The organism is Brevundimonas sp. FV2ps16 (assembly GCF_058681075.1).
Genome location: NZ_CM178728.1, coordinates 679,658 through 792,654 on the forward strand (window position 1 = coordinate 679,658; position 112,997 = coordinate 792,654).

Consider the following 112,997-nt stretch of genomic DNA (forward strand, 5'->3'; position numbering starts at 1 on the left):
CCGAGGCGCGCTGGATCGGGGGTTCGGACGCCGACCTTGAGGACTTCATGGGCAAATACCGCCCGCAGATGGCCCGCGACATCGACCAGGCCCCGGTCTTCCTGGCCAAGTCGAGCTGGGAGACCGGCTACGTCGGCGAACGCTTCCCCAAGGTGGCCTTCACCAAGACCAAGGAGCGAGGTTAACCCCGCGCCATCGCGTCCTCGATGATCTTGGTCGACTTGTCCGGCCCCAGGCCATAGGCGACGGCGGTGCGGAACTTGCCGTCCGGGCCCATCAGATAGACGGTCAGCGAGTGGTTCATCGTATAGCCCTCGCCCTCGCCGACCTTCTCATAATAGGCGCGGTAGGCCTTGGCGGCCTGGGCGACCTGGTCCGGCGTGCCCGTCAGGCCGATGGTCCCCTGGGGAAAGCCGTCGGATGACAGATAGTCCTTCAGCTGCTGGGGCGTGTCGCGTTCGGGGTCGATGCTGACGAAGACGATCTGGAGATCGTCCGCCTTGTCGCCCAGCCGTTGCTGCACGGCGGCCATTTCGGCCAGGGTGGTGGGGCAGAACTCGGGGCAATAGGTGAAGCCGAAGAAGACCAGGCTCCATTTGCCGTTCAGCATCGTCTGATCGACGGTCGCCCCGTCCTGGTTCACCAGCTGGAAGTCGCCGCCCACCAGGGGCTGGCCGGTGGAGCCGATCTCGCCCGTCGCCGGAGCGCGGTTGGACACCACCACCACGGTGACGATGGCCAGGGCGGCGGCGATGGCGATACAGGCGCCTGCAAACAGCAGGATGGAACGACGCGGCATGACGACCTCTGACGAAAACCTCGGACCCGGTTTATAGAAGGCCGGTGACATCGACAGAAGACCGCATCGCGCCGCATGCGCCCTCCTTCTCGTCCGAGGGGGGTCTCTCAGACGCAGGTTGGCGTGAGACGCCGCGCCGAGGGCGCGGCTTTTCGCTGCGGACCCTGATCGTGCTGCGCTGGCTGACCATCCTGGGGCAGAGCGCGGCGATCCTGACAGCGTCGCAAGGCCTGCACTTCCCCCTGCCGCTCTGGCCCTGCCTGATCGTCATCGCCGTCAGTGCGGCGGTCAATGTCGGGGCCATGGCCCGGGTGCGGCGGCTGGAGGCCAGTCTGCCCGACGGGCGGACCACAGCGGTCCACCTGGGATTCGACATCTTCCAGCTTGGGCTCCTGCTGGGCCTGACCGGCGGGTTGGAGAATCCCTTCTGCCTCCTCCTGGTGGCGCCGGTGACCATCGCGGCGGCCGCCCTGCCCGCGCGGCAGGCCGTGGCGCTCGGGCTTCTGGCCCTGATCGCCGTAGGGGTGCTGTTCTTCTGGTCCGAGCCCCTGCCCTGGCGTCCGGGCGAGAATTTTCACCTGCCCCTGCTGTATCGATTGGGCATGGTCATGGCCCTGGTGACGGGCGTGGTCTTCACCGCCGGCTACGCCTGGCGGGTGGCGGCCGACGCCGAGAAGCTGGAGCTGGCCCTGGCCACCACCCAGGACGTGCTGCAACGCGAGCAGCGTCTGGCGGCCCTGGGCGGGCTGGCGGCGGCGGCGGCGCACGAACTGGGCACGCCGCTGGCCACCATCCAGGTCGTGGCCAAGGAGCTTCAGCGCGCCTCGGCCCCCGACAGCGAGGCGGCCGAGGACGCCGCCCTGATCCTGCAACAGGCCGAACGGTGCCGGGGCATACTGACCCAGTTGTCGCAACAGCCCGAGGGCGACGACGCCCTGTACGCCGATGTGGCCCTGAAGGCCCTGCTGGAAGAGGTGGTGGAGCCGCACCGGGGCTTTGATCTGGTTTTCGAGGTTCTGGTCAAGACGCCGCCAGGCCAGCCCGCGCCGCGCGTGCGTCGCCTGCCCGAGGTGGTCCACGGCCTGTCGACCCTGGTCGAGAACGCCGCCGACTTCGCCGCCTCCACCGTGCGGGTCCAGGCCCTGGTCGACGCCGGTTGGATCGAGATCGCCATTCTGGACGACGGCCCCGGCTTTCCCAGCGACATCCTGCCCCGGCTGGGCGAGCCCTATGTGACCAGCCGCCCCCAGGGCAAGGCGCGCCTGGCCCTGGCGGCCCAGATCGCCGCCGCCACCTCGCGCTCCCGCGACGCCCGTGCGGAGACGGCCATAGCCCCCAGCCAAGGCGGCATGGGCCTGGGCTTCTTCATCGCCCGGACCCTGCTGGAGCGGACCGGCGGCGTCGTCAGCGTCGGCCAGGGCCTGCCCCGCCCCGAAGCCTCGCCCGAGGGCCGCAGCCCCCTGCGCGGCGCCCGCGTGGCCGTGCGGTGGGCGCGCCCGGCGCTGGAGGTGGCCGCGTGAAAGGGTCCAGTTCGCCCCGACATGCGTATTGGGTCGAAGCGTCGCAGGATCGAACCTTGGTCTTGACCCGGACACAACCGGTCCCGACTTGAAGCGGTAGGAGAACAGAATGTCCGAACTCGAGACCCGTATCGCCGCCCTGCCCGACAAGTCGCTGCTGCTGCTCGACGACGACCAGGCCCTGCGCACCCGGATGGGACGGGCGCTGGAATCACGCGGCTTCGAAGTCACCACCGCCGGGTCCGTCGCCGAGGCCACCCAGCTGCTGCGCGACAAGGCCCCGGCCTTCGCCGTCCTGGACATGCGGCTGGAGGACGGAAACGGTCTGAAGGTCGTCGAGGCGGTGCGCGAACGGCGCGAGGACGCCCGCATCGTCATGCTGACCGGATACGGCGCCATCGCCACCGCCGTGGCGGCGGTCAAGGCCGGGGCGGTCGACTATCTGTCCAAGCCCGCCGACGCCGACGACGTGGTCAAGGCCCTGCTGGCCACGGCTGACGAGGCGCCCGAGCCGCCCGACAATCCGATGAGCGCCGACCGGGTGCGCTGGGAACATATCCAGCGCGTCTACGAGCTGTGCGACCACAATGTCTCGGAGACCGCGCGTCGCCTGGGCATGCACCGCCGCACCCTGCAGCGCATCCTGGCCAAGCGCGCCCCGCGCTGAAGCCGTCTAGCCGGTCTTGCTGAGCAGCCGGCCCAGACGGGCCAGCTGCGGCTTGACCATCGGCATCGTCAGCATGGTGGAGCCCACGGCCATCAGCAGCAGGGCGGTGAAAGTCTCGTTGGTGATGATCTGCTTGTCCAACAGGATGTTGGCGAAGATGATCATGATTAGGGCCTTGGTCTGAAGCAGCCACCCGATGATCGAGGCCTCGCCCTTCTCCCACTTCAGGATACGGCCGGCCATATGCACCCCGGCCAGCTTGCCCGCCACCGAGGCTACCAGCAGCACTCCCGCCGCCGCGAACACCGCCACGCCGCCGACGTCCCACTGGGTCCGCAGCCCGGTCGACAGGAAGAAGACCGGCATGACCGCCAGCAGGATGTGGTTGCGGAACAGGTCCATCCTGGCCTGGTCGAACCAGCGGTGATCCAGCACCGCCCCGGCCAGAAACGCCCCCACCATGAAGTGCAGACCCGACCAGTCGCCGGCGAAACCGCAGGCGGCCAGCCAGATCAGGGCGACGTACCAGCGGTCCGACTCGGGCAGACGCTTCATCAGCCATCGCACCGCCCAGGCCGCCACGGCGAAGCCGACCAGAAACCCGACCTGACGCCCGACCCGTTCCCAGTCCAGCAGGATCAGGGCCAGCACCCCCCAGATCGCCACATCGTCCAGGCTGGCGTAGCGCAGGATACGCTGGCCGATCGGCTGACGCAGGATCTCGAGCTTTTCCATGAACAGGATCAGGATGGGCAGGGCGGTGACGGCGCAGGCCATGCCGATCCCCAGCACCACCTGCCAGGTGCGCCCCTCCGGGCCGGTCCACCCTGGAAACTGCAGCATGCCGAGCGCCGCCAGTGAGCCAAGGGCCAGGGGCGCGATCAGGGCCAGGCCCGAGGTGACCGCCGTCTCGCCGCGCTTCGCCCACGCCTGATGCAGATCCAACTCGAGACCGGCGATGAAGACGAAGATCATCACCGCCCACCAGGCGACGCCGTTCAGCGCCGTGATCACCTGAGGATTGAACACTGTCGCATAATAGGCCGGGAACACCGCCCCCAGCACGCCCGGCCCCAGAAGGATGCCGCCGATGATCTGCACCACCACCAGGGGCGCATAATGATCGGTCTTCAGCCCGCGCCAGACCAGATAGGGCAGGCTGAAGATGATCAGCATGGCGATCAGATACAGCTCGGTCGTGTTCATCACATGCGGCATCACACCCCTCCCAAGGCGACGCTTCGCCCCCTGCGCCGCCCCGCCTTGGCCGGCGGATGTCACGCACACGAGACGCCCTGGCGGGCGAAACTTGGAGCGGGCGATGGGAATCGAACCCACGACATTCAGCTTGGGAAGCTGACGTTCTACCTCTGAACTACGCCCGCGCGAGGTCTTCCTTAGACGCAGGTCTGGCGCGGCTCAAGGCGGCGGGGCAAGGTCTTCTCAGGGGGAGGATCCGAAATGCGCAGAGGAAACGACGGAGGCGGCCTGGGCGGCCTCGGCTTCGGCTGTCTTGCGGCCGCGATTCTGGCGGCGGCGATCGCGGCGGCGCTGTGGGTGATCTTCGCCTGGGGCGTCAATCAGGCTTGAGCGCCGCCGCCTTTCAAAACTATTCGACGCTTTCGACGGCGACGCCGCGCGACTTCAGGATCGACTGGACGCTGTCGTCGCCGGTCAGGTGGGCGGCGCCCACGGCGATGAAGGCAGTGCCGGAACCCTGGAGCTGGGTCTGGATCTGGTCAGCCCAGTCAGTGTTCCGATCGACCAGCAGCACCTTGTACAGTTCCGGGGCGTCGGTCTTCATCTCCTCGACGACGATCTTGTCCAGGGCTTTAACGTCGCCCTTGGCCCAGGCCTCGACCATGGAATCGAGCCGGACCACCGCCTGATCATAGTCCTTCAACGTCTCGCGCAGGAGCTCCAGCTGGACGTCGTCAGGCAAGGTGGCCAGCATGCCGATCTGTTCCTCGATCGTTTCCAGACCATGCACGGGCTTGCCCGCCGCGATGGCGCGCGCCTTCAGGGCCTGCTCGACGCCGGACTGGGGATCATAGCCGGCCTTCAGCAGGGGGGCGACCGACAGGGTCAGACCGACCAGCCAGGGCTTCATCGGCTCCATCTGTGCGGCGGTGAGACCGATGGTCTGGGCGGCGACGTCCAGTTGGGCCACTTCCTCGGCCGTCAGACGGCTGGACAGCGGGGTCTGGGGCGACATGCCGTATTGCTGCACCAGGGGAATGACGGCCGCCTGGTCGTCGGGATTGCTGATTTCGAACCAGATGTCCGAAGCGCTTTCGAAGGCGGCCTGGACGCGTGGGCTGTTCCAGCCGGTGGTCGGGCGCAGCACATGGACCGTGCCGAACAGATACAGGGTCGAGTCCGCATCCTTGACCACCCACAGGGCCGGTCCCTGGCCCTGAATGGCGGGCGCCGCGGCGGCGGCTGGAGCCGGGGCGGCCTGGGTCTGGGGCTGGGCCAGGGCCTGGGCCGGAGCGCCGGCGATGGCGAAGACCAGGGCCAGGCCGGCGGCGACGCCGACGACGCCCTGGGTGAGGGTGGAAACGGAAGACTTGAGGCGTTTGGAAAGGGTCATGATTGTTTCCTCGGTTGAAAAGATGTGGAAATGTTGGGGTTTAGGCGAGCCCACGACGGGCGGACACGACGGCGGAGACGAACAGGTAGAGGGTCATCAGGACGGCGTAGACGTCCCAGGTGGTGAGCGGCGGCAGCAGGCTGAGCCGCTCGGCTGCCGCCCACAGGAACAGCAGCCCCTGTCCCAGGAAGAAGGTCGCGGTGGCGGCCTCCAGGGTGGTGCGGCGTAGCAGTTCATCGACGCCGCGCCACATCCTGATGTTCAGCACCGTATGAAGGGCGAACAGCAGAATGATCAGGCCCATCGCCAGGCCGCCGGCCAGTCCCGCCAGAGCGAAGGCCAGGGGCAGCAGCAGGATGAAGCCGGAGAAGCCAAGGACCGCGGCCTGGAAGCGGGCCTGGCCGACCTCCTCGGGCGAGGCGGGCTCTTCCAGATGATACATCCGGGCCAGACGACGCGGGTCCAGACTGATGACCATGACCGCACCGGCGCCGATCATCAGGGCGATGCCGGTCAAGGCCGCCAGGGCGTCTGACCATCGCAGGTTCAGGCCTTCGAGAGCGTCCGGCCCGATCAGCTGGGGCAGGACCGTTCGGCCGAAGACATAGCCGGCGGCGCCCATGACCGCGCCGAAGCCGAAAGCGACCAGCAGACGACGCGGCGGGCGCGAATTTTTCCGGGATGAAACAGTCATCCGTTGTTCTCCTCTTCCGAGAAAATGGATTCGATCGGTTGTTCGAAGATACGGGCGATCTTGAAGGCCAGCGGCAGGGATGGGTCGTAGCGGCCGGTCTCCAGCGCATTGACGGTCTGACGCGACACGCCCAGCAGTTCGGCGAGATGGGCCTGGGACCAGTCGCGTTCGGCCCGCAACACCTTGAGGCGGTTGTTCATGGTTCAGCCCTCAACGGCGTTGCAGCCACCAGACAGCCCAGGCGACGCCATAACCTGTCAGCATGACGACGATCAGTCCGCCGGCGCCGAGGGCGGCGTAGGCCACAGGATCGGTCCGACCGTAAAACCAGGCCGGCAAGCTCCAGGTCGCCGTCTGCGGCAGTACGGCGATCAGCCAAAGCGGGAGGGCAAGGACCAGCGCGCCGGACCCGCCCCAGAACCAGGCGGCCTTGTGCGCCTCGCGCGCCGCCTCGTCGATCGAACGCATCCAGTAGACGCTGGTCCACAGCGACACGACGGCCAGGGCCACGCCGCCAACACCCAGGCCGATCACGCCATAGTCGGCGATGCGGGCGGCCAACTCGGGCTTTTCAGCAGAGAAATGCTCAATGACGGCCCCGGTTACCCCCGCCGTGAGACCGGCCACGAAACCAGCCCCCAACATCCAGAGCAACAAACGCACAACCTTGGGCGACATGACAGGCCTCCTTGTCCTTATGACAAGGTCACTTTACGTCATAGCGCATAGATGTCAAGCGACCTTTCCACTTCGACAAGGAGGCTTGCTATTCGCCCGGCGCAGTGGGGTTCGACGCCAACAATTCCGGGCGGTTAAGGGCGCGCGGGCTGACCTCCACCGGCGTCAGCTCAGGCAAGGCCTTGCCCTCGTGGTCCACCTGCAGATCCTCGAACCGGCGGGCGGACACCATGACCTGGCTCTCCAGCGAGCCGACGAACTGGTTGTACTTGCCGACCGCCTGATCCAGCGCCCGCCCCACCGCCGAGGCATGGCCGCCCATGACCGACAGCCGCTTGTAGAGTTCGCGTCCCAGGGCCGCGACCTTGTCGGCGTTGGCCGCCTGTTCCTCGGCCCGCCAGCCGTAGGCGACGGCCTTGCACAGGGCGAACAGGGTGGAGGGGGTGGCGATGACGACCCGCGATTCCATCGCGTCGGATAACAGGTCCGGCGCATGGTCCAGGGCGGTGGCCAGGAAACTGTCGCCCGGCACGAACAGGACGACGAAATCGGGGCTGGGCTTGAACTGGTCCTGATAGGCCTTGGACGACAGCTGGCGCACATGGGTCTTCAGGCTGGCGGCGATGCGCAGGCCGACCGAACGGGCGCGCGCCTCCTCGTCGCCCTCCTCGTCGTCAAAGGCCAGGGGCACCTTGGCGTCGATCACGAACAGGCCGCCGCCCGGCAAGCGCACCAGAAAGTCGGGCCGGTTCTGACGCCCCTCGTCGTCGGCGCTGGAGGTCTGTTCGGTGAAGTCGAACCGGCCGGCCATGCCCGCGGCCTCCAGCACATTGCGGCAGGTCTGTTCGCCCCAGCGGCCGCGCCGGCCGGTGTTGCCGCGCAGGGCCTCGGTCAGTTTGCGCGCCTCGTCCCGCGTCGCCGAGGACGCGACCATCAGGGCCGCCAGTTGCTCGCGCAGCCCCCCGGTCTCCTCAGCCCGGGTCTTCTCCAGCGCCGCCACATGCTCCTGAAACTTCGTCAGGGTGTCGGCCACCGGCTTCAGCTGGGCCGCCATCCGCTCGCGCGCCAACTGGTCCTGGGCGCGGAAGGTCTCGGTCGCGCGACTGACCATCTGATCCGCCACCACCTGGGCCGACTGGGCCGCCTGGGCCTTCAGCAGCTCGCCCATCGTGACCCGGCTCTCCTCAACCAGATCGATCCGCGCCAGGGCCGCCGACAGCGCCCCCTGCGCCCTCTGCCACCCCATGAAGGCCCAAAGGAACCCGCCGCCCAGGGCGGCGGCGAGGACGGCGAGGATCAGCGCGAGCATGTTCATGCTCCGTTCCTAGCGGGAGTCGCCCTCCCGGAAAAGCCGATCCGCGACCGGCCTTCCGGTAAGGGCTTTAACGGTCCGCCCCCGAGGCCGCGTTGCGGGATGCGATCAGGGCCGAAACGTCGATGCCGGAGCCGACGACGCAGGTTTCCGCATCCAGCGGGCAGACGCCCAGGGTGCGTTCGACCTCGCGCAGGCGGACCACCTCGGGGTTGGACCGGATCGATTCCGCCAGCAGCCGGTTCGCCTCGGCCTGACCGCGCGCCTGGGCGATGCGGGCCTCGGCGTTGGCGCGTTCCAGATTGACCCGTTCCAGGGCCGCACGCGTGTTCTGCTCGGCCGTGGTGCGCGACTGGATGGCGGTGACGACGCTCTCGGGGTAGCGGATCGACCCGACCCACTCCATCCGGATGATGTCCAAGCCTTGCGGCGCCCACTCGCGTTGCAGGGCCTGCATCGCCTTTTGAAGCACGATCTGGCGCCCCGGACCGATCAGCTGGCCAGGGCAGTCCTCGGCGTCCTGGGTGCCGACGGGGACGATGGGGGCGCCGGGGACCGCCACGGGCGCGACGACCGGGACGCTCGACTGCTGGGCGTTACAGGCCACGGGCAGTTTTTCGGTCTCGCGGGCGATGGCGGCGCGCACCGAGGTGCGCAGCGGGCCGTCGATGAAGGCGTCGAACTCCTGGCGCCAGGTGGCGTAGAGGTCGGCCGCCCGATCCTCGCGCACCTTGAAGGTCAGGGCCACGTCGGCGGTCATGGGCAGACCCAGAACGTCGGAGAACATGATCTCCTCGTTCTCGCGCCCGTCGGCGTTCGGCTCGCGCGTGTAGGAATAGGTGCGTTGCAGGGTCTGATAGGTGCGGATCTTCTCGCCGATCCCCTCCCAGTGGAAGCCCGGACCCAATTCGTCACGTTGCACGCCGGGGTTCGGCCCGAACTTGGTGGTCTTGATCCCCATATAGCCGCTCTCGACCGTGACGCTGCACGACGAGACGCTGATCGAGGCGACCACGATCAGCCCCAGTATGCCGCCGATCATCACCAGGGTGCGGCCCACCGAGCCGCCGCCACGAAACGACGGCGGCTTGATCCCGCCCATTCCGGTTCCAAAAGTCATTGGTCTCCCCCCGAGACTCCCAGGGCGCGAGACGCCCAGGCGAACAGTCGCCACGCCGCCCCGCACAGGGCCAGAATACCGGCGATCCCTACCACCGAGGCGGTGATCAGACTGCCGGCGAAATGCGCTTCCAAAATCAGGGGCACGGCGAACCGGACCAGGAAGATGAACCCGATCACCAGGGCGGCGATTCCCGCCGCAGCGCCCAGCGCCACCTTCACCTCGCGCCCCATTTCGCCTCCCACGAACAGCTGAAGACCACCACAGCGCGTTTCGGGACCGGGATCAATCCCGGCGGATCGTCACGCCGGCCGGCGCGCCCGCATGGCCTGGACGATGGTGCCGTCGTCCAGCCAGTCCAGTTCGCCGCCCACCGGCACGCCGCGCGCCAGGGAGGTGACCTGAACCTCGGGGCCGGAGATGCGCTCGGCGACATAATGGGCGGTGGTCTGGCCATCGACGGTGGCGGGCAGGGCCAGGACGACCTCGCGCACGGCCCCGCCCCCCTCGTTCTGGTGTCTGACCCGCCCGACCAGTTCGGCGATGCGCAGATGTTCGGGGCCGACCCCGTCCAGGGCCGACAGCAGGCCGCCCAGCACGTGATATTTGCCGCGGAAGGCGCCGGACCGCTCCATGGCCCACAGGGCGCCGGCCTCCTCGACCACGCAGATCAGGCCGTTGTCGCGCGATCCGTCCGAACAGATGGCGCAGGGGTCGCGCGTGTCGGGCGCGCCGCAGACCGAGCAGGACACCACCTTCTCCGCCGTCTCGGCCAGGGACGCGGCCAGCGGCACAAGCAACTGCTCGCGCCGCTTTAGCAGGGCCAGGGCCGCGCGCCGGGCCGAGCGCGGACCCAGGCCCGGAAGCTTGGCGAGAAGGGAGATCAGCCGTTCGATCTCCGGCCCGGCGGAAGCGGCCATCAGAACAGTTTCGGCATTCCGGGAATATTCATCCCGGCCATGGGGCCTGCGGCTTCGCGCATCAGGGCGTTATTGACCTCGTCCAGCTTGCGCTTGGCGTCGGCATGAGCCGCCACGATCAGATCGGCCAGGATTTCGCCCTCGCCGGGCGACAACAGGCTGTCGTCGATCTTGATCGCGGTGATCTCGCCCGCGCCCTTCAGCGCCACGGTCACCAGCCCGCCGCCCGAGGAGCCCTCGGCGGAAGTTTCGGCCATCTTCGCCTGGGCGTCCTGCAGCTTTTGCTGCATCGCCTGGGCCTGCTGCATTAATTGGGTCAGGTCTTTCATGCCCCCTAGATAAGACGAAGCCGGGCGGTGCGACAGGGGTGTTTCGCCACATCCCGTTTCTCACCACGCCCGGACCAGCGCGCGATCGGAAACGATGGATTGCGATATCTGCACTTGCAACAGTTGCTGAAGTGACTAAATCTGTACCTGCACTTGTTGCCTATCGTAATCAGGACGCCTCCCATGGCCTATGATGCTGTCACCCAACGCGACGCCCCGCTGTCGGACGCCGCTCTGTCGCAACTCTTCACCGAGGCGCGCACCCGCAACGCCTGGAGCGACCGCCCGGTCGCGCCGGAACTGCTGCGCAAACTGTACGACCTCACCAAGTTCGGCCCCACGGCGGTCAACAACAGCCCCGCCCGGTTCGTCTTCGTCACCTCGCCCGAGGCCAAGGCGCGCCTGATCCCGCTGATGAGCGAAGGCAACCGCGCCAAGACCCAGCAGGCGCCGGTGAACCTGATCATCGGCCAGGACATCGACTTCCACGAGCATCTGGACGCCCTGTTCCCGCATGCGCCGGGGGCCAAGGCCTGGTTCGCCGACGAGGCCGGACGCCGCGAGAGCGCCTTCCGCAACGCCTCGCTTCAAGGCGGATATCTGACCATCGCCGCCCGCGCCCTGGGCCTGGACGTGGGCCCCATGTCCGGTTTTGACGCCGCCGCCGTAAAGGCCGAGTTCTTCCCCGACAGCAATGTCGAACCGAACTACATCCTCAACCTGGGTTACGGCACGGACGAAAACCTGTTCCCGCGCTCGCCGCGCCTGGCGTTCGACCAGGCCGCGACCATTCTCTGAGGTCGTACGCCCCACCAAGGAAAAAGGGGCGGCCTTCGCAGGCCGCCCCTTTTTGATTTCCAGAATTCCTGCACCTCAAACTCGTCATCCTCGCCCTCGTGGCGAGTATCCATACTCCCGGTGACCGACGTCAGAGACCGAGAGTATGGATCCTAGGGACAAGCCCTAGGATGACGACAAGGGAATGCGATCAGCTGTTCGGCGGCGCCGCACTGGTCGCAGCGGGCGGGGCCGCTGGAGTCTGCTGGATCGTAGGGGCTTCTCCGACCACCGGGGTTTCACCGGTCGCCTCGGTCGCAGGCGCGCCCTCGGCAAGCGGCGCTTCTCCTTCGGCCGGAGCCGCTGCGCCGGGCTGGCGGGCCGGATCGGGCGCAGGGATGGCGAAGCCGCCCGAGCCCTGGTTCCGCAGCCAGGCGATCAGATTGATCCGGGTCTGGGTGTCGCGAATACCGGCGAAGGACATCTTGGTGCCGGGCACATAGCGGGCGGGGGCGGTGATGAATTTGTCCAGCTCGTCATAGCCCCAGGTCGGCGCCTCGGCCTTGTGCTTGGTCATGGCGTCCGAATAGGCGAAGCCCGCGCTGTGCAGGACCGGTCCGCCCACCACCCCGAACAAGTTCGGACCGATGCCGTTGGCCCCGCCCTGCGCCGCGTTATGGCAGGCCTGGCAGCGCGCGAAGGCGGCCTCGCCGGCGGCCAGATCGGCGGCGGGCAGGACCGTGCCCCAGTCGGGCGGCAACTCAGCCTCTTCAGCGCCGGCGGCCTCGTCCGGCGCGTCGACGAAATAGCCCATCTTTTCCGGCGGCTCGGAATGATAGATCAGGCCCGACGCCTGTTGCACGACCAGGATGACGAACGCCGTCCCCAGGGCCGCACCGAAAATCTTGTTCCATTTCAGATCGCCGCTCATGCGCGTCGTCTCATCCCGTCCCAGAGGTTTCCCAACTTCGCCGTCTTACGCAGCGAAGCCTTCCTTGCCTGTTCACGTCTGGCACGGTAGCGCGGGGTTCGCAACCGGCGCAAACGTTCCAAGAGCGGCGGCTGATCCAGGCAGGCTTCGACTAGACTCATGAATCCGTTGATATTGATACCCGCTCGCATGGCGGCGACCCGTCTGCCGAACAAGCCGCTGGCCGATATCGGCGGCAAGCCCATGATCGTGCGGGCCTATCAGCAGGCCGAAGCCTCGGGCCTGCCGGTCGCCGTCGCCGCCGGCGATCCCGAGATCGTCGCCGCCATAGAGGCCATCGGCGGCCGGGCCATTCTGACCGATCCCGACCTGCCGTCGGGCTCGGACCGGATCCGCGCCGCCGTGGACGCCATCGACCCGCAAGGCGATTTCGACGCCGTGATCAACGTCCAGGGCGACATGCCCTTCGCCGATCCGGGCCTGGCCACGGCCTGCGCCGCCATTCTGCACGGCGAACCGACCTGCGACATCGCCACCCTGGTCGCCGCCGAGGCCGATCTGTCGGACCGCGCCAATCCCGACGTGGTCAAGGCGGTCCTGGCCTTGGGGGAGGACGAACGCCAGGCCCGCGCCCTCTATTTCACCCGTTCGACCCTGTACGGCGATGCGCCCATCTGGCGGCACATCGGCGTCTATGGCTATCGCCGCGCGGCCCTGAACCGCTTCTGCGCCGCGCGCCAGTCGCCGCTGGAGAAGCGCGAGAAGCTGGAACAGCTGCGGGCGCTGGAGATGGGGATGCAGATCTGGGCCGCCGTCATCGACCAAGCCCCCCTGTCCGTCGACAATCCCGCCGACCTGGAGGCGGCGCGGGCGCTGGCGTAACGAATCTCCCTCCCCTTCATGGGGAGGGACGGCGAAGCGTAAGCGCAGCCCGGGTGGGGTGGTTCGGACTCGCTCGCGCCCTTTCGGGCCCCACCCCGATCGCTGCGCGATCGTCCCTCCCCATACAGGGGAGGGAGATTAGGCTTCCTCCGCCCACGCCTTGATCAGGCTGTGGGCGATGGCGAAAGACGGCGGAGCCTGGATGGTCGGGTGGTCGCCCGCCAACACCGCCCTCGCCTCAGCCCGCGTCAGCCAGGCCACCGATTCCAGCTCGGTCTGATCGGGCCGGGCCTGGTCATCCGACACCTCGGCGATCAGGCCGATCATCAGTTGCGACGGGAAGGGCCAGGGCTGGCTGGAGTGATAGACGGCGTCGACCACGGTCAGCCCCGCCTCTTCCTTGACCTCGCGGGCGCAGGCCTCCTCGATCGACTCGCCGGGCTCCAGGAAGCCGGCCAGGGCCGACATCCGCCCCGCTGGCCAGGCCGCCTGACGACCCAGCAGGCAAAGGGGCTCGGCCCCGCCCTTGTAGACCGGCAGCATGATGGTGACCGGATCGACGCGCGGGAAATGTTCGGTCCCGCAGGCCGGGCAACGCCGTTTCCACCCGCCCGAGGTCGTCTCGCTCAGCGTGCCGCAGTTGGCGCAGAAGCCGTGTTTGCGTCGCCAGTCGAACAGGCTCTTGGCCCCGCCCGCCATGGCCGCATCCTGGGCCGGCAGAATGGCCGCGGCGCCGCGCATCTCATGAAAGACGCCAAGGCCGCCCAGCGGCCCGTCGGTCGGGTCGATGGAGCCCTCGAACTCGATGGCGAAGACCGGGGCGTCCTTCCACAAACCCAGAAAGACGTCGCGGTCCGGCACGATGTCGCGCGCATGTTTCAGCGACAGCCAGGCCAGGCGCGGCCCGTCGGCCGTTTCCTCGACCAGGGGCCGTCCCTCCCACAGCACCAGGGCCTGGGCCTCGGGGTTCGCCTCCTGCGCAGCCAGCCATTCGGGATCGTTGCGCAGGTCGCCGGCGCGGTCGAGCGGATTGCCGGCGAAGATATTCTGATGAGCCATGCGGCCTTGTAACCCTTGATTCCGTCCGCTGCACCCGTCATATCCCCTCTCGGAGATCGCGCGGGCGAAGGTTTCGCCAATCTGGTCAGGGCCGGAAGGCAGCAGCCACAACGAATTCCCCTTCGGGTCGCGCGGTCTCTACCTCATCACATTTTTATGGCGCTACACTCGCGACGCGGTCGCTCGCGGCTTGAGCGCGGCTTTTTGCGCTATCGCTCGCCGCGCGACGGCTCGCGGCTTGAGCGCGTTTGCGCGTATCGCTTGCTGTCTGGGGCGTCTGACGCCGCACCATCTGAGCAGTGTTCCTCGACGAGACGCTTGGTTTATAAGACGCCGACATTTGACCGAGGGGCGGCATGAGAATTTGGGGTTTGATTGCGGCAGGACTGATGCTGTGTATTGGCGGCGTCAAGCAGGCGGGCGCGTCCGATCTGAGCCCTGCTTGCCAGACAGCTGGACAAGCGATTCATGAGGCTGGCTTCGTCTCAATCGGCGGCATCGAGCAATGGGTGGTCGTCGATGGCGCGGACTGCCGCAACCCGGTCGTGGTGATCGTGCACGGCGGACCGGGCAATCCCAACACGCCCTTCGCCCGCAATATCTTCGCCGACTGGGAAAACGACTTCACCATCGTTCAATGGGACCAGCGGGGCTCGGGCAAGACCTATGGCGCCAACCGGCCCGAAGAGGACGAACCCCTGACCCTGCAAGCGCTCACGGCGGACGGGGTCGAGGTGACGCGTTATGCGATTCAGCGCTTCGGCAAGCGCAAGGTCATCCTGATGGGCGGATCCTGGGGCTCGGCCCTGGCGACCCATATGGCGATGGCGGCGCCGGACCTGTTCCACGCCTATGTGGGAACCGGCCAGTTGGTGAACTATCAGGACGATCTGAAGGTCGGCTATGCGCGCACCCTTGCCCTGGCGGCGGCCGCCAGCGACAGCGAGGCCATGGCCAGGCTAGAGGCCTTGGGCGCGCCGCCGTGGACTAATCCGCGTGCATTCGGAGTTCTGCGGCGAATATCGCGCAAATACGAAGCCCTGGTCAGCGAACCGCCGCCGGCTGGCTGGTTCACCTTTGGCCCGGGGTACGACACGCCCGCCTACGAGGCCGACTATACGGCGGGTGAGGACTACTCCTTCTTCGCCTTCGTCGGTCCCGCCAATAATGGCATGGGCCCAGGGATCGACCTGCGCGCGCTAGGAATGGATTTCGCCATGCCTGTCTACATGCTGCAGGGTGAGGAGGATTTGGTCACGCCGACACAGGTCTCCCGCGCCTATTTCGATGAACTTTCCGCCCCGCAGAAGACTTTTGTATCGTTGGCTCGAACGGGACACGACCCGAATCGCATAATGATCGATGCGCAATACGAGGCCTTGATAAGGGCGCGCACAGACGCCGTAACGACGGACATGCGCTGAGTAAAACGGCTTCGCCACGGCGGCTGCTGGCTGTAAGACTTCGCCCATGACGGACAACGACCCGAATCTCGACGGCCCGCCCTGGGAAGAGGACGACGTCGTCGCGCGCGACGAGAACACCGACGACATGTTCGGCGCACCTACGCCGGCGCCTGAGCCGGTTGCGGCGCCTGTCGCCGCCAAGCCTGCCCCTGCCCCCGCCCCTGCCGAAGTCGAAGCCCATGTCGATGACGGGTCCGCCTATCAGGTGCTGGCGCGCAAATACCGGCCGCGCACCTTCGAGGATCTGATCGGCCAGGAGGCGATGGTCCGTACACTGACCAACGCCTTCTCGACCGGCCGGATCGCCCACGCCTTCATGCTGACCGGGGTTCGCGGGGTCGGCAAGACGACCACCGCCCGCCTGCTGGCCCGCGCCCTGAACAACGAGACGGAGACCATAGACCGCCCGTCCCTGACCCTGACCGCTCACGGCCGGCACGACGCAGCCATCATGGCCGGCCAGCATATGGACGTGATGGAGATGGACGCCGCCTCCCACACCGGCGTCAACGACATCCGCGACATCCTGGAGAGCGTCCGCTACGCCCCCGTCGAGGCCCGCTACAAGGTCTATGTGCTGGACGAGGTCCACATGCTGTCGACGCAGGCGTTCAACGCCCTGCTGAAGACGCTGGAAGAGCCGCCGCCCCACGCCAAATTCATCTTCGCCACCACCGAGATCCGCAAGGTGCCGGTGACGATCCTGAGCCGCTGCCAGAGATTCGACCTGCGCCGGGTCGAGCCCGAGATCCTGATCGATCACCTGGGCCGGATCGCCGAACGCGAGGGGATGAAGATCGAGCAGGACGCCCTGGCCTTGATTTCTCGCGCCGCCGAAGGCTCGGTGCGCGACGGCCTGTCCCTGCTGGATCAGGCCCTGGTCCAGGCCGAGCGCGGTCAGATGGTCAAGACCGAGACCGTCCGCGACATGCTGGGCCTGGCGGACCGCAGCCAGACCATCGCCCTGTTCGAGAGCGTCATGGCCGGCCGCACGCCGGAGGCGCTGGAGAATTTCCGCACCCTGTACGGCTTCGGCGCCGATCCGGTGCAGGTGACCAACGACCTGCTGGAACACTGCCACGCCGCCTCGGTCGCCAAGATGCTGGGCCCCAATGCGACCCGCCTGCCCAATGACCAGGCGCAGAAACTGGCCGCCCTGGGCGCCGCCATCCCCGCCGCCACCCTGTCGCGCACCTGGCAGATGCTGCTGAAGGCCCTGGACGAGGTGAGACGCGCCCCCAATCCGGCCGACGCCGTGGAAATGGCCATCGTCCGCCTGGCCTACGCCGCCGACCTGCCGGGACCGGAGGAGGCGTTGAAGCGGCTTCAGTCGGGCGAACCCTTTGGCGGCGGTTCGGCCCCGCGCGGCGGAGGCTCTGGTGGAGGCGGCGGCGCCTCGGCTCAGTTGGCCGCCCGCCCCGTCATGGCCCCCGCCCTGCCCGATCCGCAGAGCTTCGAACAGGTGGTCGCCCTGATCGGCGAGAAACGCGAAGTCGGCTTGCAGATGGACGTCGAACGGTTCGTCAAACCCGTCTCGTTCAAGCCCGGCGCCATCGTCTATGAAAGCGTTGAAGGCGCGCCGGTTGAACTGGCCCGGCGCCTGGCCGGCCGACTGCGGGAATGGACCGGCCGCACCTGGCTGATCGCCGCCAACGGCCAGGGGGGCGGCGAGACCCTGATCGAACGCCAGAAGAAGGAGCGCGCCGCCGAGCGCGAGAAGGTTGAGGCCGACCCCTTCATCAAGGCGGTGCTGCTGGCCTTCCCCGGCGCCAAGCTGGGCGAGATCAAGACCATCGCCCCCACCGTGATCACGCCGGAAATCCCGGAGCCGTCCGAGGACGACGACGAGGACTGAAAAGGCGGTTGTGCGGGAAGGCGGCGGGCGAACGGCCCGCAAACCGATCAGTAGGCGTTGACGCGCTTCAGGATCATCGGAACCGTGCGCCAGATGATCAGCAAGTCGTCGCGGAAGGTCCAGCCGGCGGCGTATTCCACATCCGCCTCGACTCTACGCGCCATACAGCTGAGCTGATGGATCTCGCCGCGCAGGCCCAGGATCTGGGCCAGGCCGGTCAGGCCAGGCCGCACGGCGAAGCGGTCCGCATAGCGCGGCAGCAGGGCGCCGTAATGATTGTCGTGCGCCAGGGCGTGGGGGCGGGGTCCGACCAGGGACATATCGCCCATGACGACGTTCAGCAGTTGCGGCAGTTCGTCCAGGCTGGTGGCGCGGATGAAGGCGCCGACGCGGGTGACGCGCTTGTCGTTCTTGCACGCGTGGGCGATCTTGTCCCCGTCCTCGGTCACCGTCATGCTGCGGAATTTGAGGATGGTGAAGACCTTGCCGTCGCGCCCCGTGCGGCGCTGGCGGAACAGCACAGGCCCACGGCTTTCCAGCACCACGGCCAAGGCGATCATCAGCAGGGCCGGCAGCAGAACCAAGACCGCCGCGCCGGCCAGGACGACATCCATGGCGCGTTTGCACGCGGCTGAACCGGGTCCGCGCTTGAATGCCGGCGACCACATCTTCTCTTGGGGTTGAGATGATGCGGAAATCGTCGGCGTCGCGGTCAGCGACGGATTGGACAAGCTGTCATACATCTCCGCCTCCTCCTTAGCCCCGCAAACTTCCCTTGGGACAGTTAAGCGATGAGTAATGTTGCATTGCAAGATAAAATGCCGTGACACCGCCCCAAGACACCATTCTGTTACCTCTTGGCAACGCGGGAAGGCGTCCTAGACGTTGTCCTTTATGTCACCCCTCGAGCGAGACCACAGCGCCGGCTTGGGAACTCGGCCGGCCGTGTCCTGGCTCCCGTGTCTTGAGCCAGCTGCGAATCCGCGACTGAATCCGATCATCGATCACGAAGTGGAAGGCGAAGGCGAAGGCGACCGCCGCCAGTACGCCGCCGCCCCACAAGCCCCACTGAACCGGCTCTGACAGGGCGAACCGGGCCACCGCGACATTGGAGATGCCGAACCAGGCGATGCGAAACACCTCGTTCGAAATGAACATCGAAAAGGAGACCATGGCTGCGGTCTCGACCCATTTCGACGGACGGCGCACGGGCACGGCCCCAGCAGCCAAAATGATGATCGAGATCATGGCCAGAGAGATCAGGGCGTTCTTGTCGAAGGCCTGGGCGACCGCCAGACCGCAGAAGGCGGCGACGCCGGCCCAGCCGGCGAAGCGGGGGGCGATCCAGACCTTCTGGGCGAACCAGGCTAGGCTCATGCCCAGGAAGAACAGCGGCAAGGCGCGAACAAAGCCATAGCCCATGGGCATCTGATAGACCGGATGGCCCAGCAGGCTCCAGCACAGCTGATTGGCGACCAGATCGGCTCCAATCCCCAAGCTAAGAGCGCCCCAGGCCCCCAACTGCGTCAGCCCGCGCAGGATCCAGGGGAAGCACAAATAGCAGCCGATCAAGGCCGAGATGGACCAGGTGGGCGCGTTCCAGCCCAAACCGCCATGCACCCCGTAGGCCTGGAGCAGAAGCAGTTGCGCCGGCAGCTGATCCCAACGGAACCACTCCGGATTACGCGGGAGGGCCCCGACGGCCGCCCCCAGCAGAACCAGGACCACCAACGACACACCCAGGATCAGATGGGCCGGAACCACCCGCAGGAACCGTTTCAGGAAGAAGTCGCCCGCCGACATCCGCCCCTGCCCCACCGCCGCGCCATAGACCCGCATCAGCACATAGCCGGAATCGATCAGGAAGAAGTTGGTCAGCAAGAACCCGCCCCGTTGGAACACGGGATGTACGGCTTCAGCCAGCGGAACCGGCCCGGCCGCTTGATAATGGTGCAGGATGATCAGGAAGGCCACGATGAAACGCAGGGCGTCCAACCAGCCGCCACGCGCGATCGGAGTTGTTTCGTTTCGGGTCGAAATCAGGGTCCAGGGCACGGAAAACGCCTCCTAAGACCCCGACCTCGCAAGAGCCGGGCCGGAAGAAGCTCAGCCGCGCACGAGGCGCAGAAATTCCTCGCGTGTGCGTGGATCGTCGCGGACCACGCCGATCAGATGACTGGTCGTCAGACTGGCGCCGGGGGCGTTGACCCCACGCAGGGTCATGCAGCTGTGCTCAGCCTCGATCACCACGCCGACGCCCTGGGGTTTCAACACGGTCTGGATGGCCTCGGCGATCTCGGCCGTCATCTTCTCCTGGATCTGCAGGCGTCGGGCGAAGCCGCGCACCACCCGCGCCAGCTTGGAGATGCCGACGACGCGGTCGGTCGGCAGATAGGCTACATGCGCCCGCCCCACGACCGGCAACATATGATGCTCGCAGAAGCTGACGAAGCGGATGTCCTTCAGCACCACCAGTTGGTCGTAGCCGCCCGTCTCCTCAAAAGTCTTTTCGAGATAGGAAAGGGGATCGGTCTCATAGCCGGAAAACAGCTCGCGATAACTGCGCGCCACCCGCGCCGGCGTCTCCAGCAAGCCCTCGCGGTCAGGATTATCGCCAGCCCATTCGATCAGGGTGCGGACAGCGGCCTCTGCGTCGGCCTGGGTCAGTCGGGCGGCGGGGGCGGTAGGGGGAGCGTCGGTCATTGCGGGCCTAATAGCGATGCGAGGCGGAGAAGGGAAAGCCTTCCGCCCCTCATTTACGCCGCCGCGAGCGATTCAGACGCGGGTCCCCAAGCCGCAATCCCGCACTTTCAACGCCCAAGACAGGAGCCGGCCGTTCAGGCCGCGCGCGCGTCCTCGCGCGAGACGGACTCCAGGGCGGCGACCTCGGTCGTCGACAGAAGGCGCACGAGGTCAATCAGCACCACGAAGCCGTCGTCACGACGTACCACGCCCGAGATATAGTCCGAGCGCCATTTGACGCCGATGTCGGGCGAGGGCTCGATCTGGTCGGCGCTGAAGACTGTGACCTCGAACACCCGGTCAGCGACCAGGCCCAGGCTCAGCATCCGGCCCTCCAGGGGAATATCCAGCACCAGGATGCGGGTGTTCAGCGTCGGCTCGACCGGCGCCATGCCCAGGCGGATCCGCAGATCCGCCGTCGGCACGCCCCGGCCCCGCACATCCGTCAGGCCTAGCAGATAGTCAGGACCGTTAGGGATGCGTGAGGGGACCTGATAGGTGAGGATCTCCCGCACCAGGCCGACCGGGGCGGCGAAGACCTCGTCGCCCAGGCCGAACGCGACATACTGGCCCTCGGTGGCCCCGGACATCAGGCGCTCTCCCGGAAGTCCATGTCCTCGACGTCCGCGCCGCCGACAGCCATGTCCAGGGCGAAACCCTTGGCGCGCGCCTGCTGGGCGTGAACATTGGGTTTGACGGCGGACGGCGACACAGGCCTCGCCGCTTTGAACGCCGCCGGGCGCGCCTGGGCCCGAACCCGAGCCCGAACCGGGGCCCGGGCAGGCGTTCCCGCCGCCTCGGTGCGGAAGAAGGCGATCGAGGTCTGCAACTCCTCGGCCTGAGCCGCCAGTTCCTCGGAGGTGGCCGACATTTCCTCGGCCGCGCCGGCGTTCTGCTGAATCACCTTGTCCAGTTGCTGGATGGCCTCGTTGATCTGGCTGGCGCCGACGTCCTGTTCGCGGCAGGCGGCGCTGATCTCGGACACCAGTTCGGCGGTCTTGCGGATGTCCGGCACCAGGCGTTGCAGCATTTCGCCGGCTTCCTGAGCCGCCTTGACCGTGTCGCCCGAGACCGCGCCGATTTCGGCGGCGGCCGTCTGGCTGCGTTCGGCCAGTTTGCGCACTTCCGAGGCGACTACGGCGAAACCCTTGCCGTGCTCCCCGGCGCGCGCGGCCTCGACCGCCGCGTTCAGGGCCAGCAGATCGGTCTGGCGGGCGATTTCCTGCACGATGCCGATCTTGGCGACAATGGTGCGCATGGCCTCAACGGCGCGATGCACGGCCTCGCCGCTGATCTCCGCATCCTTGGAGGACTGGCGCGAGATCTTCTCGGTCTGGGCGGCGTTGTCAGCGTTCTGTTTGATGTTGGCGGCCATTTCTTCCATCGAAGCCGAGGCCTGTTCGGCGGCGGCGGCCTGTTCGGTCGCGCCCTGGCTCATCTGTTCCGACGAAGACGACAGTTCCTGGCTGCCCGAGGAGACGTTGTCCGCAGCCGCCAACGCGTCGCCGACCACGCCGCGGAGGCGTTCGATCATACTGTTGAGATCGCCCAGCATGTCGCCGATCTCGTCCTTGCTGGTGATGGCCACCGTGCGGGTCAGGTCGCCCTCGGCGACGGAGCGGACGGCTTCAGACGCGCGTTGCAGACCTTTACGGACGATCAGGGTGAGACCGACGCAGCCGACGACCGCGCCGATCAGGGCGACGACGGCAGCGACGATCAGGCCGACGCGCGCCTCCTCGAACACCGCCCTGGCGCCTTCTTCGGCCTTCGCCATCATCGCCTTGTCGGTGACGACGATGCTGTGCGACGTCTCCTCGATCTTCGACAGGCTGGCGCGCGCCTCAGTCATCATCACCGCCCTGGCGCCGGCGTTGTCGCCCTCCAGCGCCAGTCGGTGGATTTCTTCGCTGATCGGCTTGTACTCCGACCAGGCGTTCCCCAGCGCGACCCACTCAGCCTTAGTGTCGCCCGATGCGGAAGCCTGGCCTTGCGCCAACAGTTCCTCCAGCACGGCTCGCCCTTGACCGACTTCGTCGGAAAACTCACGCACGGCCTCAGGATCCGTAGTCAGCAGCATGCCGCGCTCGCGTCTCACATAGCTGCTGAATTCGGTCTGCACGCTCTGAGCCCTGCTCAACTGTGCGGCCGGCCCCGCGACCACGTCATGGATCGCGGCGTGCAGCGACGACAGGTGACTGAGGGATACCCCGACCAACACGGCGATCGCCACGATCAGCAAACCAAAGGTCACGATCAACTTGGCCTTGATGGTGAAACGCATGGCCTATCTCCCCGAGCAAATAATCAATGATGAACGACGCAGACGACCGGCCGAGCGACCAGCGGGCATGGATAGAAAATGGTCTGGAGTTTCGACTGAGGACGTGTTGCGGCGACGGCCCGAACCGCAAGCCTCGTCGTTCGATGCGCACATCATCTTCTGAGCCCCATCCGCAGGACGCATGGCCCCACAACCAATGCTCATCATTACCGGGGACGGTTAAACCGGCCTCAAGCGTCAGATAAGGAAGTGTACCTAACGAAATATCGTTAAGTTGCAGTACGCTTAATGAAAATTCGCCATGCAGTTAGGGTTCCGAGCGACACACTCCTGAGTGGCGCACTGAAAGAGCTCGGACGTTCGATCCACATTTTGCACCGCCAGCCGTGGAGGCGGCTGTTCAGTTGAGCTGTCTGCGCCGTGCAAAGGCCGCCTTCGAGCAATACGGCGCCGACCCAGGTTTGAGGCAGATGGCGCACCGTCTGACATGCTACTGGGCGAGCGGCATGACCAACTCGAATACGGCGCCTTCGGTCGTCGGCAGCAGGTCGAGCGTGGCGTCGTTGGCCGTCAGCAGAGAGCGAGCAATGGACAGGCCGAGGCCGGCGCCGCCCTCCCCCCGTCGCGTGGTGAAGAAGGGTTCGAAGACGCGACCGGCGTCGGCCGGCGCGACGCCTGGACCATTGTCCGCCAGGGTCACGACAAGTCGGTCGGGCAAGGCCGCAGCGCTGATGTTGACGGCTGTCGCCCCCGCCTGTCGGCTGTTTTCCAGCAACGTCGAGACCACCATTTCTATGGTCGATGCCGGAACGGCGACCCTCGGGGTTTCGTCCTCGAGCGTCGTCGAGATCGCCAGGCGGCTTGATCTCGCATCAACCGCCTTGGCGATCGGTGGGCGCACATCGACCGAAAGCCCGGCTTGAGGACGCGCCATATCGGCGCGCGCCAGGTCGAGCAGGCGCGTCACAAGAGCCGAGAGGCGGCGGGCGTCGGCGGCGATGTTGTCGAGGAACCGCCGACGTTGGCCGGGGTCCATCTCGTGGTCCTGGAGCAGTTCGACGGCGCCCTGAATCCCGGACAGGGGCGTTTTGAACTCATGGCTCACGGCGGCGGCGAAATCACGCAGATAGCGGGACCGGCGATCAACGGCCTGGGCCATCCGCCCAAAGTCTTCGTAGAGGGTCTGGATTTCGACGGCGGCGGTGGCCGGCGCAGGGGGAAGCACCCCGCCGCCGTTGGCGACATCGCGTGTCGCCCGGCTGAGCGCCTCGATCGGACGGGCGATGCCGCGCGAAACCAGAACCGCCAGAAGGGCGATCACCCCCAGGGTGCCGACGACGCCCAGCCCGATCTTGATCCGGTCCTGGTACAGCCCCTTGAACAGGGCTCGGGGCGAGCGGGACGCCACGACGACCCCCTCGACCTGGCCGTTCACCACCACCGGCCGAGCATGGTGGATGCGGACGCCCGCTGCGCGACTGAGCCATTCTAGGGAATAGCGCGGACGATAGGCGTCGTTGCGGCGCAGAACCGTTCGCGGCTCGCCCGCAAGCGCCGACTGCACTTCGGCCAGATCGGCAAGACCGCCGCCCTGGCCGTAGCCGTGAACGATCGTCCCGTTGCGATCCAGCAAGAGGATCGAGGCCAGGGTGGTGCGGCTGGTTGGCTCGATGACGGGACCAAGCCGGGCGGCGACTTCGACCGCACCTGCGTCAGGCACGGCAGCGGGGCGCGGCGAGGGACGAGCGGGCAAGACCGGCGTGGAGCCTAGGTCGATCGTCGCGGGTTCTGGCCTATAGTAGCCGGGATCGTCGCGTCGGAAGGGATCGAGCGGAACCACGACGGCGCCGGGCCAATCCGAAGCGGCGACGGCCGACAGGACGACAGCCTGGGCGACCAGTTCCGCCTCCGTCTGACGCACAAGCGTGTTCTCATAGACCCGCAGGAAGATGGCGCTGAGCCCAGGCAGGATGCCGGCGAAGATCAGCACAGACAGCAGGATCGTCCGGAGCCTAAGCGCCGGCCAATGCTTGCGGACGAAGGCGCGCAGGCGTGCGATCACGCGCCCGGTGCGCCGAGACAGGGGCCAAGCTGATAGCCTAGGCCCGGTCTTGTCTCGATCACGTCAGCCCCGCCCACCGTGGCGAACTTGGCCCGCAGGTTGCGGACATGGCTGTCGATCGTACGGTCGGTCATGGCGAAGCCAGGGCCGTGGACGCGGTCGATGATGGCGTCCCGCGTGAAGACCCGGCGCGGCGCATCCGCCAGGGTACGGACGATACTGAACTCCGTCACGGTCAGCGGCACCTCGACATTGCACCACGTCGCCCGCCATCCGTCCGCGTCCAAGCCAAGGCCGCCGAAGACGAACTGTCCCGGCGTCGGCGGGGGCGGGTTCCGCGCGATACGGCGCAGAATGGCGGCGACCCGCGCCACCACCTCGCGCGGACTGAAGGGCTTGGTCACATAGTCGTCCGCCCCCAGTTCCATGCCCAGGATACGATCGATCTCGTCGTCGCGTGACGACAGGAACAGGACCGGCAGATCGCCTTGGGCCCGAATTCTGCGGCAGGTCTCGATCCCGTCCATGCGGGGCATGTTGATGTCCAGCACGACGAGGTTCGGCCTGCACAGGGCGATTTCTGCCAGTGCAGCCTCGCCGTCGGCGGCCTCCCGCGTCGCCAGACCCGCCTTTTGAAGCGCGAAGGTCAGCAGGTCGCGAATATGAGGGTCGTCGTCGACCACCAGGACGGTGCTTTGCATGATGGCCATGTTCAGCCTTCCGTCCGCGAGGTCAACGGGACAGACGGCGGGGAGGCGACTGGCGCTGGGACCACGGCCGGCGTCGTTCGGAGGAGCCGTCCGTTCCAGTGACGCGCGCCCGGCGCAGGCGCCGAGAGGACGCCGTTTCGTTGCAAAGCGTTGACACGATCCAGACGACGTTGGTCGCGCCAGGTCCAGCCGCGCCATTCGCTTTGTCGGCGACGAACGTTCAGCAGGATGTCCTGGCGGACGGCGGCGACCCGGTCGCGCAGAACGGCGTCGTCAAGGGTCGTTTCCAGCTCGGCCAGCGAGACAAGGGCGGGCGCGCCCAGCGTATGGAGATAGCCGAGGTCCAGCGCGACCCCGCGACCTCCGACCTCCCTGGCATGCCGCACATTCCAGTCGGCCACGACGGCGCCGAGATCGACGACGCTGACGACCGCCAGCACGATCAGCGCGGCCGTAGTGTTGGCGTTGATCAGCCAGTGCGCCGACTTGTCGGCCAACATCCGCCAGCAGATCAGCATAAGGCCGACCGCGACCAGCGCCATCCAGATCATCGCGGCGATGCGGAAACGGGTCAGGGCGTAAACCTCGATATAGTCGGCGGTGCGCAGCAGGCTAGACGCGACCAGCACCATGTTCTGGGCGATCCAGACCACTACCAGGCGCCGGACCAGCGGCTTGCTCGCGGTGTCGGAACCCGGCTGGAGCGCCACCAGCACGAACAGGCCGGCGAGCAGGGCGGTGACGATCAGGGGATAGGCGCCGCGATGGGCGTACTCAGCCAAGCCCATGTCGCCGGGAAGAGGCGCGCCGCTCCACAGGAAGGCGAGGTCGAGGCCGTTCTGAAGCGCGAAGACCGCATTGAAGACGATCAGGGACAGGGTGATCGTGCGGGTCAGGAAGGCTGAAGGCTTTCCGGTCTTCCGTTCAGGCAGGGCGAGCAAGGGCTTACGCCAGCGCGGCCGCAGGAGGCCCAGAACACCGATGAAGACCGCGCTCCAGAACAGGGTGCGAAGGGTGTTCTGGGGCGATAGGGATGGCAGGGACAGGTTGGCGAGCGCGTTCAAAATGAGCGGATTCGCCGCCGAGAATAGGGCGAGGAAGACCGCGCCGCCGACCACGGGCATGACAAGAAGGCCGAGCAGGGTCAGGGCGGACATTCCACCGCGACCGCGCCTCAGCTGTGAAACCTTGAACAAGTCGATCACGGGGCCAAACAGCGCGAAAAACCAGTGAAGCGCCAGTCTTTGGCTCCAGCCCCAGGCTGTTTCGTTCGGCCCTACCCGGCTCGACAACGCCCCAAGGCTCATCGAGACGACGAACAGAGCCCAGGCCAACAGCCCAGGCCGGTCCGCCAGGACAAGGGCGAAGGCGGCGCCGGCCAGGACGAAGCCCAAGCCTCGACGATTTGGCAGCAGGTCCTTCCGGCCGAAGAGCGCGCCCGCCAGGACCGCGAAGGCGAACAGGCCAAGGCTTGATCCGGGAGCATGGGCGAAGAACGTCAGGTCGGCGAGGCCGGCAAGGACGGCGCCGACGGCGATCCTGAGCCAGAAGGATGATCGAGGCAGAGCGAGTATGTGAAGCATCGGGGCCTCCCTTTCGGGAAGGACTTCTCTGCTATGGCGGTCGAGATCGATTGCGCCGCCGATGGATTATCAGCGCAGGGGTCGTGCAGGTTCAATGCAGACCAAAGCGCGACCCAGCGCTGGCTTGAGCGTTGTGGTTGCTGCGCACCGGATGCGGCGGCCGCATCGAGCCTCCTTGTGAGCCTCAGACCGAACCACAGGGACCCAGCGGCTGTACTCACAGCATGTTTCCTCAGGTGATTGATTTGTATAAGAAAGTTTCGCGCCCGGAGCGATGCTACTGCCCGCCCCCAGCTTCGTAGGCGAAGCGGAGGCGTTGAATTTGCTGGATTAGGCTGCAAACCGCCCCATTTGCGGGTCGTTGATTTTTCGAAGCTTTTTACCGCCTCTGCAAACCGGAAATCGGCCATCTCGAGTGATTCGGAGGCCGGCGCATGAGCCGTTTCCTCGACGCCCGACGCTTCCATGCCGAAAAGCTGTGCTGGCAGCACCAGGTGCTGGCCGATCCCGAACTGAACGCCTTCGCCAAGACGCTCGGCGCCTTCCTCATGCACTATCTCGACGACGTCCAGGGCGGCGGATGGACCTCCCAGCCCTTCCTGGCCGAACGGCTCAAGGTCGATGTGCGCACCATCCGCCGCGCCTTCGTCGATCTGGAGAAGCACGGCCACCTCGCCCTGGAGACCTCGCGTGGTCGCGGCCGGGCCAACATCTATCGTCCGCTGCTGAAGACCGGGCCCGGCCCAACCCCTCCGGCCTCTCCGCCCGAGCCGTCGCGACCGTCCGGCCTAGACCCGGCCAATACTGTCAATGAGCGGACGCCCCCGTCCTCAAACGCCGAAGACGGGACATCAGTGTCCGAAACGGAGACGAAAAGGCGGACAGCGGAGACGGAAAAGGCGGACAGCCGCGCCGCCCCAACCCTTATAGAACCCTATTCCCCCCCTCCCCCCAAACCGGCGGATCGGGAACGGGCCGGCTCGGTTGAGCCGCCGGCCCGCCCCCGCTCTCGTCGAACCAGCGGTTCGGTCGGCCAGAAACCGTCCCCCCGCCCCATCGCCCTGCCCGCCTTCCCGGAGGCCGCCGTCCGGGCCGCCGTGGTGAACTGGATCGGCGACGCCGCAGCCCGCAGCTACCTCGACCCCAGCGGCTGGCGCCCCTCAGACCGCACCGTGGTCTGCCGCCTGCGGTTCGCCGCCGACATGCTCCGCCAACGCGTCGGCCCCCAGCTCGCCAAGCTCGGCGTCTCCATCTGTCACCTGGCCCAGACCGACGAGGGTGTTCTCCATGCGGCGTGAACCCCCGGCGACGCGCCGCTGGTCAGCAGCGCTCGAAGATCGCGGCGATGCCCTGACCGCCGCCGATGCACAGGGTCACGAGGGCGTAGCGACCACCGATACGCTGCAGTTCGTACACGGCCTTAACGCTGTTGATCGCGCCGGTGGCGCCGACGGGGTGGCCAATCGAGATGCCGCTGCCGTTCGGATTGACCTTGTCAGAGTCCAGACCCAGTTCGCGCGAGACTGCGCAGGCCTGGGCGGCGAAGGCTTCATTGGATTCGATCAGATCCATGTCGGCGATCCTCAGGCCGGCGCGCGTCAGGGCCTGCCTCACGGCAGCGATCGGCCCCAGACCCATAACGGCCGGATCGACGCCCGCATGGCCCCAGGACACGATCCTCGCCATCGGCTTAAGCGCCAGACGCTTCACCGTCGCTTCGCCGGCCAGCACCAGGGCGGCCGCGCCGTCGTTGATCCCCGACGCATTGCCCGCCGTGACCGACCCCCCGGTCTTGAACACGGGCTTCAGTCGCTCGAAATCGGCGCGGGAGGCATCATGACGGATATGCTCGTCGCGGTCGAAAGTGATAGGTTTGCCCTTCTGCTTCACCTGGATCGGCAGGATCTGATCGACGAAACGCCCTTCCCTATCTGCGGCCGAGGCGCGGCGGTGGCTTTCATGGGCGATGTCGTCCTGGACCGCGCGATCGATGCCGTAACGTTCGGCCACGTTCTCGGCGGTCATGCCCATGTGATAGCGGTTAAACGGATCTGTCAGGGCGCCCGTGAGACCGTCCACCAGGGCAGCGTCGCCCATCTTGGCGCCGAAACGGGCGGCCGGGACCAGGTAGGGCGCGCGGCTCATCGACTCGGCTCCGCCCGCCAGGGCCGTGTCCGCTTCGCCCAACCTCAGCACCTGTGCGGCGGACACCACCGCCTGCAGGCCCGAACCGCACAGTCGATTGACCCCCAATGCGGGCGTCTCGACCGCACAGCCGGACTCCAGCGCCGCCCACCGCGCCAGATAGGCGTCTCGCGGTTCCGTCTGGATCACCTGCCCAAAGACCGCATGGCCGATCGCCGCCGCCTCCAGGCCAGACCGGCGAATCGCCTCCCCTGACACTTGCGCGGCCAGTTCGGTCGGGGGCGTATCCTTCAGCGCGCCGCCGAATGACCCGACGGCCGTCCGCACGCCGGCAAGAACGAAAACTTCGCCCATGGAGATCTTCCTCAAGCCTGAAGCCGCCCTTTCAATCAGGGCGCGATGATTGTCCGGGCGCGTTTGCGCCTGTCCGCTGGCAGCGGGTTTTCAGTTCGCGACCACGCCAGGCGCCGCGGGGGCGACGCCGGACTGGACGCGGGCGGGATGACTGACCTCGTGGCTGTACTGAGCCGCGCCCGATTGAGGAACGACTTCGCCCGCACGGTCGCGGATCAGCGTCCACTGCGCCTCGATACGGTCGGCGGCGTCGGGGACGTCCCCCACCCAGACGCCCTGGGTCATGGTGATGTGGGCCTGTTCGAAGGCGCCTGCGCCGGCCAGGAGGATGGCGCGGGTCGGGGCGTTCTCGCTGGCCAGGGCCACCACGCCGGGGCTGACCAGATCGGTCGACAGGCCGCGCAGGTCGTCTTCCGAATACAGGCCCTCGGTCATCCGGGTGGCGGCGCTGGGCGCTAGGCAGTTGACGTGAATGCCCGACTTCTGACCTTCCAGCGCCAGGGTCTGCATCAAACCGACCAGCGCCATCTTGGCCGCCCCGTAGTTCGACTGGCCGAAGTTGCCGTAGAGGCCGGATGAGGAGGTGGTGAAGATCACCCGGCCGTAACCCCTCTCGCGCATGTGCGGCCACGCCGCCTTGGTCAGGTTGACCGAGCCCATCAGGTGCACGTCCAGCACCAGGACGAAGTCGTCGAGATCCATCTTGGCGAAGGTCCGGTCGCGCAGGATGCCAGCGTTGTTGACCAGAATATCCACGCTGCCCCAGCGCTCGACCACCGCTTCCACCATGGCGAATACGCCGGGGCGGTCGGTGACGCTGCAGCACCACGGCATAACCTCGCCGCCTTCGGACCGGATTTCGACGGCGACCGCTTCGCACGCCTCTGACGACAGATCGTTGACCACGACCTTCGCACCATGACGCGCCAACGCCATCGCATGGCTACGGCCCAGGCCCCCGCCCGCACCGGTGACGATCGCGGTCCGTCCGCTGAGATCAATAGCCATGATGGTCTCCCTATCTTCGCCGTGTTGGCCGGCGTTTCAGCGCCTGCACTCTCACCATCCTGGCCAAAAGGTCAATATTCACTCGTCGACTAGTGAACATTGACGTGGTGCGAAATCGGTGAGACGGTGCTCCCACGGCGCCGACAGAGCGCCTGAGGAAACACCGAGGAGGAAATCATGGGGCGCAAGCTCTGGCTGACCACATCCGCCGCCGTCCTGTTGTGGGCCGGAGCCGCCCAGGCTCAGGACGCCACGACGCAACAGACGGACGACCAGCAAAAAGCGACTGAGGTAGGGGAAGTCGTCGTCACGGCCGAGCGCCGCACGACGAACCTTCAGGAAACTGCGGTGGCCGCCACCGTGCTGTCCGGCGACAGCCTCGATGACCGCGGAGTCTTCTCCCTCGAGCAGTTGCAGTTCGTGGCGCCGTCCACGACGGTGCAGAATTTCGGCCAGGGGAACTATTTCAACGTCCGAGGCATCGGAAAATCCGAGCCCACCACCGCCATCGGCGTGGGCGTGACCACCTATCGGGACGGGGTGCCCGTCTTCCCCGGATATTTCCAGACGGAGCCGTATTACGACATCGGCAGCGTCGAACTGCTGCGGGGGCCCCAAGGCACCTTCGCGGGCACGAACGCTACGGGTGGCGCGGTCTTCATCACGTCTCGCAACCCCGATTTCACGGGGCTGAACGGCTATGTGATGGGCCAGGCGGGCAACTACGACAACCTCAAGGTCCAGGGGGCGATAAACCTTCCCCTCACCGACACCCTCGCCGCCCGTTTCGCGATGAACACGGAGAAGCGCAGCAGCTTCCACGACATCACCGGCCCCTACCGCGGTCATCCAGGCGACGTGGACATGAACAGCGCGCGCGCCAGCTTCCTGTGGACGCCTACGCCGGCGCTGCGAGTGCTACTGAAGGGCGACTACAACAAGCTGGATTTCGGCGGCTATCCGGCCGACCCCGTCCTTTCCACCAACGATCCGTTCGAGATCACGGCGAACGGCCCGCACTCCGGCGTCGACGAGACGGCGCGTGTATCGCTGAACGTCAGCTATGTGTTCGACAATGGGATAACCCTGCGTTCGATTACCGGTTACCAGGACGGGATCAGCGAGTTCTCGACCGACCTCGACGGCACCAGCGCGCTCAACAACACCTTCTATGACCGCGTCGAGGAAGAGGTCTGGTCGCAGGAGATCAATCTCGTCTCGCCCGACAACCAACGCCTGACGTGGCTGCTGGGCGCGTTCTGGCAGCAGGACAAGGTCACCTTCCCCGTCACAACCTTCCCGCAAGGCGCCTATCATGTCGGCTTCCCCGAAGGCGTGCTCGACTATTACATCTTCGGCGAGACCCCCAAGGAGACCAAGGCTGTCTTCGGTCAAGTCAGCTATGACGTCTCCGACCGGCTGCAGATCCAGTTGGGCGCCCGCTGGTCCGAGAGCACCTCGCGCAACGAAAACGTGTATACGACCTATCCTGCGCTTGGCCTGCAGTTGCTCCAGAACGACGAGGTCACGGCCGAAAAGACCACCGGCAAGCTGAGCATCAACTACAAGGTCGATGACAACAATTTCGTCTACGGGTTCGTGGCGAACGGCTTCAAGATGGGCGGGCTGAACGCGCCGAACTTCTACGCTCCGGCAAGCTCGTTCGGACCGGAAGACGTGGTCGACTACGAACTCGGCTGGAAGTCCACGATGTTCGGCGGTCAGGTCCGCACCCAGCTGGGCGCCTATTACATGACTTATGAGGGCTTCCAGGTCGTCGTCGGCGATCCAGCTGTTCCGCTGTTCAGCTCGATCGTCAATGTTGCGGACGAAACCGTCCTGATGGGGCTGGAGGCCTCGGCCCAGGTGCGTCTGAAGGCCTGGACGATCGACGTCGGCGCCGCGGTCTCGAACTCCGAGCTGGGCGAATTCTACGCCGCCGATCCCCGCGTCGCGCGCAGCGGCTCGTGCGACGCAACCACCGGCCCGGCGACCACCAACTGTCTGAATCTCGACGGAAACACCCAGGGGTATGCGCCCGAGCTGACCTTCAACATTGGGGCCCAGTACGACTTCGCCCTGCCCAACGGCGCGACACTGTCGCCCCGCATAGACTACGCCCATATCGGCGAAGCCTGGACGAGCATCTTCAACAATGAGGCTCTGGGCGACCGTCTGGAAGCCCGCAATCTGGTCAACCTGCTGCTCAGCTATAAGACCGGCGGCTGGACGCTGGCGGCCTATGCGCTGAACGCGACGGATCAGACCTACATCGCCGCGGTCAACTCGCGTCTCCGCTATGCGGGCGCTCCCCGCCAGTTCGGCGTCAATCTGACGAAGACCTTCTGACACTTCCGGGGCGGCGGTCGACCGGCCGCCGCCCTGTTCGCTCACCGGCTTGCCGGCCCCTGTAACCGTCTGGACTACGCTCAAGGATGATCGGCTCCTCCCCCGGCCTCATGCAGGACTACCCCCTAACCGTGGACCGCTTTCTGGAACACGGCGCGAAATGGCACGGCGCCGCCCTGGTGGCGACGGCCGGCGCAGAGGCCGACCAGAGCATCGGCTACGCGGCGCTGCGGGACCGGGCCAATCGCCTATCCGGCGCCCTGATTGATCTCGGGCTGAAGCCGGGCGACCGTATCGCCACGCTGGCCTGGAACACTCAGCACCACGTCGAGGTCTGGTACGCCTCAATGGGCGTCGGCCTAGTCTGCCACACCCTGAACCCGCGACTGACCGTCGCCCACCTGGCCGCCATGGTCGCCAAGGCCGACGACCGGGTCCTCGCCGTCGGGGCCGGCCTGCGTGACACGGCCGAGGCCCTGCTGGACGCCTGCCCTTCGCTCGAGCGCCTGATCCTGCTGGATGGAGACACGCCGGAAGCCGGACGGCCTGAGGTGATCGACCTGGAAGGCCTGCTGGAAGCGGGCGGTCGCGCTGTGCGGTGGGGACAGTTCGACGAGACGGCCCTGGCAGGGCTATGTTTCACCTCCGGCACCACCGGTGCGCCCAAGGGCGTGGGCTATACTCACCGCTCCAACTACCTGCACACCCTTCGCGCGCTGCAGGCGGATTCCATCGCCCTGACCGCCCGCGACAGCGTCCTGGTGGCCGTGCCGATGTTCCACGCCAACGCCTGGGGCCTGCCGTTCGCAGCGCCGGCCGTCGGCGCCCGGCTGGTCCTGCCCGGTCGATCGACTGACGGGGCCAATCTGGCGAGACTGATCTCCAGGCATGAGGTGACCGTGGCCGTGGGCGTGCCGACCGTCTGGCTGGGCCTGCTGGACCATCTGGACACTACGGGCGGAGAGACTCCCAGCCTCGAACGCGTCATCATCGGCGGATCGAGCTGTCCCGACAGCCTGCTGCAGCGGATGGAGCAGCGGCTGGGCGCCACGGTGCAGACCAGTTGGGGCATGACGGAGCTCTCGCCGCTCGGCGCCATCTCGCCGCGCAGCGACAAGCCCGGCGCGGCGCGCGGTTCGGGTCGTCCGCCCCTCGGCCTGGACCTTCTGCTCACCGACGCCGACGGGGCTCCCTTGCCCGATCAGCGCAACACGGTCGGCCGTCTGAAGGTGAAGGGCCAGAGCGTCGTGAACGCCTATTTCGGCGCCGGCGCTTCGGCTGTCGATGAGGACGGCTGGTTCGACACGGGCGATCTGGCCCAGCTGGATGACGACGGCAACCTGACCCTGGCCGGTCGCTCCAAGGATCTGATCAAGTCGGGCGGCGAGTGGATCAATCCCGTCGAGATCGAGGAAATCGTCGGCGCCCTTCCCGCCGTCGGGCTGGTGGCGGTGATCGGCCGCGCCGATCCCAAATGGGGAGAGCGCCCTTTGATGGTGATCGAACCCGCCTCCGGACAGCAGATCGAGGACGAAAATCTGAGGGCGGCTCTTAAGGGCCAGGTGGCCGACTGGTGGATTCCCGAACGGATCGTTCGGGTAGAGGCCATGCCTCTGGCCGCTACGGGCAAGATCAACAAGGCACTGCTTCGCGCCACCTATGGAGACGCCTAGGATGACGGCCGTCTCCATCATCGAGTCGGCGCCCCGTCCTCAGGGAGCGCCTCAACGCCCCGAGGCCCAGATCATGACGACCCCGCCCCGCAAACCGCGCCGCAAGGCCGAACAACGCGCCGAGAGCCTGGAGCAGCTGCTCGATGCCGCCGAAGAGCTGTTCTCGCGGCACGGTTTCTACGGGGTGACGATCAAGGACATCGCTGACAAGGTCGGCGTCCACAAGTCTCTGATCCACTACTACTTCACCGACAAGCAGGACGTGTTCGACAAGGTCATGGCGCGACGCGCGCCGGTGACCAGCGGACGCCGGATGGAGGCCCTGGACTCCTATGAGACGGCCGCCGCCGGCAAGCCGACGGTCGAGGGCGCGCTGCGCGCCTTCCTTGACACCGACCTGGACACCTACTCCACCGGCGGCGACGGCTGGCGGCATTTCGGCGCCTTGAGCGCCCAGATCAACAACACCCCGGCCTGGGGCGCCGAGGTGATGGACCGCCTTTACGACCCTGTTGTCCTGCGTCTCATCGAACTGCTCAAGCAGGCCATGCCCGATGCGCTCGATGAGGACATCTTCTGGGGCTACCACTTCGTCACCGGCGCTCTGACGCTCAGCCTGGCGCGCACCGGCCGGATTGATCACCTGTCCGGCGGCAAATGCCGATCCGATGACTTCGAGGCGATCAAGGCCCGGATGGCGGCCTTCATGGCCCACGGCTTCATCGGGGTCTGCCGCGATCGCGCCGAGGAACGGCGAAAGCAGGCTCGCGAATGAGCCCCGCCGGCCTCCCGTTCGCATCGACGCCCGAAGCGCTCGGTTTCGATTCCGGGCGTCTCGCCCAGCTCGACCGCTACATGGCGGGCATGGTCGAGACCGGGATGGTCGCGGGAACCTCCACCCTGCTGATGCGCCACGGCCAGGTCGCGGCCTTCACCACGTTCGGCAAGGGGCGGCTGGACGACGAGGCGCCGCTGGGCCGGGACGCCATCTTCCGCATTTACTCCATGACCAAGCCCGTAACCGGCGTGGCCATGATGATCCTGTTCCAGGAGGGGCGCTGGACTTTAGACGACCCCGTCACGGACTACCTGCCCGAATTGAAGGGCCAAAAGGTCTTCGCCGGCGTCGCGGACGACGGAGCCCTGTTGACACAGGACGCCGTCCGCCCGCCGACGATGCGCGAACTGATGAGCCACACCGCCGGGTTCGGCTATGGCCTGTTCGACATGCACCCGGTCGAACGCGCCTACCGCCAGGCAGGGGTCATGACCGCCGACAGCCACGAGGACCTGCTGGCCAGCGCCGCCCGAATCCCGCTGATGTTCCAGCCGGGCACGGAGTGGTTCTACTCCATCGCCACCGACCTTCAGGCCCTGGTGGTGAAGCGGCTGTCGGGCATGAGTTTTGGCGAATTTCTGCGCGCCCGCATCTTCGAGCCGCTCGGCATGATCGACACCGGCTTCCACGTGCCTGCGGATCAGGTTCATCGGCTGGCGGAGATGTACCGCGACGACGGTGCCGGCAGGCTGAAAGTCGCCTCCGAGGCCTTCGACATGCCGATCAACGACTACACTCGCCCGCCCCGTTTCGAGGGCGGCGGCGGAGGTCTGGTGTCGACGGCCGTCGACTACGCCCGCTTCTGCCAGATGATCCTGAACCGCGGCGAATTGGACGGGGTTCGCATCCTGGATTGCGAGACCGTTGATCTGATGGCGACCAACGTCATCCCCGACGCAGTGCTCAAGACGACCAATCCCCTTCGCCTGCTTCCCTTCAATCCGGCGTTCGGCTTTGGCCTGGATCTGGCCATCGCGATCGATCCCCAGGCGCTCGGCATGGCCGAGGGCCGCGGCACGCTGAGTTGGGGCGGCGGCGGCGGGACCTGGTTCTGGATCGACCCGGCCAATGACCTGGTTTTCGTCGGCATGATCCAGCGCATGGCCGATCCCGTCAGCAACGAATTCCGCGCCCAGGCGCGGGCCCTGACCTACGCCGCCCTGACCCATCCCGAGAAATAGACGAGCAAAAGCTCGCTTCACCAAGGAAACGACATGAGTGCAACGATCGACCCCGTCCGCCCACCCGCCGCAGCCAGACCCTCCGTCGGCCGGCGCGCCTGGGTCGCGCTGGGAATGCTCTGGTTCATCTATGTTCTGAACTTCCTGGACCGGCAGTTGCTCTCCATCCTGGCCAAGCCTATTCAGGATTCGCTCCACATAACCGATGGACAGCTGGGCCTGCTGGGCGGCCTGTATTTCGCATTCTTCTACTGTTTCATCGCCATTCCAGTGGGATGGCTGGCCGACCGGACGAACCGCGTCGCCGTGGTGTCCATCGCCTGCGGAATCTGGAGCGCGGCGACCATTGCCTGCGGCCTGTCGCGCAATTTCGGCCAGTTGGCCGTGTCGCGCATGACCGTCGGCTTCGGCGAGGCGGGCGGCGTGCCGCCGTCCTACGCCATCATCACCGACTACTTCCCCCAGGGGCGCCGCGGCATGGCGCTGGGCCTGTTTAACCTGGGACCGCCCGTGGGCGCCGCCCTGGGCATCGCCTTCGGCGCCTCGGTCGCCGCCGCCTTCAGCTGGCGTGAGGCCTTCATCGCCATCGGCGTCCTTGGTCTGATCGTCGCCGCCCTGACCCCGCTTCTCGTCAAGGAGCCGAAGCGCGGCGGCCTGGATCAGGCTGCGGGTGCGCCGCCGCCCGCCAAGGCGCCCTTTTGGGGCACGGTGCGCATGTATTTCTCGAGCCCCGTGCTGGTTCTGGCGGCCCTGGGCAGCGGCGCGACTCAGGTAATCACCTACGGCCTCGGCAACTTCTCGGTTCTGTTCCTGATGCGTGAAAAGGGCATGACGCTGAATGACGTCGCCCTGTGGTACGCCCTGCTGGTGGCCGTGTGCATGGGCGGCGGCATCTTCGCGTCGGGGTGGTTGATCGACCGGTTCACGCGGCGGTCCAAGAAGGCCTATGCGCTTTTGCCGGCCATCTCGCTGACGCTCGCGATCCCCTTCTATATCGCCTTCGTCTGGGCTCCCTCCTGGCCGCTGGCGCTGGCGCTGCTCTGTGGACCGACCTTCCTCAACTATTTCTACCTGTCGTCCTCGGTCGCCCTCGTCCAGGAAGAGGTGAAGCCGAACCAAAGGGTCATGTCAGGCGCGCTCCTGCTTCTGGTCATGAACTTCATCGGGATGGGCCTGGGTCCGACCTATGTCGGGGCCGCCAGCGACTATTTCCACGCCGCCCATCCGGACAACTCGCTTCAGATCGCCCTCTACACCCTGACTCCCTTCTATGTTGTGGCGATCAGTCTGTTTCTGTGGCTGGCCAAACTGCTGGGCCGCGACACGTCAAGACAAGGAGCCGTCTGATGTTCCGCCAACGCGTTTCAACATGTGCGGCCCTCACCTTCCTCGCCTCCATCGCCGCCGGCTCTCCGGCCACCGCGCAGACGCGCCCCGTCGTGACAGCTCCGGCGGGCGCCGTGCGCGGCATGACAGAAGCCGATATCGCCAGTTTCAGGGGCATTCCGTATGCATCGCCTCCTGTCGGGGCTATGCGCTGGCGACCGCCCTCTCCAGCTCCCGCCTGGAGCGGTGTTCGCGACGCCACCCGATACGGCTCCGCCTGCATCCAGCCGACGCCCCGCGTCCAGTCGATCTATTCCGCCGATCTCGGCCCGACCAGCGAAGACTGCCTGACCCTGAACGTCTGGACGCCGTCTACGACCGGCAAGGCGCCGGTCATGGTCTGGATCCACGGCGGGGCGCTGGTGACCGGCTCCAGCAAAGAAGCTCTGTATGACGGCGCCCGTCTGGCCCGCGAAGGCGTCGTGGTGGTGTCAATCAACTACCGTCTCGGCGTCCTGGGCTGGCTGGCGCATCCGGAATTGAGCGCGGAGAGCCCCGCAAGCCTATCCGGCAACTACGGCCTGATGGATCAGATCGCTGCGCTCGAATGGGTGAAGCGGAACATCGCGAGCTTCGGCGGCGATCCGGACAATGTCGCCATCGCCGGCGAGTCGGCCGGCGGCCTGAGCGTCCTCTATCTGATGGCGTCGCCGCTTTCGCGGGGCCTGTTCGACCGGGCCATCGCCCAAAGCGCCTACATGATCTCCACGCCGGAACTGAAACAGCCGCGGCACGGGGCGCCGGCGGCGGAGGCGGCGGGCGCCGCCCTCGCCCGGACCCTTCAAGCGCCCAGCCTGCGCGCCCTGCGGGGGATGGACGCCCAGGATATTACCGACCGTGCCGCACTCGGCGGCTTCGCCACCTTCGGCGTCGTCGATGGCATGATTCTGCCGCGTCAGATCGTCGAGGTGTTCGACCGGAACGAGCAGGCCAAGGTCCCCGTCCTGGCGGGCTTCAACAGCGGCGAGATCCGATCCCTACGCATGCTAGCTCCCGCCGTTCCAGGCGCCGCCACCGACTATGAGCGCACGATCCGCGACCGGTACGGCGATCTGGCGGAAGAGTTCCTGCGTCTCTATCCCTCATCCGACATGGAGGAGAGCATCCTCGCCGCCAGTCGCGACGCCCTCTACGGCTGGACCTCCGAGCGGCTCGTCCGTTCACAGACGGCGGTCGGCCAACCGTCCTTCCTCTATCTGTTCGACCACGGCTATCCCGCAGCAGATGCTGCGGACCTGCGGGCGTTTCACGCCAGCGAACTGCCGTATATGTTCGGCTCACTGAAGCGCACGCCGCCGCGCTGGCCTACGATCCCTTCTACGTCTGAAGAAAGTCTCCTCAGTGACGCGATGGTCGGCTGTTGGGCCAGCTTCGTACGCGGCGAACCGCCCCGTTCTGAGGACGCCCCGGCTTGGCCGCCCTATGGAGATGACAAGGCCTACCTTCGGTTCAGCAACAGGTCGGCCGTGGAATTCGACCTATTCCCCGGCATGTTCGAACTTCACGAGGCGGCCGTAACGCGCCGCCGCAAGGCTGGCGACCAGCCATGGAACTGGAACACGGGGCTGGCTTCCCCCAACCTCCCCCCGTCCCCCTGAGGCGCCAGGACGAACATTTTGCTGATGATGTAGATGCGCCAAAGCTGGACGTTGGCTTTGCCCTTGAAAGCGGACAGTCAACTTCGTCGTTGCCATACGCAAAGTCAGGCGACGCCGAACCAGGGGCGGGCACGGGCCGAGAGAGCATCGGCGCACCGCCTCGTCCGGTTCGGGATGGCAATCCTCAGGCATGGCTGCCAAAGCCCAGTCATCACCCTGTCACCATAGTAGGGTCATGGGCTGTGTCCATGCGAAGCAGGGGGCGCAGCAATGAAGCTGCTGGGGAATCTGGTTGGGAAACTCAATCCACATTTCGCAGGATTAGCACTGACGGAATTCTGGGAGCGTTTCGCCCTAACGGGAGTGAAATCGATGCTCACGCTCCTGCTGATCAACCAGGTGATGCCTGTATCCGCTTCAGTGTCGGGCATGGCGTGGCTGCAAGGGCTGTTGAGCCCCGTCACGAGCAGGGATGGTTCCGAGGTGGCCTTGGCCTCGTATATTTACGGGGTCGCCAATGCGCTCGTTTATCTTTTCATCCCTCTAGGCGGCTTTGTCGGCGACCTGCTGATCGGGCGTCGGGCGGCTGTGTTGGCCGGCGGCGCAGGCATGGCGGCTGGACTTCTGCTGATGGCGTCCCTGCACGGCTTTCTGCCGGGCCTGCTGTTATTCGCGTCCGGGGCGGGCCTGTTGAAGAGCAATCTGTCGGCCCAGTTCGGCGGTCTTTTCAGTGAAGAAGCAAAACGCAGGCGCGCCTATTCCTACTACCTCGTCTTTCTAAACGCTGGGGCGATTTTCGGCCCTCTTGCCATGGGCGCCATCGCCCTGGCTTTCGGGTGGCGTCATGCGCTCGTTCTGGCGGCGGTCAGCGTTGTCGTGGGCGTCGCGACCTATAGCCTCCTGGTCAGGGTGTCTGCCGCAAAGGCGTCCGTGCCCCGGTCGGAACACACCCCGGGGGACAGACGGCCGTCAGGGCCTCGGGCTGTTGCGGGCCTTTGGCTCGTGCTGCTGTCCGGCTACCTCTGCTTCGCCGCCTACGGGCAAATCGGCAACATCGTTCTCGTCTGGGCCGAGGACAACGTCGACCTCGATTTCGGGTTCGGCGCTGTTCCGGTCGGATGGCTGCTCGCCCTGGACGGTCTGTTCACAATCCTGATCATTTTCATCGTGCAGGCGATTTCAGGGGTCCTGGCGCGCCGCGACGTGGTGATAGGGCCTCACGTCCAGATCGTACTGGGCTGCCTGGCCTGCGCTGCCGGATATCTCGTGCTGATCTTGGCGGACCGTGCCGGCGGTTCCTCGGTCTCGCTGATCTGGCTCCTAGCCTATCTGCTGCTGGTCGATCTGGCCGTCGTTCTTGTCTGGCCGTCGGGTCTAAGCCTCGCCACCGGCCTTGCCCCCAAAGGCCGGGCGGGAGGATGGGGCGGGCTATTCTACCTATACGGCTTCTTCGCCAGCCTGTGGGTCGGTTTCGCCGGGGGCTATTTTCAATCGCTGGACATGGCGTCCTTCTGGCTGATCCATGCGGGCGTCGCGCTGCTCGGCGCCGCCCTGGCGCTTGTCGCGGCCCTGCTGGCCAGCCCCCTCTCGTCCAGGGATCAGGCGATTACGACCTCGGCATGAGCAAAGGCTTGGGCGAAGACCTTGTCCAGGGGCTTTTCGGTAATCAGAATGTCGACGTCGTCCAGACCGGCGGTGTGCATCAGCGCATGACGTCCGAACTTGGACGAGTCCGCCCCCAACAGGACCTTCTGGGACGTCGCATAGGCGATCCGGCTCATTGTGGCTTCGCCCGGATGGAAATCCATCAGTCCGCGATCGGCGCTGATGGCGCCCACCGACAGGATGGCCAGATGCGGCGTAAAGCCCGAGACGTAGCTCTGGGCGTTTGAGTCCGAAAAGGCGCGGTATTCATAGTCCATCTCGCCGGCGGCGAGGAACAGACGGTTGTCGTTGATCCCTCCCAGTTCGGTCGCCACCTGAAGCGAGTTGGTGATCACCGTCAGCGAACGACGCTCGACCAGCTGGCGCGCGATATAGCAGGAGGTCGTTCCTGAATCGATGAACAGGATATCGCCGTCGCAAACGAATTCGACCGCCGCGCGCGCTATGCGCATCTTGGCGTCGGCGTTTTCCTCCATCCTCTCGTGGAGGGGGCCTTCCCGCGTCTGTGATGCGAGACGCGCGGCGCCGTGCTCCCGCGTGACGACCCCCTGTTCCTCCAGCACGCGCAGTTCACGACGGATGGTCTCGTCGGAGACGTTGAGTTCCTGGGCCAGTCCGATCACCGACCAGGTCGTTCCGCCCCGCAGCATCGCCACGATGTCGCGTTGGCGGGCCGATCGTTTCAACATGATGTCCTTTTCCCTCGGCCGACGGGTCGCTCTGGCCCCGTGACGCCATAGCGACCGCTGGACCAATACCCGACGCCTGATCGGTCTAGCCTAAGCCGGCCTGTGTTTGAAATCGGATGATTGCGCGAGGTTCGGGAGACGGAGCGGCGCTGGCCGCCCCGTCCCCGACCGCGGATCAGAAGCCGACGCGGAACTGCAGTCGGACGTATCGCGGCGTCTGATAGGCTTCCGGCCGTCGGTAGTTCGAGTTCGGCTGATCATTGCTGAGTTGGCCGGCTTCGTTATAGGCCGTGACCGCCTTGTTGTTGAACAGGTTGAAGACGTCCAGACGCACAGAGGCGTCGAGCCCCTTCATCGGCACGCGCGCCACGGCGCTGGCGTCGAACTGGTAGACCCAGTCGCCCTTGAAGGCCGTGCCGCGTGGGACCAGTTCGCCGTTACAGTAGTAGCTGTAGCCATGATAGCCGTGGGCATAGGGATCGACTTCGGTCGGCACGGTCCCGATACAGCTATAGCTACGCTCCGACTGCACCGTCATGTTGGCGCCGAGATCCAGAAAATCGAGCGGACGGTAGCTGCCGTAGGCTTTGAAGGTGTGGCGTCGGTCGTTGGGCAGATAGCCGTAGGCGCCGTTCTGGAAGCCGGGCGAGTCGAAGTCGGAAACCCGGTTGACGGCCAGCTGGCCGTTCTCGGATCGGACGCCGCCCTCATAATTCCCCTTGTCCATCGCCCAGGTATAGGTGCTGGACACGCCCCACACGCCGTCGAACTCCCGATCAAAGGTCAGGGTCACGGCGTTGTATTTGCGGATCGGCTTTTCATAGAGCAGGTCCGCCGCCTTCAGGGTCACGGTCGGGGTCGATCCATCGGGCAGCGGGTTGATCTTGGTGGTGACGTCGCGTCCCGGATTGGCGATCACCCAGTTGCTGCCGCCCGGATAGGCGGCGGTGCAGGCGGCTTCAGAAAAGCCCTGGGTGATGCAGTAGGCGCGGGCGCCGAAGTCGACGGTGAGGTCTTCGATCACATCGTCCAGCTTGCGATGCGTGAAATAGGCCCCGGCGCGGATCCGGTTCGAGAAGCGGTGCTCCATGCCGACAATGAACTCGCGTGACGACTGCGGGCTCAGATTGTGGGCGATGGCGCCGGACGGATCGGCGGGCGATCCGTCAGCCTGGACTTCACAGTTGGCGGTTCCCGTGTCGGGACAGGCCGAGAAGCCGCTGGCGCCCAGAATGGGCGCGCCCGCCAGGGGCGTATTCTTGGTCGAATCGAGACCGTTGAGCAGGTTGTAGCGCGTATAGGTAATCCGCCCGCCCATCACGTTCAGGTTGATATCGCCGGCGAGAGGCAGGAAATATTCGCCGTAATAGCCATAGACCTTGGTGAGTCCGTCGCCTCGGAGGTCGTAGGAGGCGCCCAGTCGAGGGGCCCACTGGTCGCCCGATTCATAATAGGATTCGCCGTTGACCCCCTGGTTCGAGAACCGGTCGTTGCGAACCCCGAGTTGAAGCTTCAGCCGGTCATCGAGAAGCGCCCAGTCGTCCTGGATATAGAAGGCGTCGTTCTTGACCGTGCTGACGCCGTTGTTGCTGTAAACCCGCGTCGTGTAATATTCGGTTCCCGGGGCAATGCCCAGACGCGCGGCGTCGCTCGCCCCCGCCTTCCATATTTTGTAGAAACCCTCGCCCATCGTCTGGTGGATCTGTTCCGACGTATCGGTTTCATGATCGTAGCCCAAGCGGACATGATGGGCGCCGGCCAGTTCGAAGTTCAGATCGACGTCGCCGCGGAAGAACTCGCGATCATCGTCCGTGTAGCCAAAGGCGTCAGTGACCTTGTTGAGGCCGATATCTACGCCGGCGTCCGAGGTGCGATAATCGATCACCCGTTCATTGGTGATATCCAGCGGCAAGGTGCCGTCCCGCAGCTTGTTCACCCCATAGGCGGCGGAAACGGTGAGCCAGGGCGTCAGGGCGCCGGTGTAACGCGCGACATAATTCTCGCCGCCGCCCCGTCCGTTCACGCCCCCCGTCTCGGCGCCCGCCGCACCCGTCGCACGATCATATTCCAGATCGCGGGTGCGGGTCTCGTTGGTGGTGTCGAAATAGGTGAACTCGAGATGGTGGTCGTCGGTTATGTAGCCGTCGAGCTTCACGCCCCAGAACGGACTGTTGTGTTCCACGCGCGTGGCGTTGTCCTGGTTCGCATCCGGCGTGAAGGACTCGAACTTGCGGTCGGTATAGAGGCCGTAGATGAACAGGCGGTCGCGGATGATCGGCCCGCTGGCCTGGAAGATGGTCTCGCGACGCGACTGCTCCACCCCCTCGTAGTCGCGTTTGTAGGTCGCCGGCGAGGTCGACCGCAAACTGTCCGGCTCCCATGTATTCAGAACGCTGGCGTGAAACTCGTTGGAGCCTGATTTGGTCACGGTGTTGACCACGCCGCCGGTCGCCCGACCGAATTCCGCCGCCATGCCGCCGGTCTTCACCTCAACGGACTGGTAGAAGTCATACGGCACCTCGACGGGGGCCAGACCCATGCGGAAGTTGGTGATGTTCAGGCCGTTCACATAATAGGCGTTCTCAATGAAGGAGGCGCCGCTGATCGCGACCTGGTCGGCGAAGCCAGCATTCGAACCGGAGGAGCCGCGCACCGTGCCCGGCGCCATCAGGATGACGTCCTGCAGCGATCGGGCGATCGGCACGCGCTGGTCGATTTCGCCCAGATTGATGATGGCCCCGGTGGTGGCGTCCTCGAAAGCCACAACCCTTTTGCGCGAGCCCAGGACGACGATCTCATCCACCGTCTCTGCCGAACCCGCAGACGACACGAGTGTGAACGTGTTCGCCGCGCCCGCTCCACGGACCAGGGAGACGCCGGTTTCCCGATAGGGAGCGTAACCTTCGGCCGTGATGGTGAAATCATAGGATCCCGGCGCCAACTGCGGGATCACATAGGCGCCGCTCTCCGTGGCGACCGCAGACCGCGTCACCCCGCGATCGCTGGATGTGACACTCACAGTCGCGCCCGGGATCGGTCGACCCGCTGGATCCGTCACCCGCCCTGTCGCGGCGACATTGGTATAGTCCTGGGCCTGCACGGCCGGAGCCATGACAGCCATGACGGGAAATACGGTCCCCAGCATAAGCGCGGCGCGCAGAGCGGAGGCATGACGGGCAGTTCGTCGCATGCGATTCATCGGTAGTCCCCAGATTGAATGACTTCTCTGGACGGCGTCGACGCGGACATATGGCGACCGCTCCCCTAGCCCCTCCAGGACGCATCGGGTGATACCGGGGCAATGTTGGCGTTTTGTGACTTATGGGCATTTTTTCAAAACAAACCCCACACAATCGCCAAAAGGCCTTCTAGGCCATCAAGCTCACAGGAATGAGCCTCGGCCGTCACAAAACCGCAAGGAACCGCTGAAATACTGCGACCGGCGGACTTCAAGCGACGGGGCATGTGTTCGTCGCCACCCCACAAGCGCTACCAGATCTGTTTGTTTGATGTTGATTTAATGCCCGAAGCGCCTGCAGCGCGGCGGGTGGAAACGGAAGAGACCATGGGTTTCCCGACCAGAAATTGGAGCGGCTTGTTGAGCTGCGCCGCGATCGTTGTCGGCGCGAGCCAGGCTTCAGCGGCGGAGACCGACCCGTATTTCGCGACGATCGAGGTCGTCAGGGGGCAGGCTCCGTCGCCGGACCACGTCGTCGGCGTGGTGTTCAACGATTTTGACCGCGACGGACGCCTGGACGACGCCGAAGACGGACTTGCGGGCGTGAAGGTCTCGAACGGCCGCGATGTGGCGATCACCGGGCCGGACGGCCGGTACCAGCTCCCGGCCCGCGCCGACATGAGCGTCTTCGTGATCCAGCCCAGGGGGTGGCGAACGCCCACGGACAGGAATTTCATTCCCCAGTTCGCCTATGAGCACAAGCCGGCCGGTTCGCCCAAGCCGTTGCGCTACGGCGGCCTAGCGCCGACCGGGCCGCTGCCCGCAGCCGTCAATTTCCCTCTGGCCCCCAGTGCAACGGGAGACGATTTCGTCTGCGCCATCATTGGCGACATTCAGGCCACGACCAATCAGGAGGTCGGCTATGCGCGCGACACCCTTGTGCGCGAACTGAAAGACCGACCGGACCGTCCCGCCTGCCTGTTCATGCTGGGCGATGTCGTCGGCGACGACCTGGGCCTGATCCCGCGCCTTGCCGACGTGCTGGGCGATGCGGGCGTTCCCCAATGGTGGGTGCAGGGCAACCACGACTACGATTCCGACGCCGACCGGGACGCCGACAGTTCGGACACCTGGCGCCGCGACTATGGCCCGACCACCTACGCCTTTGAAATCGGGGAGGTCCTGTTCATCGGGCTCGACAATGTCGTCTATCCCTGCGGTCGGGTCGACTACGAGCGGTTCGGGCGCGACTTCTGCGGCGTGGATCCGCGCAAGACCTATAACGGGCGATTTACCGACGATCAGATGAGTTTCATGGCCAATCTGCTGAAGGCGACCGATCCGAAAAGGCTGATCGTGATCGGTCACCACATCCCGCTTGTCGGCTATGACAACCGCGAGCAATGGCAGCATCAGACCGACAATGCGGCCGAACTGTATCAGATGCTGAAGGGCCGCAAGGTTCTGGACCTGTCCGGGCACAGCCACACGCTGGAAAACCTCGCGCCAGGCGACTCCTTCGAGGGCTGGAAACAGTCCGTCGGCGTGGACGCGATTCCCTTCCGCCACGTGGTCGCCGGCGCGGTCGCCGGAGATTGGTGGGGCGGCGATTTCGACATCGGCGGAACGCCGATGAGCCTGCAGGGCGATGGATCACCGCGCGGCTATATCGACATGCGCATCAGCGGCGGCGACTACACCCTCGACTATCTCGCCTCGGGTCAGCCGACCGAAAAGGCGATGTGGCTGTCCATGAGCACGCCGGCCTTCCGCGACTGGGCGCGGGTGCTGCTGGCCTGGCGCGACTCCCCGGAACAAAAACGCGGCGATGCGCCGCCACTAAGCATTCAGGACTTGCCCGACGTGCGATTGCTGACGCCGCAGGAGATCGAGGCGGGCGTCTGGCTCACCGCCAATATCTGGATGGGCGACAGCGACACCGATGCGACGGTGTCGATCGACGGCGGCGCGCCTCAACGGATGGAACGCACCCAACAGGCCCGGGGCGAGCCGGCCTACGCCGGCCCGGATTACGCCGATCCTTTCGCCCTACAACGCCAACTGACCGTCGCCAGGACGGCCATCGAAAGCGCTTCAGGCGAACCGTTGAACCAGGGCTATATTCAGGGGCGCCAGGGCTTCGTCTCCCCAGCCCCGCCGCGCCCTAAGGGCTCGGCGGCCGATCACAGTTCGCATCTGTGGCGCTTCCCTATTCCGACGGGATTGGCCGAAGGAACCCACTCTGTACAGGTTCAGGCTGTCCGTCCGCAGGGATCTCCAGCCACTGAGACTCTCGTTTTCGAAGTTCGTTCCGAGCGGCCTCAACCCACATTCCGCTTTGATACTTGGACTGCTTTCGAGGATGGCCTCCGCGTGCCGGAAGACTGACTTCATGAATACGCAAAGCGCCATGGGGCCAGAAAACACGGCCGCGAGAGCGATCTGCTGCGTCAGTTGTCCGACACGGTCCCGCGGCGGCGCATGTCCGACGGGTTGGTCGGCGGCGAGGGCTTCGCCGTGGACGCCAGCCTGATCAAGGCCGAGACGAACCGGGGGCGCAGGTTCGTAGTCTGGCGATGAGGCACGATAATTCAATTACTTACGAAGGATCGCCTGTAACAGCGGGCAGCATGCTGCCTCTGCAGATCAGCAAAGTTACAGATCGCCGGGATGCCTCATTGGCCTTGTTAGCCGCCCCTCCTAGCGATCGTCGATGCGAGGGACGGACTAACGCAGCGGCTGACAGCTTCAGAGGACGGTAGCCTCGCGATTGCGACTCGCAGGGTGCGAGCCACGCTACTACGTCAGTCCCAGCTCGCCACACTCCGCGTTCTCGTCTGCCGTCTGGGCCCGTCTATCAAGGTTGCCCTCCATGGAGGCGCGAGACGCCCGTACGACTAGGTCGACGGACGATCCCGCTCGGCGCGCATACCAACGCCAGGCGGTGCGGACAATGTCGTCCAGCGTCCGGGTTGGGGCCAGCCGAGCACCCGCCCCGCGGGCGACCAGAACCGAGTCGTTCATCGAATCCCCCAGATGTTGAGTTCACTCATGGGCATGTACTGCTCATCGACACACGAACCTGCCATGAGTGCCCCTAGCCGAACCTCAGTGCCGCCAGGCCTTCAAAACCAAGCCTTTCAGAAGTCGCCCGCAACTGCGTCCAGGCCGCCATGATATGGTAGAAGGAGCTGGCGGGGGCAGGCTCGTCGATGAATTGCCCATTCTCCAGCAGCTTGTCTCGCCACAGGCCGTCGTCCGTCAGGTAACGCCACACGGCCCGTTGCGCCAGGGCGGCCTGTTCGAGCAATCCCGCCCGCTCGCCGTCATCGGAAAGTTCCGCCAGTATCAGAGAAGCTTTCATCCATTCCGTCTGCGGCCACAGGCGGGCGCGACGGCTTAGGACGGCGCCGTCTTGGTCCATGGCGTCGACGGCGACCTGACGACGCGGCCCAACGCCGCGTAGGCCGAATGCGTAGAGTTTGCGGGCGACTTCGATGGCCGACGCATCGCCACGCGCGCGGCCGTATCGGGCTAGCAGCCAGGCCCATTCGAACTGATGGCCCGGCTCGACCAGCCGGCCATCATCGCCCGCAGCCGGCGACCAGTCTTCGGCGAAGAACTCGCGCAGGAAGCCGCCCTCGGCGTCGATGAAGTGCTGACGCGCCAAGGTGACGATCCGGTCGCTGAGCGCGCTCCAGCCCGCGTCTTTGCTGACAGCCTCCCAGGCCAAGGCCGCTTCAAGCAGGTGCATATGGCAGTTGGACTGGAACGGATAGGCGCCGTTCTCGACCAGCCCGCCTGTCGGCGGCGCGTCGGCCAGAAGGCGGTCTCGCACCGCCGTCGCCCGCGCCTCATGTCCGTCTTCCAGACCCGCCTGTATGGCAGCGGCGAGCGCGAAAAGGTGGAACGCCTGATCATACAGCATCGGCGTCTCGTCGAGCGGCGACCCATCAGCGGCCAGCACGGTCCGCATCAATCCGTCAGGACGGAGATAGGCCGCCTCGATCCGCGCCAGACCGCTTTGCACGACTTCGCGCCAAGGCCCGCGCCAGCCCATCCTTCCGGCATCGGCGAACACCTGAACCTGCCGCGCCTGAACACGGGCGCGCCTTTGGCTTTCGACCTGCCGCCCGTCGAGGCCAAGCAGTTCCGCGAAGGCACCATCGGAAGCCTGCCCCAGCGAACTCCAGATCGGCAAGGCTCGCATGTTCAGCCACCGGGTGAACCGCGCGCCGCCGTCCAACAAGGATTCCGGCGCAGTTCGGGCAAAGTCGAGGTGCTGCGGCGACGAGAGCTTCAGCCGCTCGACCACCTTCTTCACCTCCTGGCTACGGCTCAAATCGCACACCAGCACGGCGTCGCGTTCGGCTATGATGGCCAGGTTGCGCACCCCGATGGCCGCGACCACCATGCCTTCCGGCGCTCGGGCCATACAGCCGTCGGCGTCCTCGAAGACAAAGCTGCCTAGGTCGCCTTCCCCTGTCGCGGCAACAGCGTCCCACGCGCCAAGATCAGACCATTCGAAATCCACGGCGAGAACCGACGCGCGTTCGGTCTTCTCCATCACCGCATAGTCGATAGAGATCTTAGGTGCGCTGCGGAACGCGGCACCGAGGACCGCGATGTCGCCGTCATCTTCATCCGGTAGGGCCTCGCGTGCGGCCGCCTCCACCGCGGGAGCCGCAGCCCGAAGCTCACTCAACAGAGTGGCGGCCGAAACGATGAAGTTGCCGCTGTTCCACAGATAGCCGTCGGCGATGTAGCGTTCGGCGGTCTCCTTGTCGGGCTTTTCGACAAAGGCCTTGACAGTGGACAGGCCTTCGCCCGCTGCTGCTATATAGCCGTAAGCAGACGATGGTTCTGTCGGCGCGACCCCCAGAGTCACGATTAAGCCGTCCTGCGCCGCCTGAGCCGCCCGCTCAGCGGCGCGGCGGAAGGCTTGATAGTCAGGGATGTGGTGATCCGATGCGACGAAGACGTTGACGCCATTTGAGTCGCGCCGCGCAGTCCAAGCCGCCGCGACGGCCATGGCAGCGGCCGAATCTCGTGCTTCCGGCTCCAGTAGGATCTGGGCGGTTACGCCCAGTTCGGCCAGTTGCGCGAGGATGGCCTCGCGGTGCGCCACGCCCCCGACGACGATCAGACGTCCGCCTGTTTCCGCAAGGGGCGCCACCCGGAGCACTGTTTCCTGAAACAGCGACCGGTTGCCCGACAGCGGAATGAACTGCTTAGGCCGCGAAGGGCGTGACGCCGGCCAAAGCCGGGTACCGGCGCCGCCGCACATGATCACCGGATAAAGATTCATCGTTCCCCCAAGGCATTCCGCAGGCACAGGCCGTCTTCAGCTCAACCACGCCAAGATGACGAGACGTCAATCGCCGCCATCAGATTTCCTGATTGAAGGCGCCGATTTCGGAATAGGCGGCCAGGCGCGGCTTGATCTCCTTGCGGAACAGGTCGCGCATGTCGTCCTCGGAGCGCATGCTCTCGACCACCACCACCAGTTCGGGCTTGTTCGACGAGGCGCGGACCAGGACCCAGGACCCGTCTTCCAGGTGCACCCGCACGCCGTTGACGGTGATGGCCTCGAGGATCTTGCGGCCCAAAATCTCGCCGCCGGCCTCGGCCAGGTCGGAGTATTCCTTCACGATCCGCTCCAGCACGCCATACTTCAGCTCGTCGTCGCAGTGGGGCGACATGGTCAGGCTGGTCCAGGCGTCCGGCAGGGCGGCTTTCAGCTCACTGAGTTTCTTGCCCGGATTACGGTCCAGCATGGCCAGAACCGCGCCGGCCGCGACCAGGCCGTCGTCGTAGCCATGACCCAGGTCCCCGGCCATAAAGAAGTGGCCCGACTTCTCGAACCCGGCCAGGGCGCCCAGTTCGGCGGTCTTGCGCTTGATGTAGGAGTGACCGGTCTTCCAATAGACCACCTCGGCGCCATTGGCCTTGAGGATCTCGTCGGTCTTGTAGAGGCCGGTCGATTTCACATCGACCACGAAGGTGCTGTCCGGATAGACCTTGGACAGGTCGCGGGCCAGCATCAGGCCGATCTTGTCGGCGAAGATCTCCTCGCCCGTATCGTCCACCACCCCGCAACGGTCGCCGTCGCCGTCGAAGCCCAGGGCCAGGTCGGCGCCCGTCTCGTGCACCCGCTGGGCCATCTGCACCAGCATGGCGTGATCTTCCGGGTTCGGATTGTACTTCGGGAAGGTATAGTCGAGGTCGGTGTCCATCTCGATCACCTCGACGCCCATCCGGCGCAGGGCGTCCGGGGCGAAGGCGCCGGCCGTGCCGTTGCCGCAGGCGCAGACCACCTTCAGCGGGCGCTTGATCTGCACCTTGGAGGCGACGTCGGCCACATAGGTCTCGCGGAAGTCCTCGACACGGACCAGTTTCCCGCCCGGCCGGGCCACGCCCTCGCCGTTCAGCACGATCTGTTTCAGCCGGCCCATCTCTTCAGGGCCAAAGGTCAGGGGCTTGTTCGCCCCCATCTTCACCCCGGTCCAGCCGTTCTCGTTGTGGCTGGCCGTGACCATGGCGACGCAAGGCGCATCCAGCTCGAACTGACCGAAATAGGCCATGGGCGACAGGGCCAAACCAACGTCCAGCACCTCCATCCCGCCTTCCAGCAAGCCCAGGATCAGGGCCTGTTTGACGCTGAGGCTGTAGCCGCGAAAATCATGGCCGGTGACGATTTTGGGCGCCACGCCGATCTCGTGGACATAGGTCGCCAGGCCCAGACCAAGGGCCTGGATGCCGAGGAGATTGATCTCCTTCTCAAGGATCCACCGCGCGTCGTATTCTCGGAACCCTGTCGGCTTTACCAAGGCCTGCGTCTCATAGGCCGCCGTATTCGGCTTCAGGTCTTGGCGGGGTTTGAGCATTCGATGTTCCTTAGAGGCGTAATCGCCTCGACAAGATTGATGACCCGCCGCCACTAAGGCGAAGCTAGAAAGACATTGATATGTTGCAGCGCAATATGCAATGTCCAACCCAACGTTGGAGAGGTCTCGAATGCGCGTCGCTATGATCGGAACGGGTTACGTCGGCCTGGTTTCGGGGGCCTGTTTTGCCGATTTCGGGCATGTCGTGACCTGCATCGACAAGGATCCCTCGAAGATCGAACGGCTGGAGAAGGGTGAAATCCCCATATTCGAGCCCGGCCTGGACGACCTGGTCGCGACCAACGTCAAGGAAGGCCGGTTGTTCTTCACGCTTGAGGGCGCTGAAGCCATCCGCAACGCCGACGCTGTCTTCATCGCTGTCGGCACGCCCACGCGTCGCGGCGACGGGCATGCCGACCTGAGCTACGTCTATGCTGCCGCCGAGGAGATCGCCGGCCTCATCGAAGGCTTCACCGTGGTGGTGACCAAGTCTACCGTGCCCGTCGGCACCGGCGACGAGGTCGAGGCCATCATTCGCAAGGCCAATCCTAACGCCGACTTCGCCGTCGTCTCGAACCCTGAGTTCCTGCGCGAAGGCGCCGCCATCGGCGACTTCAAACGCCCCGACCGGGTCGTGATCGGCGTCAACGACATCGACGGCGACATTGGCGCGCGCGCCAAAGACGTGATGAGCGAACTCTATCGCCCGCTGAACCTGAACGAGAGCCCGCTTCAGTTCGTTGGCCGCCGCACCTCGGAACTGATCAAATACGCCGCCAACGCCTTCCTCGCGATGAAGATCACCTTCATCAACGAAATGGCCGACCTCTGCGAAGCCGTCGGCGCCGACGTGCAGCAGGTGGCGCGCGGCATCGGCTTGGACAAGCGCATCGGGTCGAAGTTCCTGCACGCTGGCCCTGGCTACGGCGGCTCTTGCTTCCCTAAAGACACCATCGCCCTGGTCCGCACTGCCCAGCAGTATGGGGCTCCGGTCAAGCTGATCGAGACCACGGTCGAGGTCAACGACGCCCGCAAGAAGGCCATGGCCGGCCGGGTCGAGACAACCTTGGGCGAGAGCATCTCCGGCAAGACGGTCGCGCTTCTGGGTCTGACCTTCAAGCCCAACACCGACGACATGCGCGACGCCCCCTCGCTGGACATCGCCCCGGCCCTGATCGCCGCCGGCGCCAAGGTTCAGGCCTTCGACCCCGAAGGCATGCACGAGGCCGGAAAGCTCCTGCCGGGCGTCGAGATGAAGGCCAACGCCTATGACGCCGTGGAAGGCGCTGACGCTGTGGTCATCATTACCGAATGGGACCAGTTCCGGGCGTTGGACCTAGATCGCATCAAGGATCTGATGAGACAGCCGGTGCTGGTGGATCTGCGGAACGTCTATCGCTCCGAAGATATGATCAAGCGCGGGTTCAAATACTCCGGCATCGGACGAGGATGATGCCTCTGAGCGAAACTGGCCCCCATGTGGACGAATCCCAATCGTTGGCAAGACGACGCAAATTGACATCTCCCATATCCAATAACATTGAGCAGTCAACATGACCGACGTTTTGACTAATGAACCCCATTTAACGCGAATGGCCGGTCGTCGGGTACTAGTGACTGGATCTAGCGGCTTCATCGGAAGTCATTTGATCCGCCGCTTATCTCTTGCAGGCGCCAAAGTGATCGGCCTTGATATAAAGGCCGAACGCGAAACAATTCCGAATGTTACCTACATTAATGGTGATGTTCGGAATATTGGCGCGGTCGATATGCCAGAAATCGACGAGATATTTAACTTAGCGGCAGTGCACACCACGCCAGGACATCCAGATCATGAATACTACGACACGAACGTACATGGAGCCCTAGAGGTAACGAAATTGGCAGAACGCCATAATGTACCTAAAATTATCTTTACAAGCTCCATTTCGATTTACGGCCCCTCTGAAGACCGAAAAATTGAAACAACTAATCCAGCCCCTATTTCCGCCTACGGCAAATCAAAGCTGATGGCGGAAGAAATCCATCGGGCATGGGCACGTCAAAGCCAAGAACGATCACTAGTGATCGCTAGGCCTGCGGTTGTTTTTGGAGCGGGCGAAGGCGGAAACTTTGCTCGCATGGCCGGTCTACTGAAAAAGGGATTCTTCGTATTTCCGGGCCGACGAGACACCATCAAGTCGTGCATCTATGTTGAGGATCTAATCGATCTAATTTTGATTGCTGGTGGTAAGCCAAATCAGTCAATTACTCTAAATGGTAGCTATCAGGAGTGCCCAACTCTTGAAGAGATTGTGACTTTGCTTCAAGCTCGCTACTTCCCAAGCGCCAGACTTATTGACGTGCCACAAGATGTCGTGATGGCAGCGGCGAAGGGTTTGTCGACGCTCAATGGTGTCGGGATAGGAGTCCACCCCGACCGCGTCACCAAGCTGGTCCGCTCGACTCACGTGTTTCCGGGCTGGGCATTAGAAAATAACTTACTCGGCGTCGGCAGTTTTTCGCGAGGAATAGATCGCTGGGCGGCAGCTACGGGCGGCACCTTCATCTAATTGCCGATAAGAACGGCAGGGCGAATTCGACAACGCGCCGGAATTCAGATCTTCGCTGGGCGAAGCTGGCCGCGCATAGGGGATTAAATGACCGAGGCTTCGGCAGCCGAGTTGCATAACCGGCGCATCCTTTACCTGGATGGCTGGCGCGCCCTCGCGATTTCAGCAGTGATATTTGCTCACTTCGTCAACCATTCTGGCATAAATCTCGGCCGCTTCGGCGTTGAGATGTTCTTCGTTCTATCTGGTCGACTTATGGGCGAAATACTATTCATCCGAAAAAGTCCATTAGATAAGTTTTTCTTACGGAGAATTAGCCGCGTCTGGCCAGCCCTCTTTGTATTTGTTACAATTTGCCTTTTCGTTAGCATGGCAACGGGCCGCGGCGGAGTAAGCGTCGCGGCCTGGATTGCCGCAGTGACATTTACAACAAACTACGCTGTATATTTAGGCATAAACTCTTCCTGGATTCATCATACTTGGTCGCTTTGTGTCGAGGAACACTCATACATTCTACTTGGCGCGATTGCATTTGCATCAAGAAGAATCCCTATACCAATCCTGCCAACCTTATTTGCAATTTCGGGCCTTATGATTGCCAACGGCCTAATACAGACTATTGCAGGCCTACAGTATGATGAAGTTTATTGGCGCTCCGACGTGCGAGCGGCTTCAGTTATTTTGGGCGCGGCTGCGTATCTATCCATGCGCGACAAACTACCAGGACCTTGGGTATCACTTACGCTCGGGGCAGCGTCTTTGGCTCTGAATGTGGATGCGGTGCCGGATCCAGTTAAATACTCGCTAGGCACGGCGTGTTTAGCCTTTTCAATAGCTGCACTTCCTGCCGCAGCACCTTCAGTTCAGGCCACGCTATCTAACAAATATCTGCTGTTTATCGGCACCATAAGCTACTCACTTTATCTGTGGCAGCAGCCGTTTTACAAATTTGCCGTAAGCTTGCCGATAGCCTTTTCGGTGCTGATGATTGTTCCCGCGACAGTTCTTGCATACCTGAGCTATCGCCTTATTGAAGAACCGGCGCGAACTTTCTTAAATTCGAGATTTGCTTCAGCTCGCATGCAGGCCCGCAAGAGAGGCTGAACCGCTCCTGGGCTTGCCAGAGGATATTTGGTTTGTCTCACGCCGCATGGCGGGCGGGACCTTCTGACGTGCCTCTGAGTTTCATCCAGCGGCGACCAGAGTTCTTGGGCAGGTACGCCTCGCAGCGTGGGGAGCAAAGGCTGAACCGCGCAAATTTAATAGTGCACGCGGGTCGGCCTTTGCAGGTCAGGCTGGCGGCAAAGGCTTCCGGGGTGACCATAGCGGGAGGCGCACGCCGAGCGTTCAGGGTTGTCCGCTCGCGCGCGACGCGGCGTCGCGAGATCGACGTGTCGGAGATCACCGGCAGGCACTCACGGGTGACGTCATCGAGCACTTTGATAATGCGGATGCGGACGCCCTTGGCGAACAGGTCGTGCACAAAGTCCATCGACCAGCAGGCGTTCGGCTTGGCATCTATCAGGATCGCCGCCCGCATGCCGATGTCGCGACGACGGGTGCGTCGGTCGCGCACCGTCAGGCATTCGTCGCGGTGGATTCGGGGCGTGTCCGAGGGCTCGCCCTGACGTCGCAGCAGCACGACCAGCCGCGGCTATAGCCGAATTGGCAAGTGTGCGTAGCCGCTCGCAGCGCCGTGTGCAGCTCTCGGCAGCCACGATGGCGCACCGATTTGCGGTCCGCATTGATGATGGAGCAGGTCCCCGCTCCTCGCCCTCGAGCGCCGCGTTCAGGTAGGCGGTGGGCCGGCAGATCGTAGCGGGGGCTACCACTATTTATAGCAGATCGGTCAACGCCGCCTCGTCGAGCATGGTGTGGGCCAGCAGGAGCTTCAGCTTTTGCCTTTTCTCTTCCAGAGCCCCAAGGTATTGGGTGCCCGCGACGTTCACCCCGCCGAAGTTGGCTTCCCGGCATAAATCGTGCCTCTCGACACGCCGTGCTTGCGCGTTAGCTCGCCCGCTTCGGCCCCGGCCCCGTTCTCCCGCAGGATCCCGATTACCTACTCTAGCGTGAATCTCGCTCTCTTCATTCCGTCCGCCCTAGCAAGGGCCGGGCTCTAGCGCCGCGCGTAGGAAATTTTCAGGGCAGTTCAGTCAGTCAAAAGCAAGTCTTTGCTTAGTGAGCTGCTTAGGACTCAGAAGTGCTACGATGGGCTAACTAAGACACCAATTTGAGTTGTATTGCAGGTGAGGGTCCGCGTCCTGGCACCGCCACAGATCACCGGTGCCCTCAGAGGCTTTACGGATCCCGCCGGCGGCGCCTTACCTACTATCGCTTCTTCAAGCCTATAGGAGCCCGGCCTCACGATGGATGGCAAAGGCATATCATGAACGATCGTGCGCATTCGGCCATCGTCATATCCGTCAAGGGAAAGGGTCTGCTCCGAGAGTATAGCCCCGCTGCCATTAGCTTTAATGGTCGAACGAAGATTGAGACCCCTAGCCGTTCCCCTGGGAGAGCGCAGGCGAGAAGTCACTCGGATCGACGGCTGTCCGGCGAACAGAGTGACTTGGCCTCCACTTTCAACGCCGCCCAAAGAGGCAGCGCCAAATAACACACGGGCCATATCCCCTGGTGCACTATAGCGGTAAGCGCTGGGATCAGGGGTGTACGCACTGCCTCCGCAGAGGTGCCCCCCATCTGCAGCCTCGCTAAACTGGCAAACACGCACATAATCGATCTTAAATGACTGCGGAAAGTAGGATTCATCAATGCCGTGGCGGCCAGCCCAACTCCCGCCGACTGCGAAATTTAGTAGCACATGAGCAGGCGCAGCCAGCGCGCCCGATTTGTTGAGCCAAGCGTAGGGTCGACGGTAGAGCACCTCGCCGTCGAGCAGGACTGTATACTCGTTGGGTGTCCAAACCAGCCCGAAGACGTGCCAGTCTTCACTCAAATCCTGATCACCAACATACGACTTCAGCGTTGTATTGTATAGCGGATGCGTCTGGGAATACGTAACAGCTATACCGCGGGGCGTGTCGACTGCCGCGGAGTGTACCATATTCGGCAAATCTTCTTTGCCGTTCACGACATACTCCATGACATCAATTTCTGGCGGCCAGCTGAGAGCGCCCGATGCGTCATAATCGGAGTTTAACCAGAACGCTGGCCAAATGCCCCGCCCCTTCGGCAGCTTTACGCGCACCTCATAGTAGCCGTAGTAGAATGTCTGCAGCGAGCGGATCATGCCGGACTCGTAAGTGCCATCTCCGGCTGGCCGAGCCACCAGGTCGAGCACGCCGCTGCTTACCACGTGGTTGTTGTTGTCGCGGTAACGCTGGATTTCGTCGTTTAATTTGTCCTGCCGCTCGTTGTTGTAAATGTACCGAGTCGCCCAAGCGGCGCGATTCAGCTCGGCACCGTTGAACTCATCCTCGAACACCACCACCCAACCGCTCGCTAGAGCCGGAAGTGGTAGATTGATCAGCACTATTAGGAGAGCTGAAGAAAGTAGACGTAGAATCATACGCATCACTGACACAATCCACTGCTTCAGTTGAACGAGGATCAATAAACGCGCTACCTTGGCTTCGGCCATTCAACATCAACTGTAACGCTGGACGAATTGCCTCTGCCACTCGTTTATGGTGACGCTCAAACAGAAAATACACTACATATGCAACCAAGTGCGCGGTTAGGATGGCAGCCAAATAAGCGGGCATTAAGGCACCGGGCCACAATTCAAAGAACGCAACAAGCACAATGTTGTGTACGAGATACAAGCTGTATGAATAGGAAGAAATAAAGCCAGCTACACGCTTAAGTCCCTCCAACACTTTACCGCTCAGCTTGGCTGACAAGGACAAACCAAAGATCGACATTGCGATAAATATGGCTGTTTGCGTGCTGTAAGCCAGATTTGTGCCTTCCACAGCCTTGCCCGCGAGCCCTATCGCTCCGACGAAAAATAAGCACTGAAAGAAGCGGCTCCGGTATGGCCGCGCCTCCATTGCCGACCATAAGGCGCCAAAGCCAGCGCCAACGATCCACGTCAAGCTTAGCCCAGAGCCTCCGCCTGCGAATAGATTCCAAGCGAACACAGGCAATCCCAGCGCCCCGGCGACCGCAACCGGGAGAAATTTGGTCCGCTGACGGGCAATGACGATAAACGCAAACAGCCCCGCAACTACATATATCCAGAATTCAATAGCCACAGTCCAAAGCGGCTCGGCGGCGTTATACGAGCGGACGTAATAAGGCCAAACGTTCAAAAACTTCGATGCGGCTTGAAATAGCGGGTAGTCATTAAGGAGAAACAAGTTACCGAAGAAGGCGGCGACTCCTTCGTTTACTCCTTTTTGCCCCCAATTCCCGTCAATAATTAACACATTCGCTACTACCGCCAGTATTAACCAGGTATCAGGGGTGTAAATATGCGGGCTATCCTGTCAGACAAGAACGGAACTAGGCGATTTTCGCCGGATCTTAGGTGATTGATTATAGATACGCAAATAAGCATGCCGCTAAGCAAGAAAAACACGACCACACAATACCCGCCTAGCTGGTGAACTGGCCAGGAAAGATCAAATATGAGCCGGGTATGAGCGATAACAACAAGATTTGCTGCTAATCCTCTAGCAAGATCTAGGAACACTGACGACGTTTCCGTCAACCGAACCTTAGGGTTTCTAGCTGTGGCTGGCTTATTGTCGATCATAATCAGGCCCTTATTCTTCGAAGATGTAGGAACAATCCAACATTAAGCTCTGCACTCGCACATGCCCCAAATTCACGGCTCATTGGAAGCCGAAGCCGAAGCGGCTACACTTGGGCCACGGCCTTTCGAAGGAAAGCTGGCCGGGCGGACGGTACGTAGCGCCACTTGATCAGCTTGGTTGAGAGCAAGCGCGGCGTCGCAGTTATAGCCAGCACCCAAAACAGCAGGATAGCCTGTGCTAGGCTGGAGTTCCCCTGCGGCCGCAGGGCTGCGCTGAAGGCGTCACAAATCAACTTCAAGCGGCCGTCGCCTTCAATCGGATGTTCATTCGGCGTCAAGGCCAAGCTCGACGCTCGAAGCGAGCAGACATTAAGACTTCTGCGAAACGCTTGTGGCCTCACCTGGACGCCGTTACGCGCAGCTACATCCGCGCTAAATGCGGAGCGTCTAACCGCCCGCCGGACCTCATTGCTAAACCTCGATTCATTAAGTGTGGACATGGCCGCGATATTACGGCCATGGACGCGGTAAGAAACCAGCGGCTTAGGTATAGTGATGACATCGCCTAAAAATGGTGCGGTCGACAGAAAATAGCTATCCGTGGCTCGGTCCATGGCGAGATCAAGTGGAAACAGTTTATCCAAAAATTTACGTGTGTAGACGTTACCCGATCCTGGAGGGGTCGGGTAAGACCCTGCAGAAGCCGCCCACTCACGGATCTGAACTGGCGTCGGCGTGAAGCGGTATTTAGGGAACACATTTCCTAAGGGGCGGCCTTCATGGTCCACTGTCTTCATCTGCACCTGCACCTTGCTAGTCTGAGAGGTGAGGACTGCGACAACCTCTCGGACCAGAGACGGGTCAACCAAATCATCGGAATCGAGAAAAATTATTAAATCACCAGTCGATGCCGAGTAGCCATCGTTGCACGCTGTAGCAGGACCTCCATTTTTCTTAAATATCATTTTAACTCGCCCAGCGTAGCGTTCAATAACTTGCCGGGACTGGTCTGTAGAGCCGTCGTCGACAACTATTATTTCCACATCAGGCCAATCCAACGACAATGCACTTTCGATGGCGCTTCCGATAAATTCGGCATAGTTGTAATTGGGTATAACAACTGAGACTTTATTCACGTTCACCAAGTCATCCCCCTATATTGGCAACGATTAATACAACCGGCTAGGCACGACTTGAAGCGCGGGACCTCACAAAGCCCAGACCTAAATCTACCAGTTCGCGCAGAAGTCTGCGATCTAGCATAAATAGCATGCCCGAGAAAGCTGCCGCACCTAAAGGGATCATTACCACCAATCGCGGTAAAGCCGGCAGGCTATCAGGGAGCAGCATGCGTACTCCCAAGACTACGATCGCCATGCTTGCCCCCGACGCCAGTGGCGCCCTAATTTGTCTGAACTGATCTGCTATGCTTAGTCCAGTGACATGCTTCAGCAGAATGGCAAACAGGGGCGCGTAGATCAGTTCACAGCTAATCCAAACACCAACCGCGACGCTAGGAGTTGATAGCTTAGTGAGGAATATTGCTGCAAGCAGCCAGGCCAGACCAACCCCATAGCTGAGCATGACGAGATGGGGACGCCCCACGGCAGTTAAGATGGGAGGTACGAAAAGCCGCGGCCCCTGCAACAGCACAAGGAAACCTAATGCAGTGACGTAGGGGGCGGCGGCAAGCCACTGACGCCCGAACAGGACTTCGATCACCTCTGGCGCGGTCATACCTAGGCCGACAAAGCAGGCATAAAGTACCGTACAAGCGAGGGCGACGGCCTTACCATAGGCGCGCCGCAAGCGCGGCAAATCGTTCTGTAGATTCGACATCATCGGCAGGATCACCTGCTGAAGGGCTGTGGCTGACAGTGACCAGAATGTGTCGATCGTTCGGAACGCAAGATTCACAAACCCAGCGGTGCCCGCGCCTAGATAGATGCCGGCCGCAAAGACGAACACCCGTTTGATGGCGAAATTGATAAACAACGCACTGACCGAAAGTGCTCCGAACGCTGTCAATTGTCTAATCTCGGACAATCCAAGCTGGAACTGCGGGCGGTTTCGGCTAGCTATCCAAAGCACGGCCGACCCCAAGTACACCATCATCAGCTGTTGAACGACCAAGGCCCAAATCCCTGCCCCCATGAAAGCCGCAACAATGCCAATCGCCGCCCCGGCCAATCGCCCGGCGAAGGATCGTAGCGCCAAAGCCTTGAACCCGAATTCTCGCCGCTGGCGCGCCACCAATGTAGAGGTCGCGCCCCCTGCCAAGTAACTCAGACTCATCCATCCCAAGACCGACCCAGCATCGGGCTCGCGAGTGAGCTGGCTAAATAGCGGCCCCGCCGCCCAACACGCGGCTACCAACACCACGCTGATAGCAATCGATGCGGTAAAGGCGGTGTTGAAATGACGCTCAGTGATGTCACGACGCTGCACCAGGGCGTCGTGGAACGACATATTGGAAAGTATGCCTATCAGCTCGACCACTGCCAGGACCATCGCGAAAAGGCCAAACTGCGCCGGCGGCAACAGACGCGAATAGATGACAAGGGAGGCGAAGGAAACGAGCGAAAGACCTCCACTCTCGAGCGCACTCCAGAAGGCGGACTTTGACGCGGTCGCACGATCAACGGCCATGATGGTCTCCATTCAAGGCCTTCGCCTGCAGGTATTACGAAGCGACCTGCGAAGGCGCGCGCCTGCGCATGCGCGACACGATCAAACCGAGCGGAGCCAGAAACTCAGACCGATTAAAACGAAAAGCGATTAGACTTGGCACCATCCTTGCCGGGCAAGATAATAGCAGAGTCAGCCAAACTACATTTGCTAGCTTTGACTTGGCACTTGCGCTCTGGCTATCGACTAGGCGGCAGGCGCGTCGCCACAACCCCCCAATACTATCGCCTTCATGGCCAGGATAAACGTCACCTAACTTCTGGGCCATAAGGCGGTAGTTAACAAACACTAGCTCGCCATCCAGAAGGTTGCCGGTCGGCAAGGGCACTCCCAAGGATTTTGCCCTTTGGCGAAGAATATCGAATTCAGCTATGCGGAAGCCGATGCGGCGGCCAAAGTCAGGATGACGTTTGGCCTGCCCTGTCGCGTCTTGGCGGCTACGGTTAAGCCCGTGCAGTCGATACTGCCCCAAGGGCCGAGTAATCGTCACCACGTCGCCGTAGAGCGGAGCTAGGGTGTTAAGCACCCCATCTTGCGACACCGGCGGCTCCATAGGTAACATTTCGTCTAGGAAGCTGCGGGCGTACGCATTGCCGGAAGTCACTGGCCATAGGTAGGTGCCTGTACGCTCGAAAGACTCCCGCACCTCCTGCACCCCATAGGGTTCAGGGAAGTTGCAAAAGCGGCGGCCTAGTCGGTCGCCGTCGCTGTTAATGATCTCGAGCTCGAACTGAGCCTTAACTGTGCCGGGCGTCCATGCCGTTAGAATAGCATCCAAAGCTCCGTCTAATAATAAGTCATCGGCGTCCAAAAACAACACGATGTCGGCGCTAGAATGTGAATACCCTATGTTTACAGCAGCAACCTTCCCCATGTTAGGCTGGATAACCGGCACGACTTTTGTTCCATAGCGGCGGATTATCTCCGCCGAACTATCAGTCGACCCATCGTCTATAACTATAATTTCGGCTGCCTCGCGGCTCTGATTCAAAACGCTGTCAATAGCGACGCCAACGTAACGCTCGTAATTGTAGCACGTGATGACGACCCCAATGGAGGGACTACCCTTCGTCATGAAGCACCTCGCCCGGAAAGCCGCAAAACTGCGGTTGTCGTTCTGTGATTTTGGGCACGCAACGAAGCAACCGAGGGGTTGAGCACCACCAGTAAAAGTAGGAGAGCGCAGAAGTCAGACTGCAATAACAAGCCGCCGGAAGCTAGCCAAGCGTATAGCAGAGCGATTCTTACAGACCACGAAATCGCCCTCCCCGCAAATGTCGCGGCTAGAAATAATACAATCGTACAGGCTCCTATGAGCCCATATTCATAGATAAGTTTTGCCCAAGTGGGATCAAATATTTCGTACTTCACGTTTGCGAGTATGATCGCTTGGTCAATCGTGCCCGGCCCGTGCCCTAGGGTGGCGGCCCATGCCGGGTACTCGAAGCCCGCTTTCACCAAGTTGACGGGCGCGACGAAGCGAGCGTAACCGCTGGTCCCGACCGTGGAGAACTCATCCAACCGCCCAACGAAAAACCAAAGATTCAACGAGTCGGCAAGGAGGACGAATAGTAAAAGCCCACCAGCTATGACTACAAAAGCACGGCCAAACGCTTTCATTCCAGTAGGAACAAGGAGGCCCACCAGAAGGATGAATATCCCCGTGCCGGAATACGATAGAGCCATTGCAAGGCCAAAAACAGCCATTCGCCACGGTCTCTTCAAGTAAATTAGCTCGATCAAAAGAGCTATCGCCATAATAGCTGAGAAGGACGATGGCTCCCGAAGAAAAACGCCGTTCGCCTTCATGACGCCGCCAGCTGAGATCACAGTGTTATAATTACCGCCAGCCCGCAAGAATTCCGGGAAAAGTTGCTTTACGTCAAAAAGCCATGGCGCATGGATCGCGAATTGCAGAGCGAACTGCATAATTCCCACAAACGCGAGGAATAGCGACAGACTCCCATAACGTCGCATGCAGAAGTCCATCCAGCTCCGCGAACTCACCTTTGGATGAAGCCGCAATATAAATGGCGCGTACAACACTAGAAGCAGCGATAACGAGCCTGTAGATGCGCCAGGATTGATCGCAGTTGACAACCAAGCAACAACTGCGACGGCGCCATACAAAGAAAGGGACGGCAGGCTGACCATAAAGGTGCGCGTCCATAGACCGAAAGCGACCAGGCCATAGATCGCGACAAGGCTAAACTTTAGCGGGAATCCACCCACCATCAGCCCAAGGTTGCCTAAAAATAGTATTGAGACAAAAACAGCGGTAACTGCTGTTTTTGCTGAAGGCGTCATCTCGAAAGAATGCGCAATTTTATTATTGGCATTGGGCGCGGGTGCCCCCATCGCAGCTAACGACATGAGCGGCCACCGTCGAGCTTGGGAACGGTCGCGACGCCACGACGTGAGTTTAGGAGCGCATCATAAAGCGCTCGTGTGTTCTGTCCGATATTTATCCAAGAGTTGTCTACAGCTGCCCCTTGAGGGACTGGACGGACGACAACAGTTTCTCGTATTGCGTCAGCTAGGGCTTCGATATCCTCTGGCGGTGTCAACATCCCCTCAAGACCATCTTCCAGGACTTCAGCGAAAATGCCAACACGGCTCGCAATCGTCCACTTGTTGAATGCTCGCGTAACATAGTACACGCCACTGGCGTCGATGGCCCGATATGGAAACAGGAAACAGTCAGCTTCCTCGAACAGCAAAAACATCTCAGCTTCGCTAAGGCGGCCAAGACGCAGCTCGACTATGTCGCCGATCCCATGCTTAGCGATGGCCTCTGTGATCGGCGCCATGTCCATATGCGGAGCTCCCGCAACAACTATACGCGCCTTTCCACGCAAATCTGCCGCTACAAGGCCGACCGCTGCGATCAGAATATCGAGCCCTTTGTAAGGCTTAATCTGGCCGAACATGACGAAGGTCCACAACCCATCATTACGGCGTGGCGAGCTTTCAGATGTCGGCGCTTCAAGCGACAGGGGGCCGTGATCAACGACCTCAATGCGCTCTGATGGGACGCCTCGCGCTTCGAGCGTGCGACGCGCCGACCGAGTATGCACGATAACCTTGTCGGCCAGGCGAATGGGGAGGTCAAAGCCCAGATTTTGGAATAATGACATTTTCTCCCCGTTGAACGGGTTGGTGTCGTGCACTGTCACCACCACTGGCATCCGCCATTTCAGCAGGCAGATGAAAGCTGCATCGACCACAGGCAGAACGGTCCACTGGAAATGAGCGATATCGTGCCGATGCGCCATGCCCAGGACACGAAGCAGCCCCGCAATATGTGACAATGCCTTGGCTGGCGCCCGCAGAGGGCGAGGCAAGAAGGTAGGCCTATCAAAACGACGATAGAATATCTTCTTTACCTTGCCGGCTGGAGCAAAGTTTGCCTCGTTATGCCGTTCCGGTCGTGTCGCCCACGTCTGAGACACACCTGCCGCTTCGAGTCCCGCCGCCAAGCCCGTGTTATAGGGCGCAGTAAACAGCGATGGATCGAGTAGCAGGGCAGAAATACGAGTTCCTGTCATGTAGCACCCGAAGATGCCAAGCCCTCTCCTTCCATTAGAAGAGGTGCCGCCCAGCGCTTTTCACGGAACTTCACGAAGCCCCACAGAAATCCAATAGACCAAGCCGAGTGCATCACGAAGGCTGCAGGTCCGGCGAGCAACCCACAGATCGAACGATGCTTGAGGGCAAGCATCGCCCCAGTAGCGGCCAATATGGAGATATAAATGACAGGCCAGGCTACCAACACAGGATTCACCGCTACGCCTGCGACCACAGAAACAATTGAAAAAACTAAGTGCGCGGGTAAGGCTAACTGCCGCATCCGGACTGACGTTGGGTGGCGACGCACAGTTCTCGACCGACCAACACCGTAGTTAAAATACTGCCGCCACATTCCTAGCAATGAATCGCGTGGATAGTATTCTTGTCGAATATTGGCGTCGAGATAAATTCGCCCGCCAGTAGCGCGTAGGCGGCAATCATATTCAGCGTCCTCATTATGGCTGTACGTCTCGTCATAGCCACCGACACGGCGGAAGCTGTCTATGCTGAAAGCGGCGTGATGCCCATGATCTACATAGCCGCTCACCCGTCCAGCGCGGTGCGCAGAGCCGCCGGTGCCTACCGGGGTATTTGACACCCACGCGACAGCCTTCTGCAGACAAGCCTCTCCAACAGAGTCCATCGGCACCACAACGGAATCGGCCTCTTCACGGGCGAGCGTGGCCACCAAATGCGCCACGAAAGCACGAGGATATGCTCCGTGCGCATCACAACGAACAAGAATGTCCATTCCACTGCCAAAGCGCTGAACGGCCAAATTTACTGCGGCGCTCTGAATTCGACGCGGATTTCTAAGAAGGTATAAATCCGGAAATTGGGCCGCTAAATTTTCGACTGCTTCAATGGTGCCATCTGTGCTGCCGCCATCTGCAACGACAATGGTCGTCCGCATACCTCGTGGGCGATCCTCAACAAGCCGTTGAAGAATTCTACCTATAAATCGAACCTCGTTCAGCGCCGGCACCACCACAAGCACATTGGGAAATGCAGGTATATGCGCGCCCAGCCCGCCTCCCGCCGACGCTTGCTGCCCGAGCCCCACCACTTCGCGAACTTCAGTCATTGCATTCGGCCCATTTGTTGCCGCTCGCTACTGCAGAAGCCAATGGGTCCTCCATCGAGCGTTTCAGAGGCATCATCCTCGTCCGATGCCGGAGTATTTGAACCCGCGCTTGATCATATCTTCGGAGCGATAGACGTTCCGCAGATCCACCAGCACCGGCTGTCTCATCAGATCCTTGATGCGATCTAGGTCCAACGCCCGGAACTGGTCCCATTCGGTAATGATGACCACAGCGTCAGCGCCTTCCACGGCGTCATAGGCGTTGGCCTTCATCTCGACGCCCGGCAGGAGCTTTCCGGCCTCGTGCATGCCTTCGGGGTCGAAGGCCTGAACCTTGGCGCCGGCGGCGATCAGGGCCGGGGCGATGTCCAGCGAGGGGGCGTCGCGCATGTCGTCGGTGTTGGGCTTGAAGGTCAGACCCAGAAGCGCGACCGTCTTGCCGGAGATGCTCTCGCCCAAGGTTGTCTCGACCCGGCCGGCCATGGCCTTCTTGCGGGCGTCGTTGACCTCGACCGTGGTCTCGATCAGCTTGACCGGAGCCCCATACTGCTGGGCAGTGCGGACCAGGGCGATGGTGTCTTTAGGGAAGCAAGAGCCGCCGTAGCCAGGGCCAGCGTGCAGGAACTTCGACCCGATGCGCTTGTCCAAGCCGATGCCGCGCGCCACCTGCTGCACGTCGGCGCCGACGGCTTCGCAGAGGTCGGCCATTTCGTTGATGAAGGTGATCTTCATCGCGAGGAAGGCGTTGGCGGCGTATTTGATCAGTTCCGAGGTGCGGCGGCCAACGAACTGAAGCGGGCTCTCGTTCAGGTTCAGCGGGCGATAGAGTTCGCTCATCACGTCTTTGGCGCGCGCGCCAATGTCGCCGTCGATGTCGTTGACGCCGATCACGACCCGGTCGGGGCGTTTGAAGTCGCCGATGGCGGCGCCTTCGCGCAGGAACTCAGGGTTCGAGACGACGGCGAAGTCGGCGTTAGGATTGGCCTTGCGAATGATGGCCTCGACCTCGTCGCCGGTGCCGACGGGCACGGTAGACTTGGTCACCACCACGGTGAAGCCTTCGATGAGGCCGGCGATCTCCTCGGCGGCAGCATAGACGTAGCTCAGGTCGGCATGCCCGTCGCCGCGACGCGTGGGCGTGCCGACAGCGATGAAGACAGCGTCGGCGTTGCGGATGGCTTCAGCGCCCTCAAGCGTGAAGAACAACCGGCCTTCCTTGACGTTGGTCGCGACCAGGTCGTCCAGGCCGGGCTCGAATATGGGGATTTCACCCTTCTCCAGCCGTTCGATCTTCGAGGGATCCTTGTCGATGCAGGTCACGACATGCCCGAAATCGGCAAAACAGGCCCCCGAAACCAGGCCGACGTAACCCGTTCCGATCATAGCGACGCGCATATTGGTGTTCCCCGATGAGCCACTCTTGTCATATCTCGCTGCACCGCAACATGGCAATGGGGATAGGAACGCGGAACGCCGGATAAGGCCGAGCCTCATCCCTCTTCAAACAGTTACACTTATGCGCTTAGTTAAGGCCGCCAATATCACGCGCGCTGCGTCTTAATTTCCGCACCAAACATTTAGCAATTTTGAATAATTCACTGATTGATCCGGCTTAAATATTTCCATCAGCGAGATCGACTCACCCACTTCCCTGCATCACGATCCGCTAAATAGCACTTCGACTCTCGAAAATATCTACATAGGCGCCCTCATTACAAAATATATATTACCCATCTTATTTCAGCCTGGCGAGCTACGTCGAGTTTGCTAGAGCTTAACACCACAACTTTCGAGGCTCGACTGCCTGATGACAGCGCGCAAGTAAGCACCGTAAGGACTCTGGCGGAAATCCCCCGCCAGCGCCTCCAGCTGTCCCGCATCGATGAAGCCCTTCTGGTAGGCGACCTCCTCAGGGCAGGCGATCTTGAAGCCCTGCCGCTGCTCCAGCACACGCACGAACTGGGCGGCGTCCATCATCGCGGCCGGCGTGCCGGTGTCCAGCCAGGCGTAGCCCCGGCCCATGATCTCAACCGACAGCTTGCCGCGCTCCAGATAGATGCGGTTGACGTCGGTTATCTCCAGTTCCCCCCGGGCGGAGGGCTTCAGGTCGCGAGCGATCTCGACCACGTCCTTGTCGTAGAAGTAGAGACCCGTGACGGCCCAGTTCGACTGGGGCTGGGCCGGCTTTTCCTCGATCGACAGGGCGCGCATGTCCTTATCGAAGGCGACCACGCCGTACCGTTCCGGATCGTTGACGTGATAGGCGAACACCGTCGCCCCCTCGGGCCGGCTCATGGCCGAGGTGAAAAGAGCGGTGATGCCCTGGCCGTAGTAGATGTTGTCGCCCAGGATCAGGGCCGACGGATTGTCGCCCACGAAGTCCGCGCCGATGATGTAGGCCTGAGCCAGGCCGTCAGGGCTGGGCTGGACCGCGTACTGGATCTCCATGCCCCACTGCGAACCGTCGCCCAGCAGGGCCTGGAAGCTGGGCACATCGCGCGGGGTGGAGATGATCAGCACCTCGCGGATGCCCGCCAGCATCAGGGTCGACAGCGGATAGTAGATCATCGGCTTGTCGTAGACCGGCATCAGCTGCTTGGAGGTGACTAGGGTCATCGGATGCAGGCGGGTACCCGATCCTCCGGCCAGGATGATGCCCTTCATGGGTGGGTCCTTTCGGCGTGGAGTTCGTGGACGATCTCGGCGACGGCGGCCTGCCAGGGGCGGGGCGCAATGCCGTAGTCTCGGGTCAGTTTCTCGGTCGACAGGCGCGAATTGGTCGGGCGTTTGGCCGGGGTCGGGTATTCGCTTGAAGGAATGGCCTCGACCGTTGCGGATGGACCGCCGGTCGCGGCGCTGAGGGCGAAGATCTCGCTCGCCAGCCCGGCCCAGGTGGTCTCGCCGGCGTTGACGAACTGATAGACGCCGGTCGGGGCGTCTGGGTCGGCGATCATCGTCAGGGCGATGGTCTTGAGCGTTTGGGCGATGTCGCGCGCCGAGGTCGGGCAGCCGTGCTGGTCGCCCACCACCCGCAGGGCCGGTCGGTCGGCGGCGAGCCGCAACATGGTCTTGAGGAAGTTGGCGCGGTGGACGCTGAGCACCCAGGCGGTGCGCAGCACGACCGAGCGCGGATTGCCCGCCCGCACCGCCAGTTCGCCCGCCAGTTTGGAGGCGCCATAAACGCCCAGCGGCCCGACCGGATCGGTCTCGACATAGAGACCATCCTTGGACCCGTCGAACACATAGTCGGTCGAGACCTGGATCAGCGGGATCCCCGCCTCGCGCGTGGCGTCAGCCAGCACCGCCGGCCCCATGGCGTTGGCGGCGAAGGCAGCGGCGACCTCGGTCTCGGCCTTGTCCACGGCGGTGTGGGCGCCGGAGTTGATCACGGCGGCGAAGGGGGTGGCGGCGAAGGCGGCGCGGACCGAGGCGGCGTCGCCCAGGTCCAGCTCGGCCCGCGTCGGGGCGTGCAACACGACGCCTTCAGGCCAGGCGGTGGCCTGAAGCTCCAGTCCCACCTGACCGGCCCCGCCCGTGATCAGGATGTGGACCGGATCAGCCATTGGCGACACCGAGACGTTGGGTCGAATAGCGGGCGTCGAGGATGTCCTGCCACCAGGACTGGTTCTCCAGATACCAGGCCACCGTCTGTTCAATGCCCTGTTCGAAGGTCACCGACGGCGTCCAGTCCAGATCGGAGCGGATCTTGGAGGCGTCGATGGCGTAGCGATGGTCATGGCCCGGCCGATCGGTCACATAGGTGATCTGATCGGCGTATTGGCCCTCGGCCTTGGGGCGCAACCGGTCCAGGATCGAACAGATGGCGGTGACCACCTCGATGTTCTTCTTCTCGGCGTTGCCGCCGACATTATAGGTCTCGCCCGGCGTGCCGGTCTCGAACACCGCCTGAAGCGCGCGGGCGTGGTCCTCGACGAACAGCCAGTCGCGCACGTTCGACCCGTCGCCATAGACCGGCAGGGGCTCGCCGTTCAGGGCCCGGATAATGATCAGCGGGATCAGCTTCTCGGGGAAATGATAGGGGCCGTAGTTGTTGGAGCAGTTGGTCACCAGCACCGGCAGGCCGTAGGTGTGGCCCCAGGCCCGCACCAGATGGTCCGACCCCGCCTTGGACGCCGAATAGGGCGAGCGGGGATCATAAGGGGTGGTCTCGGTGAAGAAACCGTCCTCGCCCAGCGAACCGAACACCTCGTCGGTCGAGATATGGTGGAAGCGGAAGGCCGATCTGGCCTCCTCATCCAGCCCGCGCCAGTAGCCCAAGGCCTGGTTCAGCATGACGAAGGTGCCGACCATATTGGTCTGGATGAACGCACCCGGCCCGTCGATCGAGCGATCGACATGGCTCTCGGCCGCCAGGTGGGCGACCACGTCGGGCTTGAACTCCCGCAGGGCCTTGGACACGGCCTCGGCATCGCAGATGTCGGCCTGGACGAAGGCATAGCGGTTGCTGGAGGCCACAGGCTCCAGCGCGCTGAGCCCGCCCGCATAGGTCAGCTTGTCGTAGACCAACACCTCATGGTCCGTATGCTCGATAAGCCGCCGCACGAGGGCCGAGCCAATGAAACCGGCGCCGCCGGTGACCAGGATACGCATCAGCGGTGCTCCGGCGGCGCTTGCAAGGGCGCAAGCGGGCGGCCGTCGTACTCGAACGGACTGTCAAACGCGGCCAGGGTCGGCAGGCTCTTGTCCTTTTCGGACAAGACTGCGCCTGAAGCCGGTAGGGGCCAGTCGATGCCGAGGGTCGGATCGTTCCAGACGATGCCGCCATCGCAGTCCGGCGCATAGACGGCGCTCACCTTGTAGGCGACCTCGACATCCGGTTCGAGCGTGACGAAGCCATGGGCGAAACCGACCGGCACGAATGACTGCTCCCCGCCCTCGGCGGTCAGCTTGGCCGCCACGTGATGGCCGTAGGTCGGCGACCCCCGCCGGATATCCACCGCATAATCCATGATCGACCCACGCACGCACCGCACCAGCTTGGCCTGGGCGTGCGGCGGCCGCTGATAATGCAGTCCCCGGATCGTGCCCTCAAAGGCCGAGAACGATTGATTGTCCTGAACGAACCGCACGTCGATGCCGGCCGCCAGCGCCGCCGCGTCCGAATAAGTCTCCATGAACCAGCCGCGTGCATCGCCGAAACGACGGGGGCGGAGGAGAGTTACGGATCCTGCGCTTGATAGCGCCATGCTGCGAAAGCCCTTTTCCCGATCCCCACGACGTCTCTCTGCTACTCAACTCGCACCCGCGAAGCTAGGTGTTGCGCGTCAGGAGGTTGTCCATCTGACGCAGACCGAGCAAGCTGTTCTCGCGACACAACTCTTCGACCAGTGCCGCGGCGGAGGAACGCCAAACCTTTCCCGCCAGGGAACACGCGACATTTTGACATCCACTTGCCTGCTGCGCAGACATCCCGGGAGATTGCCCGATGCCAAATCCGACTCATCCCCCCCTTCACAATAGTCCCAGAGGGATGACGATCGCCGAAGCGGCGGCTTGGGCCGGCATAAGTCGAGCGTCCTACGACGCCGCTCGACGCCGAGGCGATTATCCCGAACCCACCCTGCCCGGACGCAGGATCGATCGAGTTTTGCTTGAGCAATGCATGGACCGCCTTAGCGGCATCACACCCCAGAAGGATTTGGACGATCCGTTGAGCGCCTGGGAGCGCAAGCGTAAGGCACGTCAAGCTCAGGGGCGCTAAAAGGGTCAGGAGGCGGTCGAGCGACGGCAGCGGGTCGATCTGCACCCAACTCGCCGAGACCATCGGCTGACCGACCGATTCTGACGGCCTTACGCCGACTTCGGTTTTCGCCCGGCAGTCAGAACCTTCAACTCCGAATAGCCCTCGGGCGGCGACGCGAAAAACTCGGCAATTGCGACGTTTAGAACTGTCGCCAGCTTATCGAGCATATCCACGCTGGCGTTGCCCAGTTCGCGCTCAAGCTCGCTCACATACGCCCGATCGACACCAGCGTCGGCAGCCAGCCGCTCCTGCGACACGCCGCGCTCGGTCCTCATACGCCGTAAATTCCATGCCACCAGCGCTCGCCCGTTCATGGGCCTAAGCGCCAGATTCAGCCTACGTTAAACCACGGGATATAGCCTACAGATTAAATCTGGAGGACATCATGACCGATAACGGAAAGAACGCATTCGGCTGCATTGGATTGATCGGGGCGATTATCCTTGTTTGGGGCAGCATCCATGTCATCGGCCAGGGCTTGGAAATCGTGCGCGATCCAAAAGGTTACGTCGCAAGGCAAAAAGCCGACGCTGCCGAGTATGCCGCCGAAGAGCAGCGTAAAGCCGACGCGCTCGCCGCTGAGGAGGAAAGGCAGGAAGCGCGCTATGCCGAGTCGGAGCGTCGGGCGGCCGAGAAGCGGGAGAAGGAAGACGCCTGCATCCGGGAGTTTGACTACGAGACCTGCCGCCGGATCTACAACCCGACGACCGAGGAGCTAGAGGCCCAGATCGCCATCTCTCAAAGAGCAAATCGGATCGCAGAGGCCTATGAAAGGTGATGCGCCCTTCGGCAAAACAGGTCTTAGCCAGCTCATTCCATCTGATTTGAGGCGTGAGCTTGCCTCGCCCAAATCACAGGAGTGCGATGCACTACAACTTCGATTTGATTGCGTCGTTCGCGCCCCGGGATTGAATAGAGCACTTCGCGGCCACGAGCTTCGCGCGCAAGTCGACCTCGGTTTGAAAGGCGGTCGACGGCCCGGCGAACTCTAAGAACCCAATCCTTGTCGACCTCGTGAACGTGTTGCGCCTCGAACATTTTCAGAAGGTCTTGGTGGCGCAATGCGTCACTCGCCCTTGCTAAAAGTTTGCAAATCCAGCGTGCGTCACTAGCCACCTGACGAGCAGCACCGGAGCATTCATTAGCGATTACAACGTGATAGAAGAACTGAAGATTCGCGTGCTCCTGACATGATGGTGTCCCTTCACGTGACAGTAACACGCGACCGACCGGTTCATCCGTCAATTCCAGAAGCCGACTCAACCAACCCACTACCGTCACCGTGACGGGACCAGCACCTCGGCCATCTTCATGGCCATCATCATAGGGTTGAACCACGATTTCGTCGATGAGGGCGCGCAATCTATCTCGGGCGCGCGCCGCCTCGGAATCTGGCCGGCTCAGGAGTTGCTGCAAGTTAGATATAGCAGATTTCAACGCCTCAATGATCTCCGGCGTCGATTTGGTGGTGGGCATCAAGGCTTCAGCTTGGCGCGCTTTTCGCCTCGTTGAATCAAGCTCCACAAGGGCTTCTTCTAGATCCTGCCGCAACATGGCGGCGCTAGCCGACTTGTGGTCCATCTCAGAGAGTTGCCCACGAATATTGGCCGATTTCACTTCCAACACGCGGGTCCGAGCTATAGCCCGATCAACCGTCTGACGCTGCTCCTCGCAAGAGCGTTGCGCTTCTGCGCGATATTCTCCGACCACCTTATCGAGCAACTCGGCGTCCAAGAGACGGTGGGCTAGCCCAGCAAGAACGGCTGCCTCTAGGTCCTCCCGTTTGGTCCTGCGATTATTATCGCACCCGTTCCCTTTTAGCGCACGCCCGACGCAGCCAAGAGCGTTGGACAGCACATTGTATTTTTCCCCACATCGCCCACAAATAATCTTGCCGCTGAATAAGTATTCAGGCTTACGACGCTTATGGATTTCTTTGGCGCTGTCGACTTGACCATCTGAAAGCATATCCTGCACAGATTGGAACAGGGCTTTTTCAACGATAGAAAGCTCGGGTTTTTGAACTATTTGTTGCTCATCCTTATCGCCCGGCACCACAAACATTCGATTGCCGCGCTTTGAATCGGACTCGCGCTTGGTGCGCCGCCAGACAAATTCTCCATTATACAATCGATTTCGAAGTATGCCGCTTCCATACCTGCCATTGCCCAAGATGACTCCAGGGTTCCAAGTCTTACCTCTCGGCGACTTTATCCCATCCGCATTCAACCCCGCTGCGATAGCAAGAGGCGAGAGACCGGCATCGAATTCGCTGAAAATGCGACGAACCACTTCCGCTTCGGGTTCAAACACCTTCCGAAGTCCATTTCGACCTGTGCCGTCATATTCCTTCCTGTAGCCATACGAGATCGAACCACACAGCCGTTGATCCGCAATGACCGCATTCTGGCCCCGTCGGACTTGCTGCTTGAGCTGAGTTAGGTCCTCCGCAGCCTTCCACACCGAGAGCATCATCCCCGTGTCATCGAGGATCGATTTACTTCTCGCGACGTAGATTCGAATGCCGTTGGCTTTAAGAATATTGTCGTAAATCTGATAGCAATCAGCACGGTTACGGCTTAGGCGTTCAAGCCCTTCAACCATCAATACCGAGAACTCTCGGTTGCAAGCCGCTTCGCACAATCGAAGATACCCCTCGCGCTCGCTCTGCGATCCACTGATGCCTTCGTCTTTTTCGGAGCGGACAACTTGCCATCCGTTTTCCGCCGCGATGGCACGCAGCATTGCGGTCTGGTCGTCAGCCGATTTGGGGTTCTGGCTATCGGTAGAGAAGCGGCTGTACGTCGCCACACGCGTCCCGCGGGCGGGGAAAGAGCCGATATTCATTCCCCCTCCCGCCCAAGCATGAGTTTTACGTCGCCACGCGCCGCCAAGCGCGCAATCGACACCAGGATTGGGAAAAGCGACTGAACCTCGACGTCACAATCTTGAACCCCTGAGGCGATGGCTAAGTCGTCAAGGCGTTGCAGGACTTTCGTGTAGAGAGGGGCGGCGACGGTTCTGCTGACGACCTGCTGTGGTTCATTACTGGCGCTCACCGCCCCACCTCCTGAATTGGAATACGAAGGGTCAAAACGAGCGATCGGAGGGTGACGGCTGGATCAAGCGACCACGCAGCCACCTCACCGTCGACAAAGCCGATAGCCATATGTCCAAAGATGGCGACAGCAATGTCGCGCTCTCCGAGGCGAAAGCGCATGGTTCTCGACCGATCGTCCGTCATTCGCAGGAAGAAAGCAGCGCCTTCGGCGCGCGCTCGCATCAACGACGAAAACATATCAATCATGGCTACCGCCCCCGTGAGCGGGTTTCCCGCTTTCGTAGGGCAGAGGGTGCGTCACCCCATGCAGTAAATAATCGTCCGGCAGCGTGACCAGGCGATCCAGGCGCGGATCCTTGGCCAATTCTGCACGGAGCCATTCTTCGCTAATCCACGGGCTACGTCGCTCCACTGTGCCGTCACACAGGAGGGCGCACAGGTCGAACAGATACCGCTGCATCAGACGACCTCGCCAAAGCTGAAGCCCGGCTCGCCCTTGAGGCCGGCGGCGAAGAACATTCCCGCCCTAGACGGCTGAACACCTGCCCCGGCGATGCTCGCCTGTGTCGGGACCTCGACACGCGGGCGGAGCCTACGCTCCCCACTGGCGTCGTCGCGCTCCGAGGCCTCCGCATCGATCCTCTCTCGGACGAGGTTGATCCACGACGACACGTCAGGGACCGGCAACTCCGGCCCCTGACGTTCGCGCAAAATTTTACCTGTTCTCAGCTTAAACTGGCTCATCGCCCTCTGGGCTTGGCCGCCGCTATCATGCTCATTCATGGCAGTTCCCTGGAAACATCTGCGCTTAGAATGATCAAGATCGCGGATACGTCAACAAATTATCGCATTGAAAAGATGTCGAAAATAGCGCTAGGCAGTCAAGGCGGATATAATTCAACGAAGCCAATAGGATGCTGTCCTCCGCGAAAAAGAGACGATTTACCGGATCGTTCAAATGCAAATCGTGACACGTTTTTTTCTTGATTGTCCGACATCGCGGTCATAACTGACTGCGCTGTTCGGCGACGTTGAGCCGGTATCGCAAGGCATATCGCTGTGGGCCTCCCGCAAAAACTTCCAGCCCGGCCGCTTCCTCACAGCACCGAGCACCAACGCTTCCAAGCGCTCGCATCGAGGTCTCTACAGATCGAGCGCCGCGCAGATGGAAGGCTCGGCGCCTCCACGGCCTGGCTGCCGGATCGACACGACCCCAGCGCTCAGGAGCGGCGGTTGGAGCGGCCGCCTGCCGGAACTCCCAAATACGTCCCGGAAGCTTGGCCTGCCCTGCTCAGCCAGGAACAACTGTCGGCCTATGTGGGGATGAGCAAACAGGCGCTGGAGCGCATCCTCACCGTTCGCCCGCTGGATATGGGCGCGCGGCGCATCCTCTATAATCGCGCGCACATCGACGCTTGGTTGGCGACCCTTCCCCAACGGGGTGCGCCCCCGGAGCCGCCAACGGCGCAAATCCAGACCGAGGCGCAAGGCGCAAGTCGAGCCGATGACGCCCTTGAACGCGTAAGGGCGCGCGCGGCTGGGCGCCGGGCATGACGGAGAACGCGGGCGAGCCCATTCGATATGTTCAACGCAACAGGCGTGACGGCCGCACCTATCTGTACTTTCGCAAGGGCGCACACCGAGAGGGCCCTCTCCAGTCGCCTGACGGCTCGGAAGAGTTGCGCGCCGAGGTCGCGGGCATTCTTCGCCGTCTCAAGGCCGCAGAGACCGCCGCGAAGTCGCCACGGCCCAATACGATCGGCGGCATGCTGGCGGCCTATAACAAGTCGGCGGAGTTCCTGTCGAAGGCGCGATCAACGCAACGCGCCTACCAAGACTATATCGACGAGATGAGCGCGGACTTCGGCGACGTGATGCTGTTCGAAGTCACCCAGGCATGGCTGCGCAGCCTGCGCGACGCCTGGGCTCCGCGCGGCCACCGCGCCGCGAACAATCGGATGCAGGTGTTGAAGAATGCGCTCGCCCCGGCGATCGACGATCAGACCGACGATCGGATTTCCGGCGATCCGTTTCTGAAACTCGCAAAGGTCAGCCGGCCCCATGCCCTCGGAGAGCCACATCCGGCCTGGACGGATCACGAGATCGCGGAGGTGATCGCCGAATGTCTCAGGCGAAATCTGCCAGGCTTGGCGCGGGCGGTCGGCTTGGGGCGCTACGCGGGCTTTCGCCGCCAGACGATCTGCGCTCTTCCGCTATCCGCGAGGGTGCCCAGCCGCGCCGCTGACGGATCCGAACACATCCGCCTGCTTTGGATTACAGAGAAGCGAAAGGTCGCTTGCGACAAGCGGGAGGACCCCCGGCTCACGGCGCTGCTGGAGAGCACGCCCAATCGCGGCCCCACCGTCGCTTACAATGATCGTGGACAGCCGTTTCGAGAGCGCGGATTAAATCAATCGTTGGATCGCGTATTGGTTCGCTTGGCCAAGGCGGGGAAGGTTCGGGCCGGCGTCAACGCCAAGGGGGAACTCACCTGCCCCTTGGATGTCCACGGCCTGCGACATGCTCGAGGAAATGAGATCGCCGAGACCGGCGGATCCGACGCGGAGATCATGAGCCATCTCGAACACGCCACCGATCGGGCCGCCAAAATATATCGGCGCCAGGCGAACCGCCGACACCTTGCCGATGCGGCTCAAGAGCGGATCGATCAATCAATCCGCGCCAAAATGAAAAAATCGCCCGCGAGCGAGGGCGATTCCGAGGAAAATTGAGGCTGTAAAAACCAGTGTAAAATGGCTGTAAAAAACAGCCTGTCGCCTCGAAAACGGAACGGCGGCCTTCCGGCCTAAGCGTATGATTTTCAAAGGGAAAGAGATGGCGCACCCGGAGCGATTCGAACGCCCGACCCCCAGATTCGTAGTCTGGTGCTCTATCCAGCTGAGCTACGGGTGCGGCTGCCTTGCGGCGAGGGCGGGTCTTTAGCGGTAGAAATCGGCGGGCGCAAGCGGGGGAGTGCAGTTTATGCGCGGTCGACGGTTGGCGCGGGCGCGGGGACGGCCTAGGTCGGAAGGCGACGCCCTCCCTCGTCCGGACAACGCCATGTATTTCTTCCGCCGTCGCCTCGCCGCCCTGCTGATTCCTGTCTTGATCGCCGGGTGTCAGACCGGCGTGCTCGCGACACGGAGCGCGGCCGAAGCGAGCACGCCGGTTCAGGCCCCGAAACGGGCCCAGGCACAAGCCCAGACAATGGCGGACGCCCCGGCGCGCGGCCCCTTCGTGGCGGCGGCCAATCCGCTGGCGGTCGAGGCGGGGATGAAGGTGCTGCGGCGGGGCGGGTCGGCGGTGGATGCGGCGGTGGCCGTGCAGGCGGTTCTGGGGCTGGTGGAGCCGCAGTCGTCGGGCCTGGGCGGCGGGGCCTTCCTGATGAGCTATGAGGCGGCCACGGGACATGTGACGGCCTATGACGGCCGCGAGACGGCGCCGGCCTCGGCCACGCCGGAGCTGTTCTACGAAAACGGCAAGCCGCTGAGCTTCATCGACGCCCTGTTGTCAGGGCGTTCGACCGGAGCGCCGGGCGCGGTGGCCATGCTGGCCATGGCGCAGAAGGATCACGGCAAGCTGGCGTGGCGCGATCTGTTCGGCGAGGCCGAGCGGCTGGCGCGCGACGGGTTTGTCGTCAGCCCGCGCATGGCCGGCATGATCAACGGCCGCGCGCCTCAGGCGCGCAGCCGTTGGGCGCAGGCCTATTTCACGCGACCGGACGGCGCACGCTATCAGGCCGGCGACGTCCTGAAGAACCCCGCCTACGCCCGGACGGTGGCGGCCCTGGCCGAGGAAGGCCCCGGCCTGTTTTACGGCGGTCGCATTGGTGACGAGATCGCCCGGACCGTGGCCGAGGGACCGCGCCCCGGCGGCCTGACCGAGGCCGACATCGCCGCCTATCGCCCCTTGCGCCGCGACGCCCTGTGCCGGCCCTATCGGATCTATGTCGTCTGCGTTCCGCCGCCGCCGTCCAGCGGGGTGGCCCTGTTGCAATTTCTGGAGATGGCCGAACGGACGCCCGATCTGCAGAGGGGCGCCGACAGCCCGGCGGCCTGGGTCGCCTTCGGCCGGTTACAGCGGCTGATGTACGCCGACCGCGACCGCTATGTCGGGGATGCGGACTTCGTCGGAGTGCCGATCGCCGGCCTGCTGGATCCGGACTATGTCGCGTCGCGGGCTGCACTGGCGCCGAGCCTGAACGGCCCGGCGACGGCCGGCGCTCCCACGGGCTCGCCCCCGCGCGGCGAGGACCGGACGGCCGAGCCGGGCGGCACCTCGCACATGGTCATCGTCGACGCAGAGGGGAACGCGGTCAGCATGACGACCACGGTCGAGAGCATCTTCGGCAACGGCCGGATGGTCGAAGGCTTCTTCCTGAACAACCAGCTGACCGACTTCTCCTTTACGCCGCTGGAAGACGGCCATCCGGCCGCCAATGCGGTGGCGGCGGGCAAGCGGCCGCGGTCGTCGATGACGCCGGTGCTGATCCTGGATCGCCAGGGCCGTCTGGTGGGGGCCATCGGCTCGCCGGGCGGGTCCAGCATCCTGGCCTATGTGGCCAAGGCCCTGGTGGGGATCATCGACTGGGACCTGTCGGTGCAGGAGGCGATCAATCTGCCCAATCTGGTGGTGCGGGGCGAAATGGTCGGCGCGGACACCGCCCTGATCGCGCCGGACATCCGCGACGCCCTGGCGGAGGCGGGGATCAGCCTGCGGCCCAATGCGACCGAGACCTCGGGCCTGCACGGAGCGATGTGGCGTGACGGCCGATGGGACGGCGGCGCGGATCCGAGGCGAGAAGGCGTGGCGGTGTCGGAGGTTCGCTGACGTTCGGCGACCCGACTGCGGATCAGCGGCGCGGCTTGATCGACAGCTGGAAGGCGATCATGCCCTCGTCCACATCGGTGTCCAGGCCGTTCATGCCGCGCAAGCCCTTGCCGGCGTCGATCTCGCGATACACCAGCCCGACAGAGGTCTGGACGTCGCCCCGGCGATAGGCCACGCCGACCGAGGCGTCGCCGAGGAAGGCGCCGCGATCCTGGGTGTAGCCGGAGCGGGCGTAGTCGCCGTCGCGGGTGCGGGCGAAATTATAGCCCACCGCCCGGCCGGAACCGGCGGCGTACAGATACCACCGGGGGCGTTCGCCGAACCGGGCGCTGCCGTCGGGTGCCAGACGATCCAGGCCTTCACCGATCTTCAGTGTGGCGCCGGCCTCGGCCGAACCCCCGTCGCTGCCCAGGCCGAAACCGGCGTGGGGCGTCAGGCTGACTTCCAGGCCCGATGCGGTGTGGCCGACGGCGCCGCGGAAGCCGCGCACATAGCGCAGGTCATAGGCTTCCGCGTCCAGCTCGGCCCGGTCGATCGGGGTGACCGGCAGGGGCGAACCGTCGGCGCGACGCAGGCGCCCTGCGGTTTCCAGGGTGACCCTGTCGGAGAAGGCGTTGCGGTCGATCCAGATGTCGTTGCGGCTGCTGGCGGCCAGACCTTGCGTCTCTACAGGTCGCAAGGTCGAGGCGATCTCGATCTCTGATCCGAAGCGGGCGTCGGGCATGACCCGAAAACCGCCCTGTTCATTGAGATGAGCAGTCAGCGACTGGGGTGTTTCGGGGGCTTGGTCGAAAGCGCCGGGGACCGAGGCCTGGGCGCGTGCGTTAGCGACGCCGGCTGTCGCCAGGACGATCCCTACTCCAACGCTCCACACCGCAACACGCATTCGGTCTCCCCACCGTCCGCTGTTATCCAGCTTGCACCAGGCGCGCCGAGACTCCAACAGACATTTTCACGACACTCTTTGGTCCCTTTTGAACGACGCCGCCGCGCGGGGGTTCCAGTCGTGAAAAAGGGCCCCGCCTGCGCGGAGCCCTTTCAGATCTGACGTCCCTCGGCCTACTGGCAGGCGAGGCACTCGTCGTAGTCGGTCTTGGGCATGGAGAAGAGGTCGGGCTGGTTCGGATCGATGACCGCCTCCACCTTGTCCTCGGCGCCGGCGAAGGCGGCGCGCTGCACCGACTTGGAGCGCAGATAATACAGCGACTTCACGCCCCGCTCCCAGGCGGACCAGTGCAGCATGTGCAGGTCCCATTTGTTGACGTCGCCGGGGATGAACAGGTTCAGCGATTGCGCCTGACAGATTTCCGGCGCGCGGTCGGCGGCCAGTTCCACCACCCAGCGCTGGTCCAGTTCGAAGGCGGTCTTGTAGATGCCCTTCTCGTCCTCGTTCAGGGCGTCCAGATGCTGGACCGAGCCCTCGTGCTCGAGGATCGAGTTCCAGACCGCCTCGGTGTTGATCCCCTTCTCGTCAAGCAGACGCTCCAGATAAGGGTTCTTGACCGCGAACGAGCCCGACAGGGTCTTGTGGGTGTAGATATTGGCCGGGATCGGCTCGATGCCGGCCGAGGTGCCGCCGCAGATGATCGAGATCGAGGCGGTCGGGGCGATGGCCAGCTTGTGGCTGAACCGCTCCATCACGCCGCGCTCCTCGGCGTCGAGGCAGGGGCCCTTTTCTTCGGCCAGGACGCGGCTGGCCTTGTCGGCCTCGCGGCGCAGGTGCTTGAACAGGCGCATGTTCCACGACTTGGCCATGGCGCTTTCGAAGGCGACGCCTTGGCCCTGCAGGAAGGAGTGGAAGCCCATCAGGCCCAGGCCGACCGAACGCTCGCGCTTGGCCGAATAGACGGCGGCCTTCATTTCCGGCGGCGCGCGGCGGATGAAGTCCTCCAGCACATTGTCCAGGAAGCGCATGATGTCTTCGATGAACTTGGGCTCTTCGCGCCATTCCAGGAAGGTCTCGGCGTTGACCGACGACAGGCAGCAGACGGCGGTCCGGTCCACGCCCAGGTGGTCGCGGCCGGTGTGCAGCATGATTTCGGCGCACAGGTTCGACTGTTTGACCTTCAGGCCCAGGTCGCGCTGGTGCGGCGCCATCTGGCGGTTCACCGTGTCGGAGAAGATCATATAGGGCTCGCCGGTCTGCATCCGGATGTCGAGCAGCTTGGTCCACAGCGAGCGGGCGTCGACCGTCTTGATGACAGCGCCGTCCTTGGGCGACTTCAGGTCGAATGTGGCGCCGGCCTTCACCGCCTCCATGAATTCGTCGGTGACGTTGACGCCGTGGTGCAGGTTCAGGGACTTGCGATTGAAGTCGCCCGAGGGTTTGCGGATCTCGAGGAACTCCTCGATCTCGGGGTGATGGATGTCCAGATAGACGGCGGCCGAGCCGCGGCGCAGCGAGCCCTGGCTGATCGCCAGGGTGAGCGAGTCCATCACGCGGATGAAGGGGATGATGCCCGAGGTCTTGCCGGCGCCCTTGACCTTCTCGCCGATGGAGCGGACGCCGCCCCAGTAGGTGCCGATGCCGCCGCCGTTCGAGGCCAGGGCCACATTCTCGTTCCAGACGCTCTGGATGCCGTCCAGGCTGTCGCCGACCGCGTTGAGGAAGCAGGAGATCGGCAGGCCGCGATCCGCGCCGCCGTTCGACAGGACAGGGGTCGCCGGCATGAACCACAGGCGGCTCATATAGTCGTACAGGCGCTGGGCGTGCTCGGCGTCGTCCGAGAAGGCGGTCGAGACGCGGGCGAACATGTCCTGGTAGCTCTCGCCCGCCAGCAGGTAGCGGTCTTCCAGCGTCTTCTTGCCGAAGTCGGTCAGCAGGGCGTCGCGCGAACGATCCACCTGGACCGATTTCACGACAGTCAGATGCGGCTTCTCAGGGGTCGTATTCGTCACAACACCTTGGAATTCCGTCGTCTTCAAAGCCTCGCCGCCAGCCATGGTCATCTGCGTCCTGAACAATAAACAGCCTAGAGCCACCTGCGCTGTAACCACATCATCTAGTGGCTTCAGCGCTCCCCGAGCCCACATATAGGGCGCACATGCCTAATAACCCGTCAACGTCTTGACGCTCGCTTTGTCGGCGAATCGGTCGGACAAGTCGTCCACGCCTGGGGAAAATCCAGCGAGCAAGCCAGCAAACCCCTGATCGGCCTTCGCAGTTGCGGTATCACGAACGCGTGATCGGAACACAAGCCGAGCTTGGCCGTTTCGACGCCCCATGGCTGTTTCAGATTTCCGTCCCTTTTTGATACGCGCCCTGACGGTCGCGCGCACCGAGATCGCGGCTTTGACGGCCCTGTTCGTCGCTGCGCTCGGCGTCATGACCTTTATCGAGATCGCCGACGACATGACCGAGGCCGACGGTCAGGCGTTCGATCAGCAGGTTCTTGCCCTATTGCGCCCCTACGCCGACGACCCCGGCCGTCCCTGGGGGCCATGGTGGCTGAAGGAGGCGGCGGCCGACATCACCTCCCTGGGCGGCATATCGGTGCTGGGGCTGTTCGCCCTGATCGTCATCGTCTTCCTGCTGAGCCAGAGGAAATGGCTGTCTTCCCTTTTGCTGGCCCTGGGCCTAGTCGGCGGCGTGGTGTTGAGCGAGGGACTGAAGGCGGTGTTCGAACGCGAGCGCCCGCCCCAGGCCCTGCAGGCGGTCGAGACGATCAACGCCAGCTTCCCCTCCGGCCACGCCCTGCTGGCGACGGTCTTCTATCTCAGCGTCGCGGTCATGCTGACGCGGGCCTTTCCGCGCCAGAGGTTCAAGATCTTCGTCCTGGGCGTCGGCATGGTCATGGCTCTGCTGGTCGGGCTGACCCGCATCTATCTGGGCGCCCACTGGGCGACGGACGTCTTCGCCGGCTGGGCGGTGGGCTCGGCCTGGGCCATGGTGCTTTGGCTGGTCGCCTATGGGGTCGCACGCGGGCAGAAGCGTCATCAGGCGCCCCTGCAGGACGAGCCGTCGCCGATCGAGCCCGAAACGTCTGAGCCGCCAACCATGGCCGTTCCGACCAAAGTCTAGACCCGTCATCGCGTTGGACGCAGGGTAGTCTGCCCTACGACGCCGCCTCGATCTGAACAGAGCGGCGCGCAGACGGGAGAGACGCCATGGACCACGCCGCCCTCTATGCCGAACGGCTGAAGACCCCGGACCAGGCCGCCGCCCTGATCCGGTCGGGCGCCAAGGTCGCCATGGGCCTGGGCGTGTCCCAGCCCCCGGCCCTGCTGAAGGCCCTGGCCGACCGGGCCGAGCGGGGCGAGGTCGAGGATGTGAACCTCTATTATCTGCTCTCCACCGCCATCGCCGGCGACACGGTGCTGCGCTACGAGCTGATGGACCGGATCCGCCCGTGGAGCCTGTTCCACAGCGCCGTCGAGCGCCGGCTGGAGCAGCGCGCCTTCGAGGAGGGGCGGCCCAATCCGGTCCAGTTCATCCCGACCGGCTTCCAGCAATCGCCCCGGCTGCTGTGCGACGAGGTCGGGGTGGATGCGCTGGTCTGCACCGTATCGCCGATGGACGACGACGGCTTCTTCTCGTTCGGGACCAACACGGACTACGCCAAGCCGGTGTCGGAGACGGCCCGGACCATCGTGGTCGAGGTCAATCCGCACATGCCGCGCGTGTTCGGCGACTGCACCGTCCATGTCTCCAGGGTGTCCGGCGTCGTCGAGCACGCCGCCCCCCTGCTGGTCACGCCCAGGGCCGAGCCCCAGCCGGCCGACCTGGCCATCGGCCGGATCATCGCCGGTCTGGTCGAGGACGGGGCGACGCTGCAGATGGGAATCGGCGCCCTGCCCAACGCCGTCTGCGACGCCCTGAAGGACCACCGCGACCTGGGCGTCCACACCGAAATGCTGACGCCGGGCCTGGTCGAGCTGATGCAGGCCGGGGTGGCCAACCACGCCCGCAAGACCCTGCACCCCGGCGTCGGGGTCTTCGCCTTCTCGATGGGCGACCAGAACACCTATGACTTCCTGGACGGCAATCGCGGCCTGGAGGCTCGTCCGGTCTCCTATGTCAACGATCCGGCCGTGATCGCGCGCAACGCCAAGATGGTCTCGGTCAACGCCACGCTTCAGATCGACCTGAGCGGCGCCTGCTGTTCCGAGTTCCTGAACGGACGCCAGTTCACCGCCTCGGGCGGACAGCTGGACTTCGTACGCGGCGCCTATGGGTCCGACGGCGGCAAGTCGATCATCGCCTGTCATGCGACGGCGGCCAAGGGGACCTGTTCGCGCATCGTCGCCCGGCTGGACGGCCCGGTCACCACGCCTCGAAACGACGTCCACATCATCGTCACCGAACACGGCTGGACCAACCTGAAAGGCAAGTCGACCCGCGAAAGGGCCCGCGCCCTGATCGCCCTGGCCGCGCCGGAGTTCCGCGACGACCTGACGGCGGAGGCCGGGCGGCAGGGGCTGATCTGAACCCCAGCCCTTCTGCCCCCAAGCTTGCGAGTCGTTATCGACTTTTCATTTCCGACGTCGCGGCCTAAACCCCGCATCGTCATCGGGGAGTAGCCGCCCGCAGCGAACAGCGGGGCTCGCATCAACATGCTTCCTCTCCCGGAGAGGATGGTGCGGGAACGGTCCGAGGCCCTTTTGGGGTCCGGGATCACGGCAAGACCGGCGGCTTTCGCAGGGATGTCCACGCGGGGCCCGGCTGCGAACGCCACAGGTCCGTCCGCCGAGGCTCCCGCGCACACAGGTTCCTTTTTGGAAGCCTTTCTGATCTCGACCGGCCTGGTCTCCATCGCGGAGATCGGGGACAAGACCATGTTGCTGTCCATCGTCATGGCGGCGACCTGGCGACGGCCGACCCCCATAATCCTGGGCATTCTGGCCGCCACCCTGCTGAACCACGCCTTCGCGGCCCTGGCCGGCACGGTTCTCGCCCATTTCATCACCGGCGAATGGATGCGCTGGATCGTCGGCGTCGCCTTCCTGGGCTTCGCCGCCTGGGCCCTAATCCCCGACACGCTGGACGAACAGAAGGGCGAGGTTCAGCGAGGCTTCTGGGCCATCTTCTGGACCACCGCCTCGGCCTTCTTCCTGATCGAGATGGGCGACAAGACCCAGGTCGCCACCGCCATGCTGGCCGCCCGGTTCGAGAACCTGCCCCTGGTCGTGGCCGGATCGACCCTGGGCATGATGCTGATCAACGGTCCCGCCGTCCTGCTGGGCGAGACGGCTGCGAAGACCCTGCCGCTGAAATGGATCCGTCTTGCCGCCGCTGTGGGCTTCGCCGCCACCGGTCTGTGGATCCTGTTCGCATCTTAGGAAGCCCCGCCCGAGGCTCGCAATCTGTCCGGCCTCGCCTTACCAAGAGGCCATGCGCCGTCACATCCGTCCCTTGCTTCCGCTCCTCGCGCTCGCCCTGCTGAGCCTGCCGTCCGGCGCCGACGCCGCGTCACGCGCCTATGCCGTGGACGGCGACTGCGGCGGGCGGCCCGCGACCACGGTGCGGATGGCGCCGGGCTATTGCCTGGGTCTGGTCTGGCAGGGCGCGGGGACTGACGGCCCTCGCATGCCGCGCGGCCTGCTGCCCCTGTCCGACGGCGACTGGCTGGTCACCGACCTGGGCGGCTGGGAGCCGGGACGCGGCGCGGTCTGGCGGTTGTCGTTCGATGCCGAGGGAGCCGCCCGTTGGCGCCGATTGGCCCAGGGGCTTTCCATGCCGCACACGGTGGCGCGGGGACCGGACGGACGGATCTATGTGTCCGAGATGAACCGCATCCTGACCCTGGACCCCGAGGCGGCCGATCCGGCGGCGACGGTGCGGACCGTAATCGGCGACCTGCCGGACAACCGGCTGCACGACAATCGCCATCCCCTGTCCAGTTTCGTCTTCGACGGCGACGGCGCTCTGCTGGTCAATGTGGGGGCGCCCAGCGACCGTTGCCTGGACGTTCGGGGTCGGCCGCGCACCGACGGCTCAGGCGGATGCGCCGACAGCGCCGAAACGGCCCAGGTGCGTCGCCACGCCTATCTGGGCGACGGCCGGTGGGCCGAGGACAGCACGGTCTTCGCCTCGGGCCTGCGCAACTCCATCGCCCTGGTGCGGCATCGGTCGGGGACGATCCTGCAAGGCGAGAACTCGGTCGATCTGACCACGCCCGACCATCCCTTTGACGAGATCAATGTCCTGCGTCAGGGCGGCCATTACGGCTGGCCCTATTGCGTGGACCTGACCACGCCCCTGCCTGGTTGGAGCGCAGGCCAGGCGCGGTGCGGCCAGAGGGACAAGCCCGTCGCCCTGCTGCCGCCGCACGCCGCGCCGCTGGACCTGATCTATTACGAGGGGGCGATGTTCCCCGAACTGCGCGGCCGGCTGTTGATGAGCTGGCACGGTTTTCGTCGCGCGGCCGGACGGATCGTGGCGGCCGAGACGGACGCGCAAGGCCGGCCCCTGACCGACATCGGCGGACGCTACGCCATCTATCCGCGCGGCTCCTTGAGCTATCCGGCCGGCGCGCCCAGCGTGCGCGGCAAGGTGCTGACGCCGGGCTGGGACAGGGTGGCGGGTCGCCAGCCGCGCGGATCGCCCGTGGTCCTGGCGGTCGCCGCCGACGGGTCGATCTGGGTCACGGACGACCGCAGCCGGGCGATCCTCAGGATCGCGCGGGCAGAGATCGCCGACTAGGTCGGAACGGCGCCCCTAGGTCCGAAGCGTCAAAGCCAGATGCTGCAACAGCATGATGGTCTTGGCGTCGCGGATGCGGCCGTCGGCGATCATGGCCAGGGCTTCGTCCAGCGTGGGCTCCAGCACCTCGATGTCCTCGCCCTCGTCCGGATGGCCGCCGCCGTCGCCGATCCGCATCGACGGATCGTACTCGGCGACGAAGAAGTGCAGGATTTCGGTGACGGAGCCGGGGCTCATGAAGGCCTCGAACACCTTGCGCACTGCGCCGAGGCGATAGCCCAGCTCCTCCTCGACCTCGGCGCGGATCCGCACCTCGGGCTCGGCGTCGTCCAGCAGGCCGGCCGCCGCCTCGATCAGCAGGTCGTCATAGCCGTTCAGATAGGCCGGCAGCCGGAACTGCCGCACCAGCAGCACGGTTCGCGCCGCCGGATTAAAGGGCAGCAGCACCGCCCCATTGCCCCGGTCGTAATGTTCGCGGTTCTGGGTCTGCCAGGTCCCGTCGCGCCGTTTCCAGTCGAAACGGGTGGTCTTCAGCACATACCAGTTGTCCGAGAGAAGCCGGGTCTCGTGGATCCTGACGCGGTCCTTGACGGTCATCGGCTTCCCTCGGGAGTCTATCGCTAGGCCTTGCGCGCGTCGCGCTTGGCCAGGACGCGCAGGCGCAGCGCATTCAGCTTGATGAAGCCGGCCGCGTCCTTGTGGTCATAGGCCTGGACGCCTTCCTCGAAGGTCACCAGATCCTGGTCGTACAGGCTGTTGGGGCTCTCGCGGCCGATGACCGAGACATTGCCCTTGTACAGCTTGACCTTGACCACGCCCGAGACGTTTTCCTGGCTCTTGTCGATGGCGGCCTGAAGCATCTCGCGCTCGGGCGAGAACCAGAAGCCGTTGTAGATCAGCTCGGCGTATTTCGGCATCAGCTGGTCCTTCAGGTGCATGGAGCCGCCGTCCAGGGTGATGCTTTCGATGCCGCGGTGGGCCGCGATCAGGATGGTCCCGCCGGGGGTCTCATAGACGCCGCGCGACTTCATGCCGACGAAGCGGTTCTCGACCAGGTCCAGACGGCCGATGCCGTTGTCGTGACCATACTGGTTCAGGGCGGTCAGGATCGTGGCCGGGCTCATGGCCTCGCCGTTGATCGAGACGGCGTCCCCCTTCTCGAAACCGATCTCGATGACGGTCGCCACGTCCGGCGCGTCCTCGGGCGAGATGGTGCGCTGGTGGACGAACTCGGGGGCCTCGACCGCCGGGTCTTCCAGCACCTTGCCCTCGGAGGAGGAGTGCAGAAGGTTGGCGTCGACGCTGAAGGGCGCCTCGCCGCGCTTGTCCTTGGCGATCGGGATCTGGTTCATCTCGGCGAAGTCCAGCAGGGCCTCGCGGCTGCGGAACTCCCATTCGCGCCAGGGGGCGATGACGCGGATATCGGGCTCCAGGGCGTAATAGCCCAGTTCAAAGCGGACCTGGTCGTTGCCCTTGCCGGTCGCGCCGTGACAGACGGCGTCGGCGCCGACCTGACGGGCGATCTCGATCTGGCGCTTGGAGATCAGCGGGCGGGCGATGGAGGTGCCCAGCAGATAGTCGCCCTCGTACTGTGCGTTGGCGCGGAACATCGGGAAGACGAAGTCGCGCACGAACTCTTCGCGCAGGTCGTCGATGAAGATGTTCTCGGGCTTGATGCCCAGCTTCAGCGCCTTCTCGCGCGCCGGGCCCAACTCTTCGCCCTGGCCCAGGTCGGCGGTGAAGGTCACGACCTCGGCGTTATATTCGGTCTGCAGCCATTTCAGGATGATCGAGGTGTCCAGTCCGCCCGAATAGGCGAGGACGACTTTCTTCACGGGCTTGTCGGCGGGGGCGGACATGGCGGCTCTTTCGGTAAACTCAGCAGCAGGGATCGGGGAGTTGACGCGCGCATAAGACCGGGGGTCCGGTGATGCAACCTTTTCCGGGGCTCGGGCGCGCGAACATGAAGCTTTGTTCATGTTCAACGGGTCGCGTTGCCAGCGCACAGACCGTCGTTATGGTCCGGTCCAACTGTAATCCAAGGATGTCATTCCATGCGTCGCACAGGTTCTCTCGTCGCTGCGGCCGCCCTTCTGGCGGTCACCACTCCGGTCTGGGCCTCGGCGCCCGCGGCGCCGGCTCAGGCCGCCGCGCCCGCGATCCAGGCCGCGCCGGTCTCCGAACTGGTCGCCGAAGTCGATATTCCCTACACCAAGTTCACCCTCGACAACGGCCTGACCGTCCTGGTCCACGAGGATCACAAGGCCCCGGTCGTGGCCGTGTCCGTCTGGTACAATGTCGGCTCCAAGGACGAACCGGCCGGCAAGACCGGCTTCGCCCACCTGTTCGAACACCTGATGTTCGGCGGGTCCGAGAATGCGCCGGGCAGCTATTTCACCCCGATGCGCAACATGGGCGCGACGGACATGAACGGGACCACCTGGTTCGACCGCACCAACTATTTCGAGACCGTCCCGACCCCGGCGCTGGAACAGGCCCTGTTCATGGAAAGCGACCGCATGGGCTACATGCTGGGCGCCATCACCCAGGAGACGCTGGATCTGCAGCGCGGCGTCGTCCAGAACGAGAAGCGCCAGGGCGACAACCAGCCCTACGGCCTGAACGAGTACAAGCAGCTCGAGGCCCTGTTCCCCGAGGGCCACCCCTATCGCCACTCGACCATCGGTTCGATGGCGGACCTGGACGCGGCGTCTATGCAGACGGTGCGCGACTGGTTCACTTCCAACTATGGTCCCAACAACTCCGTCCTGGTTCTGGCCGGCGACATCACGCCCGCCAAGGCGCGTGAATTGACCCAGAAATATTTCGGCCCCATCCCGCGCGGTCCGGTCAACACCCCGGCCCAGGCCGCCGTCCCGACCCTGGCCGCCCCGATCGCCGAGACCACCCAGGACCGCGTTTCCAACGCCCGGGTCCAGATCAGCTGGGCCGTGCCCGGCATGCTGGATGCGGACGCCGTGCCCCTCAGCGTCGGCGCTTCCGTCCTCGGCGGCCTGGCCAGTTCGCGCCTCGACAACGCCCTGGTGCGCGGTGAGCAGAGCGCCGTCTCGGTCAGCGCCTCCAACGGCGCCTTCCACCGCGTCGGCATGTTCGAGATCACCGTCGACGTGAAACCGGGCCAGGATCCGGCCGCCGTCGAGGCCCGCACTCGTGAAATCCTGAACGGCCTGATCGCCGACGGCCCGACCGCGGCCGAGGTGGAACGGGTCAAGACCCAGTATGTCTCGCGCACCGTCCAGGGGCTGGAACAGGTCGGCGGCTTCGGCGGCAAGGCCGTGGCCCTGGCCGAAGGCCAGCTCTACGCCGGCGATCCGGAACACTACAAGAAAGAGCTCCAGGCCTATGCGGCGGTGACCCCGGCCCAGGTCCAGACGGCCATGCAGAAGTGGCTGACCCGTCCGGCCTATACGCTGACGACCCTGCCGGGCGAGCGCGAAGCCTATGAGGAGGCGGCCAAGGCGCCGTCGGGGGCCAACCACACCCCCGCCCCGCCGATCGAGCGCGTGGCCCGCATGCCCAAGCCCGAGATCGCCGCTGTCGCCAACGTCGACTTCCCGGCGGTCCAGCGCACCCGGCTGTCGAACGGCGTCGAAGTGGTCTACGCCCAGCGTGACGCCGTGCCCGCGACCAAGATCGCCATCGACTTCGACGCCGGCCTGGCGGCGGACGACGCGTCGAAACTGGGTCTGCAAAGCCTGATGCTGGACCTGATGGACGAGGGTACGCGCACCCTGAACGCGACCCAGCTGGCCGAGGCCCAGGAAACCCTGGGCGCCAGCATCTCGACCGGCGCGTCGATGGACCGTTCGGTGGTCCAACTGTCCGCCGTGACGCCGAACCTGCAGTCGTCGGTGGCCCTGCTGGCCGATGTGGTCAAGAACCCGGCCTTCGCCGCCTCGGAGCTGGAGCGTCTGCGCGCCACCCGCCTGTCGCGCATCGCCGCCGAACGGACCCAGCCGGCCGCCCTGGCCAGCCGCGCCCTGCCGGAACTGATCTACGGCGCGTCCAGCCCCTATGGCCGGCCCTTCAGCGGCAACGGCGATGAAGCCAGCGTCAAGTCGATCACCGAAGCCGACATCCGGGCCGACTACGCCGAGTGGATCCGGCCCGACAACGCCAAGATCTTCGTGGTCTCGGACAAGCCCCTGTCGGACATCACCCCGGTTCTGGAGGCCGAGTTCGGCCGCTGGACCGCCCCGGCCGTCGCCAAGGGGGTGAAGGACTTCTCCGGCTCGATCCCCGCCACCACGTCCAGGATCGTTCTGATCGACCGTCCGCAGTCGCCCCAGTCCTACATCCTGGGCGGCGAGGTTCTGGCGGCTCAGGGCACGGACGACCTGCTGGTGTTCAACGCCGCGAACAATGTGCTGGGCAACGACTTCCTGTCGCGCATCAACACCGACCTTCGTGAAACCAAGGGCTGGTCCTATGGGGTCAACGCCTCGGCTGCGGGCTTCGCCGGACGCGTCCCCTATCTGGTCACCGCCCCGGTCCAGGCCGACCAGACCGGCCCGGCCATCGCCGCGCTGAACGCCCAGTTCAATGACTTCCTGAAGGGCGGCAAGGGCGTGACTCCCACTGAGCTGGAACGCACCGTCAACGGCAACACCCGTCGCCTGGCCGGCAGCTACGAGACCTCGGGCGCGGTTCTGGGCGCCATGCGGACCAACGACATGCTGGGCCGTCCGGACGACTATGCCGAGACGGTGGCGGCGCGCACCAACGCCCTGACGGCGGCGCAGATGGACGCGGCGGTCAGAACCGCCCTCGACCCCTCGCGCTTCGTCTGGGTCGTCGTCGGCGACGCCTCGGTGGTCAAGCCGCAACTCGACGCCCTGGGCCTGCCGGTCGAGGTCCGCTCGGCGGCGCCGGCCGCCAAGTAGGGCGGGCCACAGGCTGAAACAAAGAAGGCCCGGAGAGCGATCTCCGGGCCTTTTCTCATTCTCTCGCTATCCCATCGCCGTCATCCTCGGGCTTGACCCGAGGATCGGGTGCGGGCCGGGCTCTGCGTCGCCTCAGGCGCAATGCGGCGGACAATCCGGCCCTCGGGTCAAGCCCGAGGCTGACGATGCCTCTGTAAGATCAATCGATCGTCGCGCCGGTCGTGCGCATGATCTCGGCGCGCAGTTCGGGCAGGCCCAGCCCCTTCTCGGACGAGGTCAGGGCCACCACCGGGAAGGCGGCGGGGCGTTTGGAGATGGCCTTAAGCGTCGCTTCCTGCACCGCCTCGCCTTCGCCCTTCTTCAGCTTGTCGGCCTTGGTCAGGACGATCTGATAGCTGACGGCGGCCAGATCCAGCGCGTCCAGCGCCTCCTTGTCCACGCTCTTCAGCCCATGACGGCTGTCGATCAGCAGATAGACCCGTTTCAGGGTCACCCGGCCGCGCAGATAGTCGCGGCCCAGGTCCTGGAACTTCTTGACCGTGGTCTTGGACGCCTTGGCCCAGCCGTAGCCGGGCAGGTCGACCAGGCGCATCCGCCCGTCCAGGTCGAAGAAGTTGACCTCGCGCGTCCGGCCCGGTTCGTTCGACGCGCGGGCCAGCTTGTGCATCCCGACCAGGCCGTTGATCAGGCTGGACTTGCCGACGTTCGACCGACCGGCGAAGGCGATCTCGGGCAAGTCGGGATCGGGCAGTTGCTCGATCTTGGCGGCGCCCATGATGAAGGTCGCCGGCCGCGCGAACAGGATCCGCGCGGCCTCGATGTCCTCAGGGGTGAACTCGGTTTCGTCGATCACGCGGCCTTCGTCTTCCGGATACGGGCGATGAAGTCGTCGATCGGGTTCTCCGCCTTGTAGCGGTGCATGATGTAATACTGCTGCAGGATGGTCAGGACGTTGGACCAGGCCCAGTAGACCAGCAGGCCCGCCGCGAACGGGGCCATGATGAAGGTGAAGACCAGCGGCATGAACTGGAAGATCTGGCGCTGGACAGGATCAGCCGCCGGCGGGTTCATCGCCGTCTGCAGCCACATGGTCAGGCCATAGGCCACCGCCAGCAGACCGATGCCCAGCGGCCCGACCAGCAGCCCGCCCAACAGGGGCAGGGTCGCCGGATCCCACGGGATCAGGCCGAACAGGTTCCACACCACTGACGGATCGCGCGCCGACAGGTCGTTGATGAAGCCCAGGAAGGGCTGGTGACGCATTTCGATGGTGACGGTCAGCACCTTGTACAGGGCGTAGAAGACCGGGATCTGCAGCAGAAGCGGAAGACAGCCGGCGACCGGATTGATCTTCTCCTTCTGGTACAGGGCCATCGTCTCCTGCTGCTGCTTCTGCGGATCGTCTTTGAACTTCTTCTTGATCTCCTCCATCTTGGGCTGGAGGTTCCGCATCTTGGACATGCTGGCGTAGGCGTTGTTGGCCAGCGGGAACATGATCAGTTTGACGATGACGGTCAGGGCCAGAATGGCGACGCCGAAGCTGCCGACCAGGCCATAGACGTTCTCCAGGATCCAGAAGATCGGACGCGTCAGGAACCAGAACATGCCCCAGTCGATCGCATAGACGAAGCGCGGCAGACCCAGGTTCTCCTCATAGGTCTTCAGCACCTCGGCGCGCTTGACCCCGGCGAACAGGCGCTGGGTCTCGGTGGCGGTTCCGCCGGGCTGGATGGTGCGGGTCGCGCCCAGGATATTGGCTTCCAGCTGCTGACCGCCGTTGACGTCGCGGACGCGGAATTCGGTTTCGACCGCCTCGTCCTGCTGCGGCAGCAGGGCCGCCAGCCAGTATTTGTCGGTGATGCCCAGCCAGCCGCCGGTCGAGGCGTTCTCGATCCGCGGCTCCTTCAGCCAGTCCGAGTATTTTTTCTGCTCGGTGCGATAGGCGCCGGGCTGGCCGAAGGCGCCGATGGCGCCCTCGTGGACGATGTGGTTGGAGCCGGCCAACGGCGGCACGCCCTGGCGCTGGACGCTGCCGTAGGGGGCGATGGTGATGGCCTGGGTTCCCAGGTTCTGGACCGTATCCTGAACCGAGAAGACATAGCGGTCATCGACCGACACCAGGCGGGTGAACCGCAGGCCCTGGCCATTGTCCCAGGTCAGGGTGATCGGGCTGGTCGGGGTCAGGGTCGAGCCGGCGGTCAGACGCCAGACGGTGTTCGGTCCCGGCACGCCGCCGACCACATTGGGGCCGGTCCAGCCGAACTGGGCGAAATAGGCGTTCTCCATCCCCTGCGGGCGGAACAGCTCGACCGGCTCGGGCTTGTCCTGCGTCTCCTTGTAATCTGTAAGGAACAGGTCATCGATCCGCCCGCCCTGCAGCGACAGCGAGCCCTTCAGCGTGCCCGACTGGATCGGCACGCGCGCGGCGGTGCTCAGCGCCTGGCCACGATCGGTGACGAAGGTCGGCCCCTGCGGGCTCAAGGCCGTGCGGGCGGCGTTATCGGCTGTCTCCGACTGTTCGGCCTGGGCCTGCTGCTGCACGGCGCGGCGCTCGGCCTGCGGGCGCAGCACGGTGAACCAGTAAATTCCCAGGATCAGGGCCGAGCACACGATGAAGATGATCGTGTTGCGCGAGTTCTCGTTTTTCATGGATTCGGGCGGTCCTGGCCGGATGGGGCGCGGGCGGGCGAAGGCCGGTCGGCCTTCGGTGTCGCCAGCCTTGTAAGCGTCGATTTCACGTCGTCAAGCAGACGGTCCCACGCGCGCTCGGTCGTGCCCATGCGGGCGATGAAGACATAGTCGCTGCCGGGGACGCCGTGGAGGGGCAACATGGCCCGCGCAGCCTCGCGCAGACGGCGTTTGGCGCGGTTTCTGACCACCGCCCCGCCGATCTTGCGGGTGGCGGTGAAGCCCAGCCCGATGTGCGGCGAACCGTCGCCGCGCTCCAGCCTCTGGATCACCACGCCGCCGCGCGCTTCGGAAACGCCTTTGGCGGCCGCCAGGAACTGGGGCCGCCGCAACAGACGTTTGATCTGTAAAGGGTCGCTCATGCGTCCTTGGCTCCGGACGCGAGAGCCGCTTACGCCGTCAGGCGCTTGCGGCCCTTGGCGCGACGGCGCGCAACAATCTTCTGGCCGTTCTTGGTGGCCATCCGGCTGCGGAAGCCGTGACGGCGCTTGCGCACGAGTCGCGACGGCTGATAGGTCCGCTTCACGGTCGGCTCCTGACGTTAAAAGGTTGGGCGACGGGGCAAGAGGCGTCCGTCGCAGGAAGGGCGGGCGTATAAGTCGCATGTCCGCGTGAGTCAACGCTCGGACGGCATTTCGGGAATGAAGAGCGTATGGCGAAACGAACGGCGAAGGAATGGGGCCTGCGACTGCTGCCGCTGGCGGTCATCGCCGGCCTGGTGGTCGCCTTCTTCGCACTAGGCTGGAACCGCTATCTGTCGATGGATCTTATCCGCGAGCACGGGTTAAACTTCCAGGCCTACGCCCAGGCCCACTGGTGGACCGCCCTGGCCGTCTTCGTCGCCGTCTATGCCCTCGCCACCGCCTCCACCATCCCAGGGCCCGTCTTCCTGACCCTGCTGGGCGGGATGATGTTCGGTCCCTATGTCGGCGCCCTGGCCCAGGCCAGCGGCGCCACCCTCGGCTCGGTCGTCATCTATTCCGTCTATCGCACCTCGATCGGCACCTGGCTGCGCGCCAAGTTCGAGGCGGACGCCGGCTTCATGGATCGGGTGGCCAAGGGGATCGACCGCAACGCCTTCACCACCCTGTTCACCCTGCGCGTCATCCCCAGCGTGCCCTTCGTCCTGGTCAACGCCACCGCGGGCATGATGGCGGTGCCGCTGCGGCCCTATGTGGTCGCGACCTTCATCGGCCTTCTGCCGTCCACCTTCATCTACACTTGGATCGGGTCGCAACTGGCCGACCTGCTGCGGGCGGGCGTGCGGCCGGACCTGCCGATGCTGTTGAAACAGTTCTTCTGGCCCTTGATGGGGGTGGTCTTCCTGTCGCTGTTGCTGCCCATCGGCATCAAGCTGGTTCAGATGATCCGCGCCCGACGCGCGGAGGCCGCCCCGGCATGAGCGCGCTGTTCGACAAGGCGGCGGCGGCGCTGAAACTGTCGCCCGAGGCGGCGGAGACCTGGCGCGAGCGTTTGCGGCCCCGCGCGCCCGACGGCCTGTCGGCGCGGCTGCTGCTGCTGACCGTGGCCTTCACCCTGGCGGTCGAGGCCCTGATCATGGGCCCGAACCTGGCCGCCTTCCACGAACGCTGGCTGCGCGACCGGCTCCAGGCGGCGGAACTGGCCTCCGTCGGGGTCGAGGCCCTGCCCTATAGCGCCGTCGAGGACGACACGGCGGCCGAGCTGATGCGGATCGGCGGGGTCCAGGCCGTGGCCCTGACGGAACAGGGCGTGCGCCGGCTTCTGCTCCAGGCGCCCAATCTGCCCCGCGCGCCCGAACTGATCGACCTGCGCCAGCAGAACAGCTGGGCGCGGCTGACCGACCCCTGGCGCACCCTGTTCGGCCATCCCGACCGGTCGCTGCGGGTCCAGGCCAAGCCGCGCTATCGCTCGGGCGACTTCATCGAGATCGTCACCCCGGCCCAGCCGCTGAAGCTGGAACTGAAGGCCTTCCTGCTGAACAGCCTGCTGGTGTCCCTTCTGGTGTCCCTGACGGCCGGCGCCCTGCTCTACGGCGGTCTGGCCCTGCTGGTGCTGCGGCCCCTGCGGCGCGTCACCCGGTCGATGGAGCGGTTCGCCGCCGATCCCGAGAGCGAGGCCGAGGCGCCGTCGGACCGGCATGACGAAATCGGCCGGGTCGAGCGCGAACTGTCGCGGATGCAGGAGGAGGTCCGTCAGTCCCTGCGTTCGCGCGCCCGGCTGGTCGCCCTGGGCGAGGCGGTGGCCAAGATCAACCACGACCTGCGCAACATGCTGACCTCGGCCCAGATGGCCTCCGAGCGGCTGGCGACCTCGGCCGACCCGCAGGTGGCCAAGGCCCTGCCGCGGCTGGAGCGGGCGCTGAGCCGGGCCGCCAGCCTGTCGCGCAATGTGCTGGAGTATGGCCGCAGCGAGGAGCCGGCGCCCCAGAAGACCCGCGTGGTCCTGACCAAGGCCCTGACCCTGGCGGCCGAGGATGCGGGTCTGGAGCCGGAGGGGGTGCGGCTGGTCAAGCAGTTGCCGGCCCGGTTCGCGGTCGAGGCCGATCCGGATCAGCTGTATCGCATCCTGGTCAATCTGATGAGGAACGCGCGGCAAGCCATCGAGGCCGACGCCGGGCGCCCGGCCGCGCGGCGCGGCAAGGGGGCGATCACGGTCAGCGCCTTTGGCGAAGACCGGCTGTGCGTCATCCGCATCGCCGACGACGGGCCGGGCATTCCGCCGCGCCTGGCCGAGCGGCTGTTCGAACCCTTCGTCAGTTCCAAGAGCTCGGACGGATCGGGCCTGGGCCTGACCATATCGCGTGAGCTGGCGGCCCTGCACGGCGGCGACCTGAGGCTGGTCGAGTCGGACGGCGCAGGCGCAGCCTTCGAACTGCGCCTGCCCGCATAGAGCCTGATCCGCCCAGTTGGATCAGGCCGCCTTCAGCGTCGCCATATCGATGACGTAGCGATAACGGGCCTGGCCGTTTTCGATCTTCACATAGGCGTCGTTGATGTCGGCGATGTCGATCATCTCGACCTCCGGCGCGATCCCGTTCGCCGCGCAGAAATCCAGTACGTCCTGGGTTTCCTCCAGATTGCCGATCAGGGAGCCGCCGACCGTCTGGCGTTTGAAGGCCAGTTTGGCGTTATCGACCCCATCGACGATGTCGAGGTTGCCCACCACGATAAAGGCCGCGTCGCGCTTCATCAGGTCGAGCAGGGCGCCGATCTCGTGCTTATCGGGCACGGTGGACAGGATGAAGTCGAACGTCCCGGCCAGCGGCGCCAGGGCCGCCTTGTCCGTCTCCACATAGGCGGCGTCGGAGCCCAGGCGTTTGGCGTCGTCGATCTTCTCGGGCGTCGAGGTCAGCACGGTCACTTCCGCGCCCAGCGCCTTGGCCAGTTTGGCCGCCATATGGCCCAGGCCGCCGAAGCCCAGCACCGCCACCTTGTCGCCGGCCTTCACGCCCCAGTGCTTCAGCGGCGACCAGGTGGTCACGCCCGCGCACAGGATGGGCGCGGCCGACTTGGGGTCCAGACCTTCGGGGATGCGCAGAACGAAGTCCTCGGGCACGACCACGACGTCGGAATAGCCGCCGAAGGTGTTGTCGCGGCCGTACATGTTCCCGCCGTCCTCGGTCTCGGTCGCCGGGGTCATGGGGCCGTTATAGGTCGCGAGCCAGCCGTTCGGCCCCTCGCAATAGTTCTGATCGCCCTCGCCGCAGGCCTCGCACTGGCGGCAGCTGTCGATCATGCAACCCACGCCGACCAGGTCGCCTTCCTTGAAGCGCGAGGTCTCGGCGCCCGCCTGTTTCACTCGACCGACGATCTCGTGGCCCGGCACGCACGGATAGACCGTATTGGCCCATTCGTTCTTCACCTGGTGGATGTCGGAGTGGCAGACGCCGGCGTACAGGACCTCGATCACCAGCTCGTTGGGCTTGGGATCGTCTCGCTCGAAGGTCATGGGTTCGAGTTTGGACAGGGCGGTCTTTGCGCCATAGCCAGTTGATTGGAACATGGAAATCTCCGGGAACGCGGGGGGGGGGTGTTGCCGCAATCCCCGGGCCTCGAACCCGTTCCAGCGTCGCCTTATTCGAGCCCGTCGTCGGAGACGACGAAGGCGCGGTTCGCCGCCTTGGCCTGGGCGGCCAGTTCGTCCTGGACCAGATGCCAGCGACGCAGCCGCTCATAGTTGATGGCGTGTTCGGGCGAGGCGTCCAGCCAGTGGCGGAAATCCTCGATCTGCAGCTTGGCGTTGGGCGCGGCCGGATCGGGCAGGGCCGGGACGTTGGGCAACTGGCGCGCCACTTCGGCGGGGATGGGGAAGTCTCCGGACGAGGTGCTGAGGATCATGGCTTGGGCTCGGTGGCGGGGGTGGCGTCAGAGAGGACCTCGACCATGACCCGAAGCCACGCCGGGCGCCACCTTTTCGTCACGAGGACGTTGTTGCGGCGGGCCTTCTTAAAGGCCAAGCTGGGTCCGAACCCTGGAGATGTCCATGATCATCCGCGCGTCCCTGATCTGCGCCCTGCTGGCGGCGGCGCCGGTTCAGGCGGGCCCTCAGGAGGCCCCGGACCCCTATCGCGACCAGCGGGCCCTGCCCGACCCCAATGACCCGGCGGCGCGCGAGGCGATGGAGCGGGCGCGGGGCGAGGCCTATCACCGGGCCGACGACTCCAAGCAGACCGAGGAAGAGCTGCGGCTGACCCGGGCCCTGAACGCCGAGATCGCGGCCCAGAACGCCCTGGCCGACCGGGCCGATGAGGCGGCCCGGCTGGAGTATGATGCGGCCCTGGCCCGGCATCAGATCGAGGTCCGCCGGATCGAGGACCAGGCCCGGGCGGCGGCCGAGGCGACCCGTGCGGCCCAGGACCAGTACGACCGCGACTATGCGGCCTGGCGCGAGCAGGTGCGGCTGTGCCAGTCGGGCTTCCGCGAGGCCTGCACGGCCCGACCCGCCTGGGTCAGGCCGCAGCCCTAGCCGGGATCAGCCCGCGACCAGACTCATGTCGCGGCGGGCCATCATGCGGTCGAACTCGGTCCAGACGCCGTCGGCGCCGTGCCAGTTCCCCTGGGTCGCGGCCTTCGAATATTCGGTGGCGCGGGCCTCGAAGAAGTTGGCGTGTTCGACGCCCGACAGCAGGGACTGCAGCCAGGGCAGCGGGTTTTCCGTCACCCCATAGACTTCCGGCAGCTTCAGCTGGCGCAGGCGCCAGTCGGCGATGAAGCGGATATACTGCTTGATGTCCTCGGGGGTCATGCCCTGGACCGAGCCCATTTCGAAGGCCAGGTCGATGAACTTGTCCTCCATGCTCACCACCGTCTTGCAGCAGTCGACGATGTCGTCGGCCACGGTCTTGGTGACGGCCCCCGTCTCCTTGTTGAAGGCGTGGTACAGCTTGATGATGCCCTCGCAGTGCAGGCTTTCGTCGCGCACCGACCAGGACACGATCTGGCCCATGCCCTTCATCTTGTTCTGGCGCGGGAAGTTCATCAGCATCGCGAACGAGGCGAACAGCTGAACCCCTTCCGAGAAACCGCCGAACATGGCCAGGGTCCGGCAGATGTCGGCGTCGGAATCGACGCCGAACTGGCCCATATAGTCGTGCTTGTCCCGCATGGCCTCGTATTCCATGAAGGCGCCGAACTCGCTCTCGGGCATGCCGATGGTCTCGAGCAGCAGGGCGTAGGCCGCGATATGGATGGTCTCCATATTGCCGAAGGCGGCCAGCATCATCTTGACCTCGGTCGGTTTGAACACCCGGCCGTAGCGTTCCATGTAGTTGTCCTGAACCTCGATGTCCGCCTGGGTGAAGAAGCGGAAGATCTGGGTCAGCAGATTGCGTTCGTTATCGTTCAGGGTCGAGGCCCAGTCCTTGACGTCCTCGCCCAGCGGCACCTCTTCCGGCATCCAGTGGACCTGCTGCTGCTTCTTCCACATGTCGAACGCCCACGGATAGCGGAACGGCTTGTAGGCGGCGGACGGGGTCAGAAGACCGGCGCGGTCGGGGCGGATGATCGGGGTGATGGCGTTCATCGAACTGGACCTGAGAAAGCGATTCCGGAGAGGGGTTCACCATGCGACTCCGCACGCCCGGCGCCAAGTCGGAAATCACCTATTTGGTGATCACAAATTGTCCTACCCGCTACATCTTGTGGTTTGGATTGAGGAAACTGGGGACGGGCCTGGGGATGGTCCGCCGCCGGCACGGACCCGACTGGCGCAAAAACGGGGTGACAGGGCGCCAAAGGCGCCAAAAGCGCCAGGCCGGTCACCGGGCGTCCGCCGGGGACGGGGCGCGGCCCGCCCCTGCTCCAGCCTGAGCCGCCTCTTCCTCCGCCTCGATCGCAGCCCTGATCCGGTCCGAGGCGGTCAGCCCGGCGAGGTCGTTCAGGAAGGCGGCGCGGATATGATCGGCCTCGCGGAAGGGCTGGGACTCGTCGTCCAGCCCGGCCCCGGTGCGCTGGGCCAGCTGGACCAGCCGCATCCAGGCGACCGCCTCGGCCGGACGACGCAGGGCCGCCGCCTCGCACGCCTGTTTGAAGGCGTAGCGACGCAGTTCCACCGGAGCGGGATCGACCAGCAGGTCGAACAGGTCGTTTTCGTTGGCCGTAACCATAGCCGCCAGTTCAGGCCGCGCCTGCAAGGCCGCGTGGCGATCCTGGCCGTCGCGGGTCCAGGCCGGCATGTCGGTCATCGGCCCGATGTCGCGGTCGCATCGTCGCCAGCCCTCCGCCGCCGCGCGGCGGCGCAGACCGCGCACGGAGATGCGGTAGCGTTCGGCGACCAGGGCGGCAGGCTGGCCCGATTGATAGTCGCGGCGGACATGGACCCAGAGGTCAGTTTCGGTGTTCTGTGCATCGATCATGGGCCGATTTTAGGCTCGGTTTCGAACGCGGATATTCAAAGGGCGATTTTTCGGTCAAGCCTTTGAAATCCATGACGCCAGACCGTCAGCAATAAAACTATGCCCGACATTCAGGAGAGATCGGATGAGTTTCACCGTCTATGGCGCCGCCGGGTCTGGATCGGTTCCGGTCGAGGCGGCCCTGACCCTGCTGGGTCTGGACTACACCGTGGTCGAGGCGCCGACCTGGGAGGGGGAGGCCGAGCGGGACAAGGTGGCGCCGGTCAATCCGATGCGGCAGTTGCCGGTCCTGGTCACGCCCGAGGGCGAGATCCTGACCGAGAGCGCCGCCATACTGATCTGGCTGGCGGACCGTCATCATCCCGCCCGCCGGGCCGGGGCGGGGCTGGCGCCCGGGCCGGACGACGCCCGGCGCGGGCAGTTCCTGCGCTGGATGAGCTTCGTGCCGGCCGCCATCTATTCGATGTACTGGGTGCGGGACGTGCCGTCGCGGCTGGCGGGCGACGATCCGGAGGATCAGGCGCGCATCCTGCAACGCACCGAGGACCGGATCGCGGAATGCTGGGGGATGATGGACCGCCAGATCGAGCCGGGGCGGTTCCTGCTGGGCGAGAGTCTGACGGTGCTGGACCTCTATGTGGCCGTGGCCAGCCGGTGGACGCCGAGACGCGCGCGCTTCTATGCGGTCGCGCCGAAGATGGCGGAGGTGGTGAGGCGGGTGGATGAGTTGCCGGAGCTCAGGGGGTTCTGGGCGGAACGGTTTCCGTTTGAGGCGGGGTGATTGGGGGTCGCGCGCTCGCTCGCCTCCTCTTTCGGGCATAGGGGCGCGTCAGCGAACGCTAGGCGGATGTGGTCCTGCATCTGAAGCGGACCCGGTCATCACCACCGTCGGAGTCGCAACCAGACCCTCTCCCGCTCGCGGGAGAGGTGGCCCGGCGTCCGCGCAGCGGACCAGGGTCGGAGAGGGAAGTGTCTCTCAACAAGAAGACTTCCCCCATCGTCAGCCGTCTCGCTTCGCTCGACGAGCTGACACTTCCCCCGCAAGCGGGGGAAGGTCTGCTGAGAGGCAACCCGACCTGCAGATTTTCTATTCCCTGCCCTCAGCAAACATGGCCCCTTCCACGCATTGACCCGCCGCATCTCCGCCCTGATATGGCCATGACCGCGAGGCGCTCCCCCTGACCGCGCGGTCGGAGACGACGATGTCCAAAGTCCTGACACAGGCCGGCCCTTATCGGCGCGGCGGACGATGTAGCGGCTGAAGCCGCCCGATCCGTCATATCCACCCCCTAGGCCGGACGTCGAAGACGCCGGCTCCGCGCGCCTAGACGCGCCAAGAACAATCATCAGGAAATCTCTCAAATGCGCACCGCCTTCCGAGCCGCCTCGCCGGCGCTTCTCGCCACCGTCTCCGCCGTCGCCCTGCTGAGCGCCGCGCCCGCCTTCGCTCAAGAGGCCCCGGATGAGGCCGCGACCGTGGACGAGATCGTCGTCACCGGCACCCGCGTGGCCAATCGCTCGCGCCTCGACACCCTGGCCCCCGTCGACGTGGTCACGGCCCAGAGCCTGCAGAACCGGGGCACGACCGAGTTCGCGACGGCCCTGGCCCAGTCCGTGCCGTCCCTGACCTTCCCGCGCCCCTCGGCCAACGACGGCAGCGACTCGATCCGTCCGGCGACCCTGCGCGGCCTGTCGCCCGACCAGACCCTGGTCCTGGTCAACGGCACGCGCCGCCACGCCTCGGCCCTGGTCAACACCAACGGCGTCGTCGGACGCGGCTCGGCCGCCGTTGATCTGAACGCCATTCCGACCGCGGCCCTGGACCGGGTCGAGGTGCTGCGCGACGGGGCCTCGGCCCAGTACGGCTCGGACGCCATCGCCGGGGTGGTGAACCTGCGGCTGAAGGAAGCCTCCAGCGGCGGCGGCGCCAGCGTCACCTATGGCCAGTATCTGACCACGGTGAAGACCGCGCGCGGCGAGCGCGACGAGGAGGACGGCGCCACGACCACCGCCTCGGCCTGGCAGGGGTTCGCCCTGGGCGACGACGGCTTCCTGACCCTGTCGGCGGAATATCTGAACCGCGAGTCGACCAACCGCTCCGACTATGATCCCCGCGCCGCGGCCAACGGCGCAGTCACCGCCCGGTTCGGCGATCCGGACGTCGAGCAGTGGACCGTCTTCGCCAACGCCGGCAAGGGTCTGGGGAACGGCTGGGAGGCCTATGGCTGGGCCGGCTATCAGGACCGCGACAGCTCCGGCGCCGCCTTCCCGCGCCTGCGCGACAACGTCAACAACGTGACGGCCGTCTATCCGAACGGCTTCCTGCCCAAGGTGGCGGTCAATTCGCAGGACGCGTCGCTGGCCGGCGGCCTGCGCGGCGTCATCGCCGGATGGGACGCCGACGTCAGCCTGGTCTATGGCCGCAACGCGCTGGATTTCCGCACCGAGGATTCGCTGAACGCGACCTATGGGGCCGCCTCGCTGACCAGTTTCGATTCCGGCAGCCTGATCTATGACCAGCTGGTGCTGGGCGCCGACTTCAGCCGGCAGTTCGAGGCCGGCCTGTCAGGCGGGCCGCTGAACCTGGCCTGGGGCCTGGAGCAACGCTGGGAGAATTATCAGATCGAGGCGGGCCAGCCTGAGAGCTACAACCGCGGGCCGCTGGGGTCGAACACGGCCCTGTCGGGCGGGGCCCAGGGCTTCCCCGGCTTCCAGCCGTCGAACGCAGTGGACGTGGATCGCGACAATTTCGCCGCCTATGCCGACATCGAACTGCCGATCACCGACAAGCTGACGGTCGCCGGCGCCGTGCGGTTCGAAGACTATTCCGACTTCGGCGACACCCAGACGGGCAAGCTGTCGGGCCGGTATGACTTCACGCCCAACTTCGCCCTGCGCGGTTCGGTCTCGACCGGCTTCCGCGCCCCGTCGCTGCAACAGTCCTATTTCACCTCGACCTCGTCGGTGATCCAGGACGGGGCGGTGGTGGAGACCGGCACCTTCCCGTCGGTCAGCGCGGTGGGGACGGCCCTGGGCGGACGGCCGTTGAAGCCCGAGACCTCGACCAATTATTCGCTGGGCGCCGTGGTGCGGCTGGGGGCCTTCGACCTGACGGTGGACGCCTACAAGATCGAGATCGAGGACCAGATCGTCCTGTCCGAGCTGATCCGCAATCCGACCCTGCTGACCCCGCTGGGGGTTCAGGCCGCGCGCTTCTTCCTGAACGGGGTCTCGACCACGACGGAGGGTGTGGACGTGGTCGGCCGCTATCGTCTGCCGACGGACAATGCGGGCGATTTCGACTTCACCGTGGCCGCCAACTTCAACGACGTGTCGCTGGACACCGACCTGGCGCCCGGCCTGTTCGGTCGCCAGCGGATCCTGACGATCGAGGAGGGCACGCCGGACGTGAAGGTCTCGGCCGGCGCCGACTGGCGGCTGCAGAAGTGGGGGGCGACCCTGCGGGCCACCTATTACGGAGACGTGCTGCAACCGGGGTCGGTCGCGGCCAACGACTATCGCACGGGTGAGAAGACGGTGATCGATCTGGAGGGCCGGTATCAGCTGACCGACCGGGTCGGGCTGGCGGTCGGGGCGGACAATGTCTTCGACGAATATCCGGAGGCGACCCCGGCGTCGCTGAACTCGAACGGGGTGCTGGGCTATCCCTACAACTCGCCGTTCGGCTTCAACGGGCGGTTCGTCTACGCGCGGGTCAATCTGACCTGGTAGGCGGACTTAAGCCGCCTGGACGTCGTCGATTCGGTGTTCGGCGGCGTCCATGGCCTGGTCCATGGCGGCGTAGAGCCGGGCCTGGGTGATCGGCTTGGCCAGATGGGCGTCCATGCCGGCGGTCAGGCAACGGGCCACGTCCTCGGGCATGGCCTCGGCGGTGACGGCCAGGACGGCGATCTCGGCCGCCGGCCCGTCCAGGGCGCGGATGGCGCGGGTGGCGGCGACCCCGTCCATCACCGGCATGCGCACATCCATCAGCACCAGGTCGAAGGCGCCGGCCCGCACCGCCTCGACCGCCTCGCGACCGTCGCCGGCCTCGGCGGTCTCGCAGTCGGCGGCCTCCAGCATGATCCGCATCAGGTCGCGGTTGGACGGATGGTCGTCGACGATCAGGACCCGCATCCGCCGGTCCTGCACCGGCAGGGCGTCGGGGGTCGCGGCGACCGCGACGGCGGGGGCGGGAATCTCGACGGTGAAGGTCGTGCCCATCGCCGGGGCGCTCTCGACCCAGACGGCGCCGCCCATACGGTCGATATGGGTCTTGGCCAGGGCCAGGCCGACGCCGGCGCCCTCGTGGGCGCGGCGAGTGGTGGCGTCGGCCTGTTCGAACAGGCTGAAGACGCCGGCCAGGACGTCTTCGGTCATGCCGCAGCCGGTGTCGTGGATTTCGAACCGCAGCCGGTCGTCGCGCCGCTCGACCTGGATGCGCACCCCGCCCCGGCCGGTGAACTTGACGGCGTTGCTGCCCAGATGATGCAGGATCTGGCGCAGGCGGCGGCCGTCGGTCATGGCCGGGCCGTCGGCGCCGGGGGCGAAGGTCACGACGAAGTCCAGACCGCGCACAGCCGCCCATTCGCGCGCCGGGCCCAGGGCCTCGTCCACCAGGGCGCGCATGTCCACGGATTTCGACGCCACCTCGCCGCCGCCGCTCGACACCTCCAGCAGGTCCTCGATCAGCCGCAGCATGGCCTCGCCGCACTGGTGGACGGCCTCGACCTGACGCCGGCCCTCGGCGTCCAGTTCGGGATGGCGCGACAACAGGTCGGCGTAGCCGGTGATCCCGGTCAGGGGGGTGCGCATCTCGTGGCTCATCATGGCCAGGAAGCGGGACTTGGCGGCGTCGGCCTTCTCGGCGCGCTGAAGGGCGGCAAGCGCCGTCCGGGTCCGGTCGCGCAGGCGGGCGACCAGGCGTCGGCGCTCGGTCGACAGGGTGGTGATCGGCAGGGCCGTCGCCACGACCGTCAGCAGGAAGAGGTGGAGCACATTCATCTGGCGCATCACCGCCGGAATGGGGGCGAGGGCGAGGTTTTCTCCCAGCCGGGTCAGCACCACGGGGCCGCTGCCGATCAGCGTCGCCCCCACGGCGATGACGGAGATGAGGCCGACCGCGCCGGCGGTCCACGGCGGCGACAGCCGGAAGGCCAGCAGGATCAGGGGCGGGAAGATGATGAACAGGATCGGCGCCGCGGTCTGACCGAAGGCCCACAGGGCGGCGGCGCACATCAGCCCCATCAGCACCCCCACCTCGACCCGCGAGGCCTGGGCGTCATGATGGAACCGATGCCGACGCGCCACCAGCAGCAGGGCCGGGGTGACAATCATCATCGCCAGCAGCTCCATATCGAACAGATGGTGCAGGCGGAAATTGAGAACTTCCAGCGGCATCGGACGGAGCAGCGAAACAATGAGGCCCGCCAGCGAGGTGGTCAGGGCCACGGCCGGGATGGCGGCGCCGACGGCGAAACGAAACAGGCGTTTGGGCCGTCTCATGTCCAGGGCCGCGCCGCACAGGCGCCGGGCCAGCAGGGCCGCAACCGTCACCTGCAACAGGTTCAAGGCGACATTGGCGACCGCGAAGACCGTCGGATCGCCCCGGACGATATTATTGGCCAGGTTGAGCAGGACGCCGCCGATCAGAACGCCCCGGGCCTTGTCGCGGGGCAGTTGCAGCACGGCGGCCAGCAGGACGGCGTTGGCGGGCCACATGACGGTGACGTGCAGCGCCGCCATGCTCCACTGCCCCAGCGCCAGGGCGGTGACGAACAGCAGGACATAGAGCCAGGGGGGCGGCCCCGCCTCGCGACCGGCGTCATGCCGGAAGAATCGCCAGCGCCCCCGTCCCAAGGTCTTTCTGCTCCCGTCCATACCGCTCAATTGACGGAGATTGCGTAAGAATCCCGTTCTTTCAGAACTAGGTAGAATTCCGCATAGGCGGTTCGTCTTGCTCAACCCGCCAGACCGACCGTACGATGAGGCTACGGATCTGGCGGCGACTGGCCGCTCTTTTGGAGTGTCCGCCCATGCGTCTTCTGTCCTGCGCCGCCGCCGCCCTGATCCTGGCCGCCATCCCCAGCTTCGCCGCCGCCCAGACCGCGCCCGCCGCCCCGTCGGCGCCGGCGCCGGGCCCCGATGAAGCCGCCTTCGAGGCGCGCGCCGAGGCGTTCGGCAAGACGATGGAGACGATGGCGACCGAGATGCAGGCTGCTGCGGCCCAGACGGACAAGGCCAAGGCCAAGACCGACCTGGACGCCCTGCAGGCGCGCTATCAGCCCCAGGTCGACGCCTTCGCCGCCGATGTTCAGGCCTTCGCCAGCGCCCAGGGGGCGCCGGCGGATCAGCTCGCAGCGGCGGAGACGCAGATCAAGGCGATCCCCGCCATGGTCCGCGCCCAGATCGAGGCCGCCGCCGCTGCGCCGGCGCCCGCCACGCCGCAATAGGTCGCCTTACCGCGATTTCACTTGAGGCCGGGCGGCCTTGGGCGGAGTTTGAGCGGGTCGTCAACGGGGAAGCCACCCATGATCCGCGCTCTCAGCCTGACCGCCGCCCTGGCGCTCCTGCCCCTGTCCTCCGCCCTGGCGCAGGACGGCAAAGCATCGTCCGCCGCCGCCAGCCCCGAGTCCGCCGAGGCCCGGCTGGAATCCGCCGCCGCCGCCTTCGAGAAGCGGATGGAGGCCTTCGGCAAGCGGGCCGAGGCCATTTCCGAAGACGCGAGCCTGAGCGAGAGCGAGCGCGGTCAGCGGATCGCCGCCCTGTGGTCCGACTATGCCCCCGACGTCGCCGCCTTCACCGCCGAGGCCACCCAACACGCCTCGGAACTGGCCGCCGAGGCCCTGAAGGACATTGACGTCGACGCCCTGGTCGAACAGGCCCTGAATGATCCCGAGGTTCAGCAGGCGATGGAACAGGGCATAGCCGCCGGAACCGGTATCGCCCGTAACAGCGCCTGGACCAATCCCGACCCGGAGCAGATGGAGACCTACGGCCTGATCGCCCAGTACGCGCTGGATCAGGCGAGCGACTCCCTGGAGGACGAGGCGGTCGAAGCGCCCGAGGCGCCCGAAGCCCCGGAACCGCCTGAGACGCCGACCGCCTGACGCTGCGCCCTGGCGCTGCCGACCCCGGTTCCCTCCTTGCGGAAGGAGGCCGCCATCCCTTCTCTTTCGTCATTCCGGGCGAAGGGCCGCTTGGCCCGCAGACCCGGAACCCAGCGGCGCGCGAGAGCGCGAACCTGTCGCGGACTCAGAGGTTAAAGGCGGAGCGTCGGAGAGATTTCGCCTTCGGCGCCTCCCCCGGTCCCGCTTCGCGGGCCGGAGGATGACGAGGGGTTTCGGGTCTCCGCTGCGCTTCGCCCGGAATGACGAAAGATGGGAGAGGACGCAGGGCCTCTCCTTGACCCCGCGCGCGATCACGGCGACACGACGCCGCATGGCCGCCCTCCCCGTCGATCCGCACCTCTATTCGACCTTCCTGGGGGTGATGGTGGTGATGGCCATCACCCCGGGCCCCGCCAATCTGTTCGCGGTCGCGACCGGGGTGGAAAAGGGTCGGGCCTCGGCCCTGGTCGGAGTGGTCGGCATGAACTGCGCCACCCTGGTCTGGTTCGCCGCCGCCGCCCTGGGCCTGGGCGCCCTGGTAAAGGCCTTCCCCGACGCCTTCCACCTGATCGCCATACTGGGCGCCCTCTATGTCGCCTGGCTGGGGATCAAGGCCCTGCGCGGCGCCGTGCAGAACACCGCCCCGACCGACCCCCAGCAGCCCGATCACGCCGTCGCGGTGCGCAAGGGCCGCAGCGCCTTCGTCGACGGGTTCGCGGTCCAGATCGCCAATCCCAAGGCCATATTGTTCTTCACCGCCGTCCTGCCGCCCTTCCTGGACGTCGAGCGGCCCGTCGCGCCCCAGTTGGCCCTGTTCGCCCTGGCCGTGATCGGCATGGATATGATGTCGATGAGCGCCTACGCCCTGTCCGGAGCCGCCCTGTCGCAGCGCATGCAACAGCCCCGGTTCCGGCGCGGCTTCGGCCTGTTCGTCGGGATCCTTTTGCTGACGGCGGCCGTACTGATTGTATTAAGGCTCTAGACGCAGTCGAGCTTCCTCCTAGATTGACGGGGAACATGGCCGTTCATGCGCCGTTCAGCCGCCAGCGCGCCCGAATGGGCGATCAAGGAGTTGATTTCATGAAAGCCCTACCCAGAAACAGAACGACGCTCAGGACCCTGGCCCTGACCGCCGTCGCGGGCCTGGCCCTGGCCGCCTGCGCCACCGCCACCCCCTATCAGCCCGCCGGCTTCAACGGCCAGCGCGGCGGCTATGCCGAACAGCGGGTCGAGTCGAACCGCTTCCGCGTCAGCTTCGCCGGAAACTCGGTGACCTCGCGCGAACAGGTCGAGATGTCCCTGCTGCTGCGTTCGGCCGAACTGACGGTCGAGAGCGGCTATGACTGGTTCGCCACCGTCAATCGCGCCACCGACCGCGACACCCGCTACGTCTCGAGCCCCGACCCCTTCTACAGCCGCTACAACAGCTTCTATGGCCCCTACTGGGGTCCGTCGTGGCGCTATTACCGCGGCGGCTTCTGGAGCCCGTGGGACCCCTGGGCCAACGACATCGACACCCGCCAGATCGACCGCTACGAGGCCAATGCCGAGATCATCATGGGCCGCGGTCCCAAGCCCGCCGGCGACCCCAACGCCTTCGACGCCCGCGAAGTGGTCCAGAACCTGTCGAGCCGCGTGACGCGCCCGATGCGCTAAGACGCGCGCCAGCCCCCAAAAGGCAAAGGCCCGGAACTGCGGTTCCGGGCCTATTTCTTTATCGCAGGGCCGCCAGGGCGTGACCGGCGATCAGGGTGTCGGCCAGACCGTGGGGATTGCGAACGCCGAAGTTTTCGGTCGTCACCACCACGACCGCATCCAGATCCGGAACGATCACCACCTTGTTGCCGCCGGTCCCGGCCATCGCCCAGGCCGGGTGGGCCACGCCGTTGACCTGATAGGTCGGCAGCCAGATCAGATAGCCGTAGTCGCCCCGTTCGGGATCGACCGTGGAATGGGGGGCGGTCATGGCCTTCGCAAAGGCCTCCGGCAGCACCTGACGTCCGTCCCAGCGGCCCCGGTTCAGCAACAGCTGGCCCAGGGTCAGCAGGTCGCGGCTGCGCAGGCCCAGGCCGCCGCCGCCCTGGGCCAGGCCCAGGGGCGAGGTCTGCCACTGCTCGCCCTCGATCCCCAGCGGGCCGAACAGGGCGTCGCGCGCAAAGGCCTGAAGCGGTTCGCCCGTCGCCGACTGGACCACGGCGCCCAGGGTGGTCACGCCGGCAGTGCAATAGCTGAAGGCCCGGCCATAGGGCTGGTCCGCCGGTTTGGGGATCCAGGCCGGGAAGCCCCGGATCGGCAGGTCCATGGCGAACTTCACCCAGTCCTCGATCAGATACATCCGCTCCTCGTTGCCGCGCGAGAAGGAATTGTCGTCGTCGCATTCCAGCAGCGAGCTCATGGTCAGCAAGTCCTCGACCGTGATCGCGGCCTTGCGCGGGTCGGGATTGTCGAACGGCCCGTGGTCGGCGACGAAGGGCAGGATCGGGGCGTCCACGCTGGCGATGTCGCCGCGCGCGACTGCGGCGCCGACCAGCATGGCGGTGACCGTCTTGGTCACGGAGCGGGTGTTGCGCCGGCTTTCACGGCCCACGTCGTCGAAATAGACCTCGTGCACCAGTCGGCCGTGCCGGGCGATCAGGACGCTGGTGATCTTCTGGAAGGTCCCGGCGCGGACGGCGGCGTCCATGGCCGCCAGCCCCTCGGCGGAGACGTCCTGGGTTTCAGGCGCGGCGACCGGCCAGACGGGTTCGGCCAGGACCGGAGAGGAGATGAGCGCGAGGCCGAAGGCCGCGAGAAGCAGGGGACGCATGACAATCCTTAAAGAGGAGCGAGACCCGAGGTGTCGCAGACGGCGCGCGCCGGGTCTTGAACAGATGAAACCGGCTCAGGCGAACAGGGCGCGATAGCGGCCGGGCGTCAGGCCGTAGATATGCCCGAACTCGCGGGTCAGATGGCTTTGATCGGCATAGCCCCCGAGCGCGGCCAGTTCGGCCAGATCCACGCCCCGGGCCAGACGCCCGGCGGCCCGATCGGCCCGCGCCTGGCGAATGGCGGCCGCCGGCGAACGGCCGAAATGGCGACGATAGCGGCGCGCCAGCGAGACGGCGTGGACGCCGACGATGCGCGCCACGGTCGCCACCTCCAGCCCCGGCTGGTCGGCCAGGTCGTGCAGAACTTCATGGGCCCGCAGCAGCCACTCGGGCGCCGGGTCCTCGTTCAGGTCGCCGGGGGTCAGCACCGCCGCCGCCAGATCCAGGGTCAGCCCCTCCATGGCCACGGCGTCGCCCGCCGCGAACCGGCCGGCCACCCCGATCAGACGTCGCGCCGCGCCTTCGGCCAGGGCGCCGCGCAACCGCATCGGGTCGCCGCGCCTGGCGCTCTTGGGCGGATCGAAGCTGATCGACAGGAAGCGGCCGCCGGCGTCGGTGAAACAGTCGCGGTGTTCGACGCCCGGCGGATTCCACACCAGGGCGCCGGGGCCGAAGGCGGCGCCCTTGGGCGTCAGGGGGTCGTGCGCCAGGCTGCAATAGCCGTCGTCCAGCGCCAGGATGAAATGGGCGTCGTCATGGGCGTGAAACACGACGCTCTCGGGCGGACGGTCGGCGATCCACAGGCCGAC

100 protein-coding genes, 2 tRNA genes, 1 other RNA gene, 1 pseudogene and 1 riboswitch (2 of these 105 running past the window's edge) are annotated in these 112,997 nt (G+C 64.7%); of the genes and pseudogenes, 40 read left to right on the top strand and 64 right to left on the bottom strand.

Annotated features, from left to right (window positions below):
* A protein-coding gene (locus ACW170_RS03210; RefSeq protein WP_492088256.1) for a peptide chain release factor 3 crosses the window boundary here: on the top strand, positions 1-185 show its final stretch. Its footprint begins 1,444 nt before the window's first position; 185 of the gene's 1,629 nt are visible here — the last part of the coding sequence; the start codon falls outside the window, past its left edge; it ends in the stop codon at positions 183-185.
* Here the strand turns inward: ACW170_RS03210 and ACW170_RS03215 are convergent.
* A complete protein-coding gene (locus ACW170_RS03215; RefSeq protein ID WP_492088257.1) occupies positions 182-799 on the bottom strand; it encodes an SCO family protein in 618 nt (205 codons plus the stop codon). The two genes, ACW170_RS03210 and ACW170_RS03215, sit on opposite strands and share 4 nt — an antisense overlap.
* A gap of 44 nt (positions 800-843) precedes the next feature.
* On the opposite strand from ACW170_RS03215, the gene ACW170_RS03220 reads away from it, so the two are divergent.
* Complete coding sequence (locus ACW170_RS03220) at positions 844-2,319, top strand: ActS/PrrB/RegB family redox-sensitive histidine kinase (RefSeq protein WP_492088258.1); 1,476 nt, start codon at positions 844-846, stop codon at positions 2,317-2,319.
* Positions 2,320-2,428: 109 nt separating this feature from the next.
* Complete coding sequence (locus ACW170_RS03225) at positions 2,429-2,986, top strand: ActR/PrrA/RegA family redox response regulator transcription factor (protein WP_492088259.1); 558 nt, start codon at positions 2,429-2,431, stop codon at positions 2,984-2,986.
* Positions 2,987-2,992: 6 nt separating this feature from the next.
* Here the strand turns inward: ACW170_RS03225 and ACW170_RS03230 are convergent, their stop codons facing one another.
* On the bottom strand, positions 2,993-4,204 hold the full coding sequence (locus ACW170_RS03230) for a cation:proton antiporter (RefSeq protein WP_492088260.1): 1,212 nt from the start codon (positions 4,202-4,204) through the stop codon (positions 2,993-2,995).
* Positions 4,205-4,296: 92 nt separating this feature from the next.
* Positions 4,297-4,371, bottom strand: a tRNA-Gly gene (locus tag ACW170_RS03235).
* Positions 4,372-4,447: 76 nt separating this feature from the next.
* Between ACW170_RS03235 and ACW170_RS03240 the strand changes: the two genes are divergently transcribed.
* On the top strand, positions 4,448-4,576 hold the full coding sequence (locus ACW170_RS03240) for a hypothetical protein (protein ID WP_492088261.1): 129 nt from the start codon (positions 4,448-4,450) through the stop codon (positions 4,574-4,576).
* 19 nt (positions 4,577-4,595) lie between these two features.
* Here ACW170_RS03240 and ACW170_RS03245 read toward each other — a convergent pair whose 3' ends face one another.
* From ACW170_RS03245 to ACW170_RS03285, 9 genes are all read right to left on the bottom strand, one after another.
* The gene (locus tag ACW170_RS03245; RefSeq protein WP_492088262.1) at positions 4,596-5,579 is read right to left on the bottom strand and encodes a TraB/GumN family protein; all 984 of its coding nucleotides are present in this window, start codon (positions 5,577-5,579) and stop codon (positions 4,596-4,598) included.
* A 40-nt stretch (positions 5,580-5,619) separates the two neighbouring features.
* The gene (locus ACW170_RS03250) at positions 5,620-6,273 is read right to left on the bottom strand and encodes a hypothetical protein (RefSeq protein ID WP_492088263.1); all 654 of its coding nucleotides are present in this window, start codon (positions 6,271-6,273) and stop codon (positions 5,620-5,622) included.
* Positions 6,270-6,473: a helix-turn-helix transcriptional regulator gene (locus ACW170_RS03255; RefSeq protein WP_492071613.1), complete on the bottom strand. Its 204-nt coding sequence runs from the start codon at positions 6,471-6,473 to the stop codon at positions 6,270-6,272. The genes ACW170_RS03250 and ACW170_RS03255 overlap by 4 nt, the downstream gene beginning before the upstream one ends.
* Positions 6,474-6,483: 10 nt before the next feature.
* The gene (locus ACW170_RS03260) at positions 6,484-6,951 is read right to left on the bottom strand and encodes a hypothetical protein (protein ID WP_492088264.1); all 468 of its coding nucleotides are present in this window, start codon (positions 6,949-6,951) and stop codon (positions 6,484-6,486) included.
* 88 nt (positions 6,952-7,039) lie between these two features.
* Complete coding sequence (locus tag ACW170_RS03265) at positions 7,040-8,266, bottom strand: DNA recombination protein RmuC (RefSeq protein ID WP_492088265.1); 1,227 nt, start codon at positions 8,264-8,266, stop codon at positions 7,040-7,042.
* 67 nt (positions 8,267-8,333) lie between these two features.
* Entirely contained in the window at positions 8,334-9,383 is a 1,050-nt protein-coding gene (locus tag ACW170_RS03270; protein ID WP_492088266.1) for an SPFH domain-containing protein, read from the bottom strand.
* A complete protein-coding gene (locus ACW170_RS03275; RefSeq protein WP_492088267.1) occupies positions 9,380-9,616 on the bottom strand; it encodes a hypothetical protein in 237 nt (78 codons plus the stop codon). Before ACW170_RS03275 ends, ACW170_RS03270 begins: the two co-directional genes overlap by 4 nt.
* Positions 9,617-9,685: 69 nt before the next feature.
* Complete coding sequence (gene recR, locus ACW170_RS03280; RefSeq protein WP_299172704.1) at positions 9,686-10,303, bottom strand: recombination mediator RecR; 618 nt, start codon at positions 10,301-10,303, stop codon at positions 9,686-9,688.
* Positions 10,303-10,632 (bottom strand): YbaB/EbfC family nucleoid-associated protein, encoded by a 330-nt coding sequence (locus ACW170_RS03285; protein WP_008260925.1) that lies wholly within the window; start codon positions 10,630-10,632, stop codon positions 10,303-10,305. Before ACW170_RS03285 ends, recR begins: the two co-directional genes overlap by 1 nt.
* A gap of 183 nt (positions 10,633-10,815) precedes the next feature.
* On the opposite strand from ACW170_RS03285, the gene ACW170_RS03290 reads away from it, so the two are divergent.
* Positions 10,816-11,430 carry a malonic semialdehyde reductase gene (locus tag ACW170_RS03290; protein ID WP_492088268.1) on the top strand — a complete coding sequence of 205 codons (615 nt, stop codon included), beginning with the start codon at positions 10,816-10,818 and terminating at the stop codon, positions 11,428-11,430.
* A gap of 190 nt (positions 11,431-11,620) precedes the next feature.
* Here the strand turns inward: ACW170_RS03290 and ACW170_RS03295 are convergent, their stop codons facing one another.
* The gene (locus tag ACW170_RS03295) at positions 11,621-12,340 is read right to left on the bottom strand and encodes a c-type cytochrome (protein ID WP_492088269.1); all 720 of its coding nucleotides are present in this window, start codon (positions 12,338-12,340) and stop codon (positions 11,621-11,623) included.
* Between the two features lie 159 nt (positions 12,341-12,499).
* On the opposite strand from ACW170_RS03295, the gene ACW170_RS03300 reads away from it, so the two are divergent.
* Positions 12,500-13,222: a 3-deoxy-manno-octulosonate cytidylyltransferase gene (locus ACW170_RS03300; protein WP_492088270.1), complete on the top strand. Its 723-nt coding sequence runs from the start codon at positions 12,500-12,502 to the stop codon at positions 13,220-13,222.
* A 138-nt stretch (positions 13,223-13,360) separates the two neighbouring features.
* On the opposite strand, the gene nudC is transcribed toward ACW170_RS03300, so the two are convergent.
* Positions 13,361-14,281, bottom strand: a complete 921-nt coding sequence (gene nudC / locus ACW170_RS03305) for an NAD(+) diphosphatase (RefSeq protein ID WP_492088271.1) — start codon at positions 14,279-14,281, stop codon at positions 13,361-13,363.
* Between the two features lie 49 nt (positions 14,282-14,330).
* On the opposite strand from nudC, the gene ffs reads away from it, so the two are divergent.
* The 3 genes from ffs to ACW170_RS03320 all read left to right on the top strand — a co-directional run bounded on the left by ffs (position 14,331) and on the right by ACW170_RS03320 (position 17,602).
* Positions 14,331-14,426: signal recognition particle sRNA small type (gene ffs / locus ACW170_RS03310), an RNA gene on the top strand.
* A 211-nt stretch (positions 14,427-14,637) separates the two neighbouring features.
* Positions 14,638-15,705, top strand: a complete 1,068-nt coding sequence (locus ACW170_RS03315) for an alpha/beta fold hydrolase (protein ID WP_492088272.1) — start codon at positions 14,638-14,640, stop codon at positions 15,703-15,705.
* Between the two features lie 46 nt (positions 15,706-15,751).
* The gene (locus ACW170_RS03320) at positions 15,752-17,602 is read left to right on the top strand and encodes a DNA polymerase III subunit gamma/tau (protein WP_492088273.1); all 1,851 of its coding nucleotides are present in this window, start codon (positions 15,752-15,754) and stop codon (positions 17,600-17,602) included.
* 47 nt (positions 17,603-17,649) lie between these two features.
* Here the strand turns inward: ACW170_RS03320 and ACW170_RS03325 are convergent, their stop codons facing one another.
* The 8 genes from ACW170_RS03325 to ACW170_RS03360 form a co-directional block, all read right to left on the bottom strand.
* A complete protein-coding gene (locus ACW170_RS03325; protein ID WP_492088274.1) occupies positions 17,650-18,216 on the bottom strand; it encodes a sugar transferase in 567 nt (188 codons plus the stop codon).
* 283 nt (positions 18,217-18,499) lie between these two features.
* Positions 18,500-19,657 (bottom strand): acyltransferase family protein, encoded by a 1,158-nt coding sequence (locus ACW170_RS03330; protein WP_492088275.1) that lies wholly within the window; start codon positions 19,655-19,657, stop codon positions 18,500-18,502.
* A gap of 51 nt (positions 19,658-19,708) precedes the next feature.
* The gene (folE, locus tag ACW170_RS03335) at positions 19,709-20,305 is read right to left on the bottom strand and encodes a GTP cyclohydrolase I FolE (RefSeq protein ID WP_492088276.1); all 597 of its coding nucleotides are present in this window, start codon (positions 20,303-20,305) and stop codon (positions 19,709-19,711) included.
* A 134-nt stretch (positions 20,306-20,439) separates the two neighbouring features.
* Complete coding sequence (locus tag ACW170_RS03340) at positions 20,440-20,934, bottom strand: chemotaxis protein CheW (protein ID WP_492088277.1); 495 nt, start codon at positions 20,932-20,934, stop codon at positions 20,440-20,442.
* Positions 20,934-22,628 carry a methyl-accepting chemotaxis protein gene (locus tag ACW170_RS03345; protein WP_492088278.1) on the bottom strand — a complete coding sequence of 565 codons (1,695 nt, stop codon included), beginning with the start codon at positions 22,626-22,628 and terminating at the stop codon, positions 20,934-20,936. Before ACW170_RS03345 ends, ACW170_RS03340 begins: the two co-directional genes overlap by 1 nt.
* Positions 22,629-23,118: 490 nt before the next feature.
* Complete coding sequence (locus tag ACW170_RS03350) at positions 23,119-24,690, bottom strand: sensor histidine kinase (protein ID WP_492088279.1); 1,572 nt, start codon at positions 24,688-24,690, stop codon at positions 23,119-23,121.
* Positions 24,687-25,400: a response regulator gene (locus ACW170_RS03355; protein ID WP_492088280.1), complete on the bottom strand. Its 714-nt coding sequence runs from the start codon at positions 25,398-25,400 to the stop codon at positions 24,687-24,689. The genes ACW170_RS03350 and ACW170_RS03355 overlap by 4 nt, the downstream gene beginning before the upstream one ends.
* Positions 25,401-25,402: 2 nt before the next feature.
* Positions 25,403-26,983 (bottom strand): DUF4153 domain-containing protein, encoded by a 1,581-nt coding sequence (locus tag ACW170_RS03360; RefSeq protein WP_492088281.1) that lies wholly within the window; start codon positions 26,981-26,983, stop codon positions 25,403-25,405.
* Between the two features lie 434 nt (positions 26,984-27,417).
* On the opposite strand from ACW170_RS03360, the gene ACW170_RS03365 reads away from it, so the two are divergent.
* The gene (locus ACW170_RS03365) at positions 27,418-28,281 is read left to right on the top strand and encodes a helix-turn-helix domain-containing protein (RefSeq protein WP_492088282.1); all 864 of its coding nucleotides are present in this window, start codon (positions 27,418-27,420) and stop codon (positions 28,279-28,281) included.
* Positions 28,282-28,303: 22 nt separating this feature from the next.
* On the opposite strand, the gene bktB is transcribed toward ACW170_RS03365, so the two are convergent.
* Positions 28,304-29,482, bottom strand: coding sequence for a beta-ketothiolase BktB (gene bktB, locus ACW170_RS03370; RefSeq protein ID WP_492088283.1), 1,179 nt, complete (start codon positions 29,480-29,482; stop codon positions 28,304-28,306).
* A 90-nt stretch (positions 29,483-29,572) separates the two neighbouring features.
* A complete protein-coding gene (locus tag ACW170_RS03375) occupies positions 29,573-30,490 on the bottom strand; it encodes an SDR family NAD(P)-dependent oxidoreductase (RefSeq protein WP_492088284.1) in 918 nt (305 codons plus the stop codon).
* 177 nt (positions 30,491-30,667) lie between these two features.
* Here ACW170_RS03375 and ACW170_RS03380 point away from each other — a divergent pair, with 177 nt between their 5' ends.
* The 7 genes from ACW170_RS03380 to ACW170_RS03410 all read left to right on the top strand — a co-directional run bounded on the left by ACW170_RS03380 (position 30,668) and on the right by ACW170_RS03410 (position 41,138).
* Positions 30,668-32,839: a TonB-dependent receptor gene (locus tag ACW170_RS03380; protein WP_492088285.1), complete on the top strand. Its 2,172-nt coding sequence runs from the start codon at positions 30,668-30,670 to the stop codon at positions 32,837-32,839.
* Positions 32,840-32,925: 86 nt separating this feature from the next.
* Complete coding sequence (locus tag ACW170_RS03385; protein ID WP_492088286.1) at positions 32,926-34,512, top strand: AMP-binding protein; 1,587 nt, start codon at positions 32,926-32,928, stop codon at positions 34,510-34,512.
* Positions 34,513-34,585: 73 nt separating this feature from the next.
* On the top strand, positions 34,586-35,287 hold the full coding sequence (locus tag ACW170_RS03390; RefSeq protein WP_292148599.1) for a TetR/AcrR family transcriptional regulator: 702 nt from the start codon (positions 34,586-34,588) through the stop codon (positions 35,285-35,287).
* Entirely contained in the window at positions 35,284-36,531 is a 1,248-nt protein-coding gene (locus tag ACW170_RS03395; RefSeq protein WP_492088287.1) for a serine hydrolase domain-containing protein, read from the top strand. Before ACW170_RS03390 ends, ACW170_RS03395 begins: the two co-directional genes overlap by 4 nt.
* Before the next feature lie 33 nt (positions 36,532-36,564).
* Positions 36,565-37,878, top strand: a complete 1,314-nt coding sequence (locus ACW170_RS03400) for a spinster family MFS transporter (protein WP_492088288.1) — start codon at positions 36,565-36,567, stop codon at positions 37,876-37,878.
* Positions 37,878-39,515, top strand: coding sequence for a carboxylesterase/lipase family protein (locus ACW170_RS03405; protein ID WP_492088289.1), 1,638 nt, complete (start codon positions 37,878-37,880; stop codon positions 39,513-39,515). Before ACW170_RS03400 ends, ACW170_RS03405 begins: the two co-directional genes overlap by 1 nt.
* 270 nt (positions 39,516-39,785) lie before the next feature.
* Positions 39,786-41,138 carry an MFS transporter gene (locus ACW170_RS03410; RefSeq protein WP_492088290.1) on the top strand — a complete coding sequence of 451 codons (1,353 nt, stop codon included), beginning with the start codon at positions 39,786-39,788 and terminating at the stop codon, positions 41,136-41,138.
* Here ACW170_RS03410 and ACW170_RS03415 read toward each other — a convergent pair.
* Together ACW170_RS03415 and ACW170_RS03420 are read right to left on the bottom strand one after the other, a co-directional pair.
* Complete coding sequence (locus ACW170_RS03415) at positions 41,114-41,869, bottom strand: DeoR/GlpR family DNA-binding transcription regulator (RefSeq protein ID WP_492043005.1); 756 nt, start codon at positions 41,867-41,869, stop codon at positions 41,114-41,116. The two genes, ACW170_RS03410 and ACW170_RS03415, sit on opposite strands and share 25 nt — an antisense overlap.
* A 175-nt stretch (positions 41,870-42,044) precedes the next feature.
* Positions 42,045-44,990, bottom strand: a complete 2,946-nt coding sequence (locus ACW170_RS03420) for a TonB-dependent receptor (protein WP_492088291.1) — start codon at positions 44,988-44,990, stop codon at positions 42,045-42,047.
* Positions 44,991-45,467: 477 nt separating this feature from the next.
* Between ACW170_RS03420 and ACW170_RS03425 the strand changes: the two genes are divergently transcribed.
* Positions 45,468-47,435, top strand: coding sequence for a calcineurin-like phosphoesterase C-terminal domain-containing protein (locus tag ACW170_RS03425; RefSeq protein ID WP_492088292.1), 1,968 nt, complete (start codon positions 45,468-45,470; stop codon positions 47,433-47,435).
* A gap of 33 nt (positions 47,436-47,468) precedes the next feature.
* A pseudogene (locus ACW170_RS03430) lies at positions 47,469-47,606 on the top strand (IS5/IS1182 family transposase); the annotation flags it as partial.
* Between the two features lie 240 nt (positions 47,607-47,846).
* Here the strand turns inward: ACW170_RS03430 and ACW170_RS03435 are convergent.
* The 3 genes from ACW170_RS03435 to ACW170_RS03445 all read right to left on the bottom strand — a co-directional run bounded on the left by ACW170_RS03435 (position 47,847) and on the right by ACW170_RS03445 (position 51,934).
* Complete coding sequence (locus ACW170_RS03435) at positions 47,847-48,071, bottom strand: hypothetical protein (RefSeq protein ID WP_492088293.1); 225 nt, start codon at positions 48,069-48,071, stop codon at positions 47,847-47,849.
* Positions 48,072-48,144: 73 nt separating this feature from the next.
* Entirely contained in the window at positions 48,145-50,355 is a 2,211-nt protein-coding gene (locus ACW170_RS03440; RefSeq protein WP_492088294.1) for an AGE family epimerase/isomerase, read from the bottom strand.
* 79 nt (positions 50,356-50,434) lie between these two features.
* Positions 50,435-51,934: a phosphomannomutase/phosphoglucomutase gene (locus tag ACW170_RS03445; protein ID WP_492088295.1), complete on the bottom strand. Its 1,500-nt coding sequence runs from the start codon at positions 51,932-51,934 to the stop codon at positions 50,435-50,437.
* Between the two features lie 130 nt (positions 51,935-52,064).
* Between ACW170_RS03445 and ACW170_RS03450 the strand changes: the two genes are divergently transcribed.
* The 3 genes from ACW170_RS03450 to ACW170_RS03460 all read left to right on the top strand — a co-directional run bounded on the left by ACW170_RS03450 (position 52,065) and on the right by ACW170_RS03460 (position 55,590).
* Positions 52,065-53,387, top strand: coding sequence for a UDP-glucose dehydrogenase family protein (locus ACW170_RS03450; protein WP_492088296.1), 1,323 nt, complete (start codon positions 52,065-52,067; stop codon positions 53,385-53,387).
* 100 nt (positions 53,388-53,487) lie between these two features.
* Positions 53,488-54,486, top strand: a complete 999-nt coding sequence (locus ACW170_RS03455) for an NAD-dependent epimerase/dehydratase family protein (protein ID WP_492088297.1) — start codon at positions 53,488-53,490, stop codon at positions 54,484-54,486.
* Between the two features lie 87 nt (positions 54,487-54,573).
* On the top strand, positions 54,574-55,590 hold the full coding sequence (locus ACW170_RS03460; protein ID WP_492088298.1) for an acyltransferase family protein: 1,017 nt from the start codon (positions 54,574-54,576) through the stop codon (positions 55,588-55,590).
* Positions 55,591-55,627: 37 nt separating this feature from the next.
* Here the strand turns inward: ACW170_RS03460 and ACW170_RS03465 are convergent, their stop codons facing one another.
* The 16 genes from ACW170_RS03465 to ACW170_RS03540 form a co-directional block, all read right to left on the bottom strand.
* Entirely contained in the window at positions 55,628-56,128 is a 501-nt protein-coding gene (locus ACW170_RS03465; RefSeq protein WP_492088299.1) for a hypothetical protein, read from the bottom strand.
* 561 nt (positions 56,129-56,689) lie between these two features.
* A complete protein-coding gene (locus ACW170_RS03470; protein ID WP_492089132.1) occupies positions 56,690-58,021 on the bottom strand; it encodes a glycoside hydrolase family 16 protein in 1,332 nt (443 codons plus the stop codon).
* Entirely contained in the window at positions 57,918-58,877 is a 960-nt protein-coding gene (locus tag ACW170_RS03475; protein WP_492088300.1) for an acyltransferase family protein, read from the bottom strand. Before ACW170_RS03475 ends, ACW170_RS03470 begins: the two co-directional genes overlap by 104 nt.
* Positions 58,878-58,897: 20 nt before the next feature.
* Positions 58,898-59,206, bottom strand: coding sequence for an acyltransferase family protein (locus ACW170_RS03480; protein WP_492088301.1), 309 nt, complete (start codon positions 59,204-59,206; stop codon positions 58,898-58,900).
* A 104-nt stretch (positions 59,207-59,310) separates the two neighbouring features.
* The gene (locus tag ACW170_RS03485) at positions 59,311-60,348 is read right to left on the bottom strand and encodes a glycosyltransferase family 2 protein (protein ID WP_492088302.1); all 1,038 of its coding nucleotides are present in this window, start codon (positions 60,346-60,348) and stop codon (positions 59,311-59,313) included.
* 40 nt (positions 60,349-60,388) lie between these two features.
* A complete protein-coding gene (locus ACW170_RS03490; RefSeq protein WP_492088303.1) occupies positions 60,389-61,855 on the bottom strand; it encodes a lipopolysaccharide biosynthesis protein in 1,467 nt (488 codons plus the stop codon).
* Positions 61,856-61,889: 34 nt separating this feature from the next.
* Complete coding sequence (locus tag ACW170_RS03495) at positions 61,890-62,969, bottom strand: glycosyltransferase family 2 protein (RefSeq protein ID WP_492088304.1); 1,080 nt, start codon at positions 62,967-62,969, stop codon at positions 61,890-61,892.
* Positions 62,966-64,267, bottom strand: a complete 1,302-nt coding sequence (locus ACW170_RS03500; protein ID WP_492088305.1) for a hypothetical protein — start codon at positions 64,265-64,267, stop codon at positions 62,966-62,968. The genes ACW170_RS03495 and ACW170_RS03500 overlap by 4 nt, the downstream gene beginning before the upstream one ends.
* Positions 64,258-65,442, bottom strand: a complete 1,185-nt coding sequence (locus tag ACW170_RS03505; protein WP_492088306.1) for a glycosyltransferase — start codon at positions 65,440-65,442, stop codon at positions 64,258-64,260. Before ACW170_RS03505 ends, ACW170_RS03500 begins: the two co-directional genes overlap by 10 nt.
* A complete protein-coding gene (locus tag ACW170_RS03510; RefSeq protein ID WP_492088307.1) occupies positions 65,439-66,548 on the bottom strand; it encodes a glycosyltransferase family 2 protein in 1,110 nt (369 codons plus the stop codon). The genes ACW170_RS03505 and ACW170_RS03510 overlap by 4 nt, the downstream gene beginning before the upstream one ends.
* 72 nt (positions 66,549-66,620) lie before the next feature.
* Positions 66,621-67,943, bottom strand: a complete 1,323-nt coding sequence (locus ACW170_RS03515; protein ID WP_492088296.1) for a UDP-glucose dehydrogenase family protein — start codon at positions 67,941-67,943, stop codon at positions 66,621-66,623.
* Between the two features lie 372 nt (positions 67,944-68,315).
* Positions 68,316-69,212: a glucose-1-phosphate thymidylyltransferase RfbA gene (gene rfbA, locus ACW170_RS03520; protein ID WP_492088308.1), complete on the bottom strand. Its 897-nt coding sequence runs from the start codon at positions 69,210-69,212 to the stop codon at positions 68,316-68,318.
* The gene (rfbD, locus tag ACW170_RS03525) at positions 69,209-70,111 is read right to left on the bottom strand and encodes a dTDP-4-dehydrorhamnose reductase (RefSeq protein ID WP_492088309.1); all 903 of its coding nucleotides are present in this window, start codon (positions 70,109-70,111) and stop codon (positions 69,209-69,211) included. Before rfbD ends, rfbA begins: the two co-directional genes overlap by 4 nt.
* On the bottom strand, positions 70,104-71,159 hold the full coding sequence (gene rfbB, locus ACW170_RS03530) for a dTDP-glucose 4,6-dehydratase (RefSeq protein WP_492088310.1): 1,056 nt from the start codon (positions 71,157-71,159) through the stop codon (positions 70,104-70,106). Before rfbB ends, rfbD begins: the two co-directional genes overlap by 8 nt.
* On the bottom strand, positions 71,159-71,683 hold the full coding sequence (gene rfbC / locus ACW170_RS03535) for a dTDP-4-dehydrorhamnose 3,5-epimerase (protein ID WP_492088311.1): 525 nt from the start codon (positions 71,681-71,683) through the stop codon (positions 71,159-71,161). The genes rfbB and rfbC overlap by 1 nt, the downstream gene beginning before the upstream one ends.
* A 676-nt stretch (positions 71,684-72,359) precedes the next feature.
* Entirely contained in the window at positions 72,360-72,587 is a 228-nt protein-coding gene (locus ACW170_RS03540; protein ID WP_492088312.1) for a helix-turn-helix domain-containing protein, read from the bottom strand.
* Positions 72,588-72,697: 110 nt separating this feature from the next.
* Between ACW170_RS03540 and ACW170_RS03545 the strand changes: the two genes are divergently transcribed.
* Positions 72,698-73,090 carry a hypothetical protein gene (locus ACW170_RS03545; protein ID WP_492088313.1) on the top strand — a complete coding sequence of 131 codons (393 nt, stop codon included), beginning with the start codon at positions 72,698-72,700 and terminating at the stop codon, positions 73,088-73,090.
* Between the two features lie 32 nt (positions 73,091-73,122).
* On the opposite strand, the gene ACW170_RS03550 is transcribed toward ACW170_RS03545, so the two are convergent.
* The 3 genes from ACW170_RS03550 to ACW170_RS03560 form a co-directional block, all read right to left on the bottom strand.
* Positions 73,123-75,159: a recombinase family protein gene (locus tag ACW170_RS03550; protein WP_492088314.1), complete on the bottom strand. Its 2,037-nt coding sequence runs from the start codon at positions 75,157-75,159 to the stop codon at positions 73,123-73,125.
* A 208-nt stretch (positions 75,160-75,367) separates the two neighbouring features.
* Entirely contained in the window at positions 75,368-75,619 is a 252-nt protein-coding gene (locus ACW170_RS03555) for a hypothetical protein (protein WP_492088315.1), read from the bottom strand.
* 213 nt (positions 75,620-75,832) lie between these two features.
* Positions 75,833-76,156, bottom strand: a complete 324-nt coding sequence (locus tag ACW170_RS03560) for a hypothetical protein (protein ID WP_492088316.1) — start codon at positions 76,154-76,156, stop codon at positions 75,833-75,835.
* A 450-nt stretch (positions 76,157-76,606) separates the two neighbouring features.
* On the opposite strand from ACW170_RS03560, the gene ACW170_RS03565 reads away from it, so the two are divergent.
* Positions 76,607-76,927, top strand: coding sequence for a hypothetical protein (locus tag ACW170_RS03565; RefSeq protein ID WP_492088317.1), 321 nt, complete (start codon positions 76,607-76,609; stop codon positions 76,925-76,927).
* Positions 76,924-78,105, top strand: a complete 1,182-nt coding sequence (locus ACW170_RS03570) for a site-specific integrase (RefSeq protein ID WP_492088318.1) — start codon at positions 76,924-76,926, stop codon at positions 78,103-78,105. The genes ACW170_RS03565 and ACW170_RS03570 overlap by 4 nt, the downstream gene beginning before the upstream one ends.
* A gap of 104 nt (positions 78,106-78,209) precedes the next feature.
* On the opposite strand, the gene ACW170_RS03575 is transcribed toward ACW170_RS03570, so the two are convergent.
* Positions 78,210-78,286, bottom strand: a tRNA-Arg gene (locus ACW170_RS03575).
* Positions 78,287-78,433: 147 nt separating this feature from the next.
* On the opposite strand from ACW170_RS03575, the gene ACW170_RS03580 reads away from it, so the two are divergent.
* Positions 78,434-80,203 carry a gamma-glutamyltransferase family protein gene (locus ACW170_RS03580; protein WP_492088319.1) on the top strand — a complete coding sequence of 590 codons (1,770 nt, stop codon included), beginning with the start codon at positions 78,434-78,436 and terminating at the stop codon, positions 80,201-80,203.
* A gap of 22 nt (positions 80,204-80,225) precedes the next feature.
* On the opposite strand, the gene ACW170_RS03585 is transcribed toward ACW170_RS03580, so the two are convergent.
* Both ACW170_RS03585 and ACW170_RS03590 read right to left on the bottom strand, forming a co-directional pair.
* Complete coding sequence (locus ACW170_RS03585) at positions 80,226-81,089, bottom strand: lipid A-modifier LpxR family protein (RefSeq protein ID WP_492088320.1); 864 nt, start codon at positions 81,087-81,089, stop codon at positions 80,226-80,228.
* 173 nt (positions 81,090-81,262) lie between these two features.
* On the bottom strand, positions 81,263-83,152 hold the full coding sequence (locus ACW170_RS03590; RefSeq protein WP_492088321.1) for a ribonucleoside-diphosphate reductase subunit alpha: 1,890 nt from the start codon (positions 83,150-83,152) through the stop codon (positions 81,263-81,265).
* A gap of 274 nt (positions 83,153-83,426) precedes the next feature.
* Between ACW170_RS03590 and ACW170_RS03595 the strand changes: the two genes are divergently transcribed.
* The 4 genes from ACW170_RS03595 (at position 83,427) to ACW170_RS03610 (ending at position 87,845) form a co-directional block, all read left to right on the top strand.
* A complete protein-coding gene (locus tag ACW170_RS03595) occupies positions 83,427-84,224 on the top strand; it encodes a phosphatase PAP2 family protein (RefSeq protein ID WP_492088322.1) in 798 nt (265 codons plus the stop codon).
* An 86-nt stretch (positions 84,225-84,310) separates the two neighbouring features.
* Positions 84,311-85,630, top strand: coding sequence for an acetyl-CoA hydrolase/transferase family protein (locus ACW170_RS03600; RefSeq protein WP_492088323.1), 1,320 nt, complete (start codon positions 84,311-84,313; stop codon positions 85,628-85,630).
* Positions 85,631-85,702: 72 nt separating this feature from the next.
* Positions 85,703-85,839, top strand: a riboswitch (yybP-ykoY riboswitch).
* Between the two features lie 79 nt (positions 85,840-85,918).
* Positions 85,919-86,482: a TMEM165/GDT1 family protein gene (locus tag ACW170_RS03605; protein WP_492088324.1), complete on the top strand. Its 564-nt coding sequence runs from the start codon at positions 85,919-85,921 to the stop codon at positions 86,480-86,482.
* 52 nt (positions 86,483-86,534) lie between these two features.
* Positions 86,535-87,845 carry a PQQ-dependent sugar dehydrogenase gene (locus tag ACW170_RS03610; RefSeq protein ID WP_492088325.1) on the top strand — a complete coding sequence of 437 codons (1,311 nt, stop codon included), beginning with the start codon at positions 86,535-86,537 and terminating at the stop codon, positions 87,843-87,845.
* Between the two features lie 15 nt (positions 87,846-87,860).
* Here ACW170_RS03610 and ACW170_RS03615 read toward each other — a convergent pair whose 3' ends face one another.
* Together ACW170_RS03615 and ACW170_RS03620 are read right to left on the bottom strand one after the other, a co-directional pair.
* Positions 87,861-88,442: a GDP-mannose pyrophosphatase gene (locus ACW170_RS03615; RefSeq protein ID WP_492088326.1), complete on the bottom strand. Its 582-nt coding sequence runs from the start codon at positions 88,440-88,442 to the stop codon at positions 87,861-87,863.
* 23 nt (positions 88,443-88,465) lie between these two features.
* A complete protein-coding gene (locus ACW170_RS03620; protein ID WP_492088327.1) occupies positions 88,466-89,704 on the bottom strand; it encodes an argininosuccinate synthase in 1,239 nt (412 codons plus the stop codon).
* A gap of 195 nt (positions 89,705-89,899) precedes the next feature.
* On the opposite strand from ACW170_RS03620, the gene ACW170_RS03625 reads away from it, so the two are divergent.
* Positions 89,900-92,749, top strand: coding sequence for a M16 family metallopeptidase (locus ACW170_RS03625; RefSeq protein WP_492088328.1), 2,850 nt, complete (start codon positions 89,900-89,902; stop codon positions 92,747-92,749).
* A 199-nt stretch (positions 92,750-92,948) separates the two neighbouring features.
* On the opposite strand, the gene yihA is transcribed toward ACW170_RS03625, so the two are convergent.
* From yihA to rpmH, 4 genes are read right to left on the bottom strand one after another with little or no spacing between them, the layout of a single operon-like run.
* Positions 92,949-93,602, bottom strand: coding sequence for a ribosome biogenesis GTP-binding protein YihA/YsxC (gene yihA, locus ACW170_RS03630; protein ID WP_267514841.1), 654 nt, complete (start codon positions 93,600-93,602; stop codon positions 92,949-92,951).
* Positions 93,599-95,398 (bottom strand): membrane protein insertase YidC, encoded by a 1,800-nt coding sequence (gene yidC, locus ACW170_RS03635; protein ID WP_492088329.1) that lies wholly within the window; start codon positions 95,396-95,398, stop codon positions 93,599-93,601. The genes yihA and yidC overlap by 4 nt, the downstream gene beginning before the upstream one ends.
* The gene (gene rnpA, locus ACW170_RS03640; protein ID WP_492088330.1) at positions 95,395-95,799 is read right to left on the bottom strand and encodes a ribonuclease P protein component; all 405 of its coding nucleotides are present in this window, start codon (positions 95,797-95,799) and stop codon (positions 95,395-95,397) included. The genes yidC and rnpA overlap by 4 nt, the downstream gene beginning before the upstream one ends.
* Positions 95,800-95,828: 29 nt before the next feature.
* Positions 95,829-95,963 carry a 50S ribosomal protein L34 gene (rpmH, locus tag ACW170_RS03645; RefSeq protein ID WP_003164000.1) on the bottom strand — a complete coding sequence of 45 codons (135 nt, stop codon included), beginning with the start codon at positions 95,961-95,963 and terminating at the stop codon, positions 95,829-95,831.
* A 126-nt stretch (positions 95,964-96,089) separates the two neighbouring features.
* Here rpmH and ACW170_RS03650 point away from each other — a divergent pair, with 126 nt between their 5' ends.
* Complete coding sequence (locus ACW170_RS03650) at positions 96,090-96,839, top strand: TVP38/TMEM64 family protein (RefSeq protein WP_492088331.1); 750 nt, start codon at positions 96,090-96,092, stop codon at positions 96,837-96,839.
* Positions 96,836-98,308, top strand: coding sequence for a sensor histidine kinase (locus ACW170_RS03655; protein WP_492088332.1), 1,473 nt, complete (start codon positions 96,836-96,838; stop codon positions 98,306-98,308). Before ACW170_RS03650 ends, ACW170_RS03655 begins: the two co-directional genes overlap by 4 nt.
* A gap of 21 nt (positions 98,309-98,329) precedes the next feature.
* Here ACW170_RS03655 and ACW170_RS03660 read toward each other — a convergent pair whose 3' ends face one another.
* The gene (locus tag ACW170_RS03660) at positions 98,330-99,421 is read right to left on the bottom strand and encodes an NAD(P)-dependent alcohol dehydrogenase (RefSeq protein ID WP_492088333.1); all 1,092 of its coding nucleotides are present in this window, start codon (positions 99,419-99,421) and stop codon (positions 98,330-98,332) included.
* A 71-nt stretch (positions 99,422-99,492) separates the two neighbouring features.
* Entirely contained in the window at positions 99,493-99,756 is a 264-nt protein-coding gene (locus ACW170_RS03665) for a hypothetical protein (RefSeq protein WP_492088334.1), read from the bottom strand.
* Positions 99,757-99,901: 145 nt separating this feature from the next.
* Here ACW170_RS03665 and ACW170_RS03670 point away from each other — a divergent pair, with 145 nt between their 5' ends.
* Complete coding sequence (locus tag ACW170_RS03670; RefSeq protein ID WP_492088335.1) at positions 99,902-100,384, top strand: hypothetical protein; 483 nt, start codon at positions 99,902-99,904, stop codon at positions 100,382-100,384.
* A 6-nt stretch (positions 100,385-100,390) separates the two neighbouring features.
* On the opposite strand, the gene ACW170_RS03675 is transcribed toward ACW170_RS03670, so the two are convergent.
* Positions 100,391-101,440 carry a ribonucleotide-diphosphate reductase subunit beta gene (locus ACW170_RS03675; RefSeq protein ID WP_492088336.1) on the bottom strand — a complete coding sequence of 350 codons (1,050 nt, stop codon included), beginning with the start codon at positions 101,438-101,440 and terminating at the stop codon, positions 100,391-100,393.
* Positions 101,441-101,675: 235 nt separating this feature from the next.
* Positions 101,676-102,272: a hypothetical protein gene (locus ACW170_RS03680; RefSeq protein WP_492088337.1), complete on the bottom strand. Its 597-nt coding sequence runs from the start codon at positions 102,270-102,272 to the stop codon at positions 101,676-101,678.
* A gap of 124 nt (positions 102,273-102,396) precedes the next feature.
* Here ACW170_RS03680 and ACW170_RS03685 point away from each other — a divergent pair, with 124 nt between their 5' ends.
* Positions 102,397-103,053 (top strand): glutathione S-transferase family protein, encoded by a 657-nt coding sequence (locus ACW170_RS03685; protein WP_492088338.1) that lies wholly within the window; start codon positions 102,397-102,399, stop codon positions 103,051-103,053.
* Positions 103,054-103,634: 581 nt separating this feature from the next.
* Positions 103,635-106,004, top strand: coding sequence for a TonB-dependent receptor plug domain-containing protein (locus tag ACW170_RS03690; RefSeq protein ID WP_492088339.1), 2,370 nt, complete (start codon positions 103,635-103,637; stop codon positions 106,002-106,004).
* A gap of 6 nt (positions 106,005-106,010) precedes the next feature.
* On the opposite strand, the gene ACW170_RS03695 is transcribed toward ACW170_RS03690, so the two are convergent.
* Positions 106,011-108,152, bottom strand: coding sequence for a hybrid sensor histidine kinase/response regulator (locus ACW170_RS03695; RefSeq protein WP_492088340.1), 2,142 nt, complete (start codon positions 108,150-108,152; stop codon positions 106,011-106,013).
* Positions 108,153-108,307: 155 nt separating this feature from the next.
* Here ACW170_RS03695 and ACW170_RS03700 point away from each other — a divergent pair, with 155 nt between their 5' ends.
* The 4 genes from ACW170_RS03700 to ACW170_RS03715 all read left to right on the top strand — a co-directional run bounded on the left by ACW170_RS03700 (position 108,308) and on the right by ACW170_RS03715 (position 111,037).
* Positions 108,308-108,724, top strand: coding sequence for a translation initiation factor IF-2 (locus ACW170_RS03700; protein ID WP_492088341.1), 417 nt, complete (start codon positions 108,308-108,310; stop codon positions 108,722-108,724).
* Positions 108,725-108,802: 78 nt separating this feature from the next.
* Entirely contained in the window at positions 108,803-109,381 is a 579-nt protein-coding gene (locus ACW170_RS03705) for a hypothetical protein (protein ID WP_492088342.1), read from the top strand.
* Between the two features lie 331 nt (positions 109,382-109,712).
* On the top strand, positions 109,713-110,363 hold the full coding sequence (locus ACW170_RS03710; protein WP_492088343.1) for a LysE family translocator: 651 nt from the start codon (positions 109,713-109,715) through the stop codon (positions 110,361-110,363).
* Between the two features lie 98 nt (positions 110,364-110,461).
* Positions 110,462-111,037 (top strand): CC0125/CC1285 family lipoprotein, encoded by a 576-nt coding sequence (locus ACW170_RS03715; protein WP_492088344.1) that lies wholly within the window; start codon positions 110,462-110,464, stop codon positions 111,035-111,037.
* A 58-nt stretch (positions 111,038-111,095) separates the two neighbouring features.
* Here ACW170_RS03715 and ACW170_RS03720 read toward each other — a convergent pair whose 3' ends face one another.
* Together ACW170_RS03720 and ACW170_RS03725 are read right to left on the bottom strand one after the other, a co-directional pair.
* The gene (locus tag ACW170_RS03720) at positions 111,096-112,187 is read right to left on the bottom strand and encodes a serine hydrolase domain-containing protein (RefSeq protein ID WP_492088345.1); all 1,092 of its coding nucleotides are present in this window, start codon (positions 112,185-112,187) and stop codon (positions 111,096-111,098) included.
* A gap of 75 nt (positions 112,188-112,262) precedes the next feature.
* On the bottom strand, positions 112,263-112,997 hold the 3' portion of the coding sequence (locus tag ACW170_RS03725) for a helix-turn-helix domain-containing protein (protein WP_492088346.1). It continues 75 nt past the right edge of the window; the window shows 735 of its 810 coding nt (coding positions 76-810); its start codon lies off the right edge, out of view — the gene reads right to left on this strand; the stop codon is at positions 112,263-112,265.

What these genes read in the sequence shown, in the direction of transcription:
- ACW170_RS03440 (WP_492088294.1), bottom strand. Translation starts at nt 50,355, where the DNA reads ATGAATCTTTATCCGGTGATCATGTGCGGCGGCGCCGGTACCCGGCTT.
- ACW170_RS03225 (WP_492088259.1), top strand. Translation starts at nt 2,429, where the DNA reads ATGTCCGAACTCGAGACCCGTATCGCCGCCCTGCCCGACAAGTCGCTG.
- ACW170_RS03620 (WP_492088327.1), bottom strand. Translation starts at nt 89,704, where the DNA reads ATGTCCGCCCCCGCCGACAAGCCCGTGAAGAAAGTCGTCCTCGCCTAT.
- rfbB (WP_492088310.1), bottom strand. Translation starts at nt 71,159, where the DNA reads ATGCGTATCCTGGTCACCGGCGGCGCCGGTTTCATTGGCTCGGCCCTC.
- ACW170_RS03360 (WP_492088281.1), bottom strand. Translation starts at nt 26,983, where the DNA reads ATGCTTCACATACTCGCTCTGCCTCGATCATCCTTCTGGCTCAGGATC.
- ACW170_RS03450 (WP_492088296.1), top strand. Translation starts at nt 52,065, where the DNA reads ATGCGCGTCGCTATGATCGGAACGGGTTACGTCGGCCTGGTTTCGGGG.
- folE (WP_492088276.1), bottom strand. Translation starts at nt 20,305, where the DNA reads ATGACCGACGCTCCCCCTACCGCCCCCGCCGCCCGACTGACCCAGGCC.
- ACW170_RS03495 (WP_492088304.1), bottom strand. Translation starts at nt 62,969, where the DNA reads ATGACGAAGGGTAGTCCCTCCATTGGGGTCGTCATCACGTGCTACAAT.
- ACW170_RS03435 (WP_492088293.1), bottom strand. Translation starts at nt 48,071, where the DNA reads ATGAACGACTCGGTTCTGGTCGCCCGCGGGGCGGGTGCTCGGCTGGCC.
- ACW170_RS03365 (WP_492088282.1), top strand. Translation starts at nt 27,418, where the DNA reads ATGAGCCGTTTCCTCGACGCCCGACGCTTCCATGCCGAAAAGCTGTGC.
- ACW170_RS03380 (WP_492088285.1), top strand. Translation starts at nt 30,668, where the DNA reads ATGGGGCGCAAGCTCTGGCTGACCACATCCGCCGCCGTCCTGTTGTGG.
- ACW170_RS03255 (WP_492071613.1), bottom strand. Translation starts at nt 6,473, where the DNA reads ATGAACAACCGCCTCAAGGTGTTGCGGGCCGAACGCGACTGGTCCCAG.
- ACW170_RS03320 (WP_492088273.1), top strand. Translation starts at nt 15,752, where the DNA reads ATGACGGACAACGACCCGAATCTCGACGGCCCGCCCTGGGAAGAGGAC.
- ACW170_RS03390 (WP_292148599.1), top strand. Translation starts at nt 34,586, where the DNA reads ATGACGACCCCGCCCCGCAAACCGCGCCGCAAGGCCGAACAACGCGCC.
- ACW170_RS03415 (WP_492043005.1), bottom strand. Translation starts at nt 41,869, where the DNA reads ATGTTGAAACGATCGGCCCGCCAACGCGACATCGTGGCGATGCTGCGG.
- ACW170_RS03690 (WP_492088339.1), top strand. Translation starts at nt 103,635, where the DNA reads ATGCGCACCGCCTTCCGAGCCGCCTCGCCGGCGCTTCTCGCCACCGTC.
- ACW170_RS03670 (WP_492088335.1), top strand. Translation starts at nt 99,902, where the DNA reads ATGATCATCCGCGCGTCCCTGATCTGCGCCCTGCTGGCGGCGGCGCCG.
- ACW170_RS03680 (WP_492088337.1), bottom strand. Translation starts at nt 102,272, where the DNA reads ATGATCGATGCACAGAACACCGAAACTGACCTCTGGGTCCATGTCCGC.
- ACW170_RS03385 (WP_492088286.1), top strand. Translation starts at nt 32,926, where the DNA reads ATGATCGGCTCCTCCCCCGGCCTCATGCAGGACTACCCCCTAACCGTG.
- ACW170_RS03555 (WP_492088315.1), bottom strand. Translation starts at nt 75,619, where the DNA reads ATGATTGATATGTTTTCGTCGTTGATGCGAGCGCGCGCCGAAGGCGCT.
- ACW170_RS03615 (WP_492088326.1), bottom strand. Translation starts at nt 88,442, where the DNA reads ATGACCGTCAAGGACCGCGTCAGGATCCACGAGACCCGGCTTCTCTCG.
- ACW170_RS03240 (WP_492088261.1), top strand. Translation starts at nt 4,448, where the DNA reads ATGCGCAGAGGAAACGACGGAGGCGGCCTGGGCGGCCTCGGCTTCGGC.
- ACW170_RS03325 (WP_492088274.1), bottom strand. Translation starts at nt 18,216, where the DNA reads ATGGATGTCGTCCTGGCCGGCGCGGCGGTCTTGGTTCTGCTGCCGGCC.
- ACW170_RS03580 (WP_492088319.1), top strand. Translation starts at nt 78,434, where the DNA reads ATGTATTTCTTCCGCCGTCGCCTCGCCGCCCTGCTGATTCCTGTCTTG.
- ACW170_RS03560 (WP_492088316.1), bottom strand. Translation starts at nt 76,156, where the DNA reads ATGAATGAGCATGATAGCGGCGGCCAAGCCCAGAGGGCGATGAGCCAG.
- ACW170_RS03355 (WP_492088280.1), bottom strand. Translation starts at nt 25,400, where the DNA reads ATGGCCATCATGCAAAGCACCGTCCTGGTGGTCGACGACGACCCTCAT.
- ACW170_RS03600 (WP_492088323.1), top strand. Translation starts at nt 84,311, where the DNA reads ATGGACCACGCCGCCCTCTATGCCGAACGGCTGAAGACCCCGGACCAG.
- ACW170_RS03250 (WP_492088263.1), bottom strand. Translation starts at nt 6,273, where the DNA reads ATGACTGTTTCATCCCGGAAAAATTCGCGCCCGCCGCGTCGTCTGCTG.
- ACW170_RS03540 (WP_492088312.1), bottom strand. Translation starts at nt 72,587, where the DNA reads ATGAGGACCGAGCGCGGCGTGTCGCAGGAGCGGCTGGCTGCCGACGCT.
- ACW170_RS03705 (WP_492088342.1), top strand. Translation starts at nt 108,803, where the DNA reads ATGATCCGCGCTCTCAGCCTGACCGCCGCCCTGGCGCTCCTGCCCCTG.
- rfbA (WP_492088308.1), bottom strand. Translation starts at nt 69,212, where the DNA reads ATGAAGGGCATCATCCTGGCCGGAGGATCGGGTACCCGCCTGCATCCG.
- ACW170_RS03490 (WP_492088303.1), bottom strand. Translation starts at nt 61,855, where the DNA reads ATGGCCGTTGATCGTGCGACCGCGTCAAAGTCCGCCTTCTGGAGTGCG.
- ACW170_RS03420 (WP_492088291.1), bottom strand. Translation starts at nt 44,990, where the DNA reads ATGGCTGTCATGGCTCCGGCCGTGCAGGCCCAGGACTATACCAATGTC.
- ACW170_RS03340 (WP_492088277.1), bottom strand. Translation starts at nt 20,934, where the DNA reads ATGTCCGGGGCCACCGAGGGCCAGTATGTCGCGTTCGGCCTGGGCGAC.
- ACW170_RS03650 (WP_492088331.1), top strand. Translation starts at nt 96,090, where the DNA reads ATGGCGAAACGAACGGCGAAGGAATGGGGCCTGCGACTGCTGCCGCTG.
- ACW170_RS03410 (WP_492088290.1), top strand. Translation starts at nt 39,786, where the DNA reads ATGAAGCTGCTGGGGAATCTGGTTGGGAAACTCAATCCACATTTCGCA.
- ACW170_RS03345 (WP_492088278.1), bottom strand. Translation starts at nt 22,628, where the DNA reads ATGCGTTTCACCATCAAGGCCAAGTTGATCGTGACCTTTGGTTTGCTG.
- ACW170_RS03405 (WP_492088289.1), top strand. Translation starts at nt 37,878, where the DNA reads ATGTTCCGCCAACGCGTTTCAACATGTGCGGCCCTCACCTTCCTCGCC.
- ACW170_RS03265 (WP_492088265.1), bottom strand. Translation starts at nt 8,266, where the DNA reads ATGAACATGCTCGCGCTGATCCTCGCCGTCCTCGCCGCCGCCCTGGGC.
- nudC (WP_492088271.1), bottom strand. Translation starts at nt 14,281, where the DNA reads ATGGCTCATCAGAATATCTTCGCCGGCAATCCGCTCGACCGCGCCGGC.
- ACW170_RS03270 (WP_492088266.1), bottom strand. Translation starts at nt 9,383, where the DNA reads ATGACTTTTGGAACCGGAATGGGCGGGATCAAGCCGCCGTCGTTTCGT.
- ACW170_RS03445 (WP_492088295.1), bottom strand. Translation starts at nt 51,934, where the DNA reads ATGCTCAAACCCCGCCAAGACCTGAAGCCGAATACGGCGGCCTATGAG.
- ACW170_RS03300 (WP_492088270.1), top strand. Translation starts at nt 12,500, where the DNA reads ATGAATCCGTTGATATTGATACCCGCTCGCATGGCGGCGACCCGTCTG.
- ACW170_RS03290 (WP_492088268.1), top strand. Translation starts at nt 10,816, where the DNA reads ATGGCCTATGATGCTGTCACCCAACGCGACGCCCCGCTGTCGGACGCC.
- ACW170_RS03215 (WP_492088257.1), bottom strand. Translation starts at nt 799, where the DNA reads ATGCCGCGTCGTTCCATCCTGCTGTTTGCAGGCGCCTGTATCGCCATC.
- ACW170_RS03625 (WP_492088328.1), top strand. Translation starts at nt 89,900, where the DNA reads ATGCGTCGCACAGGTTCTCTCGTCGCTGCGGCCGCCCTTCTGGCGGTC.
- ACW170_RS03245 (WP_492088262.1), bottom strand. Translation starts at nt 5,579, where the DNA reads ATGACCCTTTCCAAACGCCTCAAGTCTTCCGTTTCCACCCTCACCCAG.
- ACW170_RS03455 (WP_492088297.1), top strand. Translation starts at nt 53,488, where the DNA reads ATGACCGACGTTTTGACTAATGAACCCCATTTAACGCGAATGGCCGGT.
- ACW170_RS03610 (WP_492088325.1), top strand. Translation starts at nt 86,535, where the DNA reads ATGCGCCGTCACATCCGTCCCTTGCTTCCGCTCCTCGCGCTCGCCCTG.
- ACW170_RS03655 (WP_492088332.1), top strand. Translation starts at nt 96,836, where the DNA reads ATGAGCGCGCTGTTCGACAAGGCGGCGGCGGCGCTGAAACTGTCGCCC.
- ACW170_RS03590 (WP_492088321.1), bottom strand. Translation starts at nt 83,152, where the DNA reads ATGACCATGGCTGGCGGCGAGGCTTTGAAGACGACGGAATTCCAAGGT.
- ACW170_RS03700 (WP_492088341.1), top strand. Translation starts at nt 108,308, where the DNA reads ATGCGTCTTCTGTCCTGCGCCGCCGCCGCCCTGATCCTGGCCGCCATC.
- ACW170_RS03570 (WP_492088318.1), top strand. Translation starts at nt 76,924, where the DNA reads ATGACGGAGAACGCGGGCGAGCCCATTCGATATGTTCAACGCAACAGG.
- bktB (WP_492088283.1), bottom strand. Translation starts at nt 29,482, where the DNA reads ATGGGCGAAGTTTTCGTTCTTGCCGGCGTGCGGACGGCCGTCGGGTCA.
- ACW170_RS03510 (WP_492088307.1), bottom strand. Translation starts at nt 66,548, where the DNA reads ATGACTGAAGTTCGCGAAGTGGTGGGGCTCGGGCAGCAAGCGTCGGCG.
- ACW170_RS03400 (WP_492088288.1), top strand. Translation starts at nt 36,565, where the DNA reads ATGAGTGCAACGATCGACCCCGTCCGCCCACCCGCCGCAGCCAGACCC.
- ACW170_RS03395 (WP_492088287.1), top strand. Translation starts at nt 35,284, where the DNA reads ATGAGCCCCGCCGGCCTCCCGTTCGCATCGACGCCCGAAGCGCTCGGT.
- ACW170_RS03500 (WP_492088305.1), bottom strand. Translation starts at nt 64,267, where the DNA reads ATGTCGTTAGCTGCGATGGGGGCACCCGCGCCCAATGCCAATAATAAA.
- ACW170_RS03720 (WP_492088345.1), bottom strand. Translation starts at nt 112,187, where the DNA reads ATGCGTCCCCTGCTTCTCGCGGCCTTCGGCCTCGCGCTCATCTCCTCT.
- ACW170_RS03550 (WP_492088314.1), bottom strand. Translation starts at nt 75,159, where the DNA reads ATGAATATCGGCTCTTTCCCCGCCCGCGGGACGCGTGTGGCGACGTAC.
- ACW170_RS03375 (WP_492088284.1), bottom strand. Translation starts at nt 30,490, where the DNA reads ATGGCTATTGATCTCAGCGGACGGACCGCGATCGTCACCGGTGCGGGC.
- ACW170_RS03230 (WP_492088260.1), bottom strand. Translation starts at nt 4,204, where the DNA reads ATGCCGCATGTGATGAACACGACCGAGCTGTATCTGATCGCCATGCTG.
- ACW170_RS03715 (WP_492088344.1), top strand. Translation starts at nt 110,462, where the DNA reads ATGAAAGCCCTACCCAGAAACAGAACGACGCTCAGGACCCTGGCCCTG.
- yidC (WP_492088329.1), bottom strand. Translation starts at nt 95,398, where the DNA reads ATGAAAAACGAGAACTCGCGCAACACGATCATCTTCATCGTGTGCTCG.
- rnpA (WP_492088330.1), bottom strand. Translation starts at nt 95,799, where the DNA reads ATGAGCGACCCTTTACAGATCAAACGTCTGTTGCGGCGGCCCCAGTTC.
- ACW170_RS03660 (WP_492088333.1), bottom strand. Translation starts at nt 99,421, where the DNA reads ATGTTCCAATCAACTGGCTATGGCGCAAAGACCGCCCTGTCCAAACTC.
- ACW170_RS03460 (WP_492088298.1), top strand. Translation starts at nt 54,574, where the DNA reads ATGACCGAGGCTTCGGCAGCCGAGTTGCATAACCGGCGCATCCTTTAC.
- ACW170_RS03480 (WP_492088301.1), bottom strand. Translation starts at nt 59,206, where the DNA reads ATGATCGACAATAAGCCAGCCACAGCTAGAAACCCTAAGGTTCGGTTG.
- ACW170_RS03470 (WP_492089132.1), bottom strand. Translation starts at nt 58,021, where the DNA reads ATGCGTATGATTCTACGTCTACTTTCTTCAGCTCTCCTAATAGTGCTG.
- rfbC (WP_492088311.1), bottom strand. Translation starts at nt 71,683, where the DNA reads ATGGAGACTTATTCGGACGCGGCGGCGCTGGCGGCCGGCATCGACGTG.
- ACW170_RS03685 (WP_492088338.1), top strand. Translation starts at nt 102,397, where the DNA reads ATGAGTTTCACCGTCTATGGCGCCGCCGGGTCTGGATCGGTTCCGGTC.
- ACW170_RS03710 (WP_492088343.1), top strand. Translation starts at nt 109,713, where the DNA reads ATGGCCGCCCTCCCCGTCGATCCGCACCTCTATTCGACCTTCCTGGGG.
- rfbD (WP_492088309.1), bottom strand. Translation starts at nt 70,111, where the DNA reads ATGGCTGATCCGGTCCACATCCTGATCACGGGCGGGGCCGGTCAGGTG.
- ACW170_RS03315 (WP_492088272.1), top strand. Translation starts at nt 14,638, where the DNA reads ATGAGAATTTGGGGTTTGATTGCGGCAGGACTGATGCTGTGTATTGGC.
- ACW170_RS03295 (WP_492088269.1), bottom strand. Translation starts at nt 12,340, where the DNA reads ATGAGCGGCGATCTGAAATGGAACAAGATTTTCGGTGCGGCCCTGGGG.
- ACW170_RS03675 (WP_492088336.1), bottom strand. Translation starts at nt 101,440, where the DNA reads ATGAACGCCATCACCCCGATCATCCGCCCCGACCGCGCCGGTCTTCTG.
- ACW170_RS03260 (WP_492088264.1), bottom strand. Translation starts at nt 6,951, where the DNA reads ATGTCGCCCAAGGTTGTGCGTTTGTTGCTCTGGATGTTGGGGGCTGGT.
- ACW170_RS03695 (WP_492088340.1), bottom strand. Translation starts at nt 108,152, where the DNA reads ATGGACGGGAGCAGAAAGACCTTGGGACGGGGGCGCTGGCGATTCTTC.
- ACW170_RS03515 (WP_492088296.1), bottom strand. Translation starts at nt 67,943, where the DNA reads ATGCGCGTCGCTATGATCGGAACGGGTTACGTCGGCCTGGTTTCGGGG.
- ACW170_RS03545 (WP_492088313.1), top strand. Translation starts at nt 72,698, where the DNA reads ATGACCGATAACGGAAAGAACGCATTCGGCTGCATTGGATTGATCGGG.
- ACW170_RS03275 (WP_492088267.1), bottom strand. Translation starts at nt 9,616, where the DNA reads ATGGGGCGCGAGGTGAAGGTGGCGCTGGGCGCTGCGGCGGGAATCGCC.
- ACW170_RS03585 (WP_492088320.1), bottom strand. Translation starts at nt 81,089, where the DNA reads ATGCGTGTTGCGGTGTGGAGCGTTGGAGTAGGGATCGTCCTGGCGACA.
- recR (WP_299172704.1), bottom strand. Translation starts at nt 10,303, where the DNA reads ATGGCCGCTTCCGCCGGGCCGGAGATCGAACGGCTGATCTCCCTTCTC.
- ACW170_RS03285 (WP_008260925.1), bottom strand. Translation starts at nt 10,632, where the DNA reads ATGAAAGACCTGACCCAATTAATGCAGCAGGCCCAGGCGATGCAGCAA.
- ACW170_RS03595 (WP_492088322.1), top strand. Translation starts at nt 83,427, where the DNA reads ATGGCTGTTTCAGATTTCCGTCCCTTTTTGATACGCGCCCTGACGGTC.
- ACW170_RS03505 (WP_492088306.1), bottom strand. Translation starts at nt 65,442, where the DNA reads ATGACAGGAACTCGTATTTCTGCCCTGCTACTCGATCCATCGCTGTTT.
- ACW170_RS03665 (WP_492088334.1), bottom strand. Translation starts at nt 99,756, where the DNA reads ATGATCCTCAGCACCTCGTCCGGAGACTTCCCCATCCCCGCCGAAGTG.